A 115,343-nucleotide genomic window follows, 5' to 3' on the forward strand; every position below is an offset into this window, starting at 1 on the left:
TTCCCTTCCAATGTTTGGGGATTCGTCCCTTGTGGATCCAACCAATCCCTTAACCGCCTTCTCGAATCGGTAGCGCCGTTGCCCGTCCAGGAAACACTGAATTTGCCATATGCTGCGATGTCTTGACTTGGATTAAAGCAATCAATACTACTTCCTCCATATAGCTGACCTATAATACGGTGACTGTTGTTAATTAAAGGGGATCCGGATGATCCCCCTTCTGTAACGCTGTATCCGTTTGGAGTTGCATTCCAATAGTGACTCCAAAACTTATTGTTCCCATTCCAATTGTCTTGGGGGGGGCGATTCAATGTCGATATCTTCTTTACATCTCCACTCGGATGGTGAATACCGACACCGCCTGTACCCGAATTACCGGAACGATCCCAGCCTAAATAATAAGGGGTAAATCCGGCTAAATTACGCGGGTCTTGCGTTAATCGAAGTAAAGCAAAATCAGATGATCTATTGTTCGCAACCACGGTAGCCCCAACCGTTGACCGATGAGCCGGTTCGTTGCCATCGGAACAGCCCGGATGTTCATAGCCCCAATAGAAAACCCATTGAGAGGTATTCGGATTACTGATTGCATCAAACAGATATTGACCATAATCATTTTGCAAACAATGATCGGCTGTCAATACATAGGGAGCGTTGTCGTTATTGGTGTTATTGACCAATGAACAGGAACACCATCCTGATCCGTAATCCGAGACAACCATAATTCTGGCAATAGCATCCTTTTCCATTCTCCAATCTGCTCCCTCCGGACAGTTTACATTTACCTGACAGTCGCCGGAGTCATCAAAAGATCTTGTTCGGGGAGTATACGGATTATTAACATACCTGTATCCATAGTCGATGCGAGCGATGGATATAATGGCTTCTTCACGTACGGTCTCTGGTTGATAATATTCGAAAGTAACCGTTTCTCCGTATATCAGACCGGTTGAGAATGCATATGCACTGTTTGATTCGTTATTAAGATACTCGGAGGTTATGGCCCCTATAGATTGTCTTGTTTCTTCGCTGTACACATAGAACTTTGCACCTTTAGGCAACCGGAACTTATCGTATAGAGCATTCGTGGAAAGGGCTCCCGGCAATCTGACCTTTAGCCTCCACAATTTGCCGCCGTCTTTCAACGTTTGCCACACACCGGAATTAGCCAATGTATAATGCACTTTTACGGGATAAGCAAATCGCAAAGGGCCACCCGGCAGAGTGTCATTGACTTTATCTTCTGCCCGTATTATCGCCATATCCGGTGCAGATAGCTCTTGCGTAGAAATACTTCTTAATAATTGAGACGGAGTGCTACCAAAGCTAAAAGGAGCTTCATTGGTCGTTATTTGTGCGCTTAGGAATTGTATAAAAAACAAGTAGCCTAAAATAGAAAATATAGTCTTTTTCATGACTTCGAGTATTTATAAAGTAAGTAATATTGTTTATTGTCGTAGAAAAATTTCAGTTCATTTTTCTCCCATGTGTACGATTCGAGCTTTCTTATGATACGATAAAACAACGCGGCATCACCGTTATGGCTATCTCCAATTTCTGTCTCTATATTAAAAAAAGGAGGTGATGTGAGATCTATTGCCATAATATTCAACACTGAACCTCCTCTGGCTTTTGTTTCGGAAATAAATTTAAACCAGTAGCTGCCTTTCGGTGCAAGAGGAGTGATTTTCCCAGTCTTTGTATCTACTATTCCAGCCAGATCCCACCGAGTACCGGTCAGTTGCGTAGGAACCTCGTAGTCCTTGTTCTTCTCGCACCCCGCTCCTGCTGTTAGCAAAAGCAGGGAACTTATCCATAAAATAATTTTTGTCTTCATGTTTTTCTGTTTTTAAACGTTTATACTTGTTTCCGCGTTCCAGATAGTTGTCATGCTGCGCCTCCGGTGCGGTTTGCGAGGCGCATCGAATTGTCGGGTGGAGTGTCGGTTGTTATTTCCATAGCCTTGCATTTTTGATGATACTACAAAGTTATAAACGATTTCTGAGAATACGTAAATATTTAAGCTGTTTTTTTGTGTCCTTTGCGTCGTTCTTTGCGAACTTGGCAGTAAGATCACCACAAGGAACGCAAAAGTTACGCAAAGCACGCAAGTTTGTTTAAGTAAAACATCTCGACCATTAAATAAATCAACATTTTATATCAGGCTTACAGCCCTCCGCAGGAGTGGGTATTCTTTTCCCCCAACGCTTTGCTTCGCTACACATTGGGCTGAATTAACGCACCCCTTCGGAGCTGTTACAGTGGTCAGCCGTCAGTTCCGCATTCCTCCTTGGAAGGGGGGAAAGGGGGATGTTCATATCGGCATTATGACGGGTGAACACAGAGGTTTGCCCCTACATGAACTGCCCTTTCCTCTACCCTGTCATTCAGAGCACTTTCCTTGTCATTCAGAGCGTCAGCGATGAATCTTTCCTCTTCCTCGCGGGATTCCTCACGGTGTTCGGAATGACAGGGGTACATGTTGTAGATACGCAATGATTTGCGTCTCTACGGTGCGTACTGCGTTCATTTGCGAAATTTGCGTTCGGACACCGTGTACCCTGTACATAACCATTACCCGAAAGGGCTGAAAGCCAGATATATTTCAGCCCCATCCCGTAAGGGTGGGGTCCCGTCCAACCTTGTTCGGAAGGCTGTAAGCCTGATGTAATTTATCGGTCAGTATTCAGCCATCAGCTTCCATCCAACAATCAAACAACTCAACAGTTCAACAATTCAACAACTCAACGCCCGAAGGGCATCACTTTTCACTTTTTGATCAACTTCTGCGTATACGTCTGTCCGTCTTTGACGACGCGCACGAAGTACAGTCCCGCCGGCAATCCGGCCATCGGGATTGAGAACGTCGGCTCATTCGTCCGGAACGAGCGCAGCATCGTCATACCGCTCCAGATTTGGATTTCGTAGGGGGTTCTGTCGGTCGAGAGCACGCTTAATCCGCTGACCTCATCCGTCTCCGTCAGCTGCAAGGTCACTGCATCCGTGGCCGGGTTGGGGGAGAGGGTGAAGAAATTCGAGCCGCAGCTGTGTTTATACCTTACCAAGGGTATATAGCAAGGATATCCTGTGATTTGTACTGTGATCATATAGGTTCCGGGACCGGGGAATGTGACAACCGGTTCGATGTTTAAGAAGGACGTATTCTGATAATCCCCAATTAAAGTATAACCGCTTCCGTCTATTTTCGTATAACTCCAACGATAATTCAAAGGAATACTCTGTAAGTCTCCATATTCTCCTTGAGGTGTCAGAAAGAAGCTAGCAAAATTGCTTCCTGAATAGCCGAGAGGTTGTATCTCAAATTTGGGTTGACCGGTCATTACACGTTCTTTCCTGATGGTAAATTCGTTTCCTCCCGTGAAAATGTTCGCTTCCACATTGGTTAGCGCAAAGGTTTGATTGGTAACCTGTAATACTCCGTTATTACTGATCGTAGCAACATTTGGATTGGATACGCTCCACTCCACGATAGCTCCCGCCGGCAGGTTTTCTACCGTATAGGTTGCTTGATCGCAGACGGACGAAGGGCCGGAGATGGAGAAAGGATATCCATACAAATCCCAAACAGCCAGACAATCATCATTGTCTAACTGTCTTTTTATGCCAGTATAGTAAGGATACATTAGAGCAGAAGAAACATTGGAATGCTCAATTCCTAATAGATGACCGATCTCATGTGCCGCAACTGTAATTAAGTCAATACCAGAACCATTAATCGACCAATTTTCATCATCATCAAAGTGCAAATGACCAGCATAATTTCCTCCTGCCGGTGGGGGATAAAATGCATGTGCTAATATACCTGTATTTCCATCAAAAGGATATCCGTCACCATGATTCCCTTTTTCCCATTTAATCTTTATATCTGCTTGATTGGGATTGTATACTTGTATGAAAGATAAAGTAGATTTATCACTCCATAATGCAAAAGCGCTTCTAATGGCATTTTCTCTTTCTGTAGTCGTCAAATGGGACGAACTATTATAAATATAAGTATTTCAAGGTAGTTTTATTCCATTTTGAACCTTGAAGAACATAGTTATTGTCCCCTGTTAAAGGGCCATTATCGTATAGGCGCTGTGAATAAACTTTGAATATTGCAATCGTAGATAGAAAAAACAAAAGAATAAATCGTTTCATATTAATTGATTTTATTGATTGACATTAGATTTATACAATAAGAAGTTGTTCCCGCAGGAAGTGTAATCTTTAATGTTGATTTAGATATTTGTCCTGAAAATATCACTTTTTCTTTTTCCTTCATGTATTTACTGTCTAGATTACAAGGAAAATATAAAGTCACATTATCATAACTATTCGCATCGGACACCGAGATATACCATCGTTTAACCTCTGTATTATAAGAAATAATCCCTGTTAACTCTGATACATCTTTTATTATCTCTTTATCACAACAAGAAGACTGATCTTTCTTACATCCCACTCCTCCTATCAGCAGAAGCAGGACACCTATCCATAAAGTAATTTTCTGTTTCATGTTTTTCTGTTTTTAAAAATTGATACATGTTTCCGCGTTCCGGATATTTCTTTTACGCTGCGCCTCCGGTGCGGTTTGCGAGGCGCATCGACTTACCCTGGTGGAATATCGGTTGTTTTTTCCATAGTTTTATCTTTTTTCGTTATGTACGACAAAGGTATGAATAGTTTTTGATTATATGCAAATATTTTGCTTGTTTTTTGGATATTTTTTTTTGTGCCCGGAAAATAAACCGTTAATCATTTTCCAACCAAAGGCTGAAAACCCGTTTTATTTCAGCCCCATTCCGCAAGGGTGGGGTATTGATTCCCCTGTTTTGTTTTTTTTGAGGGCTGTAAGCCTGAATGAATATTGATTTAGATCCCCCTTTGTCATTCCGAACGTAGTGAGGAATCTCGCGGGGAAAAGGAGGAGATTCATCGCTTCGCTCTGAATGACAAAAGACCGAACGCAGAGGAACATCCCCCCCAGCCCCCCCTTCAAAGGGGGGAAGAGCGAAGCGAAGGGGGATGTTACCCCTTCAAAGGGGGAAGAGCGGAAGCGAAGCGTTGGGGAAAAAGCAATATCTCCGTTGGGAGGGCTGTAAGCCTGACGTAACCATTGTCGTACATTCGCACATCCATTGTTAATGGTAAACGCCGAACAGTGTATCGCGTAATTTGGGTTTAATGGTTCGTCAGTATTCAGCTACCACACGTTTTCATTTGCGCTTATTTGCGTCAATTGCGTCAATTGCGTTCGGATCAGATTACACATTGGGCTGAATTAACGCGCCCCTGCGGGGCTTCTTTTCAAATTGTCAGTTGTTAATGGTCATCGAGTAGCCGGCTTTCAGCCAACAGTCAAAACAGCTCAACAGCTCAACAGCTCAACAACTCAACGCCCGAAGGGCTATACTTTTTAGAAGAATTTAAATGAGATGGGGGGATTATACGAACTTACCCAAGATTACATTCGATAAACGCAACCTTGGGTAAGTACTAAATATTTGAGAAAAAAGGTCTGTTACTCTACGTTGTACCCAGACAGCCGGACTTTCGGGGTATTGCCGCGCGTATCTTCGTCTTTCCAGCGGATGTTAACTGTTTTCTTCTCGCCGGGAAGCAGGGCGAAGTAATTGTCGGAGTAGAATACGGGGAGGAATTGCAAGCCGTCCTTTTCTCCGGTCACATTCACGCGGATCATCAGTGCGGGCGTTGCCGTCGTATTTTCAACCGTGACGGTGGCATGCCAAATACCGTCGGGATCTTTCCGAGTATCGATCGCAGGGAGTAATTTTACTTTCGGCAGTTCGCGTAATGCCTGATAATTGTTTTCTTCGAGGCTCCGATGATAGAAGTTCTCGGAAACAACCGCTCCGTTTTCGGTTAGTGTCAACTTGATAAAGTGCACCTTCGAGAGGTCGGACGGAAATTCGAGACGGATACATTTGTCTGTCGTATCTTCATGACTGTCGACGGTCGCCTCTTTTTCCCAGACTACGGACGCGTTCATATTCAGCAACTGTGCTTTCGCTGTCAATCCCTTGCGCATGCCGCCGCTGTAATTGACGACTTCTACTTCGTCGGTGGCGGGATTCCACTGGATGTGCAACGGCTCGGAGGCTTTCTTGATGGCAAAATAGGCGGCCGTCGGCTCGAAATAATAATCGTATGTCTGCCAAACCATCGAGGGCCAACAGGGATGACTCATCCACATGAGAAGCCCTTTGCGGTTGAGGCTGCGCGATTCGAAGAGACTGCGGTGCCCGTCATAGTTCACCCACTGCGCCAGTTCGGCAAACTCCTTCGCGCTCTGCGGCTCACCGTATCCCTTGGCGATGATTTCGTTGAACGAGGTACATCCCTGAGCGCCTTCACGCGTATAATCGTGCATTCCCCACTGATGATCCTGCGGCCAAAGCCCTTCGGGCGAGAAGGTGCGGAGCATGCTTTCGTACGTCATGACGTTGGGCATCCCGCGCTCGCTGTGGAACTTGTCGTTACCCGTTTTCAGCGTAAAATATTCTTTTGCCGGGAGCATGCGGTAGGGGCCGTGTCCGCTCACCACGTCGTCGGCCGAGCTGGAGATATAATGTATATCGGGATGTTTTTCCCGGACGATGCGACGCAGCGCCTGATCGATCTGAGCCGGCGGGAATCCTTCGTTTCTACCGCAATAAATGGCGATGGACGCATGGCTGCGGATACGTTTCACGTAATCTTCGGCATTGACAATGAACATCTCGGGGTAATACGGATCGGGACCGTCGGCAGGGTTGGCCAGCCAAAAGTCTTGCCAGATCATGATGCCGTGGCGGTCGCAGGCTTCGTAAAGCTCTTCGTCACCGATCATGCCGACCCAGTTACGCATCATCGTGAAGTTCATATCGGCGTGATAGGCCACCGCGATGTCGTATTCGCGACCGCGATAGTTCAAGTTCGACTCACTAAAACCCCAGTTTCCGCCGCGACCGATAAAGCGACGTCCGTTGATGAAGAGGCTCAATATACGGTTATCTTCATTAAACGTCATCTGACGGATGCCGGCCTTGAAGTTGCGTGCATCGGACACCTTATCGCCAACTTTGAACGTAAAGTTCGCGTCGTAAAGATTCGGAGCGCCGTACCCTTTCGGCCACCACAGGCGCGGATGTCGCATGTTCAACTGCGGATAAGCTGTCGCGTCGAAAACGACTGTTTTTTCTTCGCCCGCAGCCAGCTCGACCGGCTGTTCAAACGTGATTTCGCCGATTTTGCCTTCGAGCGTACCTTGCACGGCTTTTGTATCCCAGTTCCGGACGATGATGCCGGCCGTCAGCTTGGCCGAGGTCGTATCGGGCAGGGGAAGTACGGAGCGCACAAACGGATCGGCGACGGTGACATGGCCCGTCGTTGTGAGCGATACGTCGTTCCATATTCCGATGTTGCGTCCGCGCATGGTCGGGATCCAGTCCCATCCGATCGTCGCATGGAACGTCGGATTATCGGCGCCCAGAATACCTCCGTTAAAGTCGGTGCTCTGACGGTTCTTCTCTTTGATGGCGCCGATGTGTGCATTCTTCACAATCTCGACTGCAACCACATTCTTCCCCGCAACGACAAGGTCGGTCACGTCGAACTTGCCCCGCATGAAAGCTCCCTCGATACGTCCCAGTTTGTGGCCGTTCAGATACACGTCGGCTTTCCAGTTAATACCGTCGAAATTGAGGAACAAACGATCCTGTTTGAAGTTTTCGGGCAGCTCGAATTCGTCGCGATACCAGAAATTGGAGTAGAAGAACGATTCGGAGATATGCAATTGGTTATCGGCATAATTCGGTTCGGCTATGGCGCCGGCGTTTTTAAAGCTGCTCAATACCGTTCCCGGAACGGTGGCAACGAGCCAGTTCTCCGGCTTGTAGTTGGGTGTCGAAATCTCTTCGCCCGTAGCCGTCACTTCCGATGCACGGCGAATCATCCAGCTTCCGCCCGAGAGAGACATCCGCCCGTCTGCTACGGCCGGTCTTTCGGCCGGGTAGGGCACCAGTCCTCCAACCCCCATCACTTCCATCTCGCTCAGGATATAGCGGTTTCCGTCCGATGCTTCCTGCATCAGCACACGCACGTAACGTCCTTTATATTTTTTGTCGAGGGTGATCTCGTCCGTCAGCGCCTCGCCGCCCGGAAGGTCGGCCACATCGTCCCATTGCTGCGCATTGTCGGATACCTGCACTTTGCCGCGAACGGCTTTGTTAATCCAGCGTAATACGACTTTATCGAATTCGGAACGGCTTCCCAGATCGACATACAGCCATTCTTCGCCGGCAGAGGCGCTCATCCATGCGCTGTTGAAAAACTTCGACGGTTTCATCTCCACGAGTCCCTCGGCATCATAGAAATTCGCCTCCGTAAACACCCAACTATGAGCGCCGGCCATCTTCAGAGTCACCCGATAATAGGGGCTGTTGACTTCCTGCTTGAAAGTTATCGTTTCGTTCAGTTTCCGTACCGACATATCGATCTGCTCCGTCTGCTTGTTCGGATCGGTTACCGGCACACGGTACGATACGGCTTCGCCCGGCAGGTTGTTTCCGCTCAGGCGGCCTGCTTCCGTCCATTCCTTTCCATCGGCCGATGTAAGGCAAACGATCTCATAGCCGTCCCGGGCTGCTTTATCGTCATACACAAGCGTTCCTACGAGCGAAAGTTTGCCGACCTTTGCGCTGTAATTTGCAAGCGAGAACTGAAAGTACGTATCATCACCCATAAAGGTGTTTCTGGAATATGGGCCTTCATCGATCATCCATTCACGTTCACGACGCGGCACGTCACCTTCGGGGGTGGAGAGATTCAGGTATTGCGGCTGCTTGTCGGTCACGATCCCGTCTGTCGCAAGTTGTGCCGTGAGGTTGTAGTCGTAGCCGGAAGAAGCGAAGGCAGCCCTGCGCAGGGCGATGTTGCGATAAGTCATATAATCCGGCGATAAAGAAGGAGAAAAATCTTCCTTGGGATTACCGGGATATTGCCCTATCCCTCGTGTATAATAGTCCGATCGTTCGAACGATTCACTGCTCACTTTCGTCTCTTTGCATCCGCAGAGAAATACCGAGGCCGCGATGGCCGTACAAAAAGAAAAGACCCCTGCGGCTCTTTTCCGCTCTTTCCATTTCTTCATGATTTATTTTGATTATAATTTGTTATATGTTCGTTTCGTGTAATTTTCATTTCAATATGCTGTGTTTGTCCGGTCTAAAAAAATGTTTGCGGAAAGGAGGCTCGCACCATCAGGTTTTTCATCATTTGATGTGCGATTAATCGCTTTATTTTATCCGCCTGACCGGTGCTACGCTCGTCAGATCGACGGTTACGGTGACTGCCAACTGCTCGATATGGAGCTGTAACCGGTTTCTCCCCAGTTTGCGGATCACTCCCGAAACATGTTTCATGGCGCCATTCAAAATCTCCACTTCCTCTCCTATGGAAAGGACGTGGTTGGCTGCCTGCTCCAGAAACGAATGGATGGCATCGATCTCTTCCTGACGAATAACGGCAGGTTTTCCCGAATAGTAAATGATGCGGACTACGCCATATACTTTCAACAGCGACATCAATTGCGCTTCCGAACATCTTACAAAAACATACGATGAGAAGAGGGGTTTATCAACCATCTTCACCCGATCCGACCAGACTTGCGGAGAGCGGTGCAAAGGCAAATAGCTCTCCACGCCCATTCCTTTCAGCCGTTCGTCGACTTTCTTCTCCGCACGCGGCGAAGTATAAAGAACATACCAGTTTATATATGTTTCTGCGCTCATTTTGTTCATTTTTCGTATTCTGAGAGATAATAATAAGTTGAGCGCGAAGGCTGACTTTCCATCCGGTAACGGTTCGACGCGGTAACGCAAAACGAATACTCCTTTTCCTCATGCCGATCGATGGGCAGATACAGTACATTCTCCCGGATACCTGTTGCCAGAATCGATTGAGCCTTGGTCATATCAATCGAATCGGACTGTGAATAGTAGATGGTATAGGTATAGTCGTCTGAACTCCTTCCTTTCCACGAGAGTTTCAGCCGTTCCTGTTCACGTACGACGACGATTTCCTGCGGTGCGCACGGCACGGAATCCTTTTCATTCATCCAAACCAGAGGGGGAAGCTGTGCGGGATATTTAAAGAAACGGTTTTTCAGTTCATTATACAGCCCTTTCTCATTCTTAATCACAAACTGTGTCCGGAAGAAAGCACAACCTTTTACTCCTTGACGGCGTACGTAATTAATCTGATCGGTGATTTCGGAGAGATTCCAGTTTCCTTCTTTTTTACTCAGGCGATAGGCTCCCAAACCGGCGACCATGTTTCGCTGTCCGGAGTGTTCAAGCCAATTGTTGACAAATGGGTAGAAATCTTGTTGCTGATAATACATCATGGGCACGATCATATCCTGCTTTCCAGCTTTCAGCCATGCTCTCGGGTCTTGATACGCATCTTCGTAGGCCGTCCACCGAGCATTCGGATTCTGCCTTTTACTGTATTTGCCGAGCGGAGAACTGCTCACCTGTACCCAAGGTTTCGTCTTCTTTACCCAATCATGCACTCGCGCGATCATCCGGTTGATATTATCACGTCTCCAATTTTCGAGACTTTGTCCCTTTCCGTACTTTTGATACGTTTTTCTGTCAGGGAAGGATTGTGCTTCTTCGGGATAACGGATATAGTCAAACTGAATACCATCGACGTCATAATTTGTAACGACCTCTTTCACTAATGAAAGAAGATAATCGGACGTTCCCGGATGACCGGGATTGAGGTACCAGTCGTCACGATGTTTTATACATAACTCCGGATGGCGTTTGACAACCGATGCACGTCTCTGTTCCTTCACCATTTTGGCCGAACCGACAGGGTAGGTCACGAAAAATGCGTGGCATTCCATGCCTCGTTTATGACATTCGTCGATCACGAATGCGAGTGGATCATATTCCGGCCATTTTCCGCATTGTCCGGTAAAAACGGCCGATATCGGTTCTATTTGCGAGCGGTAAATCACATCGCCTCGCAGCCGGGTTTGTACAAAAACCGTATTGAAGTGGGCTTCTTGCAGACGATCCAAGATGGTACGCAATTCCTGCTTCTGCCGGTTTCGTTCGGTTTCGTTCGTTGCCGGACTTGTCGGCCAGTCGAGGCCAAAGATCGTCGTCAACCATACGGCACGAATTTCGTGTTTGGGGTGGTCGTAATCTGCGGCCGACAAACTGCCGGCCCAGATACACCACCACAATAGCACGACGATCTTTCTCATCTCCGTATTATTTCTGAATAAACTTCAACGCCTCAACGGGAATGTCGGTCGTGATAAAGTCAACTCCCGCATCAATCATTTCCCGCATCAATGTCGTATCATTAACCGTCCAGATATTGATACCTAATCCCAGTCGTTTGGCATCGTTGAACCACTGCCGATTTTTCCGCATCACGCTGTAATGATAATCAAGACCGGCAAAACCTTCTTGTTTCAATTGTTCGGGCGACAACTCGCCGTTCAGATAATATACTTCGGCTTCGGGTGCCAAACGAATAAATTCGCGTGCCGCGTCAAGACTGAACGAAATATAATCCGTGCGATGTTGCAACTTTTTCTCCCGTACCAAATCGACAACCATACGTGCCGCCAAACGATTTCGTTGCGGTGTGGCATGCGGTTTCAGTTCAAGGATCAAGCGGATGCGTTTTGTACGCCGGGCGGCTTCCAGATATTCGCGCAACGTCGGAATTTTTTCTCCATTGGCCAGCGCGATCTGCTGAATCGCTGCATAATTTATTTCCTGTATTTTCATTTTCTTGACCGTTATATCATGGAAAACAATGGGCACGCTGTCCGCCGTCAGATGTACATCGAACTCTGCCCCGTAGACCCCGATACCCTCCGCATTCTCGAGGGATACAATGGAATTTTGGGCAGCCCCTCTGGACTGCCAGAAACCACGGTGCGCAATGACGCGTACTTTGGGTGTAAGAATCTCCGGTTCGTCTATCTGTGAACAGCTTGTGAAAAAGATACAGAAAGAGATTATTCCTGTTAATATACTCATATCGTTCTGCATACTATTGGTTCATCAAATAACGTTCTGCTTCGATGGCCGCTTTACAACCACTTGCTGCTGCCGTAACGGCCTGTCTGTAATGGGGGTCTGCCACATCGCCAGCTGCAAATACACCGGGAACCGTTGTTCGAGGTGTGCCGGCCTCGGTTTGGATATATCCCGTTTTGTCCGTAGCGAGCCACGGCTTGAAGATATCCGAGTTGGGCTTATGTCCGATGGCCAGGAAGAAGCCGTCGATGGCAATGTCGACCATTTCTTCGTCCGGCTCGCCCTTGCGTTTCACTAAATGAGCGCCTTCTACTCCGTTTTCGCCAAAGAGTCCAACCGTATTATGCTCGAACAGCACCTGAATGTTCGGTGCGTTCATCACACGCTCCTGCATGACTTTCGAAGCACGCAGGAAAGGTTTCCGTACAATCAGATACACCTGTGAGGCCAGTCCGGAAAGGTACAGCGCTTCTTCGCATGCCGTATCGCCTCCGCCTACAACGGCTACTTTCTTCTTGCGGTAGAAGAAGCCGTCGCATGTGGCGCATGCCGAAACTCCCATACCCGAATATTTCTGCTCGTCGGGCAATCCCAGATACTTGGCTGATGCGCCGGTGGCAATGATCAATGATTCCGCTTCAATCATTTTTTCGCCGTCGATGGTAATTTGATACGGTGCAGCCGATAAATCTGCTGCCGTAGCGATTCCCTGACGTATATCGGCACCGAAGCGCAACGCCTGCTTTTTCATGTCTTCCATCATCTCCGTACCGGTCACTCCATCTGGATAGCCGGGGAAATTTTCCACTTCAGTTGTCGTAGTCAACTGGCCACCGGGCTGAATCCCTTCGTATAATACCGGGGCTAAATTAGCTCGCGAAGCATAGATGGCAGCCGTGTATCCTGCCGGTCCCGAGCCAATAATCAAACAACGCACTTTTTCGTTTGTCATATTCTTAACTGTTTGTTTTGTTTTTGGTTTTATTTTTATTATTATCGCAAATCTATTTCTGTTACTCCCGGATAATCGGCCGGATTGAATCGAAAGACGTGCTCCGGTTGACTGATTTCTGTTTGCATCTTACGGATGCGGATTACGCTGCACATACCGTTTTTCAGAGTTACCGTCAGGCGCACCGGCAACGAGGTGGCGCGCTCAATCTGTACTTCGACCTTTGCCACGTCGCCGTTTTTTTTCGAGGTCAGCATCACATCATCGGCCATTTTACCGTTGTCGGACGTGCTTTGACCGATATAGGAAAGCGTGAAGCCTTTCTTATAAGAGCGAAGGAGGGTCATCGGATTGGTAAACTCCAACTCGTCGCCTGTGGGGTTGGACAGGTTGACCTCATCGGTCCGGACGACGTACGTCCACTGCGTCGTACCGTCGTACCATGTCCGTGTATCGGGTGTGATAAGTACGAACTTGTCTCCTTTCATTTGTATGGTGCCCTCGAAACTTTCGGAAACGCCTTGTTTTTCGTGGCGAATGTTTGCCGCAAACGAGGCTTTTAATCCGTTTGATGATTCATACGCAGCAGCGGCCCTGTCTAAAAGCGCCTCGGCCTTCTGTGCCGTGACAACTCCTGCGACCGAAAACCATAACATTATTATAATTATATATTGTACTCGTTTCATGACTTTAATGTATTTAATTTCTGTTCCAATGAATATTCGTCCTGTATCAATACCTGACGCGCCTTGCTTCCTTCGTAGGGGCCGACGATGCCGGCGGCTTCGAGTTGATCCATCAGCCGTCCGGCACGGTTATAGCCGATTGAAAATTTACGTTGAATCAATGAGGTAGAACCTTGCTGTTGGAGGATGATGAGTCGCGCCGCTTCGTCGAAGAGCGGGTCACGATCGGAGAGGTCAACGCCCGATGCTTTGTCGGCTTCACCTTCCGGCACATATTCCGGCAATTCAAAGGCCGTAGGATATCCGGCCTGCTGTCCAATGTAAGATGCTATCGCTTCCACTTCGGGCGTATCGACAAAAGCACACTGTACACGAGTCATGTCGCTACCTTGCGAAAAGAGCAGGTCACCCCGTCCGATCAGCTGATTGGCGCCGGGCGAGTCGAGAATGGTGCGCGAATCGATCATCGAAGAGACACGGAAGGCCACGCGCACGGGGAAGTTTGCTTTAATCGTTCCGGTGATGATGTTGGTCGACGGACGTTGCGTGGCGATAATCATGTGAATACCTACGGCGCGCGCTTTCTGCGCGATTCGTGCGATCGGCATTTCAATGTCGCGTCCAGCCGTCATGATCAGGTCGCCGAACTCGTCGATGATGACCACGATATACGACATATACTTATGCCCTTTCTCCGGATTCAGGCGACGGCTGATAAACTTCTCATTATAATCTTTGATGTTACGGACGTGTGCTTTCGTCAGTAACTCATAGCGGTTATCCATTTCCTTACAGAGCGAATTTAGCGTATGTACCACTTTCGTAAAATCGGTGATGATCGCTTTCTCTTCGTCGGGGAGCTTTGCCAGATAATGACGTTCGATTTCGGCATAGATGCTAAATTCGACCATTTTGGGGTCGACGAGTACGAATTTCAGTTCGGCGGGATGTTTCTTGTATAGCAACGAGGTGATGATGGCGTTGAGCCCGACCGATTTTCCCTGTCCCGTAGCACCGGCCATCAGCAGGTGGGGGGCTTTGCAGAGGTCGAACATAAAGACGTCGTTCGTGATGGTGCGTCCCAGCGCCACCGGCAGATCGTATTTGCTCTCGATAAATTTGCGCGAACTGATTACGGATTGCATCGAAACGATCTGAGGGTCTTTGTTGGGCACCTCGATGCCGATCGTTCCCTTACCGGGCATCGGGGCGATGATACGGATGCCGAGTGCGGCAAGGCTCAGGGCGATATCGTCTTCGAGGTTACGAATCTTCGAGATTCTCACCCCCTGCGCCGGCACGACTTCGTAGAGCGTGATGGTTGGCCCCACCGTTGCTTTAATTGACAGTATGCTGATACCGAAGTTTTCGAGTGTCTGCTTGATGCGTCGCTGATTATCGGTCTGCTCCGCCATGTCGACTGGTCTTTCGGCCTGTTCGTATTTTTTCAGCAGGTCGAGTGTCGGGAAACGGTAGCTGGACAAGTCGAGACGAGGATCATAATCGCCCATGGTCGAATTGTCGTACGGTTCTTCTTCTTTGGGCACCTCGATCGTAAATACTGACTCACCGTTGATGATTCTGTCACCATCAGCCATCGGTCTGATTTGCGGCTCGTCGTCAAAATCTGCTGTACGGTACGGATCATCATCGTATGTTACCGTTATATCCGGCGTATCTTCTTCGTCCTGTTCTTCATCATCTTCTGTGGTTGCATGATAGGTTTTGGATCTCATATAACCCTTCTCTTCGTCGTCTTCTTCCGTATCCAGACTGTTCTGTGCCTGCTGCTTTCCAGTCAATCTGTTCCGATACCACGAGAGGTTAAGTATCTGTTGCAACCATGGCATCACACGTTTACTCGTAAAAATGGCAATGACAAGCAAAGAGACCATCAGCAACAGCACCGTCCCCGGTATGCCGATATTCCGAATCAAGACCTCGGACAATTCATATCCGTGACGCCCCCCTAAATATAGAAACGAGTCTTCGTAACCTTTTAGAAAAACGAACGACAGAAAGAGCGAACTCCAGATAAGCAGCGAGCTGCACAACAAAAAGCGTTTCATGAGCGACATCCGGCAAACGCCCATCAGATAGACGCCCAACGACCCGAAAAAGTACAGCAGAAAGAAAGACGCCACGCCAAACCAGCGGTTCATGATCAGATCGGCGATAAAAGCACCACGCACGCCGGCCCAGTTTTGAACGCGTCCACGGTTGATCAACAGGTCTTTCAATGGCACATTTTCGATGGCGCTTTGGTCTGCCCCGCCTGTAAAAAAGAAAGAAGCCATGGCGATGCTTACATAAATCACCGCGAAACAGAGCAGCAGCCCCACAAGAAAACGCAAGCGTTCATTCGTAAAGAAGACGCTCAGTGATCCCCATATATCATTATCCGCTTCTTGCGAACGTTTCTTTTTTACCGTCTTTTTTGCCATTTTTTTGCTTATTCCCTCCCTGTTACCAAATCACAGGACGAAATAATTCAGCGGGCAAAGATAGCGATATTTCTCTAATAAATCAAGCTGAACGAACGAGCTGACCGAGGACACGTTAAGCATGAAGAAAACACGCTAAGCGTTGTATCCATAATACAACTTTTTTATCTTTGCATCGAAAGAATATGATGAAACTTAAAAACTTTTCATCTGCTTTTATGATGCGGAATTTGAAAATTATCCCGTACCTTTGTGCGTTTTTTAAGAAATAAGTTATCGGAAAATATGTATAGAACAAGAACTTGCGGTGAATTGCGCCTGTGCGACGAAGGACAAAACGTGACACTGGCCGGATGGGTGCAGCGGACACGGAAAATGGGTGGCATGACTTTTATCGACCTACGCGATCGATACGGTATCACCCAGCTGGTATTCAACGAAGAAGTAAATGCCTCACTTTGTGAGCAGGCCAATAAGATCGGACGCGAATACGTTATTCAGGTAACGGGTACCGTCAAAGAACGTTCGAGCAAGAACGCCCATATCCCCACGGGCGAGATCGAATTGATCGTTTCCGAACTGAACATTCTGAATGCGGCCATGACCCCGCCCTTCACCATCGAAGACGAGACGGACGGCGGTGACGACTTACGGATGAAATACCGTTATCTGGATTTGCGCCGGAACATTGTCCGTATAAATCTCGAACTGCGTCATCGCATGGCATTTGAAGTACGTCGATACCTCGATAACGAGCGTTTTCTGGAGGTCGAAACTCCCGTATTGGTCAATTCAACCCCCGAAGGAGCACGGGATTTCGTGGTGCCTTCGCGTATGAATCCGGGACAGTTCTATGCGCTGCCGCAATCGCCTCAGACGCTGAAACAGCTGCTGATGGTTTCGGGCTTCGACCGTTATTTCCAGATCGTGAAATGTTTCCGTGACGAAGATTTACGTGCCGACCGTCAACCGGAATTTACGCAGATCGACTGCGAGATGAGTTTCGTGGAGCAAGACGACGTACTGAACATCTTCGAAGGGCTGACGAAACACCTTTTCAAAACGTTACTTGATACAACGTTCGATACTCCGTTCCCACGTATGACGTGGCACGATGCCATGAAATATTACGGATCGGACAAACCGGACGTACGCTTCGGCATGAAATTCGTCGAACTGACTGAGATACTTCAGGGAGCGGGTTTTCCGGTATTCGATAACGCGACATATATTGGCGGTATCTGTGCGCAGGGAGCGGCAAGCTATACCCGCAAACAGTTAGACGGATTGACCGAATTTGTTAAAAAACCTCAGATCGGCGCCAAAGGACTTGTTTACGCTCGTGTAGAAGCTGACGGAAGCGTGAAGTCGAGTGTCGACAAATTTTATTCGCAGGAGAAATTGCAGGAAGTCAAAGCGGCCTTCGGCGCTCAACCGGGCGATCTGCTGCTGATCCTCTGCGGAGACGAGGTAAACAAGACACGCAAGCAACTCTGCGAACTGCGTCTGGAGATGGGAAATCAGCTTGGTTTGCGCGACAAAAACAAATTCGAGTGCCTCTGGATTGTCGATTTCCCGCTGCTCGAATGGAACGAAGAAGATCAGCGCTTTTATGCCGTGCATCATCCTTTTACCTCGCCCAGACCCGAAGATATTCCTTTGCTCGAACGTGATCCGAAAGCCGTTCGTGCGAACGCATACGACTTGGTCATCAACGGCGTCGAAGTCGGTGGCGGCTCAATCCGTATCTACGACAGTCAACTGCAAGACAAGATGTTCAATATACTTGGTTTTACGGAAGAACGGGCGCAGGAGCAGTTTGGTTTCCTGATGAATGCTTTCAAGTACGGCGCCCCGCCGCACGGTGGTATTGCTTTCGGGTTAGACCGATTGGTGTCGATTTTCGCAGGGCTTGACTCGATCCGCGACTGCATGGCATTCCCGAAAAACAACTCCGGACGCGACGTGATGCTCGATGCACCCTCGGTTTTGGAGGAAAGTCAGTTGAGAGAGTTGCATCTGGAAATTGATTCGGAAATTCGCGGAAAACAATAAATCCTCATACGCCTATGTTACGTATCAGAGATATCTTGCAAGAAATCGAACGTCATGCGCCGCTGTGGTTGCAGGAATCGTTCGACAATTCAGGCGTTCAGGTGGGTGATGTCAATCAGCCGGCACAAGGCGCACTTCTCTGTCTGGATATGACCGAAGCGGTGATCGATGAAGCTGTCGAACTCGGATGTAATCTGATCATTGCACACCATCCGCTTGTGTTTAAGCCCCTCAAGTCGCTGACGGGAGCAAACTATGTACAGCGTTGCATCATGAAAGCGTGCAAGAACGATCTGGTCATTTATGCTGCTCATACGAATCTGGATAATGCAACAGACGGAGTAAACTTCAAGCTGGCTGAATACCTTGGCTTGCAAAACGTTCGCATCCTCAACCCGCAACAAGGCATCCTGCTGAAGCTGGCCACATTCGTGCCCGAAGCTCAAGCCGAAGCCGTGCGCACGGCGCTCTTCGAGGCCGGGGCCGGCCATATCGGTGCTTACGATGCTTGCAGCTTCAACATCCGGGGCGAAGGGAGTTTTCGCGCTTCGGAAGGGTGTCAGCCTTTTGTCGGAAGTGTCGGTACGCTCCATCGGGAACCGGAAATTCGCATCGAGACCATCCTGCCCAAATATCTTAAAAGCAGGGTGCTTCGTGCATTGTTCGCCACCCATCCTTACGAAGAACCGGCCTTCGACTTTTATTCGCTCGAAAACGAATGGCAGCAGGCCGGATCAGGCATCGTCGGCTCGTTGCCTGAAGAAGAAGACGAACGGATGTTTTTACAACGCATCAAAGAGACACTGGAACTGCACTCTCTCCGTCATTCGCACCTTACGGGAAGAAAAATCCGCAAGGTCGCGTTGTGCGGAGGAAGCGGAGCTTTCCTCATACCCGAAGCGATCGCTGCCGGTGCAGAGCTCTTTATTACCGGCGAAGCAAAATACAATGATTTTTTTGATGTGGAAGACCGCATCCTGCTGGCTGTCATCGGACACTATGAAAGCGAGAGATGCACAAAACATATCTTCCGTGATATCATATCAAAAAAATTTCCTACCTTTGCCGTACAATTTTCGACAATAAATTCGAATCCCGTAAATTATATATAGAAATAGAGCACATGGCGACAAAGAAAGAAGAAACGGTAAAAAAGAAAGGAACAGCGGCTAAAAAGGCGCCTGCAAAGAAGAAAGAAACAACGAAAAAGTCCTCCGTTGTTGCAACGGAGAAGGAAAAGACAGGAAAAAAGAAAGCCGCTCCGGAAGTAAAGAAAACGAAAGCGCACCCCACCGTTGCCCGAACAGAAGGAATAATCATGGAAGAGGGAACTTCGACTCCGGTTGCAAAGGGTAAGGCCGATAACGAAGATAAAGAATATACGATAGAAGAACGGTTATGTTCGCTCTATCAGTTGCAAACCATCATGACGGAAATCGATAAGATCAAGACGTTGCGTGGAGAGTTGCCGTTAGAAGTGCAGGATTTGGAAGACGAGATAGCCGGACTGGAAACGCGGCTTCAAAACTATCAGACCGATATTGAAACGAATAAGACGAATGTGATTGCATATAAAAATAAGATTTCCGAGTCGAAAGAACTGATGGAAAAATATAAATCACAATTGGATCATGTGCGTAACAACCGTGAGTTTGATAACCTCTCGAAAGAAGTGGAGTATCAAGGGTTGGAGATAGAATTTGCAGAGAAAAAAATCCGGGAATTGAACGCTGCGGTTGATGTCAAGAAGCAGGAAGTCAAGCAATGTAAAGAAATACTCGAAGGGCGAAAAGGGGATTTGGATATGAAGAAAAGCGAGTTGGAGGAAATCATATCCGAGACGCGTCAGGAGGAAGAGAAGCTCCGCGACAGAGCCAAAAAATTGGAAGAAACGATCGAATCCCGTTTGTTGACTGCTTTTCGACGTATCCGCAAAGGAGCGCGAAACGGTCTGGCTGTTGTTGGTATCGAACGTGATGCATGTGGAGGTTGCTTCAATAAAATTCCGCCTCAGAAACAAATGGACATCAAGCTACGCAAAAAAATTATCGTTTGCGAGTACTGTGGCCGTATCATGATCGATCCGGTGTTGGCCGAAGAGAATAAGTCTTAATTATATATTTGGAAATTGTTTTCAGCAGGGATATCGGGATGCTTGTCCGTATCTCTGCTTTTTTATTCTCCCAATATGCTCCGAACCATCCGCAAATACATCGAACGGCACAATCTGCTCCAGCCTGATGTTCAGATCATCGTGGGGCTCAGCGGAGGAGCGGACTCCGTGGCTCTGATTCATGTATTGAACCGACTGAACTACCCATGCATCGCAGCCCATTGTAACTTTCATCTGCGCGGAGCAGAAGCGGATCGCGATGAAGCCTTTGCCCGTCAGATTGGAGAATCGCTCCAAATCCCATTCGAAAAGAAAGATTTCGACACGGTAGGATATGCTAATACTCACAAAATCTCTATCGAGATGGCTGCACGAGAGTTGCGCTACCGATGGTTCGAGACGCTTCGCACAACTTACCATGCTCAGGCTATTGCGGTTGCCCATCATCAAGACGACAGCATTGAAACCGTACTCATGAACCTGATTCGGGGCACCGGTATCGGCGGACTGCACGGCATCCGACCGAAAAACGGATACGTCGTCCGGCCGCTGATGGCCGTCAGCCGATCTACCATCGAAATATGGTTAGAACAGCAAAAAATAACGTACCGGCAGGACAGCACGAACCTTTCAGATGCATATACCCGTAACGTTATTCGTCTCCGCCTCCTTCCTCTGATGGAAAAAATCAACCCGTCCGTGCGGAAAGCGATCTTGCGAACCAGCCAACATTTGTCTGATGTTGAAATGATATACCGGTCTGACATCGAAAAAAAACGCGCCAGCCTGCTCGACGATCGGGAGCGCATCTCTATCAGCCGTCTGCTACAGTCGGAAGCGCCCCCCACTGTTCTTTATGAACTGATTAAACCTTACGGATTTACACGTGAATTGACACAGACGATCTTCAACAGTCTATGCGGTGAACCGGGCAAAACATTCTTTGCTCCCGAAACCGATTATCAGATTTTGAAAGACAGGGAACACCTGATCTTATCCCAAAAGCACAACCGAGACGAAACGATATATCCGGTCGAAGTCGACGGCATACTCCATACTCCCATCAACCTCCGAACGGAAGTACGGGCCGTCGATCCTTCGTTTATTATTCATAAGCATCCTTGCGTAGCCACCTTCGACTGCGATAAATTGACCCTTCCGTTGACTTTACGCACATGGCGTCGGGGAGACTGGTTCATTCCTTTCGGGATGAAAGGACGCCAAAAACTAAGTGACTACTTTTCCGACCATAAATTCAGTCGCTTGCAAAAAGAACAGACGTGGTTGCTTTGCTCCGGAGAAAATATTGTATGGATTGTCGGCAGACGTACGGATCATCGTTACCGTGTTGGGAGCACTACCAAAAATGTGTTGATTGCAACTGTTTTTGAGTAAAAAATTTGTCGTTCATAAAAAAAAACGCTATATTTGCAGCGTCTTCAACCGTTAGTAGGGTAAAAACGAATAATCTCTCTCTCGGGGAAAAGACAAACAATCCGGACTACATAAATTTTGACTGATTATTAACAAAAGCAAAGAAGGTATGGAGGGTATCTTGTTCATCACAGGATGATCGACTTTCCGGAATACCGAAACTCATTTGCTCTATTTATATCGTATGCAGAAATATAATATTCTTGAACTCACGGAAAAAGAACTTCCCGAATTGCAACAGATCGCAAGCGATTTGGGAATTAAAAAGATGAAATCCCTTGAAAAGCAGGATTTGATCTACAAAATCCTTGACGAGCAGGCTGTTTCATTAGCCGGTATCCAAATGGAAAAAGAAAAGGAAAAAGAAGCTCGTAAATCGGAGCAGAAAGCTAAACAGGCTACTGCACGTAAAAACCGGGTTACTGAGAAAGCTGTTCCTCCAACGGATTCCGATAACAGCACGCAAACAGAAAAAGTAAAGCGAAGACCGGGACGACCGCGTAAGAACCCCATTGTCCCCCCTCCTGTTCCTCCTAAAGTCGAAGCGACCGACCTCGCTGAAAAGCCTCGTCGGAGACCGGGACGTCCCAGAAAGATTCAGAGGATAGAAGAGAAGCCGCAAGAAACAAATGATTCGACACAGAACGTATCATCTCCAACGGTAAAACCTATTCCGGAAGTGTTGCCGCTTGCCGAAACGGTGAACGAGCATGTAACGAAACCGGTTGAAACGACTTCTGCAACTTCGGTCGAAACCGGAGCCCTAACCGGAACGGTCGTGAAAACAGACGATCCGGCTCGCAGAGAAAAGACGGAATCGCAACCGGAAGAAAGTCCCAGGAGGCTGATATTTAAACATGCGAACGATACTCCTTCGGTGCTCGATCAAGTGTTGCCGATGCAACCACCTACTCCTCAACGCGAAAAACAACCGAACGAGGGGAAGAACAAGCCGCAATATAATAATCGGACGAATAATAACAATCCCAACCAACGCAATGTTCCGGCCAATAATGTGCCGGCGTACGATTTCGATGGAATCCTGACAGGAACAGGGGTATTGGAAATCATTCAAGACGGATACGGATTCTTGCGCTCGTCGGACTATAATTACCTGACTTCGCCGGACGATATTTATGTATCGCAATCCCAAATCAAACTTTTCGGATTGAAAACGGGAGACATCGTCGAAGGCCCTATCCGTCCGCCCCGAGAAGGGGAGAAGTATTTCCCGCTGGTGAAAGTCGACAAAATCAACGGACGCTTACCCGAAGAAGTGCGTGACCGTGTGCCTTTCGATCATTTGACCCCGTTGTTCCCGGATGAAAAATTCATGCTGACTGCCCGTCGATCGCCGAAAGTGTTTGATCATATTGCAGTGCGAGTGGTCGATCTCTTCTCTCCGATCGGTAAGGGACAGCGCGGTTTGATCGTTGCCCAGCCGAAAACGGGTAAGACGATGCTGTTGAAAGACATTGCGAATGCAATTGCAGCCAATCACCCTGAAGTGTATATGATTATCCTGCTGATCGACGAACGCCCCGAAGAAGTAACCGATATGGCGCGCAGTGTCGACGCCGAAGTGATCGCTTCTACATTCGACGAACCGGCTGAACGCCACGTAAAAATTGCCGATATCGTACTTAATAAAGCTAAACGAATGGTGGAATGCGGGCATGACGTGGTTATTCTTCTCGACTCCATCACCCGTTTGGCACGCGCCTATAACACCGTCCAACCGGCTTCCGGAAAAGTGCTTTCGGGAGGAGTGGATGCCAATGCATTACAAAAACCGAAACGTTTCTTCGGTGCAGCCCGAAACATCGAAAACGGAGGCAGTCTTACCATTCTGGCTACAGCATTGACCGACACAGGATCGAAGATGGACGATGTGATTTTTGAAGAATTTAAAGGTACGGGAAACATGGAGTTGCAGTTAGACCGGAAACTTTCGAATAAACGAGTATATCCCGCTGTCGATATCATTGCCTCAAGCACGCGCCGCGATGATTTGTTGCAGAGTGATAACACCATCAACCGAATGTGGGTATTGCGTAAATACCTATCGGATATGAACTCGATCGAAGCTATGGAATTTGTGAAGAAACAGATGGAAAATACCCTTGATAATATGGAATTTTTGGCCTCGATGAACGGATAAACAATCATCTGATCAAACGAATAAGAGCAGGAGCAGGGCTGTCCGAAGGTCGAAGATCGAACGGATAGCCTTGTTTGTCCGGATAGGTTTTCAAGAAGCATGGTCAATGTGTGAAATAAAGAAAACTCTATGAATGAAGATGGAGACGTCGAAAAATATTCCCGGACGGAAGTTGCACGGGAAAAGAAAAATACGTATCTTTGTGTCGAAATTGTAATGATTTCAATTTGGTATTATATAAAAAAACAAATTCATTAAATTATGGAACCGATTATTAATTCGCAAATTCCTGAATTTAAAGTTCAGGCATTTCACAATGGAGAGTTTAAAACCGTATCGAACAAGGATATTGAAGGTAAATGGGCTGTCTTCTTCTTCTATCCGGCCGACTTTACGTTTGTTTGTCCTACGGAGCTGGTTGACATGGCCGAGAATTACGATCAATTCAAAGCGATGGGTGTAGAGATTTATTCCGTGAGTACCGATACGCACTTTGTCCATAAAGCATGGCATGACGCTTCCGAGAGTATTCGCCAAATCAAGTATCCGATGCTTTCCGACCCGACAGGATTGCTCTCGCGCGCTTTCGGCGTGATGATTGAAGAGTCCGGAATGGCTTATCGTGGAACGTTTGTTGTAAATCCCGAGGGTAAGGTGAAGGTCGCTGAAATTCACGATACCGGCATCGGACGCAATGCAGACGAATTGCTTCGCAAAGTTGAAGCGGCTCAATTTGTTGCTGAAAATGACGGGGAAGTATGTCCGGCAAAATGGAAAAAAGGTGCATCTACACTTAAACCCAGCATTGATCTCGTCGGTAAGATTTAAGTTGCAGATGTAGGGTTTTCTTTTGGGAAGAGGCTGTCTTTGTGTGTTGTGCACAGATAGCCTCTTCTCATCTTCCCTCAATCCCGTTCAACAGAACCTGCTAATCCAAATGGCTTCACGATATCCCCTTTTATGGTGATTTATCAGATTATATCCCCATAAATAGGGAGAAAAAATGACCGGTTTTGTGATAAAAACAATTACCTTTGTCATCAAAAAAAGAAAAAATCTATGGAGAAATTGCTGTTCTCGGAAAAAATGAAATTGGCCGATCTCATCTCGGTTAATCATAGTCTCATACTTATGTTGCCGCGTTTTGGCATTCCTCTTGGATTCGGGGATAAAAGTGTAAAGGAAATATGCCTCATGAACGATGTATCGGCAGACTTTTTTTTGCTTGTGTGCAACGTTTATGCCTTTGATTCATATCTTCCTAAACGGAAAATGATCGAATCGACTGACATGCGCTTGCTTGTTCCTTATCTTCTGGCTTCGCATCGTTATTACATGTACGAACATCTGCCCCATATCGAATGTCATCTTTTAAATGTTATCGATAAAGTAAACCCCAAATATGGAGAGGTGCTCAAGCGATTCTTTAACGATTACAAAAGCGAGGTTGGAGAACATTTCAAATACGAAGAGCAGACCGTATTTCCGCATATTCAGGCGCTCTTGTCCGGCGAGGTCCATGACTCTTACCGTATTCGCGATTTTGCCGAAGCGCATAGCAACATCGAAGATAAATTAAATGATTTAACTCAAATCATTTTCAAATATCTGCCCGCAAACGCTTCACCCAAAGAATCGATCGAACTTGTCTTTGACATTTTTCAACTTTCGACCGATCTTAATAAACATGCCCTGATTGAAGATAAGATTCTTGTACCCTATGTAGAAATGCTCGAGAGAAAAAAGAAATGAGCCGCAAAGAAAAAATACTGATTGTCGAGCCCGCAGCCATCGTAATCGAAGGGCTTATGCGGATTCTCAAAGAATTTTCCGAATTTGAAATACTTCCTCCCCTCGAAGATATGGACGATTTCAGGGAACGTCTCGTCGCAGCTCGACCTGATATCCTCCTGATTAATCCTACCATGCTTCCTTATTCCAAGAGGCCAGCCGTTTTCAGTCTTTTGCAAGATTATCCCAGGATGACGATCGTCGCCCTTGTCTACCAATATATCGATAGCTCAGTCCTACAGTCTTTTCACGGTATTCTCGAAATCAGGGAAGCACGAGAACGTATTCCCGAAATACTTACCGAAGCTCAAACCTCAGCATCCACCCATAAACTTCCGATGGATGCAATGAACTACGAACTTACGAAGCGAGAAACAGACGTCCTCGTTCTGGTTGCTAAAGGGTTGATGAGCAAAGAAATCGCAGACCGGCTTCACATCTCCGTACATACGGTCATCTCTCATCGTAAAAACATCACTCGTAAAACAAACATCAAATCTGTTGCCGGACTTGCGATGTACGCACTGATGAATAATCTTGTCGAAGAAGATTCCATTTGATCCGCTCTATAAGTTTTTCGGTTCATCCGGAGAAAATGGAGTGATAAAGTTCATCCAAAACAGAAAGGAAGCTGCTGTTTCTTCGTATAATTGAAAATTATACCAATAAATGTACGAGAGTATGAACAGCAGCTTTCTATACCATGGTTGGGGACTTTATACCCTCAAGTGTCATTGTGATGAGTACAAAAGTAAGAGGATTATTTTACATGTAACCAAGAAACCGGAAAAGTGTTGTCCCCAATACGGGAAAGCCCAATGGGTGAAAAACGGATATCAATTCCGTGATTTCACAAGGTTGCCCATCGGAGGAAAACAGGTGTATATTCTCGCTCTATTTGCACATTGCGAATGGTTTGGGCAAAGTCATTCTAAAGTAAACAATTTTATTCAGAAAATGAATATTGTATACAAATTTATGACATATAGATGATTACGAATTATTTTTTTGTATAAACATAAGTTTTTATAATTTTGCGGGCAAAATATTTTATTCGGTATGGATACGAACGAGTCATTGACGGCTATAAGTAAGTTTATCGTCGAATATTCATCTCACCTGATGGCAGCGGGCGTACACACTTCGCGTGTGGTACGCAACTCTAAGCGAATAGGCGAAGCTCTGGGTACAGAGGTAAAAATGAGTGTTCTACACAAAAATATAATCATTACCGTCAGCAATAAAGAGACACTCGAGACAAACAACGAAGTAATCGATATACCCGCACACCACATCAGTTTCGAGTACAATTCGGAACTGAGTGCACTGAGCTGGGAGGCGTTGGACAAACATCTGTCTCTCGAAGAGATAATGGCAAAATATCGTAAAATTGTTTCCTCTCCGATGATACATCCGCTTTTTGTATTACTCTTGGTGGGTTTTGCCAATGCATCATTCTGCAAGCTTTTTGGAGGAGACACTATTTCGATGGGAATCGTTTTTTCGGCTACGATTACAGGTTTTTTCCTCAAACAGCAAATGCAGAAGAAAAAGATAAATCATTATATCATATTCATCGTATCGGCTTTTGTTTCTTCGCTATGTGCATCTACTTCATTGATATTCGATACTACCTCAGAGATAGCGTTAGCCACAAGCGTACTGTATCTGGTGCCGGGAGTTCCGCTCATCAATGGAGTAATAGACATTGTCGAGGGTTATGTACTGACGGGATTTGCCCGCCTGACAGAAGCAGCATTACTTATTATAAACATCGCCATAGGGCTTTCGTTCACTTTATTGTTGGTAAAAAACAGTTTGATTTAAAGAAATGATAGCAATAGATATACTTTCCGACGGGTTCTTTGCCGCCATAGCAGGTATCGGGTTCGGTGCAATATCTGACCCACCTCTGAGGGCATTCAAAGCGATAGCACTACTGGCAGCCGTAGGACACGCCTGTCGCTTCTGCCTGATGACCTATCTGGGAATAGACATTGCGACCTCTTCGCTGGTAGCAGCCTTAACGATAGGTTTCGGCAGCCTGTGGCTCGGTAAGAAAGTTTACTGCCCTATGACAGTACTATATATTCCTGCACTGCTGCCGATGATTCCCGGCAAATTTGCCTACAATATGGTGTTTTCGCTGATAATGTGTCTACAAACGGTGAATGTTCCCGATAAATTGGACAAATATATGGGAATGTTCTTTTCGAATACAACGATAGTATGTACCGTTATTTTTATGTTGGCAGTAGGAGCGACTTTCCCGATGTTCCTGTTTCCGAGCAGGGCTTTTTCATTAACACGTCACTGAACTATGGAAATATTCTGGAAAACTATCGCATACTACAACTCTTCTACCTGGCTGCCTCAGATATTTATTGTCATTACAGGACTGGTGCTGACCGTATTGCTTGTACGTAAGCCCCGACGATGGATTAAGGAGGCGATGAAGATATATCTGACTGCACTATACCTGTGGATTGCCGTTGTATATTATTTCGTCTGCTGCGAGGAGCGAGACTACAACGATGTGATGGCGATGTTCTGGGTTCTTATGGCAGCAATATGGATATGGGACATAATAACAGGATACACCGTCTTCGAGCGTACTTATAAGTACGATACAGTTGCGTGGATTTTGCTGGCAATGCCTTTCGTCTATCCTGCCATTTCGTTGGCACGCGGGCTCACTTTCCCTACCATAATCTCGCCTGTGATGCCCTGTTCGGTAGTAGTGTTTACCATAGGATTGTTACTCCTTTTTACACGTAAGGTGAATATATTTATGGTGTTGTTGCTCTTCCATTGGTCATTGCTTGGACTATCGGAAATATATCGGTATCAAATACCCGAAGACTTTATGTTGGTAGGTATCACTATTCCGGGACTGTATCTGTTTTTCAAAGAATATTTCCTGATGGGGGAGAGTGCTGATACCAAACCAAAAGTGAAATACATCAACGCTCTATTGATAATAGTCTGCTTAGGGCTTGCTGCCCTGCTGACCGCTACGAAGTTCAGTATCCTTATTCCGAAAAACTAACTATATAGTATAACTAATCGAGATGAGGATTTTTTTTGTTTTTTTATAAATGATTATTCGTATTTATACCCAAACTCATTTTTATAGGTTACGTAAGTTACTGGCAATTTTCCAAAGAGTGCTTCTCCCAAATATCTTCAATTGAACTTATAACAGAATTCATCAAGATAATTCTGCAGGAATTTGGGTTTGATGTCATGAAATACATTTATTAACTTTCGCCTGGCATTGCTGATGGCAATATGAACCTGGGGCAAGACTTCCCTCACCTTCTCTCTTTAGGTATGGCTTGAGAAATGAGAACTACCACCACATTTGGGACAAACCACACCAACTCAGTCACGATATACCTTGAACTTTTGTTTGCAACTTTCCTCATCTGGAATTGAGATAGAAAATCGATCAGTGTCATTGCCTTATTTTTTTGCAAAGAGATTCATTTTAGGTAAATATGCGAGGATTCATTTAATTTATAATCTACCGTTCCGTTTACCGGACACGATGTGACATTGTCAATACAATGTACCCCATTGACGGTTCGCAGTGTATACGCTACAATCCGACAATTATTCAGGTTCACGGTTCGTTTCAGTTTGATCGGCTTCGTATCGATCGTAAACGTGCGGGAGGCTTTCTTTCCTGTTCTGATTTCTCCCCAATCAATGCCTGTTCTTGGGTCGTCATCGGAGAGTTTATATGTGGCCACATGATTATGTACATAGTTGAGGTCTACCTCCTCATGGGTAATCATTTGACCATATACGATCCCGTCTTCGACAACGAACGCATAGAAATGATAACGATCGGTTTTGTTTGTCAGAATATTGGCTGTGAACTGAATCGTTCCATCCGTTACTTTTGACTCCATAGCAATACCGGTTTGTGAAGGACAGAAAGCATTCATGTAATCGATTGCCGAGATCAATTTTTGGGGGGTACTCGTCGGATAAATATTCACCTTTTGGTTGAGATCGACCAGTGAAGATGGCCACGAGGGGCAAAGCATATCAGCTGTTTTGCCAAGTACGCCATAGAGTGTTTCATAGTTGATACAGCGGTTCTGTACGTGCAATACAATGGGGACGATTCGGTTGGGTCGTTGTTTCCTTACATCGTTGATCGCTTGCGTCATGATGGGGCACGTGTTGCAGGCGGCCGATGCAAATTGTATGATACAAAACTGTTTGATGAAAGACAGCGGCACATAGGTTGCTTTAAGAGAAACCTCATTCGATTTTACATTGTCGTAAACGGCATAGAAGGTATATGTTTCGGGTTCGGTCGTTTTAAATGTTTTTCCGTCGTAAACCGTGTCAAGCGATCCTTTTTGCATGATCACGGCTTTCCCGGTCACATCTTTCCCGTCTGCGAAAACCGTGAAAACCGTTTCCTCCGAGCCGTTGGCTTTGATTTCGCTTTTGCTCAGTGTCAACGTAACGGCTTCCGTTGCCGATCGGATCGTTATTTTTTCCGACTGTTCTCCGTTGTATGTTGCGTAAAAAGTATAAATCCCGGACTTCTCGGTCGAAAAGCTATGGCTCTCGAGCTTCGTTTCGTTCTCTCCTTTCAGTGTAATGACTGCCAATGAAGTTACATCTTCATCGTCGGCTTTCACGGTAAACCGAATGATGTCCGTGCCGTTCGGTTTGAGGTTCGCCTTATCGGTTATCAACTTAATGACAACTTGTGTGGCTGTGACAGTGATCTCGTTCGACTTTTGTCCATCATATAGAGCGTAAAAAGAATAGGTGCCGGTTTTTGACGTGGCAAAGTTGAACTGATTAAGTCCTTCGGTCGAGGTCGATGATGAAGGCACGATAACCACACCTTCAACCGTTTCTTTTCCATCGACTTTGACGGTAAAAGTCAAAGAATCTTTCCCGTTGGCTTTGATGGTTGTTTTGTTGGCCGACAAGGTTACCGATACCGGTATGTTTTCTTTTTTATCGGAACATCCGAAGATACTTAAAACGAATAGAATGATTGCAATAAGGTTGAATGATCTATAATTTTTCATTTATTGATGTTTATGTTTAAAATACGGCGTAAAAGTACGGATTTATTGTTTGAACAAAATGTAAAAAAAGTTTCATTTTTGGAATGGTTGGTCGTTATAGACTGTTCATGAACTTGGGATATGAAGGCATATCTCCCGAAGTATGCAAAAAAAAAATTGAAAGTGAATTGTCTGTCGTCAGTGAAGATGGATCGAATTTTCGATAGAGTATTTATGGATAATTTTGTTGAAAAACGAAACGTGATATTCTTAAAAAAATAGAAAAGGCGGCCTCATGGGGCTGCCTTCTCAAGGGTCAACATGCTTTTCCCGTTTTTATCGGCAAGATGCAGTTGCTTTTCCGATTGTCCCGGTTTTACTTGCGTTACTTTTTCAAAAGCATCCAATATTTTGCTTTCCGTTTCCAGATCAGGACAGTCCATTATTGTTACGCGCGGTTCGGAAAACGACAAGGAGGAAGGTTGCTTCGCATCAAATTCCGTTTCCGTATTCATCAGGTTGCACCCTGCATTTCCGTGCAGACGGAGGGTGTTGCCTTCCTTTACGAATTTAAAGAAGGCTCTTTCTGCCTTTACAGCTTTGCCGTTTACTTCCACAATCTTCCAGCGACCGATCAGTTTCTCGGCCGTTACACGCTTCCCGCTATCGCAGGCAATCATTGCGGCGATACATGCCATCGCCAACATCCCATTCATTTTTTTCATTGTTATGTTTTTATCAATTATACAACGATAAGACGCGAAAAGAAAGCAAAATGTTTTGTAAAAGAGGTGTCTTTAGATAAAATTAACAAATTAGATTTGATAAAATCCTTGATAATAGGTCGTTTGTATCTGCTTGTCTTTTTACTGGCATCGTAATAATTGGGGTTTGTGTTGAATTGTGCGTAGATAAAAAAACACGGAGCAGTCCCCGAAAGAGCTTCGCGTGAAAAGGAAATGTCAAGGCCTGCATGGATTTTCTGTCTTAAACGCATGCTCGTGGCACAATTAGAATTATCTTTGAGGGATACTATTAATGTATAATCTCTTATAGATTAATTTTCAGTCGATTGAAGTGAAGAATGTTATCTTTGTGCATGGCACAAAGTAAGTATATTCATAGATCATAAAATGTGACAGTTTTGCTCTATCACATTCCCCATAGAAGGGGCGGATTTATTGGGGAGAAATGAAAAAAAAACGGGATGAACCTTTTAATTGGTTCTCCCGCTTTTATCATTTAATCGATAAATAGTGTGCTGCAGGCATCTGCTTTTATCCGATTTCAATCATGGGGGCGCCGGCTTGTATAGCGTCGCCTTGTTTCACGTAGATGCGAAGTACCGTTCCGTTATAGTCGGAAGTGATGTCGTTCTCCATCTTCATTGATTCGAGGATAAGCAGACTGTCATTCTTTTTCACCACGTCTCCTTCTTTGACCATGATTCGCATGATGCTTCCCGGCATCGGGCATTCCATGATGTGTCCTTTGACTGTTTTTTCGGTTGTCGGTGCGGCTTCTTGCTTTGTCTCGCTTTTCGCTTCCTCGGCAGGGGTTGCCTGTTTAGCCTGAGCATTGAATTCTTCTTCGCGTTTTTTGCGGAGGAATCCGCTGGCTACGGCAGGGAACAACTCCATCAACAAACTGTCTTTTTCGTCTTTGGCCAATTGCACGCCTCCGAACTCTTCGAGTACGGGATTGTCCTGACGTTTATAGTTCGACGTATCGTACGGCGTTTCTACCGGAGAGCCGGTGATTTGTTCGCGGAATGTGGGATCGACCGGAACGGGAGTTTTTCCGTATTCCCCTTTCACCAGTGCAATGAACTGATTGGACGGGTTGGCATATTTCGGCCGGCCGTTCTTGATGTTTAAAGCCGATACGACAGCTTGCGCTCCTACAATCTGACTGGTGGGGGTAACGAGCGGCGGCAGACCGGCGTCGAGGCGTACGCTCGGAATCAGCTTCATAGCTTCTTCGAGCAGGTCGAGGGAGTTGAACTGTTTGAGCTGTGCCACCATGTTCGTGTACATTCCGCCGGGGATTTCGGCATCCTTCACTAAATTATTCGGTTTCGGGAAGTTGAAGTAAGCTTCGATGGCATGACAAGCCGCCAGCAAGGCTGGTTCGTCGTTGTGGCGTACAGCTTCGATGGCTTTGTCAAATTCACGGTCGATTTCTGCCGGAAGCGTATCGGTCAGTGGGTTAAACGGTTTCGGGAATTGTTTTACGGCATCGAACGCGTCGAGTTCTTTGCGGATACCTAGCAATTCCTGATTGATCTTTGCCACAGCTTCCATGTTTACATCGAGTTCGACGTCGAGTTTCTTACAGAAGAGGTAGATCAGCTCGATAGCGGGGGCAGCCGGTCCACCTGCAAAATTCCAGATATTCGTATCCACAATATCGACACCGTGATAGATCGCTGTCAGAACTGCGCCCAAACCAAATCCGGGTGTACAGTGTGTATGGAAATCGATTGGAACATTCAGGTGTTTTTTGAACAGCGGGATCAGCGTGGCCACGCGCGAAGGCGGAATAAGGCCGCTCATATCTTTGATCGTGATCATATCGGCGCCGAGAGCCAGCATCTCTTTCGCCTTGTTCACAAAGTATGCATCGGTGAACACTAACTCATGCTTGGGGGCTTCAACTTCTTTCTTCCCGAAAAGACCGCTGAAAAAGCCTCCTTTTTTTGTTTCGGCCTTCGACACATCGTCATACTTGGGGTCTACGGTGTAACACACGGCGCAATCGGCCATGCCGCCATATTTTTTAATGGATTTAACACTCGATTTTACGTTATCTACGTCGTTCAGAGCGTCGAAGATACGCATCACGTCCAACCCGGAAGCTACCGCGTTACGGAAGAATCCGTCGATGATTTCGTCGGGATAGGGTGCATAACCGTAAAGATTGCGTCCGCGTGACAAGGCTGTCAGCTTCGAGGCGTTACCAACGGAGGCTTTAATTTTTTCAAGTCTGTCCCACGGGTTCTCTCCCAAATATCGCATGACCGAGTCGGGTACGGCTCCTCCCCATACCTCCATGGCATAGAAATTGGCATCTTTGTAGTAAGGCAACACTCTGTCGACCTGCGACTGGTTCATACGTGTTGCGAAAGCTGACTGTTGTCCGTCTCTCAATGTTAAGTCTCTGATTAAAAGTTTCTGCTTCATGATTAATCGTTTTTTTTTGAATGAGATTCGTTTTTATAATTTGGTTTGCTCTTTTATCTTATTATTAGATAGGTTTTCGCTGCATTTTCGATCGAATAGCAATGAAAACCAATCTCTTTTATCTCGTTTATTAGATAGTTTTATTTAATACAAAATACCATGCTGCTGCAAAGTAAATACTTTTTTCTGAAGAAACATCCCCTAATTAGAGAAAAATTTCTTTAATAGAAAAAATCCTTTCGTTCAACAAGCAAAATAAACCATCAGTCCGGCCAGGATAATATAGCCGATGGCATACGGCAGAGCACTGCGAAGGATCTCTCCGTCACGTCCAGGCATATTGCACGAGGCCGTTGCGATAGCAATACTTTGCGGTGAAATGATTTTTCCGCCGGTTGCTCCTGCCGTATTGGCGGCGACTAACCAGTTAGGATCGGAATACGACAATTGAGAAGCTACATTGGCTTGCAGCTTGCCAAACAGAATGTTCGACGATGTGTCGCTGCCCGTAACAAACGTACCGATGGCTCCAATCAGCGGAACAAACAACGGATAGTAAGCCCCCGTAGCGGAAACAAGCGCCGAAGCAATCACTCCGATCATGCCCGCATAGTTCATTACCGATGCGATGGAAACGAGGCTCATGATCGTAATCACGGTCTTATTCAGATTTTTCACGGTACGGGCTAAAACTACAAACAGTTTCTTTGCCGAAACGCCTTGAATCATTCCGCCGATAAACGTACCGAGGAAAAGCATCAATCCGGCATTGGATATCCATCCGAACGAAAAATATTTGCCTTCGGCATAGATGGGCAGATGCACATGACTGACAAGGTGTGTCCGGAGAAACTCATTGATCGGCTTCACCAAAGGTCCGCTGATGACAATAAAAAACAGAATGAAACCGTAGACGCTCCATGCCCGTAAAGCCCGCGACAAGGTAATAGGTTCTTCGCTTGCCGAAACTGCGGCAGGTTCGTGTCCTCCGGCAAAAAGACGTGCATAAACGACAATGGCTAAAATGGCTGCCACGCTTCCGAGGATGGCCGGTGTTTCTGCGCCTAAATATCGTGCGCAGATATATTGCACGATCAGCGAAATACCGCCTACCCATAAGGATAGCAAGATGTGTTTGAGAATCTTTTTGGGCGAGCTGTCGGTGAGTGTAAGGATCACGAACGGAATAAGGAGCATCAAAGGCGATAGTTGTATGACCACTTTCGAGGCTATGTCGCAAATGGCTTCAGGCGTCGCACTGCCCGAAGGGGCGACCTCGTTGGCCAGCGTAATCACCGGCACACCTACCGCACCGAACCCTGTCGGCACACTGTTGGCAATCAGCGATATCAATGCGCTGAACCCCGGTTTGAATCCCAAGCTGATCAAGATGGCAGCGGGGATTGCAACGGCTGTTCCGAATCCTGCCATTCCTTCCAACAGACCTCCGAAACCCCATACGAGCAGAAGCACGATGATTCCACGGTCATTCGTGAGCGAGGTGAACTGCTTTTTAATGATCTCGATCTCTCCGCTTTCAAGCAGCGTGTTGTAGCTGTAAATAGCCATCAGAATGATGATCAAGATCGGGAAAGTCGCTTTCAGAAGGCCTTCCACAAAAGCCCACAACACCCCGTCCTGAGTATAATTCTCAGGTGTAAATCCGAGAATAGGAGCAGCAAGCCACGCGATCAGCAATGTTGCGACAAGGGTAAAGAAGGCGCTTTTGTGCCCGGCCATCTTCACACCAAGCATCAGTACGAACAAGAGCAGGATCGGGAAAACAGATAATAAAATGTTCATGACATGTTTATTTAATTGGATTTGTAAATAAATGAATTGTAATCATATAAGCAGTACTGTAACCTGACGCGGGCCGTGTGCTCCCATAACGAGTGCCTGTTCGATGTCGGCCGTCTTGGAAGGACCGGACATAAAGCCCCTGAATTCTCTGGGATGTTCGTTGGGTACACGTTGGTAAGCATCGTGCATGGTATCGACCAGTTGGTCTTTCGGAAGAAGCATCAGCAGGGATTCGGAAATGAAATAGATGCCGCGTTGCAAGTATTCCTGTTCAAAATATACGGCTGCATTTTCACACACACCGAAAATACCGCGGCAGATGACGAGATCGGTGCCGTTCAATTCAGCCGGCGTATCGATATCGTCGGGGTTATACGTGGCGCAAGTGACTTCCGGAAGATTGCATGCGATACGCCCTGCATCAGGGAACAAACGCCGCACGGCATCGTCAATCGATTCGCCTTCGCCGAGCACTTCGGCACGACCGCCTACTCCGGCCGAAATCTCCATAAACTGTTTGAGCTTATCAGGGTAAACAACATGTGAAATGTTCACTTCGGGACGCGGAAAAGACTCCTTAATGTTTTCCTTCAAACGATGAATGATAAAATCTTTGCTGTTCATTTCGATTCTTGTTTCGTATTTTTCTTTTGATGATTCTGTTTCCACCACGCTTCGAACGACTGTTTGGCAAAGCACGGCATTTCTCTTTCTTTGCCCCATGCGTTCAACCCGTTGTACAGGAAAAAGCGCGGCAGTTTATTGGCGATGGGAGCCATTTTCAGAGCAGAGTGGAACAGAGACGGGCGTTCCATCAGGAATTGCATCCCTTTACTCATCATCTTCTTCTGTGAATTGGCTTGTCCGAATCCGTCCAACTTCTGACGCCATACGTATATCTGTTCGCCGAGGTCTACCATGGCAGGACAAACGTTTGAACATGAAAGGCATAGTGAGCAGGCAGAGACGTTTCCGCTGTGTTTCTGCGGGTCATGAAGCATACCGAGATTGATGCCGATCGGGCCGGGAATAAAATACGAATAGGAATATCCTCCGCTCCGACGGTATACCGGGCAAGTATTCATACATGCTCCGCAGCGGATGCAATTCATGCTTTTGCGATGTTGAGGCATACCCAAAATCTTGCTGCGTCCGTTATCCACGATGATAAAATGTTGTTCGCCTCCCGTATGGGGTCGTCCGAAATGCGAGGTATATGTCGTGATGGGTTGTCCCGTTGCCGAACGTGCAAGCAGACGCGTGAAGATACCCAGCGATTCGAGGTCGGGGATGATCTTGTCAATCCCGAACGCGCAGATATTGAGCTTCTGGCACGACATTCCCATATCGGCATTTCCTTCGTTCGTACAAACGACCACTTCGCCTGTCGAGGCTACGGCAAAATTGCCTCCGGTCATACCGGCATCGGCGTTCAGGAAGTCTTGACGAAGAGCTCTGCGCGCCTGACGGGTCAGATAGGTGGGATCGAAATTGTCTTTTTCGCTGCCTAATTTTTCTTCAAACAACTTACCGACAATCTCACGTTTTAGGTGGATGGCGGGCATGACGATATGGCTCGGATGGGCATTGAGAAGCTGAAGAATCCGTTCTCCCAAATCGCTTTCGATGACTTCGTACCCTTTTTCGATCAGGTATGGATTCAGGTGACATTCTTCCGAAAGCATCGATTTACTCTTTACTAACTTGCGTGCACCATGGTCACGGAGAATCCCTTCGATGATCGAGCGATATTCTTCGGCGTCTTTGGCATAATGTACATGACAACCGTTGGCCGTCGCCTTCTTTTCGAATTCCTCGATCAGCTCCGGCAGATGTGAGTTGCTGTAGAGTTTAAGATCGCGTACGGCATGTCTGAGATCTTCCCATTCGGGTATCGCATGTGAGAGGCGGTCGCGTTTCGTACGTACCATGTATAATGTTTTGTCATGCCATTCGGCATTCACTTTGTCGGATAAAAAGGCACCGGCTGCCTTGGCGTGTGTAGTACTCATAATTGTGCGGATAAAATTTCTAAATAATGGATTGTACGGATCGGATAGTGCTCTCGCTCGATAACACCTCCCATATGCATCAGACAGGAGCTGTCGGCCCCGGTAATATATTCGGCTCCGGTAGCCATGTGATCTTTTACTTTGTCGCGTCCCATACAGGCCGATACTTCGGACTCTTCGACTGCAAACATTCCACCGAAGCCGCAACATTCGTCCACGCGTTCGGGCTCTACGACTGTAACGCCCGGCACTTTCTCGAGTAGAGCGCGAATCTTGTTGTAATAGGGAACGGTCAACTCCGATGCGGAAGAGAGGTGAAGTTCTCGTACGCCGTGACAGCTGTTGTGCAAACTGACCTTATGCGGAAAATGAGAGGCAAAATGTTCAGGCTTTACTACATCGTGAAGAAATTCCGTAATATCGTAGATGTGTTTGCTCGTTTCGCAGACGTGTTCACCGTGCTCGGAGAGAATACGGGAATGGTTTTCTTTGACGAAAGCCACGCAACTGGCCGAAGGACCTACGACATAGGTATAGTTTTTGAACAATTGCTCGAAGCGCTTGGCTAACTTCAACGCATCTCCTTCAAATCCCGCATTTGCCATCGGCTGTCCGCAGCAGGTTTGCCCGAGAGGATAATCAACGTCTATCCCAAGACTTGTAAGCAGTTTGTAACACGCGATGCCGATGTGCGGATAGACGGCATTGACATAACAGGGAATAAATAATCCTACTTTCATAACCACGTAATTTTTTTTTTATTATCGAAACAACTAATTTAATTGAATTATAATGTGTACTTCAACTCAAATCGAGCCCAGTTATATGGGTCGGCACCATTGAAATAAAAATTTCCGGGAGTAAAGTGTTCGAAAAGGAAATGTCCTGTCCAATTCTTATGAATCTGGTAACTGAGTTTCATGATGAATAAATTGCCTCGTGTTTTTCCTCCGCCCGAACAAAAAGCCGTTTCGTTAGGTTGGGGTGCTGATAAATGCAAATAGTCGGCATTAAACTTTACATTCGAGGCGAGTGTAGCGCCAAAGCCGAGATTAATTGCATTGATATTCGACCAATAGCCTGCTTTCCCTTTATTTTCAGCGATCAGCGTATACACGTACGATTCACTCCATTTCGGCCAACGACTCCAGAGGGGATCCCATCCTTCTATTTTCTCTGTCTTGGGGTCGTCGCCACTCAGATAGAATGCGCCAGCCGATATACAGTCAAGCAGAGGAACAGATCCTCCTAATTTATAATCTAAACGGGAATATCCTCCGTAAGATTGTCTGTTGAACCGATCAACTTTCCCTAACTGGTAAGCAAATTCTGTGGTGAAAGAGAAACCATTCAGAAACGGCAAAGATAATCTGGTACCTACCGTATGAGTATGAGCTTCCGGCAGTGCATCATACTTGAGATAATTCTTATAAAAATAATAAGTTGACCAGTCAAGCTGCTTGATCTTCGCATGGTGGTGTACTCCTAATCCACTGTTTGTTTGTTCTTCCAGAGGCTGATACGGATCTTTCTCGTGGAGAATGGGAAGAAATTCTTCCTTTCTGGTGTTATAGGTGAAAAATGCCGTGAGTTTATTCCGATCATTGAAGCGATAGACCGTTTTTAGCGCATTAAAGTAATTTGAACGTGAACCCACCAACGGATTACCGTCGATACAGATAAACCCTTCGTCCAGCATGATGTTTTGCCGTCCGAGACGAATATCAAGCGGTAAGTTGGCAACGTTTTGATAATTAATATATAACTGGTTGACAAAGATTTCGTCCAGTGTTGTTTTCCTGGATGAAGGAGACATCCAGATACGGGCCTCATTGCCCAATTCAAGTTTCATCCCTAAATGCGTATTCGGAGTGTATTCCGCACCCAGGTAAGTTCGCCATCGTGTGAATGTTAAGACATCTTTGTCTTTGTCCAATGTAATGGCTTTGTCAATGGTCGTCAGGCGGACCCGTTCGGAAAAAGACAGTTTGAATTTGGAATCTTTCTCTGTTTCCTGTGCTTTGATGTGGCATAAGCACATCAAAAGGCAAATGATAATAAATACATACTTTTTCATTGGTTTGGTCGGTTTTAGATTCATATTTTTTATTATACTATGGTCCTTGATTGATGCATGATACATGGAATAAGGATGAGAGACCTATGTCAATCATACCTGCACGCCTTCTATCTGCAAAAAGCGTGTATATAGTGCTTTCTTGTGGTGACTTAGATCGCATGTTTTTACACATTTTTTTTTCGTAAATATACGGAGTCTTCCTTTGTATTGCCAAATAAAAAGTGTAAAAAAGATTTCCTTCTTTGATTTTTTAATATTTATTTGATGATATCAATTTATTTTGGTTGTATTTTAACTTTATTTTGTCGGCTGTGGGTTTGTACTGTTTGTTTTGTTTTTTCTATTTTCGTCTGTTTTAAAGGCATTTCAACTTGTTTCATAAGTTTCATGGAGTAAATCTCTGCAAAACTTATCGGGTAAGAGAAAATTTTTGTAAGTTTGTACCCCAAAATGACGGAAATGAATGTTCATCCATTGGAAGATTTTCAATATTGCCCCCAATGCGGGACATCAGGCTTCGTTATACACGATGGTAAATCGAAGCGTTGTGAAGGTTGCGGCTTTGTGTATTATTATAATTCTGCGGCATCGACGGCAGCCCTCATTTTGAATGAGCGTGATGAGTTATTGGTTTGTCGGCGTGCACAAGAACCGGCATGCGGCACTTTCGATCTTCCGGGAGGATTTTGTGATTGTTCCGAGACGGCCGAAGAAGGTGTTATGCGTGAGGTACATGAAGAAACAGGATTGGACGTAATGCGTACGATCTATTTATTCTCATTGCCCAACCGTTACCTCTACTCCGGATTTTGGGTACATACGACCGATCTGTTTTTCCGCTGTGAGGTACCTGCTTCGTCTGTGCCAATTGCGTGCGATGATGTATCGGAATTGCTTTGGATACCGCGAAGCAAATTGAAAACAAGTGATTTTGGATTGGAATCCATACGGAAAGGGATTGAGATTTTTTTGTCCGGAAATTTTTGATCAGTGATTTTTTGAGAACCCAACGAATGATAGTCGAACCCAAATAAAAATTAGTATGTTAATCAGGCAATTATCTGTTTTTCTGGAAAACAAACAGGGGCGTTTTACACAAGTTGCCCAATTATTGGGGCAGGAAGGAGTTAATATGACGGCGTTTTCCGTTTCCGAGAATGCGGACTTCGGCATTTTGCGCCTGATTGTGGATGAAACGGATCGGGCGCTTGACATACTTCGCCGTCATAAGTATGCAGTCACGGAGGTGGATGTTTTTCAACTCCGTTGTCCGAATCAACCGGGTGCACTTGGACGTGTGATGGATATCATTACACAAGCCGGAATTTTTATTGAATATATGTATGCCTTTTCGGAAGGCCGTTCAGGGTATGTGATTGTTCGTCCGGATAATCTTGAAGAATGTGCCCGAGCCTTAATGGAGCGCGAATCGGAACTGACGTCTATGAGTGACTTGTATGAGTTGTAAATATTAACGTTCGAGAAGAGGAAAGTTTCGGGGAGAAGCATTATCTTTGCAAGCCAAATGCAGGAAGATGAAAAAGATTATCTATCTAATGATAACAGGTTTGTTGTGCGCCTCGTGCGGAGAGTACAATAAACTGCTGAAAAGTACGGACTATGAGTTGAAGTATTCGTATGCCAAGAAATATTTCAACGAAAAGAAATACGCTAAGGCAGCTACTCTGCTCGAAGAGGTCGTACCGATATTTAAAGGGTCTACTTATGCTGAAGAGTCATTGTATCTCTTGGCACAGACCTACTACGGACAAAAAGATTATCAGACCGCTTCCGAATATTTTAAGACATATTATAACACCTATCCGAAAGGAGAGTTTGCAGAGCTATCACGCTTCTATTCGGGATACGGGTTATATCTTGACTCGCCTGATCCGCGCCTTGATCAGTCGCAAACGTATGAAGCGATCTCACAGATGCAACTCTATATGGAGTATTACCCACAGAGCGAGCGTGCCAAACAGGCACAGGAAATTCTGTTCGAACTGCAGGAAAAACTTGCATATAAAGAACTGCTTGCTGCACAGTTATATTACGATTTGGGGACGTATATGGGGAATAACTATCGTTCGTGTGTGATCACAGCTGATAACGCTTTGCGTGACTATCCCTACTCCAAATATCGGGAGGATTTGATATTTCTCAAAATCAGATCGAAATACGAATTGGCTGTTGTCAGTGTGGAAGACCGTTTGCAAGGTCGTTACCGCGACGTGGTCGATGAGTATTATAATTATAAGAATGAATTTCCGGAAGGAAAGTATATGAAGCAGGTACAGAAGTTTTTCGACTATGCCAACTCTCAAATTACGACAAGTTATTAATTTAAATCGACTTTGATAAGATAAAATGATGGATTATCGCAAGACAAACGCTCCGACGACGACCATTACTCGCGACATGATCAAATTATGTCACGGTAATGAAGATAATGTGTACGAAACGGTGATGGTTATCGCTAAACGTTCGAATCAGATTGCTGCCGAGATGAAGCAGGACTTGGAAAAGAAGTTGCAGGAGTTCGCATCGTTTAACGACAACCTGGAAGAAGTGTTCGAGAATCGCGAGCAGATCGAAATCTCCCGTTACTACGAAAAATTGCCGAAACCTACGCTTATTGCTACTCAGGAATATACTGAGGATAAGGTGTATCACAGGAATCCTGCAAGAGAAAAAGATAATTTTTGATGATTCAGCGTATTCAAACCGTTTATCTGCTGATTGTCGCTGCATTGAATTTGGCTGTCGTGTTTCTGCCGTTGGCCGTTATTCAGTCGGGGAAGACGTTTTATGTTTTTGGTGCTTCGGGGATGAGCATGCCCGAGCCTCCTCACGAACTGGTTTATCCGACATGGGATTTGATGGCATTGTCAGCCATCATCTCTTTGCTTGCGCTCGTCACGATATTTCTCTATAAGAAACGGATCTTGCAAATCCGCTTTTGTATTTTCAACACCTTGCTGATGATTGGTTTTTACGCGCTGTTTGCTTTTTCTCTCTGGGAAATTGCAACTGTTTCTCAGCCATTTCATTTCAGCATGCGGATTGCTGTTGCTTTCCCCTTAGTGAGTTTGATCCTGAATTATTTGGCGATTCGCCAAATCGGGGCAGACGAAGCATTGGTGCGTTCGCTCGATCGGTTACGGTAGGCGTCTTTCTGCGATGAAGGTTGTCAAACACTTGCTTGTTTGGGGCAGGAATACGCTGCTCTTCTTGTTCTTTTTTAGTATTCTGCTTGTCGTTCTCTACAAATGGATACCGGTTTATTATACGCCGCTGATGTTCATTCGTTCGAGTGAACAGGCGGTTCCTTCACGTAAACATCGCTGGGTGCCGATCGAAAAAATTTCACAGTCCGTACCTTTGGCTGTAATAGCTTCGGAGGATAATCTTTTTATGACACATCACGGATTTGACCGAGAACAAATCCGTAAGGCCATGGACGAAGCCGAAAAAGGACGTCGCCGCCGAGGAGCCAGTACGATTTCACAACAGACGGCCAAGAATGTGTTTCTGTGGCCGGGCAAGACCTATTTTCGGAAGGCACTTGAAGCGTATTTTACGGTGCTGATCGAACTGATATGGGGAAAGGAGCGTATCATGGAGGTTTATCTTAACTCAATTGAAATGGGGAAAGGGATTTATGGGATCGAAGCAGCTTCAAGAACATATTTCTCCAAGTCAGCCATCGAATTGACACGGGGTGAGGCTGCGCTCATTGCAGCCTCATTACCTAATCCGCGGAAACGGAATCCGGGCAGTCCGTCCGCGTATATGTTACAGCGGCAAAGCGAAATCTTGTCCCTGATGCGTAAAGTTGAAAGTGTGCCGTTGGGATATCGACGTCCGATGAAAGCCGAAGCGGAGGAGATGAACAGAAAAAAGGCGGATCAGGAGCAGGAAAAAACGTCTTTGCCCGAAGAGATTGCAGGACAAGAAGAAACAAGATATCCTCAGCTTACGGATACCGTGAACCGTGACTCCGCCGGAGTATTTACCGAATGACTTCCTCTTCATTTACATTTTGTGATTTGGGGCGTATCTCGTACGAAAAGGCCTTGATCGTTCAAACAAATGCATTTAATAACTTAATTACGAGAAAAGTGCAGGGTGAAAGCGGTGAGAATGTACTTTTTTTCTGTGAACACGAACCGGTTTTTACATTGGGGAAGCATGGCAAGGAGACGAATTTGCTTGTTTCCGAAGAGAGATTGAATCAGCACGGCATCTCTTTTTATCACACGAATCGGGGAGGGGATATTACGTACCATGGACCGGGGCAGATTACCGGCTATCCTGTATTTGATCTGGAGCAGTTCGGTTTGGGATTGAAAGCATACATTGACCGTTTAGAGGAAACGATCATTCGCTTTCTATCACTCTACGGGTTGAAAGGCGGACGTATGACCGGTGCTTCCGGGGTGTGGTTTGATACTGATACCCCGAAAGCTCGCAAGATTTGTGCCATAGGGGTCAGAAGCAGCCGTTTTGTGACCATGCATGGGTTTGCCCTGAATATTTTGACGGATCTGTCTTATTTTTCCCTGATTCATCCATGTGGATTGGTAGATAAAGGAGTGACCTCTTTAGCTGCGGAATGTAAAAGCGTTCCGGACTTTAACGTGGCAAAGAAACGTTTGGCAAGTCTTTTTGAGGAGATGTTCCCACGGGGCGGCATTGGCTGACTGTTATCATTCTGCTTTCTCAATGTGCAGCCCGATTGTTTCAATACCTTTTAATTGCTCGTCACGCATTCCCTGCCGGATACAGAGTGTGTATTGTCCTTTGTGCGGGAATAAATAGCGATTACGAACGGAAATCGTATTATGATAAATCGAAATTCCATGGCCTTTCCATGTGCCGTAATTGTCGGCAAGGATACATTCTATGGTGTCGCGCACCATGGGTCCGACAGGGCGTTCTTCTGCACAAAGCAACCAGAGGTTCTGGTACGGGTAGAAATTGTTGTTTCGAATCTCTAATGAGATATCGTAAGGTATTGTAATATCTTCGATTTCATACGTGAAATAATATTCCTTATCTTTTTGCCAGGGATTTTCAATCCTCTGATAGGAATCGTAATGTGCCGTATTGGTGCAAGATAATAGAAGAAGTCTCACTATCCATAGTGCCGATAGCAGCCGGAGTCGACTTTTATTCATCGGAGGGCCTTTCTTGAGATGTTTTTCTTTTCGAGGCGGGACGGTCGTTCTTCGGTGCATTATTTCCCTCGTTTTTCTTTGGCGGCGTATTGTCGTTATTTCTTGAAAGGTTTCCTCTACCGCTTTTTCGGCGAGGAGCGTCTCCGACTTTTGTCTCCGGACGATTTTCGCCTGACATCCGCTCACGCGGATTTTCGTTGCCGGGTTTGTTGTTTGCTCCGGACTGTTCGGTGTTGGCATTCTTTTCTCCGTTTCCCAACCGTTTTTTCTTTTTCTTTTTCACCGAGTCAAATCGACTGACATTGCCATCCAAAATGTCGTGCGTATCAATAGGTTTGACGTTGGCTCCTGCCAGATGTTCCGGCTCCAGCGTATCGGGTTTAATCCCCTTTTTGTTCAGGCCGATGACTTCAAACACCCTTGCTGCCGAGATAGTGACGATATTTGCTGCAATCATTTTATCGGTAGAGTAGGTGAGCTCTTTCTTGAAAATATCGGTCTTGAAATGATAATACGTCCGATCTTTTGTTTCCAGTACGATTTTTCGCGAGGGCAGTTGCTTTTGTACCTCGGCATAGGCATCTACTTCGTAGTTGATGCAGCACTTAAGCTTGGCGCATTGCCCTGCCAATTTTTGCGGATTCATGGAAATATCCTGAAAACGTGCGGCCTCTGTAGCGACCGATACGAAGTTCGTCATCCACGAAGCACAGCAAAGCTCTCGTCCGCACGGACCGATCCCACCGATACGTCCGGCTTCCTGTCGTGCGCCGATCTGCTTCATTTCGATACGCACATGAAAGTTTTCGGCCAAGACCTTAATCAGCTGCCGGAAATCAACTCGTCCTTCGGCAATATAATAAAAGATCGCCTTATTTCCATCGCCCTGATATTCGACATCGCCAATTTTCATCGACAAGCCGAGATCGGCAGCGATTTGCCGTGAGCGGATCATCGTCTCGTGCTCTTTGGCTTTCGCTTCTTCGTAACGTTCCAAATCGCCGGGTTTGGCGATACGATAAATCTTCCTGGCGGTTGTATTGTCTTGACGAACATTATTTTTTCGCATCTGAAACAACACCAGTTTACCCGTCAGCGTAACCGTGCCGATGTCATGTCCCGGATTCGCTTCTACTGCAACGATATCGCCTTTGTTGAGTGGAATCTTCGCTTCGTTCAGATAATACCCTTTACGAGTATTTTTAAACTGCACTTCGACATAATCCGTGGCGTGCTCTGCTTCGGGAAGGTCACAGAGCCAGTTGCATGTAGAAAGTTTGCCTTTCGAATGCTTACAACATCCTCCACGTCCCATGGCACAGTTTCCCGTATTTTGTACGAAATCCATTGTGTGCTGTCAGGGGATCAGGTCGTGTTTTTTAAATACCTTCCGGATAGCTTCAAGGGCGTAATCCAATTGTGTTTGCGTATGCGTAGCCATCAGGGAGAACCGGATCAACGTATCTTGCGAAGCAACAGCCGGCGAAACAACCGGATTGACAAAAATACCCTCGTCGAAAAGCTCCCTCACAATGAGGAACGTCAAATCGTTATCTCGGATGAAAAGCGGAATGATCGGAGTTGAAGTATGTCCGATCTCACAACCCATTTGGCGAAAGCCGTCCAGTGCATAATGCGTCAGTTTCCACAAATTTTCCATGTGTTCCGGTTCGTTCAGCATGATGTCCAGCGAGGCGTTGGCAGCAGCCACAGAGGCCGGTGTACAACTTGCACTGAAAATATATGTACGTGAATGATGACGAAGGTAGTTAATCGTATCTTTATCTGCTGCAATAAACCCACCTAACGAAGCAAATGATTTGCTGAAAGTACCCATGATCAAGTCAACATCTTTCGAGACACCGAAATGATCGCATGTACCGCGTCCGTGATTGCCAAGTACACCGATTCCATGGGCTTCATCCACCATGATGCTGGCATTGTATTGCTTGGCCAGCCGTACGATTTCGGCCACATGGGCCACGTCTCCTTCCATGCTGAAGACACCGTCAGTGACGATCAGTTTCACCTTGTCCGGCTCGCATCTACGGAGTTGTTTTTCCAACGACTCCATGTCGTTATGCTTATATTTGAGCTTGTTTGAGAATGAGAGACGGATTCCTTCAATGATGGAAGCATGATTTAACTCATCCCAGATCAGGTAATCTTCGCGTCCGGTGATGCATGAAATGACCCCTTCGTTTACCTGAAAGCCTGTTGAGAAAGAAATAGCATCTTCTTTACCGACGAACTTGGCCAACCGTTTCTCCAATTGCACGTGTATATCAAGTGTGCCGTTGAGGAACCGCGAACCGGCACATCCGGTACCGTATTTTCGGATCGCTTCCATCGCTGCTTCTTTGACTTTCGGATGGTTCGTTAGTCCCAAATAGGAGTTGGACCCGAACATCAAGACTTTTTTTCCGCCGATAATAACTTCTGTATCCTGATCACTTTGGATTTCGCGGAAATATGGATAGATACCGGCAGCTTTCGCCCGTTGCGGAGCGTCGTATTTTGCTAGTTTTTCTCTTAATAAATTCATATATTGTCGAGGTTTGCCTTTTCTTTTGAAAAAAAAATCAGCGGCAAAAGTAGTAAAAAATCAAGATATATACAATGGGGGTTAAAATATTGACTAACGTATCGCTGCCCCGGTCGGGTGATTGTCAGTCTTTGCTTTTCTCTTTCGATATGCTGTTTTCAGACAGGTAGAATGCCTGTGTCAGTTGTCGGTAAGCGGCTGTGCGTCGGTGCATCCAGTCTTCGAGTATCAGTTCGTCGGCTGTGATCGCTTCGGCAGGAAGGGAGGACAGTTCTATGAGCAGGCGTTTGGGAGAGCCTCCTTCAATTGAGATGACGCGGGTCTCGCGTATGGTATGCAGGGCTTCATTTTCGGCTGTGCTTATCAGATCGTCACGTTGTGCGAAAGGCAGGATCAGTGCGATTCGTCCATGAGGGGCAAGAAGAGCTTTTCCCGTGTGAAGCAGATCGGCGAGTGTCAAGGTATCATCATGTCGAGCCAGCCGGCGTTTTCTTTCGGGGCATTTCATTGATCCCTTGAAATAGGGAGGATTGGAGACGATCAGATCGTACGGTTTGATCACAGTCAATGCGTAGGCCTGAAATGGAGTGTGAACAATCCGGATACGTGTGCGGAAAGGCGACTGGCGTATATTCTCCTGCGCTTGGATGTAAGCATCGGCATCCGGATCAATGGCGTCGATTTGCGCTTCGGTATTACGCTGCGCCAGCATCAGCGCAATCAGTCCGGTACCCGTCCCGACATCGAGCATCCGCATCCGGCCATGCACATTGACCCATGCTCCGAGCAGGGTGCCGTCGGTCCCTACTTTCATAGCGCAACGGTCGTGCCATACGGTAAACTGTTTGAAACGGAAATACGGATTGGACATCGTCAAAAAAATCATGATAAAACGGCCGCAAAGATAGATGTTTTTATCATTGCGGTGCCATGTTTATCCGTTTATCTCCCTTGTTTTCCGTCTGCCTCGAAGCGCATTCGATGATGTTCCCGAATCTCCCGTCGTTCGTTGATAAAATCTTGGATGCGTCTGTTGTCATCATCCTGTTTCTCGGTTGTATGGCTATGTTTGTGCCGTTTGGGATAGAGTACCGTCATCACCTGCTTTTGGGTGAGTATCTTGGAAAACTCAGCGTAATAATTTTCGCGGATGTCGAGCCTTTTACGCTCATTTTTCAAATGTTCTTTGAATCGTTTTTCAAGCTCTTTGTCTGTCGGCCGGTTAATGCTTGCGACGTCATGGCGGGCCTTTGGGCATTCCGAACGGCATTCCTGCAACTCTTTGAGGTAAGACTCGTACATTGGCTTGAACCGGGCTGCCGTCCGGTCGTCAAGCATGAGCCGGCCGGCTACTCGTTCGACTTTCATTTTGATACGTTCGCCGATATTTTCAGGACAGCGCTTTTCGCCCTGCACGGCGTTGTCTTGTGCCCTTGTTTGTGAGCCGCACAACAAGAAACTCATCGTAGCTATATAAAAAACGTTCATTTTCATATCGTCAAAAGAATAAAATCGATATTAAGACGTGTTCGGTTGCCGAAGGTTTATCCGGCAAGTGAAAATTCGGGACAATTCTTTTTCTCCGACGCGATTTTGTGATTTGTAAAATAGTTGTATTTTTACGGCTTGAAATTAAAAAATGTTATGGAAATAAGAACGTATATCGAAAGACATAAGGACCGCTTTCGTGACGAGTGGTTCAGTTTGTTGCGTATCCCGTCGGTGAGTTCGCAGAGCGAGCATAAGGCGGACATGGTCAAGTGTGCCGAGCGGTGGAAAGAGTTGTTGCTCGCTTCGGGGGCGACGCGTGCGGAAGTGATGCCGACAGCTGGCAATCCGGTGGTGTATGCCGAGCGTATCGTTTCGGCTTCGGCGCCGACGGTGCTCGTGTACGGACATTACGATGTGATGCCTCCCGAGCCGCTGGAGCTGTGGAAGAGCAACCCTTTCGAACCCGAGATACGCGACGGACGGGTCTATGCACGTGGTGCCGACGATGATAAGGGGCAGGCGATGATTCAGGTTAAAGGGTTTGAGACGGCTTTGCAGACGGGGATTTTGAACTGCAACCTTAAGTTTATCCTCGAAGGAGAAGAGGAGATCGGCTCTATCAGTCTCGGCGATTTCTGTGCGGCTAACAAAGAGTTGCTCGCCGCCGATGTCATTCTTGTTTCGGATACGAGTATGGTAAGCGAGGAAACGCCTTCCCTGACGACCGGCCTGCGCGGATTGTCGTATTGGGAGGTAGAGGTGACAGGGCCTAACCGTGACCTGCATTCGGGACACTTCGGCGGAGCGGTGGCCAATCCGATCAATGTACTTTGCAAACTGATTGCCGATATTACGGATGCCGACGGGCGCATTACGATTCCCGGTTTCTACGACGATGTGGAAGAATTGTCTGACACGGAAAAAGCCATGCTTGCGCAGGTGCCGTTCAGCGAAACGAAGTATAAACAGGCGATCGACGTGGATGAACTGTTTGGTGAGAAAGGCTATTCGACGCTTGAGCGTAACAGTTGCCGTCCGTCGTTCGATGTATGTGGTATCTGGGGCGGCTATACGGGGGAAGGAGCGAAAACCGTCCTGCCGTCGAAGGCGTACGCCAAGCTGTCGTGCCGCCTCGTTCCGAACCAGCAGCCTGACAAGATTACGCAGCTGATGATTGACCATCTTGTGTCTGTGGCTCCCCGCTACGTAAAGATCAAAGTGGTTCATAAACACGACGGCGACGCGTACGTTTGCCCGATCGATCTGCCGGCCTACAAGGCGGCCGAAAAAGGTTTTACGATTGCATTCGGCAAACAGCCGCTGGCGGTGCGCCGCGGCGGAAGCATCCCGATTATCCCCGCCTTCGAGAAAATCCTCGGCATGAAATCCGTGCTGATGGGCTTCGGACTGGAACGTAACGCCATCCATTCGCCTAACGAGAGTTTCGGGCTGGATATGTTTTATACCGGTATCGAGGCGGTGGCGGAATTTTATAACCACTATCGTCCATGAGCATCCTGATTCAATCCGTCGAATGGAACGGCCGGCCGACGGATCTTCTGATCGAGGGGCAGACCATAGCGCAGGTGGCACCGATGATCGACCGGTCGGCCGATACGGTAATTGACGGGCGAGGCAAGGCCGTCATCCCGGGACTTATCAATGCCCATACGCATGCGGCCATGACGCTCTTTCGCGGCTATGGCGATGATATGCCGTTGATGCCATGGCTCGAACAAGTGATCTGGCCGAACGAAGCCAAGCTGACCGAGGAGGATGTCTATTGGGGGGCCAAGCTGGCATGTCTTGAAATGTTGCGTAGCGGAACGACGGCGTTTCTTGATATGTATCATAAACTCGACGCTACGGCGCGCGCTGTCGAAGAAATGGGGTTGCGTGCCGTCCTTTCCGAAGCGTGCTTCGATCATTTCAAGCCGGCCGTTGCCGAGCGAAACAAACAGACGATCACGCGTCGTTTCTCATGGTCCTCGCCTTATAGTGACCGGATACGTTACGCTCTCGGGCCGCATGCCATCTATACCGTTTCGGGTGAACTACTGCAATGGGCCGATGCATTTGCCGCCGATCATGGCCTGCTCATTCATACGCATCTGGCCGAAACGGAGTATGAAACGAAGGAGTGTCTCCAACGTTTCGGACTTACGCCGGTGCGCTACATGAATAAATTAAGACTGCTTTCGCCGCGTCTTGTCATGGCGCACGGGTTGTATGTCGACGACGAGGAGATCAGGATGCTGGCCGATCACGGGGTGAAAGTGGTGCATAACCCGGCCTCGAACATGAAGCTGGCTTCGGGCTATCGGTTCAAATATGAAGAGATGTGCGCCGCCGGCGTGACGGTGGGGTTGGGCACAGACGGCTGTTCGTCGTCGAACAATTTAGATATGATCGAGGTGATGAAGCTGGCCTCGTTGCTGGGTAAAGTGTGGCGCGGTGATCCGGAAGCCATGCGATGCGACCGGATGCTGTATGCCGCTACCGAAGCCGGTGCGGCGATACTCGGGATCAATGCCGGGAGCATCGCCGAGGGTTGTCTGGCCGATTTGTGTCTGATCGACCTGCATCAGCCGGTCTTCTCACCGAATCACCACTTCGTGTCGAATCTCGTCTATGCCGCCAATGGCAGTTGCGTCGATACGGTGATCTGCGACGGACGCATCGTGATGCGCGACAGAAAAGTGCCGGGCGAAGACGAGATCATGGAGCACACTGCAGCGTTGGCCTATGATCTGATGAAGAGAGAGCGATAAGATTGAACAGTCGATTGTACGGACCGAGGTTGCCCGTTTCCTTGAGGGTTTTCTTATCTTCGAATCGTTTTATGTTTGTTTATGGGTGTATTATAAATAAGTTGCTCAAAGCATACAACGGTACGATATCCACGTGCCGTTCCGCATGATCGTCCTTTTTGTCGCAGTAGGACAGATGACCGAAATTTTCGAGTGATGTACGGAGGCCGCGGGAGAGCTTGCGTTCGCGCATGAAAATCCAAAGGCTCTGCATGCTTCCCTGCGTACTGGCTTTAACCTCTATGGGGAGTATCTTGCCGTTTTGGACTTTGACGTAATCAACCTCTGCCTGACTGTTCCTGGCATGATTCTGCCAGTAGTGCAGGTCGGGTTTCATGAAGCAGTCGCCGTATTTCATCATCTCCAATCCGGCAAACATCTCGGAGGCACCGCCCTTGTTCACGAAATCAACCTCGGTAGCCATAAGAATATCGGCGGCAGGGATGTTGAGCATGGTCTGCATGACGCCCAAGTCAAAGAAAAGATACTTGATGTAGCCTGCGAACAGCTGTCGCAGGCCGGGCTGCTTTTCAAGGTTTACCTCCACAAAGTAGCGGAACTGCTTGCCGAGTTCTCTCACGGCAGTGGACTTGCCCACCTTCCTTTGATAGTCCCCTCCCATCGTCTCACTTTTAATTTTGCAGCAGAAAAACAGACCCGCCGCATCCTCCGGCAACGGCTCATGGGGTTCTTCACAGGTGGCCTATTATAATAAGGTATGTGAGACAAGACGACAATATCATCAACTCTTTTAATTTAATTCAAGCAACAAGTATGAACAAAAGACGAACATTTTCGACCAGCCGGATGAGCAGCACCAAGCCCGGCTTGAGTGATGCCACGGCGAGAAAAGGCGCGCGAAAGCGAACAAAACCGCTTATTCCGCCGCTCAGCGACCGATGGGCACGAGTGGGTCTCAGCGTCCTGTTCTCCGCAACCGTAGCCGTCGGCGCGCAGGCGCAGGCCACAGACGGGAGCGGAACACAGCTGCCGCGAGACCAAAGCAGCGAGCTGCGCACCCGCACTTGGAGTATTTATACCGAGGGCGGACTGTCGTGGGCAAGCGACGTATGGTATCAGAATCTCGATGCCAAGCGCAGTTACAAACAGTCGCCCGCCGTGGGTGGCGGCGTGGACTTCACCATCTGCCCCTGGGTGCGTGTGGGGGCGGAGTATCTCTGGTCGCGCTACCGCCGTGAGCAGCGCTTCTCCGTGCTCGACACCAAGACGATGCCCGTCAAGGCCTACGGCAACTACTTGATGAACTACCACAACGCCAAACTCGGCTTAGGCTTCAACTTCATGGAGCTGTGGCCCCGCCGCCGCGCGCAGTGGCTCAACATCTGGGTGGGCACGGGCGTAGGCTACACCTTTGCCAAGGGCAACGAGTACGGTATCTACATCAGCAACACGCAGACGCAGGGCGGACAAACCACGCCCATCGGCGAGGGAACAACCATCGGCAACGACTCGGAAGTAACCATCACGGGCAGCATACGTAGCACGAACCGCCACGAGAAGTTCAACACGCTCTACGTTCCCGCCTCGCTCCACATCGAGGCCGACATGAGCCGGGAGTTCAGCATCGGACTGAAAGGCGAGACGGACCGGCTCTTCAATCGCAAGGGCATCGCTCCGAAGCGTTTTGTCTTCGGACTGGTGACCCTGCGCTATACTTTCGTAAAATAAAACCAATAACCAACTGAAATATGAAATGAATTCAATCCATTCTGCTTGCCATCGCCATGCTGTTGGCAGCACCTGCGTTCTTCACCTCGTGTCAGGAGGACGCACCCGAGATTAATTACACGATGAACGTGTCGGTCATTAACGACTTCACCAAGGTGATGGAGGCCATCAACAACGGCTTCCTGAAGAACGAGGAAGCCATCAAGAAGCTCACCGAGGCCATCGACAAGATGAACGCCGACCAGCAGACCAAGCTGCAGGCCATCATCGATGTGCTCAACTCCGTGAACGCCACGTTCGAGACCAAGCTCGCATCCATCGAGGCTGCCATGAAGGCGCAGACCCTTTCGCTCGAAGCAAAGCTCGCCCTTATCGAGGCAGCCATCAAAGCGATGCTCGACTACGGCGACTACTACGCATGGGGCGAGACAGAACCCAAAGCAGAATACACTTGGGCAACCTACAAGTAGATGCAGGCGGGCCAGTCCGACTGGAAGCACGTTACCAAGTACACCATCGCCGACGGCCAGACCGAGGGCATCTGGTATGACGCCGGCGGCACCTTCATCGGCGACAACAAGACCACCCTCGAAGCGGCCGACGACGCCACCCGGAAGCTCGGCTCTCTGTGGCGCATGCCGACCAAGGAAGAAATTCGGGAACTTTTAGACCACTGCACTTGGAACTGGACGACGCAGGACGGTGTGAACGGCTGCGAGGTAAAGGGCCCGAACGGCAACTCCATCTTCCTGCCTGCCGCCGGCTGCCGCGAAGGTTCCGGACTCAACAGTGCCGGCAGCGAAGGCTACTACTGGTCGAGTTCGCTCCGCACGGCCGACAGCAGCTACGCCCGCGACCTCGGCTTCGATTCGGGCGAGCGCGACTGGGGCGACTACAGCCGCTACTTCGGGTTCTCGGTGCGGCCCGTCCGCCCATGAATTTGCCTTGTCCCCACGGGCATGACGCGATAAGCCCCCCACTCGTGGGGTATCATCGTACTCCACGAGTGACTTGCCGGGATATCCCACGGATGGGGTGCAAAAGGCACGATTACAGAACAAAAGTCATAAACTGATAAACGAGACCTGATTTGCTTGGAAAATTCCCCAAATTAGGCGTTTTAGGCTCTAAAAAGGTATTTTAGTATCTCCTTTCTCCCTTTTTGAAAAAAACATTTACCTTTGTAAAGTCGGGTAACAGCATGTACCCGTTATTTTTTAGTAATAAACAAAAATTATTCTATGAAAACAAGAACATTACTTCTTTGTGCAACGATGGCTTTCACAAACCTGGTGCACGCTCCGGCACAGCCCGGTTATACGCCTTCGGCAGACAATCTGAAAGCCCGGGAAACTTTTCAGGACGACAAGTTCGGTATCTTTATCCATTGGGGCATTTATAGTATGCTGGCCGATGGCGAATGGGTCATGCACAACAAAAACCTGAATTGGGAAGAATATGCCAAACTGGCCTCGGGCTTCTATCCGGCCAAGTTTAATGCGGCAGAGTGGGTTGCTGCTATCAAGGCTTCGGGAGCGAAGTACATCACGATTACTTCGCGTCATCACGACGGTTTTTCCATGTATGCTACCCAACAGTCTGATTATAATATTGTGGATGCCACGCCGTTTAAACGTGACGTGATTCACGAATTGGCTGATGAATGCCGTAAGCAGGGCATCCGTCTGCACCTTTATTATTCACATTTGGACTGGCGACGCGACGATTATTATCCGTTGGGACGCACAGGAAAAGGAACCGGTCGTACCACACAGGGCAAATGGGAAGATTATTGTGCGTTCATGAACAATCAGCTGACGGAATTGCTTACTAACTACGGCCTCATCGGAGCTATATGGTTTGACGGAATGTGGGACAAGGACATCTATCCCGACGGGATGACAGCCAAAACATGGAATCTCAATGAACAATATACTTTGATACATCGTTTGCAACCGGCTTGTTTGATCGGGAATAATCACCACATCACTCCGTTCGCAGGGGAGGATATCCAGATCTTTGAGCGAGACCTGCCCGGCGAAAACAAGGCTGGACTTTCGGGACAGGATATCAGTCGGTTGCCACTTGAGACATGCGAGACAATGAATGGAATGTGGGGCTACAAAATTACCGACCAAGATTATAAATCGACGAAAATATTGATTCAGTATCTTGTCAAAGCCGCCGGAAAAAACGCTAATCTGCTGATGAATGTAGGTCCTCAGCCAAATGGTGAGTTGCCGACCGTGGCAGTGCAGCGGCTTCGCGAAATGGGTGAATGGATGAAAATCTATGCTCCCACCATACAGGGTACGCGGGGCGGAGTAGTCACTCCGCGCGACTGGGGAGTAACGACTCAGAAAGGAAAAACACTGTATGTGCATGTGCTGAATCTCGACGATAAAGCCCTGTTCCTTCCTTATGCGGGCAATAAACTGAAAAGTGCGGTAGAGTACCAAAGTCGTAAATCCGTTCGATTCATCCAAGATAGAGACGGCATTCTGCTGAAATTTACGGACAAACCCCATTCGCCCGATTATGTGCTGGAGCTGACATTTGCCAATGAATTGCCTCTAAACTAACAGAAATATCTTTATGAAACATCCTATTGATGGGGTGTTTCATAAAGGTTAATTCAGCGCGTTTTTTACCTGAAAATACACATCAATATGTTGGATTTTAATAACACAAAAATTGCTTTTGAAGCAAAGACAGACGCAGAATTGAGAAATGCGTACATATTATTTAATACCATTAAGCATCCTTCTCTCGTAAAACTTGCGAAGTGGGGGAGCGATCTTGCATTGAAAATACATTTTCCCTTAGGATGGATCGTAAAGCCTACATTATATAAACAGTTTGTAGGAGGGGAAACGTTGCAAGACTGCCAAAAAACAATCCGTCTGTTGAAGCGTTTCGGTGTCAAGTCGACGCTTGATTTTTCGGCAGAGGGAGAACAGAGCCCCGATGGCATCAAGGAGACCATGGAAGAAACCTTGCGCTCAATCGATAATGCAAAGGATAATCCGGATATCGCTTATGCTGTATTCAAACCATCAACGATAACGACCGATGCATTGTTATCGAAAGCATCCGAACATCCGGAGCAGTTGACTGATGCGGAAAGCAGCGATTATGAGATTTTTCAACAGCGTTTCATGACGTTGTGCCGAAGGGCCTACGAGAATGGAGTACGTATTCTGGTGGATGCTGAGGATTATTGTTTTCAGGATGCAATAGACAGCATGACGGACGAAGCCATGCGGCTCTTTAATAAAGAGCGTGCAATCGTATTTGCTACGCTTCAGATGTATCGTCATGACCGCCTCCCTTACCTGCATCGAATCCTTACCGATGCCAAGGAAAAAGGATACATTGCCGGAATAAAATTTGTACGTGGAGCTTATATGGAAAACGAGCGTGCTCGTGCCACGGCGATGGGATATCCTGATCCGATTTTCAAAACGAAGCAGGAAACAGACGACAATTTTGATGCAGGCGTAAAGTATGTTATGGATAATTTCGAACATTTTGAGCTTTTTATGGGAACACATAACGAAAAAAGTAACTATCGGCTGGCTGAGCTGATTGAGGAGAAAGGCTTAAAGCATGACGATCAACGAATCTTTTTCGCACAATTATTAGGCATGAGTGACAATATCTCATTTAATCTTGCTCACAAAGGCTATCGGGTTACTAAATATGTGCCTTATGCAAGCGTCAGAGACGTAATCCCTTACCTTATTCGCCGTGCCGAAGAGAACACTTCCGTTGTCGGTCAAACCACACGTGAATTGAATATGCTTCGTCTCGAAATGAAACGTCGTAACAAGAAGTAAGATGAAGCAATTGATAGAAGTTCATCCTTTACCTCCTTTTGCTCCGGAAGGTGCAAAGATGTTGATGCTTGGCAGTTTTCCTCCACCCAGAGCACGTTGGAAAATGGATTTTTTCTACCCGAATTTTCAGAATGATATGTGGCGGATTTTCGGGGTCGTCTTTTTTAAAGACAAATATTATTTCCTGACGGAAGATCAAAAATCTTTCCATGAAGCGAAAATTCGTAAATTTCTGACTGAAAAAGGCATTGCTCTCTGGGATACGGCAATGGAGGTAAATCGACAAAAAGGAAATGCGTCGGATAAATACCTCGAGGTACTTCGTCCGATTGATTTGGAACAAGTCTTATCCCAATTACCGGACTGCCGAACGATCGTGGCAACCGGTCAGAAAGCATTAGATATCTTATTGATGCTGACAGGAGCAAAAGAACCGAAAGTCGGTTCGTCGACCGGCACTGTCTTTTGTTCTCGCCAACTTCGAATATACCGAATGCCTTCGTCATCAAGAGCCTACCCCAAACCTTTGGAAGAAAAAGCGGTCGTATATAAGAAAATGTTTGAAGAAATTGGCATAGCAACATAAGCGCGTTATAATAGTGGGGTAAGATCCGTTTCCTGTCTTTGATATTGTAAACCGTATGAGCCATTCGACTTTGCAACGCCGAATAAAAAGGAAATGGTTCTTATAAATATTTAAGAGTTATACGGTTATTATAATTCCCAAATTCTGCTAAACAATTTAGTGATTATTCCGGATCAAACATTGATTGAAATTTTGGCGTGAGACGTTTTTAAGCCAACATAAAAATTTGCAGATTCAAAAAAAAGGTCTATCTTTGCAACGCTTTTTCAGAAAGTGCCGTTCAAAAGCATATCTGAAGGAAGGATGGGTGAGTGGCTGAAACCAACAGTTTGCTAAACTGTCGTGCGGGTAACCGTACCGGGGGTTCGAATCCCCCTCCTTCCGCCGAAAAATTTTTCAGTTAGTCTGAAAGATATCAGAGAAAAGAAAAACGTCTTAATCTTCTTTGATTAAGACGTTTTTCTTTTTGAGCAAACTTTTCTTTTGGAAGAAACGGAACGGTTCCGCAGAAGGCGCTTGACGCCAATCGTAACCTCAAGCAGAATCCCGGCTATTAATTGACGCCTGTATCGCTTACGCCTCCGGCATAAAGCACGGAGGTGTAACTTTGTATGTTAATTTTTTTGCAGATATGAAAAGAATGTATATCTTGCGCTCGTATTGGTTCTGAAAAATCTATACAGGGAAACAATGTCATGTATTGCGATGAGCTTCGTGTCGGGAAATATCATGAAAATTACGATAGCCAGTTACAACTCCTGTTTCCGGAAATACGCTCTGAAATTTTACCGTGTGAATGAATGATAAATTGAATTTTTAAGGAGTGACTTGTATGAAACAAGAAAAGAATGCAAAGATCGGGCGCTGGAAAGCAGGGCTGCTTGCGGCGTTGATGTGTGTAGGTGTGACTGTGGCTTATGCCCAACAAGTCAAGGGAACGGTATTGGACGAGAACGGAGAACCGATTATCGGTGCCAATGTAGTAGAGAAAGGAACGACAAACGGTATGGTGACGGACTTGGATGGACATTATACCTTGTCGGTTTCCAATGTGGAACATGCCGTTTTGCAGTTTTCTTACATCGGTTATAATACGAAGGAAGAAGCTGTAAAGGGGCGCAGTACGATTGACGTAACAATGCAACCGTCTGTTGTGAATCTGGGTGAAGTTGTGGCTATCGGATACGGCACGCAGACACGCCGCCAGATTACCGGTTCGGTGGCGAATGTGACGGAAGATAACTTTAACAAAGGGCTGACACGCGATGCGACCGACTTGTTGCAGGGTAAAGTGGCCGGGTTGATGATTAATTCGGGCTCGGGCGATGTGACAAGTACATCACGGATGCGGCTACGCGGTGTTACTACTTTGCAGGAGGACATGGGGCCGCTTGTCGTGATTGATGGGATACCCGGCGGCGATTTGAGCACGGTGGCACCCACCGATATTGAGTCAATTTCCGTGTTGAAAGATGCAACTTCGGCTGCGATTTACGGCTCACGTGCAGCAGGCGGCGTGATTCTTATCACAACGAAAAAGGGTGTTGGTAATCAAACGACTGTCAACTACGACGGATATATGTCGGTCGATGTGCTGGCGAATAAGCCGAATTTGCTCAATGCGGATCAATGGCGTGCCTATGCCGCTTATTCCAAGCAAGACCCATCGGTTTACGACCAGTACGGAGCTGATACGGACTGGTTCAGCGAACTGACACGTACAGGATTGTCACAAAATCATAGCTTGTCGCTGTCCGGTGGTACGTCGAAGGGCAACTACCGTATTTCGTATACGTATCAGGATCGAAACGGAGTGATGCGTGACAACAAGCAGGAGCGTCACAGTTTCCGCTTCCAAGTGCAGCAACGGGCTATCAACGATCGTCTGCGTGTAGGACTGACCGGATCGGGAACGATTACCGATCAGCAATTACCGGAGGCAGGGAACTACATTTTGGCGTATAGCATGTTGCCCGTTTATCCGGTCTATAATGCCGACGGCACTTATTTTACAAAGGTCAATGCAGAGTTTGATCAGGGAAACCCTGTACAGAATCAGGACTTGAACCGCAAAGATAACGAGATGCTTTATTTCTATGGTTCGGGTGATATTCAATTTGAACTGGCCAATGGGCTGAATACCAAATTGAACCTTTACAAAAGTCGTTTTTCCGATACGCGAAGCGAATTTAACAATTCGACGACCGAAGACGGACAAAGCGATCAGGGAAATGCGTATAAACGAAACCGTGTGTGGAACCGTAACCTGCTCGAATGGACAATTGACTACGAGCGGGCATTTGGAGCCGACGAAGAACATAAGATACAGGCCTTGGCCGGTTATTCGTGGGAAGAAAATGCGTATGCTTACTTTTTTGCCCAGAACCGAAATTTCCTCTCAAACGATTTGTCTTACAACTCACTGCAATCAGGAAACGGCCTTAAAACGGGCGATGTGGAATCCGGCAAGAGCGCCTATAAGCTCGTTTCTCTGTATGCCCGTGCTTTTTACGGCTATTACAATCGCTACATGATCACGGCCATGCTGCGTCGGGACGGATCGTCTAAGTTCGGTAAGAATAACAAATGGGGTATTTTTCCCTCTGTTTCTGCAGCTTGGGGCATCTCCGAAGAAGCGTTCATGAAGGATATCAATTGGGTGAACGATCTGAAGCTACGTGTAGGATACGGTGTCACCGGTAATCAGACGGGACTCGATCCGTACCGGACTCTCGAGTTATACGGCATGAAAGGCATCTATTACAACGATGGTTCATGGAAAACGGCTTATGCAATCAGCCAAAATGCCAATCCCGACCTGAAGTGGGAGTCGACTGCTACAATGAATCTTGGTCTCGATTTTTCGTTGTTTAACGGACGGTTCGGAGGAAGTGTCGAGTTGTACAAAAAGAAAACATCGGATATGTTGTATACGTATGCCGTTCCCACACCTCCGTTTGTTTATGACCGCATGATGGCCAATGTCGGCGATATGGAAAATACAGGTGTTGAGATGATGTTCAACATCGGTGTGATCCGAAACAAGGAGCTGGACTGGACAATGACACTCAACGGATCGTATAACAAAAATAAAATCACGCGCTTGTCAAACAACCATTATGAGACGGACAAGGTCTATGTAGGCAGTCCGTGGATTCGCGGAGGATCGGGAGTGACGTCTCATATCGTCGAAACGGGACGTCCGGTAGGACAGTTCTATATGTGGAAATGTAAAGGTATCAGCGATGAAGGAAAATATATCTTTGAAGACATCAATCATGACGGAAACATCGACGACGCGGATCGTACGTATTGCGGTACGGCATTGCCGGACGTGATTTTCGGATGGCAGAACACCGTGAACTATAAAAGCTGGGATTTTTCGGTTTTCTTCCGAGGCATGATCGGTAACGAAGTCTTTAATGGCCCCCGCGCCGCTTATGGTAATAATACGTATCTGCTCGGAACCAACGCATTGAACGATGAGTTGATCTATAAATTGAAAGGACAGAACTCGCAGATATGTTCGTACTATGTGGAAGACGCATCGTTTATTCGTCTCGATAACATCGCACTCGGTTTCACGTTCAATACGAAAAAAATCGATTGGCTCAGCAAAGCACGTATTTATGTGGCTGCCCAGAATCTCTTTGTTATCACCGGATACAAGGGACTTGATCCGGAGGTACAGTTAGGAGGACGTAACGAGACCGACCGTGCCAACAGCTCGAGAACAAGCACCGGTATCATGGCCGGTAGCGGACTTTATCCCGGTATCGAGTATCGCGATTTCTATCCCAAATCGAAGACTTTTACAGTGGGACTTAATGTAACATTTTAATAATCCGTATAAAGAATGATAATATGAAGATCAAATCAATCATATCCATGCTGGCCGGCGTTGCCATGCTGTTCTCCCTCTCCTCGTGTTTCGATCTGGAGGAGACGGTCTATGACAAAATCCCTTCCGATACTTTCGGGAAGAACAAGGCCGAAGTCGAAGCCATTATCGGGCCGGTCTATAATACATTGAAAAAATATTTCCCCTCAAATTGGCTCTATCTGAGCGAATGTACGGGAGATATGGCTATTAATCCGACCCGTAAGGGCGGCGACTGGTTCGACGGCGGAAGATATCGTGATCTGCACATGCATACATGGACTCCTCAGACGGGAACATTGCGCGGATGCTGGGATGCAGCGACGCAATCCATCTCCTCCTGTAACTTGATTTATGCAACTATCGAATCTTCTCAAAGCATATCGGACGGGGATAAAAAGGCGGCTTTGGCTGAAATACGCGGTGTGCGTGCTTTCTGGCTCTATTGTCTGATGGACGCTTTCGGCAATGTGCCGCTGGCTGTCGACTTTAAGGATACCAGCCTGCCGGAAACGAAGACTCGTCAGGAGGTGTTCGATTATATTGTGCGTGAGCTGGACGAGATCAAAGACCTTCTTCGCTCCGATGTGTCGAGCGCAAGTTACGGCAAATTCACGAAAGGTGCCGCATATACCTTGCTGGCCAAAATGTATTTGAATGCCGAAGCGTGGGGCGTACGTACGAAAAAGGCGAATAACTGGCAAGAGGTCGTAAATGCCTGCGATGCAGTCATGGGGTTGGCCTATGTGCTTGAGCCGAGCTGGAAGACGAACTTCCAGATCAAGAATGAGACCTCACGCGAAGCCATCTTGTCGGCCTGCTATAGCGCTAATGATACGGAAGACAAAAACACGTTGCACCTTCGTACTTTGCATTATAAAGACAACCTCGCTTTGGGAGGCACGTGGAGTGCATGGAACGGAATTTGTGCAGCGACGGACTATGCCAAACTCTTTGATGAAGATGATCAGCGACTGAAAGGCTCATTCCTGATGGGCGAGATGAAAGACCCGGCTACCGGTCAAGTATTGATGACTGCACACGATCGTCCGCTGGTACACTACATCGACGTGGTTCAGATCGAAGGCTCGCAATACGAAGGTTCCGTATGGGGACAAGTCAATCAGGAAGACGGTTATCGCTGTTATAAATGGTCGTATGATAAGGCTACTCTGGGGGCGATGGAGAACGATTTCATTATTTTCCGTCTGGCCGATGTCTATCTGATGAAGGCTGAGGCGCTGGTTCGCATGGGCGGTGATAACGATGCCGCCACGAAACTGGTCAATGCCATTCGTGAGCGAGGATTCGGCAATGCATCGCACAACTATACGTCCGTCACTCTCGAACAGGTTGCATTGGAACGTAAACTGGAATTGGCCTGGGAGTGTTTCTCCCGTCAGGACTGTATTCGCTTCGGTACTTTCCAGAACGCTCGTTATCTCAAACCTGATACAAAAGGCAAGGAGCACCTGAAAATCTTCCCGGTTCCGCAGACGGCGCTTGACGCCAATCGTAACCTCAAGCAGAATCCCGGCTATTAATGACGCTTGTATCTCTTACGCCTCCGTGCTTGATGCCGGGGGCGTAACTTTTTTTCTTTTTTCTGTGGCCTATTCCGGAAAATGATATACCTTTGCGTGATGCTACGGATTATTACACATATAGAACGTGTATTGATGGTCAGCGACTGCGTGATTGTTCCGGACTTCGGAGGTTTTGTGCTCCGGCGACGTCCGGCTCTCTTTACGGCCGAAAAAAATGCCTTCTCTCCGGCGCATAACGAAATAGTGTTTAACCCTGCTCTCAATCATGACGACGGCCTTCTGACCGAGTCGTATATGCAAATGTATGGGATGAACTTCTGTGAAGCACAGCAAACCCTCAGACAAGACCTGGACGAATGGAAGAGAATACTTGATGATCACGGAACGGTTTCATCCGGTCGACTCGGATCGTTCCGCCGGAACGAAGATGGGACACTTATCTTCGAGCCGAAGACCGCTTATTATACCATTGACGTATATGGGTTGACATCGTTTTATATGACGCCTGTCGGAGCGGAGCGGAATCACAGGCAACCGGGTGATTTTCCTGTTCTTCCGCAAGATCGCCGGAGCAAACAGGCGGTTCGTACGGAAGCGGTGCGTAAAGCCTCTCTGCCGTTACGTATGATGGGGCGCATCGCCGGTATAGCCGCGGCGGCTGTCGTGCTGTTCTTTCTGATTACTACTCCCGTCAAGGAGGTAAACCGGAACTCCTACACGGCCGGATTTGCACCTCCGGAAATACTGACTTCTACATTTTCAGCTGGTGAAGGAGAAGAAGAAAAAGAAAAAGCATCTCCGGTACAAGATATAACAGAGGCGAACAAGCCGATTGCCGCCATGTCGTCTCATCCGGAGGCGTCTATTGAGGCAACTGCCGGAGCAGTGCAGAAAACAACCCAAGCATCGACCGAGATAGCCATAGAAATAGAAGATGTGGTCAAGCGATCGTATTATGTGATTATCGCGAGTTTCGATTCCCGCAGTCGCGCCCGGAAGTTCGTTTCGGAAGTCGATCCGGCGGAATGTCGTCAGATCGGGATGGTCCGGAGCGGTCAGCGGATACGTGTTTATGCCGCAAAGTATGACAACCGGGCAGAAGCCGAAGCATACGTAACTCAGTTGCGGAAAACGGAAAAGTTCAAAACATCGTGGCTCTATATCGGCTACCGGGAAAGTTGATACATCCATATATTATTGTGACTATTGAGGAACACACAGTCTGTTTAACAAATAAATAAAGAAAAGTTTTATGGCAGAAGCAAAAGAGAAGCTTTTTCCCGAATTTCCTCCCGTATCCACACAGGAATGGATGGACAAGATCACTGCCGATCTCAAAGGAGTGCCGTTCGAGAAGAAGCTGGTTTGGAAAACCGGCGAGGGATTTAATGTGAATCCTTTTTATCGTGCCGAAGACATTGAGGGAATGGCGACTGTTACGTCGCTGCCCGGTGAGTTTCCGTATGTTCGCGGAACAAACGTTTCTAACGCATGGCTTGTTCGTCAGGACATTGAAGTGACCGACTGCGCGTCGGCCAACGAGAAAGCCAGACGTCTCGTGGCCGAGTGCGGAGTGACCTCTCTCGGATTCCGGATAAAGGGCGAACGCGTCAGCGCGGATAATATCCGGACATTGCTTGAAGGTATTTGTCCCGTAGAAACGGAACTGAATTTTATGACCTGCAATCGCAGGGCGGTAGAATTACTCGGCATTCTTACCGGGTATTACAAAGAAAAAGGAGTTGACTTGAACAAGGTGCAAGGCTCTGTGGCCTACGATGCCTTCAAGGTGCCGCTTGTCAAAGGCATTGCACTTGAGAGCGACTGGGTAGAAGATGTGGTTGACGTGCTCAAGGCCGGCGAAGCATTGCCGCATTACCGCGTATTGGCCGTGCAGGCCTGCAACTTGAGCGACGCCGGTTCGTATATCACGCAGGAGCTGGGCTATGCCATGGCTTGGGGAAACGAACTGCTCGCTAAACTGGCGGAAGCAGGGATACCGGTAGACAAAGCAGCTAACAGGATCAAATTTAACTTCGGTATCTCGTCCAACTATTTCATGGAAATCGCGAAGTTCCGTGCGGCGCGCTGGCTATGGGCCGAAATCGTGAAGGCTTATGATGACCCGGCATGTACCTGCCGGCCGGACAGCAGCGATAAGACGGCTGACGACAGCGCCTTCTGCCGCTGCGCCTGCAAGATAAAAATACATGCACATACATCGGCATGGAACATGACCGTGTTCGATGCCTATGTGAATATGCTCCGTACGCAGACCGAAGCGATGTCTGCCGCCATTGCGGGGGTCGACTCGATTACCGTATCGCCTTACGACGATGTGTTCAAAACACCGGACGAGTTCTCAGAACGCATCGCACGCAATCAGCAGTTGCTCTTGAAAGAAGAATGCCACTTCGACCGCGTGGTCGATCCGGGAGGCGGATCGTATTACATCGAAGTATTGACGCGATCCGTAGCCGAGGCGGCCTGGAAGTTGTTCCTCGAAGTCGAAGACAAAGGCGGTTTCGCCGTCGTGGCGAATGCCGGCGAGGTGCAGCAAGCCGTCAACGAGTCGAACTCGGCGCGTAAGAAACAGATTGCCACACGACGGATCAGCCTGCTCGGAACGAACATCTTCCCGAACTTCACCGAGATTGCCGGCAACAAGATCGAAGCCGATAGCGAATGTGGCTGTCATTGCCATAAAGATTCGGAAATCGCAAAACTCGATTTCTCGCGCGGAGCCTCAGAGTTTGAAGCCTTGCGTCTGGAAACGGAGAAGAGCGGTAAACGCCCCAAGGTGTTTATGCTTACCATCGGTAATCTGGCCATGCGTCTGGCACGTTCGCAATTCTCTTCAAACTTCTTCGCTTGTGCGGGCTACGAGATTTTCGACAACCTCGGCTTTGAAACCGTAGAGGCCGGAGTGAAAGCGGCCCGTGAGAAGAAGGCCGATATCATCGTACTCTGTTCGAGCGATGACGAATATGCGACCTTCGCTCCCGAAGCGTTCAAGCTGACCGGAGGCAAAGAACTGTTTGTGGTAGCCGGCGCTCCCGCTTGTATGGACGACTTGAAAGCGGCCGGCATCGAACATTTCATTCATGTGAGATCGAATGTGCTGGAGACGTTGCAGATGTTTAACCGAAGCCTTCTTTAAAAGAAAAAACAAAGACGATGAGACCGAATTTTAAAAATATCGATATTCAGAAAGCCGGTTTTGCTGCCACGAACGCAGCGGAATGGGCGAAGTCCAACGGCATTGAAGCCAATTGGAAGACACCTGAGCAGATTCAGGTAAAGACAGTCTATACGAAAGAAGACCTCGACGGGATGGAGCATCTGCATTATGCCTCGGGGTTGCCGCCTTATCTGCGCGGGCCTTACAGCGGTATGTACGCCATGCGCCCGTGGACGATCCGGCAATACGCGGGATTCTCGACGGCCGAAGAGTCGAATGCCTTTTATCGCCGCAACCTCGCTTCAGGCCAGAAGGGATTGTCCGTAGCGTTCGACTTGCCGACGCACCGCGGATACAATGCCGACAACAACCGCGTGGTGGGCGACGTAGGAAAAGCCGGCGTGTCTATCTGCTCGCTCGAAGACATGAAAGTCCTGTTCGACGGGATTCCGTTAAACAAGATGTCCGTTTCGATGACGATGAACGGAGCCGTGCTACCGGTGCTCGCGTTTTATATCAATGCGGGTCTGGAGCAGGGAGCCAAGCTCGAAGAGATGCAGGGAACGATTCAGAACGATATTCTGAAGGAATTTATGGTGCGTAACACGTATATTTATCCGCCCGAATTTTCGATGCGCATCATTGCCGACATTTTCGAGTACACTTCGCAGAATATGCCGAAGTTCAACTCGATTTCGATTTCAGGTTACCACATGCAGGAAGCCGGCGCAACGGCCGACATTGAGATGGCTTATACGCTTGCCGACGGAATGGAATATCTGCGTGCAGGCATCAATGCCGGGATCGATGTGGATGCTTTTGCTCCGCGACTGTCGTTCTTTTGGGCTATCGGCATGAACCATTTTATGGAGATCGCCAAGATGCGTGCCGCGCGCATGCTGTGGGCCAAGATTGTCAAGAGCTTCGGTGCAAAGAACCCCAAGTCGCTCGCGTTGCGTACACACAGTCAGACGTCGGGATGGTCGTTGACCGAGCAGGACCCGTTCAACAACGTCGGTCGCACGTGTATCGAAGCCATGGCCGCTTCGCTCGGACATACGCAATCATTGCACACGAACGCGCTCGACGAGGCTATTGCTTTGCCGACCGACTTCTCGGCACGTATCGCGCGTAACACGCAGATCTATATTCAGGAAGAAACGCAGGTATGCAAGGAGATCGATCCGTGGGCCGGTTCGTATTACGTCGAAGCATTGACGAACGAATTGATCCACAAAGGATGGGCATTGATTCGGGAAATCGACGGCATGGGCGGAATGGCTAAGGCCATTGAGACCGGCCTGCCGAAGATGCGTATTGAAGAAGCCGCCGCGCGCACGCAGGCACGTATCGACTCCGGCGTTCAGACCATTGTGGGAGTGAATAAATATCGCTTGGCCAAAGAGGCGCCGATCGATATCTTGGAGATCGACAATACAGCTGTACGTGAAGAGCAGGTAGCCCGTTTGCAGGATTTGCGCGGAAAACGCGACGAAGTAGCGGTACAGAAAGCGCTGGCCGATATCACGGAGTGCGTGAAGACAAAGCAGGGTAACCTGCTCGATCTGGCCGTCAAAGCGGCCGGTTTACGCGCTTCGTTGGGCGAGATTTCCGACGCTTGCGAAGCCGTTGTAGGGCGTTATAAAGCAATTATCAGAACGATATCGGGCGTGTATTCATCAGAGACAAAAGAAGACGGCGACTTCCGCAAGGCGTGCGAGTTGGCCGAGGCATTTGCCAAGAAACAGGGGCGTCAGCCGCGTATCATGATTGCCAAGATGGGGCAGGACGGACACGATCGGGGCGCCAAAGTCGTTGCAACAGGTTATGCCGATTGCGGATTCGACGTAGATATGGGACCGTTGTTCCAGACACCCGAAGAGGCTGCCCGCGACGCGGTAGAGAACGACGTGCACGTGCTGGGCGTATCGTCGCTTGCTGCCGGACATAAGACGCTTGTGCCGCAGGTAATCGAAGAGTTGAAGAAACTTGGCCGTCCGGATATTCTGGTTATTGCCGGAGGCGTTATCCCCGCACAGGATTACGACTTCCTCTACAAAGCCGGTGTAGCTGCAATTTACGGTCCGGGAACATCGGTGGCCAAAGCCGCATGTCAGATATTGGAAATACTTCTTTCCGAGTAAAAAAAAGGATTTTTTTTTCATATTATTTAAAATTAGTATTGTTGGAGGTTGTCTCTCGTGAGAGAGGCGGCCTCTTTTTTTCTGCCTGAGTACTACGATCAATGAGGAGGGGTCTTCTGCGTAGCAACCGTTCGTGTATCAGCTATCAAAGAGTCCTCGTTGCAAACAACCGGAAAAAGGTAAAAAAAAGTTATCTTTGCCGTTTGAAAAAAAGAAGAAGATGGTTTCAATCGAAGGACTGACCGTCGAATTCGGCGGTTTTACATTATTAGACGGTTTGTCGTTTGTCGTCAATCGCAAAGATCGTATTGCTTTGGTGGGGAAGAATGGAGCGGGAAAATCGACCCTGTTGAAAATTCTGGCCGGCATGCAGCAACCCACACGCGGAACGGTGAGTATCCCGCGCGACACGACAGTGGGCTATTTGCCGCAGCAGATGCAACTCTCCGACACCCGCTCGGTGCGCGAAGAAACAGAGCAGGCCTTCGCGCATATCCATGCGACGGAAACGGAGATTGAGCGCATCAACCGGGAGCTGTCGGAGCGAACGGATTATGAGTCGGAAGGATTCCGGAAACTGATCGACCGGATGACGTGGCTCACCGAGCAGTTCCAGATGATGGGAGGTACGAATTACCATGCCGAGCTGGAGCGCACGCTGTTCGGACTGGGCTTTACGCGCGACGATCTTGAACGTCCGACGGCAGAGTTCAGCGGAGGGTGGCGCATGCGTATCGAACTGGCCAAGCTGCTCCTGCAACGCCCCGACGTGCTCCTGCTCGACGAACCGACCAACCACCTCGATATAGAGTCTATTCAGTGGCTCGAAACGTTTATGGCCGCCTCAGCCAACGCGGTGATCCTCGTCTCGCACGACCGCGCGTTTATCAACAACACCACACACCGCACCCTTGAGATCGAACTCGGACATATTTACGATTACAAGGTGAAGTACGACGAATATGTGGCGCTTCGCCGCGAGCGTCGCGAACAGCAATTGCGCGCTTACGAGAACCAGCAGAAAATGCTGGCCGACACCGAGGCTTTTATCGAACGGTTCCGCTATAAAGCGACGAAGGCCGTGCAGGTACAGTCCCGCATCAAGCAACTCGCCAAGGTGGAACGCATCGAAGTGGACGAGGAAGACCACGCGATGCTTCATCTTAAGTTTCCCCCGGCGCCGCGATCCGGTTCGTACCCGGTGACCGTAGAAAGTCTGAGCAAGCGCTACGGCGATCACTTGGTGTTTGCCGACGCCACATTTACCATTCATCGTGGCGACAAGGTTGCTTTCGTGGGTAAGAATGGCGAGGGAAAATCGACGCTCGTGAAGTGCATCATGGGAGAGATTACCGATTACGGGGGAACGTTGCAGCTCGGGCACAACGTCCGTACGGGATATTTCGCGCAGAATCAGGCGCAGTTACTGAACGAGCAGAAGACAGTCTTCGAGACTATCGACGATGTGGCGCAAGGCGATATTCGCACGAAGATACGCAATATACTGGGCGCGTTCATGTTCGGCGGTGAGGCGTCGGACAAGAAGGTAGGCGTGCTTTCCGGCGGCGAGCGCAGCCGGTTGGCCATGATTCGTCTGCTGCTCGAACCGGTCAATCTGCTGATTCTCGACGAGCCGACGAACCACCTCGACATGCGCTCGAAGGATGTGCTTAAAGAAGCGTTGCGCGAGTTTGACGGCACGTTGATCGTCGTCTCGCACGACAGGGAATTTCTGGACGGACTGGTCGATAAAGTCTATGAGTTCGGGAACAAACGCGTGCGTGAGCATCTGGGTGGCATCTATGAATTTCTGGAGCGCCGGAAAATCGAGACGTTGCAGGAGCTGGAACGCAAAGCGCAGACCGTGGCGGCTCCGGCTGTGACGACGGAGCAGCCGGAGAGCGTGAACGCCGGAATGCCCGACGCGAAGCCGCAAGCCGCGCGCTCGTACGAAGAGCAGAAGGAGCGGGCGCGGCGTTTGCGTAAGCTGGAAAAGGCCGTAGCCGATGCCGAACAGGAGATTATGACGTTAGAAGACAAAATCGCCACGCTCGAAGCACGTATGGCCACCCCCGAAGGAGCGGCGGAACCTACGCTCTACACCGAGCACGGCCAACTGAAAACGGCGCTTTCCGAAGCAATGGATCGCTGGACGGAAGCCTCCGAAGTGCTGTCGGAAGCCTCCGCCTCGTAATGTACACAGGCGTTGATCGCCGCATTACTTCACGACGTAGACAATCTTTGCATACTGCGCCACCCGAAAAGCCCCGAACGGGTTCTGCCTCAGATCCGGCTCGTAGACCACATTACCGTATACGCGCGAAGGATAGGTAAACATCGGACGCCCTCGTTGGGCATTGTCAAGCGAGTTGGTCGTCAGCAGATCGATGAATTGCCGGTAAGCGTTCGAGACACGATAGAGAATAATCTCCACTTCATCCCCCTTGGTAAATTCGTCGTTGATGTTTGAGCCGGTGAAGGACAGCGATATTTTGCCGTCGGTATAAAACGTATCGTCGATTTTTTATATGTCGGAAGTTGTTTTTGTTTTCTCGTAGATGAATTTTCCGCTTACTTTGCCCTGCTTCTCAAAAAGGCAATGGCGCGTTCCATATCGTCGGGTGTATCGATGCCGATAGTTTCCTGTTCGGTGATGCCTACGCGGATTCGATAACCGTTCTCTAACCAGCGCAGCTGCTCGAGGCTCTCGGCCTGCTCGAGCGACGATTGCGGGAGGCGCGCGATTTTGCTCAGTACGTCAGCACGATACGCATACAGTCCGATGTGTTTGTAGAAAACGTGTTGCGCCAGCCACTCGGTATGTATCTTCCCGCGGATGTAGGGGATGATGGAGCGGCTGAAATAAAGCGCGTCTCCGTTTTTGTTCATGACCACCTTCGGGGTGTTGGGGTTGAAGAGCGTGGCCTCGAAATCGCCGTCTTTCGCAAAGGCTTTCGCGAGGGTGGCGATTTGTACTTCGGGCGAAGAGAAGCATTCCTTGAGCCGCTCGATCTGTTGCGGACGGATAAACGGCTCGTCGCCCTGAATATTGATGACGACGTCGAATTCTTCGCCCACCTTCGTACATGCTTCGTGGCAACGGTCGGTACCGCTACGGTGCGCCTCGGAGGTCATCACCACTTCTCCGCCAAAGGCTTTGACGGCGGCTTCGATGCGCGCGTCGTCGGTCGCGACATACAGGCGGTCGACCGTTTCTATCACTTGTTCGTAGACACGGCGGATCATCGGCCGTCCGTCCATGTCAGCCAGCGGCTTGCCCGGAAACCGTGTCGAGGCGTAGCGTGCCGGTATAATGCCCAAAAATTTCATGCCTTTGCTTCTTTATTTGTCGTAATCTTTTTTTCTTTGTCTCGTCATAAAAAGGCAGGGGCGCTGTTTATTTTTTCCTTTCCTGACGTTTATAATTCTGCGCCTGCTTCTGTTTGGCGCGTTGCTTCTGCTGACGCTCCAGTTCGGCCTGCTGCTTGCGCTGCATCTCGGCCATCCGTTCCATCCAGCCGGCACGTTTGCGCGGTTTCTTTTTGTTCTCTTCTAATTTCGCCAGCAGTTTCTCTTCGTTCACCATGAAACGGATCGAGAGGGTCTGCAGAATTGTGATCAGCGTTGAGATCAGGAAGTAGTAACTCAATCCGGCCGAGGCTTGATTGAACATGAAGAAAAACATGACCGGCATCATATACGTCATCATTGCCATTCCGGGCATCTGCTGCTGACCGGTATTGCTCATGTTCATGTTAATCTTGGAATAAACAATCTGCACGATGGTCATAAGCAAGCAGAAAAGGCTGATATGATTTCCCATAAATGACGTGATGAGCGGGATATTCGTATTCCACGAGAACACGGCGTCGAACGTAGAGAGGTCTTTGGCCCACAAGAACGATTGCTGGCGTAATTCGATCGACGTGGGGAAAAGTCCGTAGAGCGCAATCAGGATCGGAAACTGCAATAGCATGGGCAGGCAGCCGCTCATGGGACTGGCGCCGGCGCGGTTATACAGTTCCATCGTCGCTCTTTGCAGCTCCATTGCTTGTTCTTTCTTCGGGTATTTCGCTTTCAGTTCCTCGACTTGCGGACGCAAGACGCGCATCTTCGCCGTTGAGAGATACGATTTGTATGTCAGCGGGAACAGTACGAATTTGACGATCAGTGTCAGCAGGAAAATAATCAGTCCGTAGCTGGCGATATACCGGCTTAGGAAGTCAAAGATCGGCATGACAAAGTATTTGTTGATGGGGCGTACCCATTTGTACCCCATCGGCACCAACTCATCGAGCGACAGTTCGTGCTCTTTCGTTGCGCCGTTGTCGTATTCGCTGAGCAGATGGTATTTGTTGGGACCGATGAAATAGCGGAAGCCAATGCGTTTGTGAGAGGTCAGGTCGAAATTGACCGAAGTCGTCGTCTTGAATTCCTTCAGGTGCGCAGTGTCGGTGAGCAGACGCGATTCGAGTGTGGTAGCGGTGAACGCTTCATCGGCAATGATCACTGTCGCAAAGTATTTGTTTTTATAGCCGATCCATTTCAGTCGGTTGGCAATTTGTTTGCTGTCTTCTTTCGATTCGCTCAGCTTGTCTACGTCATCTGCCGCATATTTGTAGTACAAGCCGGTGTACTGGTCTTCGTATTTTCGTCCGTGCTCGAGCTTGCGGGCTTTCTGCCTCCACGTAAAATCGAGCGAGTGAGTGTTCGGCGTTAGAATGTCGTTCAGCCCGGCACTCTCGATCGTGTAGCGGATCATGTAATTGTCGGGTTCGAGCGTATAGGTAAAATCCATGTGCCGTCCATCGTCAATGGCCAATCGCATCACGACCGATTGACCGTCGGCGCTCGGGATGGGAGTGAAGTAAAGATCGGACGTGTTGATGACGCGTTGATTAGCCGATATCATCGTGATGCCGAAGTCGGACTCATCGGCACCGTCGAAGAGGACGAGCGGCTGTTTATCCCAGGTCGTATATTCTTTCAATCGCGCGTAAGAGAGTTTGCCGCCTTTACTGCTGATTTTTACCTCGATCATATCGTTTTCGAGCGTCACGAATTCTTCCGTTCCTTCGGCGGCTACGGCAAAATCGCTGAGATTCTGACGGAACCTTTCGGTACGCACCGAATCGGGTAAGTCTTCGGGCATTTCCGTTGCGGTCTGTTGCGTCTCCTTCGCGGATTGATTCAGTGCTTCGAGGCGCGCCTGTTCTACGCGAACCAGCGAATCTCTGTAATGTTGTTGAGCTTCTATTTGTTCCTGAGTCGGGCGGTTCAGCCACGTGAATAGGAACAAAATCACCCCGATCAGTATAAAACCGATAATCGTATTTTTATCCAATGACATTTTTTTCTTTACTTCCTTACTACTGTACTATTATTTTTACTTTCTTGCGATGGCCGCTTGGATGAAGCTTACGAACAGAGCATTCGGGCTCACAACCGTACTGTCGTATTCGGGATGGAACTGTACGCCGACGAACCATTGCAGGCCGGGCAGCTCGACGGCTTCGACAAGTCCCGTGTCGGGGTTTTCGCCTACGCACTTCATCCCTGCCGCTTCGAAGGCCTCCTTATATTCACTGTTGAACTCAAACCGGTGGCGATGGCGTTGCTGCACCAGCTCCTTGCCGAAAGCCTGATACAGTTTCGAGCCTTTCTTGAGTACACAGTCGTATGCTCCCAAACGCATCGTACCGCCCATGTTGACTACGTTCTTCTGGTTTTCCATCAGGTCGATGACCTTGAACGGGGTCTGCGGCTCCATCTCCGTCGAGTTGGCACCCTCCATGCCCAACACATTGCGTGCAAACTCGATAACCATGCACTGCATGCCCAGACATATGCCGAGGCAGGGTATGTCGTGCTCGCGCACGTAGCGGATAGCCGTAAGTTTGCCTTCTACGCCGCGCTGTCCGAAACCCGGAGCAATCACTACGCCATCGAGATCAGCCAGCATGCTTTCTACGTTCAATTCGTTGAGTTTTTCCGAATGTATCAGACGAAGATTCAATTTTCGGTCGTTATAGATCGAGGCAATCAGCAGCGATTCGTCGATCGATTTATAGGCATCCTGCAATTCCACGTATTTGCCTACCAGCCCGATCCGTACTTCTTTCATCGCGTTTTTCTTGCGTTCGAGGAATTTCTTCCACGGTTTCATCTCGGGCGTTTCTCCGGCTTCGAGACCGAATTTGTTGAGCACGATCGAGTCCATCTGCTGTTCCTGCAGCTTCAGCGGTACCTCGTAAATGGTCGGTACGTCGACCGACTGGATCACGGCTTCTTTCGAGACGTTGCAAAACAGCGCCACTTTGTGCAGAATCGTCGCGTTCAGCTCGTGCTCGGTGCGCAACACCAGAATGTCTGGCTGCACGCCCAGCTCCTGAAGTTGCTTGACGGAGTGTTGCGTCGGCTTCGTCTTATATTCTTTGGCGGCCGCGATAAACGGCACATACGTCAGATGTACGCAAAGGCAGTCGCGTCCGAGTTCCCATTTCAACTGACGCATACTCTCGATAAACGGCAACGACTCGATGTCACCCACCGTTCCGCCGATTTCGGTAATCACCACATCGAACTTGTTCTTCGACCCCAACAGCTTGACGTTGCGTTTAATCTCGTCCGTGATGTGCGGGATCACCTGTACTGTCTTTCCCAGATATTCGCCGCGTCGCTCCTTCTCGATTACGCTTTGATAGATACGTCCCGTGGTGATGCTGTTGGCACGCGTAGTGGGAATGTTCAGGAAACGCTCGTAATGACCAAGATCGAGGTCGGTCTCATGTCCGTCGATGGTTACGAAACATTCGCCGTGCTCGTAGGGATTGAGTGTTCCCGGATCGACGTTGATGTACGGGTCGAACTTCTGAATGGTTACTTTGTAGCCTCTCGCCTGTAGCAGTTTACCGAGCGAGGCCGAGACAATCCCCTTTCCTAACGAGGAAACGACACCGCCTGTCACGAAAATATACTTTGTATTTGCCACGATTGTTTTATTTTAGAAGTGGCAAAGATAGGGATTTTTGGCTGTTTTGCGTAATTTTTGTGAGAATTATTCGACCAGAATGTTTTCAAAACACGTAATCCTCCGCACAGTCGACATTACAGAGTTTTTTCCATATAGTCTGCTTTCTCAAATGCGCTTTTGAGCGTAACCCACTTTTTTCTCGTGCTGCTTCCGGTCGTCTTTTAAGGGGGATAAGCCGACTGACGACCCTTATTCGGAGAGCGTAATCCCCATCTTCTTCATCAGGAAGCTGGCATTCATATTGCGGGCTACGCCTTCACGCATCCGATACGAAAACGTAAGCGTATTGTCCGTAATATCGGCTTCGAAACGGTAGTTTTTAATATCGTGCGGAAACTCGTCTTCGAGTGTGCCGAGCAGCAGGTCGTGGGTGGCAATGATGCCGCAGGCTTCTTTGGCAATCAACTGCTTCATCAATGCCAGCGATCCTTTCTGTTTATCTTTCGAGTTTGTTCCTTTCAGGATTTCGTCGAGGATGATAAAAAGTTTTTCTCCCGCATTCAATCGGTCGATAATCATTTTCAATCGTTTGAGCTCGGCAAAGAAATACGATTCGTTGGCAGCGAGCGAATCGGCTGTCCGCAGGCTTGTTACCGGTCGGGCGGGATAGACGGTCAGGGAACGGGCACATACGGGCATCCCCATGCAGGCCAGTAGGAAATTGACACCGATTGTACGCAGATAAGTACTTTTTCCGGCCATATTGGCTCCGGTTACAACCATAAAATACGGATGTTTCGAGATGCATACATCGTTACGTATGCATTTTTCGCGATGCAGCAGAGGATGTCCCAATGCTTCTCCTTCCATTACAAAGTATGTCTCTGCGATAGCAGGGTAAGGGTAGTCGGGGTGATTGAAGGCAAATCCTCCCAGCGAGCATAAGGCATCGGTCTGCGCCAGCGCCTCGAACCAAAGACCGAAATGAGTGGAATGAGTGCGAAGCCATTGCTCCATCAGCATCACCTGACGCATATCACGCAGATAAAGCAGGTTTAAAATGATACCGATCGTGCTGTATCGTTGATCCAGCGCACCGATGATGCGCGACATACGGCGGATGGCACGCGACGCGCTTGTTTTCTCCGAGACAAAGTGCTGTTGCAGCGATGTGAGGAGGGGCGCATCGAACGTCTCCCGCTCTATCTTTCCGATCAGTTGCGAGTAAGCCCTTAGCAACTGCTCCATCTTGTCGATCGACCGGCATAGCTGATGAATCTTGCGTCCCGGAAGGTTCGCAATCAGAAAACCGAGGGCTACCATCGCTCCGGCTGTCCAGACGGGCAGCCACCCGAAACCGATTCCGACGATTATCGCCAGCCACGCTGACGGCACCAGCCAAAGCATCGCACGCCATACGGTACCGAACGACGAGGCCTCTGCGGCCTGTCCGGTCAAGGTTTTCAATTGTGTCAGATCGTCATGATGCCCTTTGCACGTAATCCCCGTGACGTAAAAATCCTGTCTGAACGCTACTTTCCCGGTCAACTCGCGTACTGCCTGCTGACGGATTAAAATTTCTCCCTTCTCTTCCAGCGGATACATAAACCATTCGGCCAGGCATGATTGGCCAATCGAAGTGACCGTACGGTTGATGCTCTGAAAGAGTGACTGGGTACCGAACACATCCAAGTCAAGCGTAAACGGATGTTGCGTGTCGATTTGTTCCGGCGCTCCTTCAAATGCGCTAAAATCATAATTTAATGCTTTTTTCTCGTCCGTATTGAGACGTATCATGCCTTCCGCATACGCCTTCTTTTCCGACAACTTCGTATGGTAAACCAACAGTGCCACAAAAGGCAATGCAAATGCGGTTGTCCATGCCGTCAGTGTCATCCAGCCTGTTTCCCGGAAAAACCATAATATGATTAAGGCCGTAACAAAAAGAAACAGCCGAAGTGTACCGACGTGATACATCCGTCGTTTCAAACGTTGACGTATAGCGGTATATTTTGTTATCTGCTCGTCGTAAAATCGAATCACTTCTTCCATCATCACGGGGCAAAGGTAAAAAAAACTGAAGTACTATCCTTAATTTTTGGATCGATTTATTCAGCTCCGGCGTATCTGCTCTTAAACCGAATGATCCGGACGATTGCAGATCGCAGATACATGATAATACGCTGCAAACACACGGAAACACGACAGGTTTTTATATTTCCGGCATAGGATATCCTGCTTTTTGTCTAATTTTGTACGCTCAATTGATACATCATAATGAAGACAACAATAAAACGGACATTTTTTTATGTTTCCATCACAGCGTGTCTATATGCGGGGATTTCGGTAAGAGCACAAGATCTCAATTTCAATGAAAAGATTCGTCAGCTGATTGAAAAAAGCAATCAACCGGATACGATTCCCATACCTATACCGAAACCTCGTCTGGTACCGATAGAATTTCCGGTCGATTCGGTAGTGACGGAGACTGTTGCCAATCCGCACACGGCAGAAAAAGATACGACAGCTGTTCCTCATCGTGCGATTCGCAAGCGTACCCTCCTCATGTCGGACGAGGCGATCTATTGGTCGAGGCATTGGGATAATTCGCACAATGCCATACCGGAATGGTATACGTTTCGCGATACGATTATCGTGAACCGATTATTTATGCCTGTCCTCTTTAAAAAAGAAAATCTGGTTCAACCTGAAGAAATTCGTTTTTATGAACCGAAAGATTTGAATGAGATATCATGGACACAACCTCCGTATGTTCCTGTCAGGATGTTTGAAGCATTCCGACGGAAAGGGATCATCGAAGATTATGCCTATCGTTATGTGCGGCGTCATCACCCCGACTATTTCCGTTACAGTGCCGAACATCTGCCGAAAGAAAAGACAAGGCATATTTGGCAGAAAGAAGATGTGCAGGTTCCTGTTCATAAGGTAGAAACGAGTCCGGACGACTATACGGCTCCTACTAAGTTTATTCCCGACCGGCGGTATTGGACTTCATCATTTGAAGCATCTCTCAAGTTTTCTCAAAACTACGTTTCGCCCAACTGGTATAAAGACGGTACGAGCAATTTGAATATTCTGAGCAAAAATCTGTTTCAATACAACTATGCTCGAAACCGGTTTCAACTCAAGAACCTGTTGCAAGTGGATATGAGTGTATATACAGCATCGGACGATACGCTTCGAAACCATAAGTTTGGCGACAACCTGCTCCGATTCTACAGTAACTTCGGTTATCAGGCATGGAGCAAGTGGTATTATACGATCGACTTTGAATTTAAGGCTCCATTATTTACCAACTACAAGAAGAATACGATGAAAAAGCAAGTGGCATTTCTTTCGCCTTACATTATTAATACGGGGCTGGGTATGAAGTATGATCTGAACAAAAAATACGCAAAAAAAGGTCGTTCGCTGAAGTTGGCTGTCAATGTCGCTCCTATATCGTATACGTATATGGCAAGTGTAGATGACAGTATCAACCGCGGTATACATGGCTTTCAGAAAGATAGCGAAGGGAAATATCGGAAATCGTTGAACAGATTCGGTTCGACCGTGCGTATGGATATGGTGTTGAAACCGAATCGGAACGTTACTTGGAAGTCGCGGTTTTATTACAATACGACGTATAAGAATGTTTTAGCTGAATTTGAAAATATGTTGGATATGGCTATCAGCCGTTATTTTTCAACGATGATCAATGTTCATTTACGTTTCGATGACAGCGTGACGAAAACGAAGGGGTATGATTCGTATCTTCAAACGAACGAAACGCTGAGTTTCGGCTTGCGATATATCTGGTAAATCTTACGAATCTCTCTTTTTGTTGGGGCGAAAAAAAAAAGGCATTGTTTGGGGGCCGAACCATCTGTCTGTAATGTTTAACAAAAAATATCACTTCAGTACGTTATGTTTATCTTTTTTTGATTACTTTTGCCGCGATTTGCAAACTCGACATTGCAATCTGATGACTTTATGGTGAAATTTATTCAACATCGTGGTATCGTAAAGAATATCGAAAACAATACGGTATTTGTCCGTATAGAGCAGCAGAGCGCATGCAGCGCATGTCATGCACGGTCGGCTTGTCTGGCTTCGGATAAGGCCGAGAAGATTATCGAGGTGACGGGTGACGGAAGTCTGTTCGAGCCGGGCGAGGAAGTCGTAGTATCGGTGCGGTCATCGATGGGGATACGAGCTGTCGTATTGGCTTTTGTGCTTCCGTTTATTCTCGTTGTTACGGTTGTGTTTGCCGGTATTGGATTGACAGGTGACGAAAGCATCGGCGGATTGGCCGGGCTGGCCTTTCTTTTCCCTTACTATATTTTAATCTATTTATTCCGTAATAAGATAAATAAGCGTTTTTTATTTACGGTTTCGAAAGCCGCTTCCGTTGGTGATCCTGTAATCAATTATATATAATGTATATAGCAATTATTCTATTAGGAGTAGTAGGTGCTGTTGCAGCCCTCATTTTATTTGCGGTATCAAAGAAGTTCGAGGTGCATGAAGATCCGCGCATCGGACAGATACAAAATGCATTACCGGGTGCCAACTGTGGCGGATGCGGTTTTCCCGGATGTGGTGGGTTTGCGAATGCCTGCTTCAAGGCCGAGTCGCTCGAGGGGCTGTTTTGCCCGGTCGGAGGAGCGGATGTGATGAAGCAGGTGGCTGCCATTATGGGGAAAGAAGCGGGTGAAAGTGTGCCTCAAATTGCTGTCGTGCGATGCAACGGTACGTGCGAAGCCCGTCCGCGTACAAACACGTACGACGGTGCCCGGAGCTGTGCGATCGCTGCCGCGCTATACAGTGGTGAAACAGGATGTTCTTTCGGATGTTTAGGATTGGGGGATTGTGTTGATGCTTGCGATTTCGATGCTATCCACATCAATCCGGAGACCCTTCTTCCCGAAGTCGTCGAAGATAAATGTGTGGCATGTGGTGCCTGTGTGAAAGCATGTCCGAAGCATATCATCGAATTGCGCAAGAAAGGTCCGAAATCACGGCGTATCTTCGTGTCTTGTATGAATAAAGACAAAGGTGGGGTGGCACGGAAAGCTTGTACGAATGCTTGCATCGGCTGTTCAAAATGTAAAAAAGAGTGTCCGTTCGAGGCGATTACGGTTACGAATAACTTAGCTTATATCGACGACACGAAATGCCGCTTGTGCCGTAAATGTGTGGCTGTCTGTCCGACAGGTGCGATTCATGAGCTCAATTTTCCGCCGCGTAAGGAAAAAGAGAAAGAAACGGCCGCTCCGGAGCCTAAACCGGTTCCTCAACCCGAGGTGATCGTTCCGGAAACATCATTGACAACTAACAATTAACGATTCTATATGTACACCTTTCGAATTGGAGGGATTCACCCATCAGGAAACAAACTGTCGGCAGGACGTCCGATAGAAACGATTGCACCGACGGCCACGGTGGTTATACCGTTGGGGCAGCATATCGGCGCTCCGGCAGAAGCCGTTGTTGCCAAAGGCGACAAAGTGAAGGTCGGCACATTGATCGGAAAAGCATCGGGTTTTGTCTCGGCCAACGTTCATTCATCCGTTTCGGGGACGGTGACGAAAGTCGATACGATGATCGATGGAGCAGGTTTGCCTAAGCCCGCTGTTTATATCAATGTCGAAGGCGACGAGTGGGAGCAGGGTATCGATTGCGATGAGACGATTGTTAGAGAGTGTACACTCTCGGCCAAAGAGATTGTCGGCAAGATTGCCGAGGCCGGCATTGTCGGTATGGGCGGGGCTACATTCCCCACGCAGATCAAGCTCTCGCCACCTCCGGGAAGTAAGGCCGAGTTGCTGATCATCAATGCGGTGGAGTGTGAGCCGTATTTGACCTCCGACCATGCCCTGATGCTCGAAAAAGGCGAACAGATTATCATTGGGACGAGCATTCTGATGAAAGCCATTGAAGTTCGCCGTGCGGTAATCGGCATCGAAAGTAATAAGCCCGATGCTATTCGTTTACTGAAACAACTGGCTGAATCACAAAACGGAATTGAGATAATGCCGTTGAAAATGAAATATCCGCAAGGGGGAGAGAAACAGCTTATCGATGCGGTGATACGCCGTCAGGTTAAGAGCGGAGCATTACCGATTTCCGTGGGTGCTGTGGTACAGAACGTAGGAACGGTTTATGCCGTGTACGAAGCTGTTCAAAAGAATAAACCGCTGATCGAAAGGGTTATCACGGTTACGGGAAAAAGCGTTGCCCGACCATCCAATTTCCTTGCGCGTATCGGTACGCCGATCAGTACGTTGATCGAAGCGGCCGGCGGCATGCCCGAAGACACTGGCAAGATTATCGGCGGCGGTCCGATGATGGGACGTACGATGATCAGTGCTGATACTCCTGTGATGAAAGGGAGCTCCGGCGTGCTTTTGATGACGAAAGCCGAGTCGGTACGAAAGCCGATGCGAGACTGCATACGTTGTGCCAAGTGTATCAATGTTTGCCCGATGGGATTGGCTCCTAACCTGCTGATGAATCTCACCCTTCACAAGGCATGGGACGAGGCGGAAGAAAACTATGTAGTCGACTGTATCGAATGCGGATCATGCAGCTATACCTGTCCGGCTTATCGTCCGTTGCTCGATTATATCCGTATGGGTAAGACGACCGTGATGGGGATCATGCGGTCGAGAAAGAAATAGCCTTTCGATCGAATATTGTATAAATTAATAAGATAAATATAAATGAACTCAACATTGATCGTTTCTCCGTCGCCTCATGTTCACAGCGGCGATTCGATAGGCAAGAATATGTACGGTGTGCTAATTGCTCTTGTGCCGGCTTTTCTCGTTTCGCTCTATTGCTTTGGTTTGGGAGCCTTGATTGTAACGCTCGTGTCTGTCGTGTCGTGTGTGCTTGCCGAGTATCTTATTCAGAAATACCTGTATAAAAAAGAACCGACAGTCGGTGATGGCTCAGCCATTCTGACAGGTGTATTGCTGGCGTTCAACCTGCCGTCGAACTTGCCTGTATGGATCGTTATTCTGGGGGCGTTGTTCGCAATCGGCGTCGGTAAAATGTCGTTCGGAGGATTGGGTAACAATATCTTCAATCCTGCATTGGTGGGACGTGTGTTTCTTCTGATCTCGTTTCCGGCGCAAATGACCACATGGCCTGTTGCCGATATCTTGCCGATGACGTATACGGATGCTCAAACAGGCGCTACGACCTTGTCGCTGATTCATTACAGTAAAGATTTTGCCGATGCGGGGATGGCTGCCATCGGACTGACCGGCGGAAGCCTTGGTGAGATGAGTGAAATTGCATTGCTTATTGGGTTCGCTTATATGCTGTTTCGAAAGATCATCACATGGCATATTCCGGTGACGATTCTTGTAACAGTAGCCGTTTTCACCGGAATCTTGTATATTTTTAACCCTACACCGGTGAACAATCCACTGATTCATCTTACTTCAGGGGGATTGATGCTCGGGTCTGTGTTTATGGCTACCGATTATGTCACTTCACCGATGGCAAAAAAAGGAACGGTTGTTTACGGTATCGGTATCGGCGTGTTGACCGTCTTGATCCGCGTCTTCGGCGCCTATCCCGAAGGGATGTCTTTCTCCATTCTGATTATGAACGGGTTAACACCACTGATTAATACATACTTCAAACCCAAACATTTCGGAGGTAAATAAGCATGGAAAAACTGAAATCAACATTCCTTACGATTGTGTTGTCACTGACGTGTATCTGTCTTGTGGCAGGCCTCGCTTTGTCGGCAGCCAATACATTTACGAAAGAGAAGATTGCCGAGTCGAATGCTGCGGCATTGCAGGCGGCAATAAAAAAAGTAGCGCCGGAATTCGATAATCATCCGGCGGAAGAACAATTCAAAGTCGGACTGGCCGAAGGCGATTCGCTTGTTGTTTATCCTGCTAAGAAAGGCGGAGAGTCGGTCGGTGCGGCCATTGAGAGTTATACCAAGAACGGTTTTGGCGGGATGATTCGCATCATGGTCGGGTTTGATGCCGAGCATAAGCTTGTCAATTATTCGATCCTCGAACATAACGAAACCCCGGGACTGGGTTCGAAAATGGAGGAATGGTTCCGTGTAGAAAAGAACAAACAGAACATTATCGGACGTGACATGAAGGGGGCTGCCCTCACCGTATCAAAAGATGGAGGCGATGTAGACGCGATTACGGCGGCAACAATTTCGTCACGCGCTTTTCTCGAAGCCGTAGCTCGTGCATATGCTGCATATAACGGTCATGAAGCAGACGGAACGAGCGGAGCTACATCGAAAGAGTCGGAAGAATAATGCAGTATGTTAAATATCAAATATAACGAACAATGAAATATTTGAAAATCATAAAGAATGGTATCATCGCGGAAAATCCGACATTCGTTTTGTTGTTGGGAATGTGTCCGACATTGGCGACCACCTCATCGGCCGTCAACGGCATGAGTATGGGCTTGGCAACAACCTTTGTGTTGATCTGCTCGAACATCGTTATCTCGGCAATCAAAAAGTTAATCCCCGATGAGGTACGTATACCTGCTTATATTGTAGTCATCGCATCGTTCGTGACGATTTTGCAGATGTGCATGCAGGCTTTTTTGCCTGATTTGTATAAGAGTCTCGGATTATTTATCCCGCTTATTGTAGTGAACTGCATTGTGCTTGGTCGTGCCGAATCCTTCGCCTCGAAGAACGGGATACTCTCTTCCGGTTTTGACGGGATCGGGATCGGATTGGGATTTACGATTGCCTTGACATTGCTTGGGATTTGCCGTGAGTTACTCGGTACGGGCAAGATATTTGCCTTGTCTGTCTTTCCTGAGCAATACGGAGCGTTGCTCTTTGTGCTTGCACCCGGTGCATTTATTGCTTTGGGATATCTGATCGCATTAGTCAATCGGTTCAAAAAATAACGCATCAAAACGATATTATGGAATATATTCTTATTTTTATTGCAGCGATTTTCGTGAACAACGTCGTGTTGTCACAGTTCCTCGGAATCTGTCCGTTTTTGGGGGTATCTAAAAAAGTCGATACGGCTTTGGGCATGGGCATGGCCGTCACGTTTGTCATGACGATCGCGACGATCGTGACTTTTTTGATTCAGAAATATATCTTGGATGCATTTGGCCTTGCCTATCTGCAGACAATTGTTTTTATTCTGATTATCGCTTCGTTGGTGCAGATGGTTGAGATCATTCTGAAAAAGGTTTCTCCATCGCTCTATCAGGCATTGGGGGTATTTCTGCCGTTGATCACGACGAACTGTGCCATTCTCGGTGTAGCGATCCTCGTCATACAAAAAGAATATAACCTCGCTCAGTCTATCGTATATGCCGTTGCTACGGCTATCGGCTTTGCACTTGCTCTGATTATTTTTGCCGGTATACGCGAGCAACTCGACCGTACGAATGTGCCGGCTGCCATGAAAGGCATTCCTATCGCACTGATTACGGCAGGTCTGTTGGCTATGGCTTTTATGGGCTTCTCCGGAATTGCGTAAACCCCTATCGCGCCGGAGGTTCATAATTTTATCGGTTTAAGTCAGCTATCGTAAAGATGTTTTGCATTAGCATACAATGTTTGGCCCATTTCGAGGAAGGCATCGTATAGGTGATGCGTTCGCCATCTTGTGCAATGATCGTGATCCGTATCGGTGACGGAGACCGGTAGAAACTCTTCAACACTTGATACGGTACTTTGACCGTTCCGCGATGAATCCAGTATTTTCCTTTCGGGTGCGTGTATAACAAATCGCTTGGAGAAGCATACAGAGCTTTTCCTGATTCGTCCGATACATAGAATGAATCTGTTACAAAAGTATTGAGATGAAAATAGGTGTAATTGACGGTGGCTGAATCCTGCGGATAAAGATAGGCTACGTCATATATGAGCTTCTTCTTTGCTTTTTTGTCTTGTGTCTGAAATCCTTTTTGAGGCATGATAAAATACAGATTGCCGCCTTCCTGAGGCAGGAAAGAATAATGTGTATGTAATTTTTGTGCAGATAGACTGATGGTTCCCATCAGTAAAATCGATAGTATTACGAATCTCATTGTGTATAAATAAATTGATTGGTGAAAAAACAGGAGAATGCCTCTCTGACGGGCAAACGGTTTCAATGTTATCAGACCTCAATCGTTATGTCTTTCTTCAGCTATTTTCTTTTGTTGTTGCCCATTTTTACATCGTTATATTCCAAAAGGATGTATCAGAACAAAAGTTCTGACACATCCTTGTTCTTTTCGTTCGGGCAAATAATTATTCGCCGTAAACAATGATTTCGTGAGTGGTGATGATACCCAGAATGGTCTTGTTGTGTTCATCTACATGGGTAATCCTCTTGATCCCTCCGTTCTTAGCCGCAGTCTGGAAACTGGCATCGCCGGTGGCAAAAACATTCAGGATACTGCTTGCCGATGCTTTCCCTACTTTGGATGCTAATGAGTTACTTGTCACAGCCGTACCGCTTGTTACATCGGTGTAAATGCTACCCATCACCGGTGCGCGTGTAATACCGCAACTGCTTAATCCCAAACAGCCTACTGCTGCTACTAACATAAACACTTTTTTCATTGCAAATAAGTTTTAATGTTACAATTTTACCAGCCCTCCATCAGGTAAAATACTAATAATTTGTTTGTTATATTGATAAAAAACTCATGGGGGGAGCCTTTTTCGGGGGATAAAGGTACGAATAATATTTGTGATGGCATAACAAATATTTGAAAAAATATCTGTTTTTTGTATGGAAACAAAAAGAACTATGTGTCCCATTGCTCTATATATTAGAACGATTAATCCCAGATTCCGCAATAGAACCAATAAGAATGAATTTAATTCAGGCCTTCAGCCCTTATAAGCCTCGCAGAGGCGGTGAGGTGTTGAATTGTTGAATTGTTGGCTGACCGCTGAATACTGATGGCGAAATGCCAACCGTTTTTTGGCTCTATGTTGATTTGAGTGGGTAATGGAAATTCCTTCCTCCGTTTATGTAGTATACCATATCCATAAAGTTATTCACATTTGCGTATCCTCTAGCTCTTCTTTTAGCCAATTGCACTTTAGAGTTAAGACTTTCCAATACCCCATTTGTGATAGTTCCCTGCTCAAAGAATGTCTTTATGCCGAACAGATGCCCCTTGAACGTTGCCACCAGTTTTCTGAACGGTTCCAATGCAGACTGCTCAGCCATCTCCATCCATTTGAGAAAGTCTTCCCATGCTCCTTGAGATTTGGCAGTGGCGGCATGAAGTATATCAACGAGGCCTTCCTTGAGGCTATAGGCTTTTCCAAGAGATGGGTAGGTGAGCAATATCGTATCAAGCTCTTGCAACCTTCCTTCCGGCAGGTTCTTCCGAAGATGCAGCAGTGTAAACCGATGCCCTTTCAGCAGTTTCTTCTCACCCACTTCTGCCTTGCGCACCTCATCAAGTCTCTTGTTGGTGTCCTGTACTATGTGGAACTTGTCATATACAATATGTGCTTGAGGGAAATACGTCATGCAGCCGGAGGTGAAAGCATTGGACATGTCCATAGCAACCACCTCTATAAGCGACGGATCTCCATCATGCTCTATGAGCCATTCGGAAAACCTCTTGAATGTATCTGAATCCTTGCCCGGACAGACGAAGATCGTCTCTCTGGTGTCAAGGTCAACAAACTGAGTGATGTATGAATGTCCTTTCCTGCGAGAGGTTTCATCCACACCTATACGTCTGACTCCGCACAAGTTGAGATTACGCTTGCCTTTGCTTATCCAATGACGGAATATGGTCCATATACGCTTGGGATATTCCTTTACTGTCTTAGCGACAGAGTTGACAGGAGTCTCTTCTTCTATAAGAGCCATCGCAAACGCCTCGAAAAGCATCGTAAAGCCCGAGTTATGCCGTGCCCAGGGAACCTGTACCATCTCTATTGAGGAAACATCGGTCTTCAATCGAGGAACACGAGCATGCAAATAGCATGGATGCTCAAAGAAATTCAGATGACGCCACTGCTTGTCAACCGTGTCGTGAGGGGAAAGTAAGGTTCCCTTAGAAGAGATGAACCGGGAGCCGTACTCAAAGTCAATCCAAATATGAAGCTCGCGGATATTGCTCTCATCAAGCAAACGAAACTCACTCTTAACCACTTTCCAGGGAAAAGACAAATTCAAACCAATAGAGAATAACATGTTCGTATCCATGAATGCAATTATACAACTTTTTTCCGAATGCTGATCTATGGGTTACCCACACGATTCAACACAGACCCCGTTTTTTCGCATACGGTCATTGCCGATGCCGCTTATCGGGGAGCAAGTAGAGGAAATAGGGCGGCAATGATCAGCTTGGTACCCGGCATATTTTCCTTTATTCACAGAAAGGTTCAGAACAATAGTGCAATTTTCTTATGAAATCGGATGTAAAAGCCGAAAATATGCATTATTTTTGCCTCAAAACAAAAACAGAAGACAATGCAAAACAGATTTGGATCGGCTCAAATCATTCCGCCGGTAACTCAGAATTTGATTATAATTAACGCTCTGTGCTGGTTGGCAAGCTTGGTATTACCCAAATTCGGCATAGACCTGATCGAATGGATGGGACTCCATGTTCCCGGGACAAAGGGATTCAAGTTCTATCAGTTGATCACATACATGTTTATGCATGATACCCACTCGTTCGGACATATTTTCTTCAATATGTTTGCCGTTTTTATGTTCGGACGGATTCTGGAAGTCGCTTGGGGACCGAAACGTTTTTTGACTTTCTATATAGTGACAGGGATAGGTGCCGCTCTTGTACAAGAATTGACGTGGTTCTATCGGATTCACTCACTCGCCGTTTTAAACGGTATCAGCATATCGCAACAAATAGCAATGGATCCCGGAATAAGTATCTTGGTAACCATCGGAGCTTCCGGAGCCGTATTCGGTATTTTGCTGGCTTTCGGCATGCTTTTCCCCAATGCTCCCTTGTATTTCATGTTTATACCGATTCCTATCAAAGCCAAATATTTTGTCATCGGATACGGATTGATTGAGTTCTTTATGGGAGTCTCTAATTGCAGTAACGACAATGTGGCTCACTTTGCCCACTTGGGAGGGATGCTGTTCGGATTTTTCCTGATTCTGTATTGGAGGAAGAAAAATAGAGACCATGGGCAATTTTTTTATTAGAATCAAGCAGTCGTTTGCGGAAGGAAATATTCTTACGAAACTTATATATATAAATGTAGGAATATTTCTACTTGTCCGGTTATCAATTGTTTGTTTTCAATTGTTCGAAATTGAGCCGATGGCTTTTTTCTCCTATCTGCAAGTACCCTCTTCATTTGTTTTATTTTTTCACAGGCCATGGACATTGCTGACCTACATGTTTCTGCATGCCGACTTTTTGCATTTGCTGTTCAACATGCTCTGGTTATACTGGTTCGGCCGTATGGCGATGGAATTTTTCAATGGGCGCCAGTTAGCCGGTATTTATATTTCGGGCGGTGTAGCCGGCGCCTTGATGTATATGCTGGCATATAATCTCTTCCCGTATTTCCGTAATCGCGAGATGGTAGCTTTTCTGATGGGGGCTTCGGCTTCGGTCATGGCCATAGTCTTCGCTGTTTCGTTATACCGGAAAGATTACGAACTTCAGCTGATGTTTATCGGACGGATACGGCTGCTGTATCTTGCCTTCTTCGCTTTTATCATCGATTTTCTATCGATCACCTCCGACAATGCCGGCGGGCATATTGCCCATATCGGAGGAGCATTGTGGGGAGCGTTGTTTGCTTTCCGGCTTAAGCAAGGAAAAGATTTGACGGTTTATCTGAACCGTTTGATCGATCGAATAGCCAATGTGAAAAAGAGCCGGCAACCGCGGATGAAAGTAGCCTATGGAGGACGTTCGGAGACGGACCGGGAATACCGTGCACGCAAGCAGGCTGAGACTCGGGCATTGGATGCGGTCTTAGACAAGTTGAAACGCTCCGGTTACGAAAGTCTCTCGTCCGAAGAGAAAAAAACATTATTTGACGCCAGCAAGAAGTAATAATGAAAGCATTCCGATGGATACATCGCATTCTTGCCGTCCTCAACGGTGTCGTTATGTTTCTGCTTCTCATATCGGCCTTTTCCGATATCGTATCGCCTGCCGATCATCTGCTTTTTGCTTATCTGGGACTGGCTTTTCCTCTTTTTCTGTTTCTGAATGTCGGTTTTTTGCTTCTTTGGGCCATCATGCACAAATGGAACCATACCTTCGTTGTCTTATGCTCTTTTCTGATCTGCTGGAAACCGATCAGGCAATACCTACCGTTTCATTTACGGGTGGAGCAACCCCCTCGTGAAGAGATGATCAAGGTCTTAACGTATAATGTCATGTGTTTCGGATATAAAGACCACACCCCTGGACAGCCTAATCCGATCATTCAGTATATTGCCGATTCGGGTGCGGATATTGTCTGTATGCAGGAATATTTAGAAGGACATACCGATCTTCTGACTGAGAACAAGATTGCCAGGGTGCTGAGCATGTACCCTTACCATTTTCATGTACCGCTCGTTCATTATCCGCGTTATACAACGGGGCTGGCCATTTATTCGAAATATCCGATACGCAATTCGCGAAAGATACGTTATGACAGTTCGTTCAACGGGTCGGCCGTGCATGAACTCAATGTGAAAGGCAAGAAAGTGATTGTGGTGAACAATCACTTAGAGTCGTTCAAGTTTACGGTCGAAGACCGTTCGAAATATTCCGAATTTATCCGCAACGCCAATACGGGTACATTCGACAATATCCGAGGATCTTTACGGCAAAAGATGGGAGAGGCTTTCCGCATTCGGGCGGAGCAGGCCGATATCATCGCCGATGAAATCGAAGCGTTGCAAGGCGATTACCTCATCGTGTGTGGCGATTTCAACGACACGCCGATCTCGTATGCCCGCAGGAGGATACAAGGCCAGCTGCGGGATGCCTACGTCGAATCGGGGAAGGGCGTGGGGATAAGCTATAACGGAAACATGTTTTGGTTCCGCATCGATCATATCTTACATTCGCCCAATATGACGGCTTACCGGGCGACCGTCGATCGGGTCAAGCTCTCAGACCATTACCCGGTATGGTGTTATCTGAAGCCCGATTAGCTTCTCAGGAGAGCGACTCAAATAAAAATATACTTCAGCACAAACAGCACTGCCAGCACGTACATGGCCGGGGTCAGTTTCCGGTATTTCCGGCCGAGCAGATTCAGCAGCACGTAGCTGATGACACCGATCAGGATTCCGTCCGAGATGCTATACGTGAGCGGCATGAGGATAAGACAGATAAACGCGGGAATAGATTCGGAATAGTCGTCGAAATCGATGTCTTTGATGGGGCTGAGCATAAACAGTCCAACGATGACGAGCACAGGGCAAGTTGCCGCTCCGGGGATAGCCAGAAAAATCGGTGCGAAGAGCAAGGCCATGGCAAAGCAGATAGCCGTAGTGAAAGCCGTCAGTCCGGAACGTCCTCCCTGCGCCACACCCGAGGCGCTTTCGACGTAGGTCGTTACCGTGCTCGAACCCAGCACCGCACCGAAAGTAGTACCGAGTGCATCGGCCATAAAAGCTTTCTGAAGGCGGGGCACCTTACCGTCTTTAATCATACCGGCCTTCGTCGATACGCCCACCAGTGTACCGATCGTATCGAACATGTCAATAAAGAGGAACGTAAAGATGACGATCAGCATATCGATCGTAAAGAGCTGAGAAAAGTCGAACTGAAAGGCGATCGGAGCAATGGAGGGCGGAATGCCGGTCACGCCACCGTATGTGGTCAGCCCCATGGGGATGCCGATCAGGGTGGTACCGAGGATACCGAGCAGCAAGGCGCCGCGCACATTGAGAATGAGCAGCACGCTGGTCAGCACGATCCCGATGACCGAGAGAAGACCGGCTCCGTGGGTGATGGTGCCCAACGTCACGAACGTCGCGTCGCTATGCACAATCACGCCGCCGTTTTTCAATCCGATGAAAGCGATATACAGTCCGATTCCCGGTCCGATGGCATTACGGAGCGAGGCGGGGATGGCATTGACGATGATATCGCGAAGGTTCGTTACCGTCAGAAGAATAAAAATCAATCCTTCGATAAAGACGGCCGCGAGGGCAAACTGCCAGCTGTAGCCCATGGTCATGCAGACCGTGTAAGCGAAGAAAGCGTTCAGTCCCATGCCGGGCGCCAACGCAAATGGCATTTTGGCATAAAGCGCCATGACGAGCGTAGCCAGCACGGCCACGATGGCGGTTGTGGTAAAGACAGCGCCTTTGTCCATCCCTACCGATCCGAGGATATTCGGATTCACGGCCAGAATATAGGCCATGGTCAGGAATGTAGTGATTCCCGCGAGTATCTCTGTTTTGACGTTCATGGTCCGGGGATCGAACCCGAAAAGTTTGGATAAATTCATAGCTGTAAAATATTATTTCGTTACGGTCAGAAGCTCCATTTCATAGCCAATGTCGGGATCACGTAGAGCCCGTCGCGCCCGGCAAAATCATAGTTCACTTTCACCTCACTGCCAAGGCTGAGATTGAACTTGTCATCCACTCCTTTAAACCGGTTCAGGTTGACCCAGAACTGCGGTTCGCTCAGGAACACGAAGTCGCCCACCGCACTCGGTTCGCGCCACCAGTCGGCAAACCCCGTAAAACTGCATTTCCCGTCGGCAAAATGGAGATACCATGTGGCCGTCAGCTGGAAGTTATTCGGCTTGTTGGCTTTCTGGATGTATTTATACAGGGCCGAGAGCGTAAATCCTCGTGTGAATCCTGCGTTGTCATGGCTGTATGTGACGCCGGACAAATAGGCGTTTTTGACGTACGGCAGTCCGCCGTTATATTCGAGATGAGCCGAGAGAGGGCCTTCCCAGAATTTCAGTTCGCGGCTGATTTCCCAATAGGCCGAAGCCACACCGTCCGATTTATAGTCCATATCGACAAAGAAAAACGTACTACCCCATTTATCGGGTTTAAACATCTCGACGGTCGTCGTCCAGAGCGGCCGGTCGCCTAACCGGTCGTATGCCGCGCGTCCGAAATCGTAATGAAACTGCACGTTTTGTGCATGTAATGCGGCACAAAGCAAAAGGGCTGCGCCCAGCAGCCCGTGTCTGATAATCGTTTTCATTGTTTATTTTTGTTTTTGATAAAAGCGCACCCAATCGATTTGCATCTCGACCGGCAGATGAGCCGGTTCGACACGCCCTACCCATCGTCCGCCCAGCTGCATATCGAGCAGCAGGTAAAACTCGCGGTCGAACGGAAACTGTCCCTGTTTATCCGTTTCGATGCGGGGATAGGTAAACGTATGACGGTTATTGATATAGAACGAAACGCTGTCGGGATACAGTTCGACGGCGTACGTATTGTAATCGTCCGCCCGAATGGCGCCGGTAGCCCCTTTAGGCGGATACGTTTCCTTCAGCACGTGCGTATAATGCGAATGGACGGTCTGGTAGGCGATCCCTTCATCATTGAGCCGCTCCATGATATCGATTTCGCCACCGTCCGGCCATTGCGTCCCGTCGAACGGAAGAAGCCAGAAAGCCGGCCACGCGCCTGTGGCGTTTCCGAGCTTGGCATGGATTTCGAGTCGTCCGTGAGAGAAGCCGACCTTATCTTTCGTATACAGTCCGCCAGTGAGGAATCGAGCCGTATCTTCGGGCAGGCTGTAATTGTTCAGTCCCCGCAGCGTAAGCAGTCCGCTGCCCACGTGATAGCACGAGTCGAAATCGCTCATGTAGTTATTCCAGTCCGATTTTCCGCGCGGAATTTTACTCCAGCACGACGAGTCGAACGTATCGCCGTCGAAGTTTTCTTCCCATACCAACTGCCACGCATCTTGTTTCTGGTCAGAGCAGGATGTGCAGCAAAGCGTCGTCACACAAACAAACGCCAAAGCGCAAATTACACGTTTCGTCATACCAGCATTTTTTATTTCCGGATATTTTTAGCGACAAAAATCATCATCAGAATCAAATTAACGATCAATACTCCTCCGCAACAGACCACATAAAACGCCATCCATTCCTTCTCCGGACGCAATACAAAGTAAGCGACCGCGCTTGCCAGGCCAATCAGAACGATCAACACCGACAATATCCGTAAGATGATTTTTCTTTTTCCCATTCCGCCCGCGAAGATATTATATTTTATGGACATTTTTCCACCTCATTCATTTCAGCGACTCGCGTATCGGGTCGTCGTATTTGACTTGCAGACGCAGAAGTTCTTCTTTCAATTGCTTTGTTATTTCTTCGGTGCCTTCCTGTCCGTAGAGGTTATGCATCTCTGTCGGATCGTTTTGCAGGTCGTACAGTTCCCAGCAGTCGATGTCGTTATAGAAACGAATCAGTTTGTAACGCTCTGTCCGCACTCCAAAATGTCGTCTTACGGCATGCTCGGCCGGATATTCGTAGAAGTGATAATAGAGCGAGGTACGCCAATTGTCGGGATGTTCTCCCTTGAGGAGCGGCAGGTATGAATCGCCCTGAATATCGTTCGGAACGGAAACGCCCGCCAATTCGAGGAACGTGGCCGCATGGTCGATGTTCTGCACCATCTCCGGAATATCTCCTTTGATGCCTCCGGGATAGCGTACGAGCATGGGAGTGCGGAACGACTCTTCGTACATGAAACGCTTGTCGAACCAACCGTGTTCGCCCATGTAGAATCCCTGATCGGAGGTATAGACGATAATCGTACGATCGAGCAAGTCGTTCTTCTCCAGATAATCGAGGACACGACCGACGTTCCGGTCGATCGAACGAATCACCCGCAGATAATCTTTCATGTATTGTTGATATTTCCATTCTGCCAAGGCTTTGCCGGTCGGTTTATCGTCTTTGAATTTCCGGATGATCGGGTCGTAATGCTTGTCCCATGCTACTTTCTGGGCAGGTGTCATCCGCTCATACATTGCGCGTCCGGCCTTTTCGAGACCGGGTTGGGAGTGGATTTCATTTTCTTTGTCGGCCAGTTTCAGGTCATAGACGAGGTCCATATCTTCGATGATGCTCATCTCTTGCAGTTCGGCAGCTTTTCGTCCTTCATATTTGTCGTAGAATGTTTCGGGAAGCGGGAATACGGAGTCTTCTTTCCAGTCGAGATCGCACGTATCGGGCATCCAGGTGCGGTGTGGCGCCTTGTGATGCAGAAGCAGACAAAACGGTTTGTTCTTGTCTCTTTTCCGGTCGAGCCAGTCGATGGCCAGATCGGTCGTGATATTGGTGGCATATCCTTCAATTTGCCGCTTTTCACCATTATCGATAAAGAATGGATTGTAGTAATCTCCCTGTCCGGTCAGAATATTCCAGTAATCGAATCCCGAAGGCTCGGAGCTGAGATGCCATTTACCTACGACGGCCGTCTCGTATCCTGCCTGCTGCAACAGCTTGGGGAAGGTCTGCTGGCTTCCGTCAAACGTCTTCGTATTGTCTGTGAAGCCGTTTTTATGGCTGTGCTTGCCTGTCAGCAGACAAGCCCGGCTCGGTCCGCTCAGCGAGTTGGCTACAAAGCTGTTGGTGAAACGCACGCCTTCGGTCGCAATCCGGTCGATGTTCGGCGTCTCGATAAAACGGCGGTCGTATGCACTGATGGTCTGATAGGAATGGTCGTCGCACATGATATAGAGAATATTCATGGGCTTCTTGCTTACTGTGTTTTCACTTTTTTTATCCTTACATGCAATCAGCGACACGCCCATGGCCGCGCTCGTGAGGGAAAAGAATACCGTATTATATCGAATCTGTTTCATTGTATTATATAATGTTTGTGGGGCAAATATACGCACTTTTTTGTAGTTTTACGCTATGCCTGAATGTCAAAAGTCTTGTGGATTTTTGTCGAAAGGGCTATTTTTACAAGCCTCTGTTTCTTGAACAATGATATGGAAACCGAAAGGCGTCGCGTGATTGGTTTTTTTTCGTCGCGTGTTGTTGGGGGCTTGGATCATTTCGTTTTTGTCCGGTGACAAAATAGCGTGTATCTTTGTCCTGAATTTCATTTGAAGAAAAGATAGAACCAATGAAAATTTATACGAAGGGAGGCGACAAAGGACGTACAGGAATTCACGGCGGTCAGCGGGTAGATAAGGATGATATCCGCATCGAAGCGAACGGCTGTCTTGACGAACTGAATGTGTGGATCGGGATGTTACGCACACGTTTACCGGAAGCGCATGAATGGCAGGCGACACTCTACGAGGTGCAGCGAATATTGATGGTTGTCATGTCGCATGTGGCGACCCCCTCGGCGATACGGGATCAGAATCCGAATGTCTTGCCCGACACGATGGTCACGTTGTGTGAAGAGCAGATCGACCGGATGACGGAGGCGATGGGTGAAAACAGTTTTTTTATTCTGCCGGGCGGTACGGAGGTGGCTTCCTTGTGTCATCTGGCGCGTACGGCTGCCAGACGTGCCGAACGTCGTCTTTGTACGCTTCATAGAGCCGACGCATTACCTCCTTTGGTGATGGCTTTTGTCAACCGGCTGTCTGATCTGTTTTTTGTAATGGCACGTTATGAATTGCATACATGCGGACGCGGCGAAGAGCGCTGGCAGGCCTTTAAGTATAAGCGGAAAAGCGCTGGACAATAAAGAATATTACAAATTACGAATTACAAAACAAATAATGGAAATAAAGAATCATTCTCGCATCATCGTGATCGGTATCGGGCCGGGCTCGGCCGGTGATATAACGTCGGCGGCGCTCGATGCGCTTCGTCGTTGCGATGTCGTTGTTGGCTATCATGGCTATTTTCAATATATCAAGCCGTATTTATCGGAAGGGGTTCCGTGTGTGGACAGCGGCATGAAACGTGAGAAAGAACGTGCAGAGAAGGCGTTTGATCTTGCCGAAGAAGGCAAAACCGTTTGTGTCATCAGTTCCGGCGATGCAGGCATTTACGGTATGGCACCGTTAGTACTCGAAATGAAGCATCAGCGACGTAGTGCGGTGATTGTCGAAGTGATACCCGGCGTGAGCGCTTTCCAAAAGGCGGCCGCGCTGCTCGGCTCGCCTGTAGGACATGACTTTTGTGTCATTTCGCTGTCCGACCTGATGACGCCCTGGGCGTTGATTGAACGGCGTATCGTTGCGGCGGCAGAGGCTGATTTCGTTACGGCTGTCTATAATCCTAAAAGTGAGGGACGTTACTGGCAACTCTATCGTCTGAAGGAATTATTCCTGCAAAGTCGTTCACCACAGACACCTGTCGGGTTCGTACATCAGGCCGGACGCGACGGCGAAGAGGTGGTCGTTACCACCTTACAGGCCTTTGATCCGGAGCAGACGGATATGTTTACCGTCGTGCTTATCGGCAACTCGCAGTCGTTCGTCAGCGATGGGACATTCATTACGCCGCGCGGTTATTACCGTGAAGAAGAGCATGAGGAAGGTGTCGGTATCGGTCAAGAGATTATGATGGAAAGTTTCCGCACCATCGAAGGAGAATTAAAACGGAAAGATATTGCATTGGATCGCAAATGGGCTTTGCTGCATGCCATTCATACGACGGCCGATTTCGATATGGAGCGTGTCCTGTGGATGGATGAGGGGGCTGTCGCAAGACTGTATGAGACCTTGAGTTCGGGGCATGTGAAAACCATTGTCACAGACGTGACGATGGTGGCGTCGGGCATCCGGAAAGGCGCTTTGCAGCGTTTCGGCATCGAGGTGAAGTGTTATTTGAACGATGAACGTACCGCGGCGCTTGCTGCCGATAAGCATATCACCCGTACACAGGCGGGCATACGTTTGGCTGTAGAGGAGCATCCTGACGCGCTGTTTGTCTTTGGCAATGCTCCGACGGCACTGATGGAGCTATGCTCGCTGATACGTAAGCACAAGGCGCATCCGTGCGGCATCGTTGCCGCGCCGGTAGGGTTTGTACATGTCTGTGAAAGCAAGCAGATGGTCAAGCCGTTTGCCGGAATCCCGAAAATTATCATTGAAGGAAGAAAGGGAGGCAGCAACGTTGCGGCGACGCTTGTCAATGCGGTGCTTTGCTTTAACGATGCGGAGCAGCTTCGTCCCGGTCGCGACGTGTGAAAATAATGAGTGCGATGCGTAAATTTTATGTGATCGGAATCAGTGACGAGCGCCGACTGCGCTTTCCTGCCGAGGTGGAACGGATCATTGCTTCAGGGCGGGTGTTTTCGGGTGGGCGACGTCATCGCGAAATCGTACGGACGATGCTTCCCGATGAGGCGACATGGATTGATATTACCGTACCTCTCGACGATGTCTTCTTACAGTATGAAGAGCATCAGGAGATTGTTGTTTTTGCGTCGGGCGATCCGCTGTTTTTCGGCTTTGCCAATACCCTGCAACGCGTATTCCCCGATGCACAGACAGTGACTTTTCCTTCTTTTAATTCGCTCCAGATGCTGGCACACCGGTTGGAGATGCCGTATAATGAGATGTCGGTCGTGTCGTTGACCGGTCGTCCGTGGGATGATTTCGACGCTGCACTTATTAAAGGGCGTCCGCTTATCGGCGTGCTGACCGACCGTGAGAAGACGCCTCCGGTCATTGCCGCGCGGATGCTCGAATACGGTTACGACAATTACCGCATGGCCATCGGCGAGCGGTTAGGTAACGAAGCCGACGAACGTGTCCGTACGATGCAACCGGCCGATGTTGTACACGGTACATTTGCTGCTCCCAACTGTTTGATCTTGTCGCGCACGGTTGTTCGTTCACGTCCGTTTGGCGTGTCGGAAAAGGCATTTTTTCTGCTCGACGGTCGGGTAAATATGATTACCAAGATGCCCGTCCGGTTGCTGACATTGAGCATGCTCGACCTGCGTCATCGCAGCTCGTTCTGGGACATCGGGTTTTGTACGGGTTCGGTATCGGTCGAGGCCAAACTGCAATTTCCTCACCTCCGTATTACGGCTTTCGAGAAACGTCCCGAAGGAGTTGGGATACTGTCTGATAACTGTCGTAAGTTCGGTACGCCGGGTATCACGGCTGTCACCGGTGACTTTATGGAGGTTGAATTGCATGAATATCCTACTCCCGATGCTGTCTTCATCGGAGGTCATGGAGGGCGACTTGTCGATATCTTGAGAAAGATTGATGCATGCCTGCCGCCGGGCTGTCCCATCGTTTTTAACTCCGTGAGCGCTGCCAGTCGCGAAATGTTTAAAGAAGGAATCCGCACCATCGGCCGCAACGTGAAAGAAACGGTCTGTATGACGGTCGATGCGCATAGTCCCATAGAAATAATCAAAGCAGAATGAAAGAAAATATAGCTATTATCCTTGTTTCGGAGGCCGGGCTTCCGTTGGCTCAGACGATCCGGCGCGAGTTAGGAGCATCCTCCGCCATTTATACCACGCATACGTTGGAAGGATGTGAGAACATCTCCTCTTATAACCGGTTCATGTCCGATCATTTCCATGACTTCGGCGCGTTTGTGTTTATCGGTGCGCTGGGTATTTGTGTCCGCAGTATTGCGACATGCCTGAAAAATAAATATACCGATCCGGCCGTGATCTGTACCGACAGTGCAGGCCGTTTCGTCGTATCCGTGTTATCGGGACATATCGGCGGCGCCAACGACTGGACGCGGCGTATCGCAGCGATTACGGGAGGTGAGGCCGTGATCACGACGCAAAGCGATAGAGCTGATCTCTGGGCGCTCGATACGCTTGGCCGTACTTACGGATGGAGAACGGCGGCGTCGCCGGCTGAGATGAACCGTATGATCGCGCTTTTCGTAGGTGGACGGCGCACGGCTTTGTTGCTCGAGATCAAAGACCGCGGCACGGAGTATCTGGAGCGCACGCTGCCGGAGCATGTTGATGTTTTCTACACCTATCATGATATACGTCCGCAGGAGTACGAGCTGATTATTGCGGTCAGCCCGTTTATTTATAACGCCGAGACACCGGTACTTTATTTCCGTCCGCGTGTGCTCCATGTAGGGGTGGGATGTCGCAGGAACAGTCGTCCCGATGGAGTAGCGGCCTATATGGAGAAGGTGATGGAAGAACATGGACTTTCTCCGCTTGCGATTCGTTCCGTGTCGACGATCACGCTGAAGAAAGACGAACCGCTGTTCGCCGCTCTGGCGGAGGCGTGGAAGGCGGAGACACATATCTATGATGCTGTTGATTTGCAGGATATCGAAGTGCCGAACCCCTCGCAGAAAGTGTTTGAAACGACGGGTGTCTATGGTGTCTCGGAAGCTGCCTCACAGAAAGCGGCGAAGGGAACTACCCTTGTCTTGGAGAAACAGAAAGGAATACTGAATGCGGAGAGCGATTTCACGTTTGCCGTTGCGATGGATGCGGACAGTTTGCGTGGCGGTTTTATCGAAATCGTAGGAGCAGGCCCCGGAGATCCCGAGCTGATCTCGGTACGTGGCAAACGTATGCTCGAAAGGGCCGATCTGATTTTGTACGCGGGCAGCCTGGTACCCCGCGAACTGACACTCTATGCCAAACCCGGCACGACGGTACGCAGCTCGGCCGATATGACCCTTGAGGAACAGTTTGCCCTGATGAAGGAATTTTACGACCGGGGGCTTTTCGTCGTGCGTCTGCATACAGGCGACCCATGTATCTATGGCGCTATTCAAGAGCAGATGGCTTTCTTCGACCGTTACGGAATGCGTTATCATATCACACCGGGTATTTCGTCGTTTCAGGCTGCCGCTGCGGCCTTGCAATCGCAGTTCACGATTCCCGAGAAGGTACAGACGATTATTCTGACGCGCGGTCAGGGACGTACGCCTATGCCCGAAAAAGAAAAGCTGCATCTCCTTGCCCGGTCGCAAAGCACCATGTGCATCTACCTCAGTGCGGCCATCGTCGATGAGGTGCAGGCCGAACTGCTCCGTGCGTATCCACCTGAAACGCCTGTTGCTGCCTGTTATAAACTGACATGGAAAGACGAGCGAATTTATCGCGGACAACTCAAAGATCTTGCGCGAATCGTAAAAGAAAATCACCTTACGCTCACAACACTGCTCGTTGTCGGCGAGGCGATAGATAACCGTAGCGGATTGTCACATCTCTATTCGTCCGATTTCAAGCATATCTTCCGATCATGATTCTGATACTGGGCGGTACAACCGAAGGACGGAAAGCTGTATCTACGGTCGATGAGACGGGACAGCCGTATTACTATTCGACAAAAGAAGCGAATCAAAAGATTGATTGCAAGAATGGTATACGTCTCACCGGAGCGATGGATATCGACACGATGACGTCGTTCTGTCGTGAGAAAGGCATACGGCTTATCGTCGATGCCGCTCATCCTTTTGCCGAATTGTTGCATCAGACGGTTGCGGAGGTAGCCTCTCGTCTATCCTTGCCGGTGGTACGTTATGAACGGATTTATCCGCCGCGTAACAGCGAAGTCGTGTGGTGTGACAGTTATGCCGATGCCGTGCGAAGGCTCGAAGACGATGGAATTACTTTCCTGTTGGCGTTGACGGGGGTACAAACCATTACGAAACTGAAAACTTACTGGCAGAAATATCATTGCGTCTTTCGTGTGTTGGATCAGCAAAGTTCGCTTGAGCTTGCCGAACGACAGGGAGTGGACAGAAAAAATATCGTATTTTATCGTCCGGGAGAGGAAGAAGCACTGCTTTATCGGGTGAAGCCTCAAGCTGTCCTGACAAAAGAGAGCGGGGAATCAGGCGGCTTTTCGGAGAAGTTTGCGGCAGCGAAGAAAATGAATATTCCGATTTACGCCGTCAAACACCCGGTATTGCCTTCCACTTTTATTGTGGTAACAGGATATTTCGGGTTGCGCAAACAGATCGAGCGTTTCGTCCCGGGATTTTTTTCGTTGCGTAGCGGATATACGACCGGGTCGTGTGCAACGGCTGCCGCGAAAGCGGCACTCCTCGCATTACTCACGGGATCGCCACAGAAAAACGTCACATTTACGCTGCCCGACGACGAAGAGATGACGTTGCCTGTAGCCGAAACGTTGATCGAAAAAGATGCGGCAACGGCAACTGTGGTGAAAGATTCGGGCGACGACCCTGACGTGACGAACGGCTGCAAAATCTGCGTGACGGTAGCGTTAGGCAAAGAGCCGGGCATCCGCTTTTTGCAGGGCGAAGGCGTGGGGAAGGTAACGCTTCCCGGCCTTGGGCTTGAAGTGGGCGGACCAGCCATCAACCGTACTCCGCGACAGATGATCATTCATGAGTTATCTTCGTTATATGACGGCGGTCTCGATGTAACGATTTCCGTACCCGGTGGCGAAGCGCTTGCCGCACGAACGTTTAATCCGAAGCTCGGAGTTGTCGGCGGGATTTCAATTATCGGAACATCGGGCGTGGTGATGCCTTTTTCGTCGGAGGCTTTTGTTGAGGCGATCCGTCGCGAAATTGAGGTTTGTCGTGCGCTCAGTCCCGATCGGCTGGTCATCAATTCGGGGGGGAAGAGCGAGCGGTTTATTAAAAAAGAATATCCCGAGCTGCCTGATCAGGCATTTGTACATTATGGGAACTTTATCGGCGAGACGCTGAAAATCGCGGCTGATCTGCATATTCCGAATGTGACGATGGGGATCATGATTGGGAAGGCCGTTAAGCTGGCAGAAGGTTTCCTTGATACGCACAGTAAAAAGACGGTGATGAACAAAGATTTTCTGGAACAGGTTGCCGGCAAGTCGGGATGTTCGCCGCAAGCATCTGACGTGATTCGTGAAATGACACTTGCTCGCGAACTGTGGATACGGCTCTCTGCCTCGGACAGAGACTGCCTTTTTCCTGCCCTTCTGCGACTGTGCCTTCATCATTGCATGCCTTTGTTGCCTGACGGTCATCTTACCATTCTGTTGATTGACGAGGATGGAAATATTCCGTACAGGACGGAGTCCTCTCATTCTTCATGAACGATACGAATTTTTTCTTCAATAAACAAATCGATCATAAAGCCGAACGTGACACCCAACGTGTGCCGTCACATAACAATAGACGATATTCCATAAGCAAATAACAATTCAAATCACTACCTTTGCGCCGAATTTCAACAAGCAGTCAAGTAACGGAATGGAAACATTAAAACACGAGTGCGGCGTAGCAATGATACGGCTGCTTAAGCCGCTCGAATACTATCACCGCAAATACGGCACATGGATGTATGCGCTCAACAAACTTTATCTCCTCATGGAGAAACAGCATAACCGCGGACAGGACGGAGCGGGACTCGCCTGCGTCAAGTTCGAGGCTGCTCCCGGCGAAGAATACATGTTTCGCGAACGGGCGGCAGGCACCGACGCGATCACCGAGATTTTCGGCACGGTGTATAGCCATTACAAGGGAATACCTGCCGAGCGACTCAGCGATCCGCAGTTCGCGCAGGCTAACCTGCCTTTTGCCGCCGAGCTGTATATGGGACACCTCCGATACAGCACGACGGGCAAGTCGGGGCTTTCGTACATTCACCCGTTTCTGCGTCGCAACAACTGGCGCGCGCGTAACCTCGCCCTGTGCGGGAACTTCAACATGACGAACGTGCACTCCATCTTCAAAGAAATCACCGCTACCGGTCAGCACCCCCGGCAATACGCCGACACGTACTTTATCCTTGAGCAACTCGGCCACCTGCTCGACCGCGAAGCCGAGCGTCTCTTTCGCAAATATGAGGCGGAAGGTATGCAGGGAAGGGAAATCACCTGCGCCATCGAAGAAAATATTGACCTGACCCATGTGATCGGGAAAGCCGCTTCGACATGGGACGGCGGCTACGTGATCTGCGGCGTGACCGGAAGCGGCGAATCGTTTACCGTTCGCGATCCGTGGGGCATCCGTACCGCCTTCTACTATGCCGACGACGAGATCATCGTCACCGCCTCAGAGCGTCCCGTCATACAGACCGTGATGAATGTACAAGCCGACGACGTCAAAGAACTGCAACGCGGCGAAGCGCTGATGGTAAACCGCAAAGGCGAGATGCGGACTGTACAGCTCCTCGAGCGAAAGCCCTTGAGCGCATGCTCGTTCGAGCGTATCTACTTCTCGCGCGGCAGCGACAGGGATATCTACCGAGAGCGCAAACGGCTGGGCGAAAACCTCGTCGACTCCATCCTCAAAAAGGTGGACTACGACATCGAACATACGGTCTTTTCCTACATCCCCAACACGGCCGAGATGGCTTACTACGGCATGATGGAAGGATTGCAAAAACACCTCGACCGGCTCATCTCCGAACAACTTTCCGGAAGAGGCGCTTCACTGAGCGAGGAAGAAATACGGAGAATCTTCGCGCAACGCATCCGCAGCGAGAAGGTGATCCTCAAAGACATCAAACTGCGCACCTTCATCGCCGAGGGAAATACCCGCAACGATCTGGCCGCACACGTTTACGACATTACCTACGGCAGCATCACGCCTCACGTCGATAACCTCGTGATCATCGACGACAGCATCGTGCGCGGAACGACCCTCAAGCAGAGCATCGTCAGCATCCTCGACCGCCTGCACCCCAAAAAGATCGTTGTCGTTTCCTCTTCGCCGCAGATCCGATACCCCGATTACTACGGCATCGACATGTCGAGCATGGGCGAGTTCATCGCTTTCCGCATGGCTATCGAGCTGCTCATCAGCCGGGGCATGGAACACGTCATCATCGACACGTACAACAAGGCTAAACAGCAGCAGGGGCAACCGGAAGACTCGATCGTCAACTGTGTGAAAGACATCTATGCTCCTTTTACCGACGAAGAAATTTCGGATAAGATGGCACAGATGCTCAGCGGGGAGGATATCCATGCCGATATCGAAATCGTCTTCCAGACCCTCGACGGACTGCACGAAGCATGTCCCGATCACCCGGGCGACTGGTATTTTTCGGGCGACTACCCGACGCCGGGCGGCACACGGCTCGTTAATCAGGCCTTTATCCACTACGTAGAGCAGAGCTATCTGAAACGCGGCCGAAGGATCATTTGACAGCTATATATATAATGTATAGGGACGGGAGGCTTTCGCAATGATGACACGTACTCGTATAACCGAAACGCGGCACCCCCTTTTCAGTCGCGCGTGGGAATTGTACGAAAGCGCTTTTCCGGCCGACGAGCGGCGGACGCTGCACCCGCAAAGCAAGGTGATGGAACGTGCGGTCTATCATTTCGAGGTCGTCACCGACAACGACGCCTTTGTCGGACTGTTGCTGTGGTGGCATTTCGACGACGTGCGCTACGTCGAACATCTGGCCACGTTACCCGGACTGCGGGGGAAAGGATACGGAAAACAGGTACTCGAAACGTTCGTCGCCGAGTCCGACGTTCCCGTATGGCTCGAAGTAGAACCTCCGACCGACGAGATGAAACGCCGGCGCGTCGGTTTCTACCAAAGGGTGGGGTTTGCGCTGAACACCCATCATTACATGCAGCCGCCCTATACCGAAGGAGGCAGCCCCGTCCCTCTGCTGCTTATGACGCATCCCATTACCGTGACAGAGGCGGCCGTCCGAGACTTCTGCCGCACGTATCATCCCGTACTGACGGATTATACATAAAGAAGAGAGGCCGTCTTTATCCCAAATTACGCGATACATTGTTCGGCGTTTACCATTAATAATGGACGTGCGAATGTACGACAATGGTTACGTCAGGCTTTTCAGCCCTCCGCCGAGATGCGATGCCTTTTTCCCCAACGCTTCGCTTCCGCTCTTCCCCCCTTTGAAGGGGGGGATGGGGGGATGTTCCTCTGCGTTCGGGACACCGTGTACCCGGCATAACATAATTCAATTGTTAATTGTCAATTGTTATACCGGGTACATAATCCATATTCATTCAGGCTTTCAGCCCTCCGCCGAGGGGGTTGCCCTGTTTCCCAACGCTTCGCTTCGCTACGCATTGGGCTGAATTATTACGCCCTTTCAGGGCTGTTTTCCAATTGTTAATTGTCAATGGTTATTTGCTGGGTACATGATTCGGCGTGTACCACGCATAACAATTAACAATTACCTTGTCATTCAGAGCGAAGCGAAGAATCTCTTTTTTTTGTCACTTTTGGCTTGACCCAAAAGTAACCAAAAGGTCAAGGCTTCGTGCGCTTCGCACGACTTCGCGAGGCTCGCAGGTCGGAAAATCAGGTAACTCGCTTCGCTCGGACAGCCTGATTTTCTTTCGCCCCGCTCGCTGCTCCGTCGGCTCACCGCCCGAGGCCCATAGACGAACGTTGAAATTAATTGTCAATTGTTAATTGTCAATGGCTATTTTCTAAATACATGATTCGGCGTGTACCACGCATAACAATTGACAATTAACCATTGACAATTAACAACTGAATTTGTCATTCAGAGCGAAGCGAAGAATCTCTTTTCCTTTACCCCGCGGGATTCCTCACGGTGTTCGGAATGACAAGAGGAGGTGTTCGGAATGACAAAGGCGGCGTTCGGACAACCCGACACCACACAAAAAAGGGCGAACACAAGGTTCGCCCCTACACGGCATACCGCACGCTGTTTGCCGATGGCTGACCGCACTGCATTCCTCTTTTTTGAAGGGATAACATCCCCCCTTCGCTTTCGCTTTTTCCCCCCTTTGAAGGGGGTGTTCGTCAGATCGTTTGCTCCACGTGCCAGACAAAGGCGCGTAAGCCTAACTGAGGCGAGCGGGCGTCGATAGCCCTCAGCGCTTCAAGCAGCGGAGCGACCCTGTCGTCGTCGACCACCGAGAGGATAGCCGAATTCATGGCCGGCCACGCGTGCGATCCCAAGTGCGGCTCGCCCTTGTCCGATCCTCGCCCCTGTACTTGTTCGATGCGTGTATACCCCCGGCAGTTGAGATGGTTGAGTACGGCCATGATCTGCTCGAAATGCGCCTGATCGAATGTTATCAATACCGATTTCATACGTTATCTTGTTTGCTTGGTTTTAATAATCCGGTCTTTTTGCTCCTGATAGTATCCGTCTAACTCACGTAATTTGCGTAATTTGCGCCGTTGGCGTTTTATTCCCACACCGGCAAACGAGCAGTAAAGCACGGGCACGAGCAACAGCGTAAGCAAGGTAGAGACCGTCAGCCCGCCGATTACGGCGACCCCCATCGGGCGCCACATCTCGGAGCCTTGTCCGGAGCCGATGGCCATCGGAAGCATCCCGAGAATCGTCGTCATGGTCGTCATCAGTACGGGGCGCAAGCGGCTTTTTCCCGAAGTGATCACCGAGGTAATGACCGAGAGCCCGCGCTCGCGGCACAGGATAATGTAATCGATGAGCACGATCCCGTTCTTCACCACGATCCCGATCAGCATAATCGCTCCCAGGAGGCTCATCACGCTCAGCGTGGTACGCGTCAGGAATAAGGCCATCAGTACGCCGCTCACCGCGAAAGGTACGGAAAACATGATGATGAACGGGTAGGTGAGTGATTCGAATTGCGCCGCCATTACGATAAACACAAGCAGAATGATTATCACAGCCAAAATTCCGAGATCGGTAAACGCTTCCGCCTGATCTTCAAACGTACCGGCCGCCTGCACTTTAATGTTGGGCGGAATCTCCATGCCTTTGATGATCTTTTTCCCTTCGGCTACCACGGTACCGAGCGCCGCTCCGGAAGGGATGGCCGAGACGGTGACGATACGCTCGCGGTCTTTGCGTTCGATGGCCGGCGGTGCAAAACGTTCAACTACCGTGCCTACATCGCGAACGCGTATGGCATGCCCTTGGTTATTATACAGAAGAATGTTCTCAATATCGTCCAGATTGGTGCGAAATTCGGGAGCATAGCGTACCACGATGTCGGATTCGTCGCCGTCTTCGCGGTAACGCGAAGCGATGGCGCCGTAGATGCGGTTACGCAGGATGGTACCGGCTGTGGAGAGGTTGAGTCCGTGCATGGCCAGCTTTTCGCGGTCAAAGTCTACCTGATATTCGGGCAGGTAGTCTCCGCGGCTGATGTTAACTTCGGACACTCCGTTTACCTTGAGCAGTTTTTCTTTCAGCTCCGCGGCGATGCGGTCGGTCGTAGCCAGATCGTAGCCGTAAATCTCGAAGTCGGCCGTCGACTGTCCGCCCATACCTCCGTTTTGACCGCCGGGAACGATGCTTATTTTCGTAAATTCGGGATAGGCTTTCAGGTCTTCACGCATACCGTCGGCGATTTCAACCATCGACCGCTCACGGTCTTCAGCATTGGACAAGCTGAAACTGAACGAGAGGATATGCGATCCGTTATCTCGCATCGAAGCGAACGTATTGTCCGAGTCGGCCTGCCCTACGGAATAGCTGCATACCTGTATCTCGGGGTACTTCTTTCGCCACTCTTCCGACAGTTTCGCTCCCAGCTCTCGGGCTACCTCTTTACGCGTGCCTACGGGCAGCTCGAACGAGGTAGTGATGTAGCCGTTGTCCTGCATCGGGAAAAACTCCGAATGAATTTGCCCTGCGAAGATCATACTGAGTGCGAAGAAAGCGACGCACGAGAGAACCATCGTTTTGCGGTGGCGTACCGCCCATCCGAGCATCCGGGCATACTGCACATCGAGCTTATCGAGTACCTGCCGTATGGGGCGATAAAGCGTGCGGAACAGTTTCGACGGTTTTTTTTGCAGACGTAGTAACCGCGAGCAGAGCATCGGTGTGAGCGTTAACGCCGCTACGGTCGATACGACCATGATCGTACACATCATCCAACCCAGCTGTTTGAACAATACGCCGGTCATACCCGTGATCATCGTCAGCGGGAAGAATACGGCAATCATTGTGAGCGTAGAAGCAACGACGGAGATGGCTACCTCGTTTGTTCCGTGAACGGCCGCCTGATTGGGCGCCGAGCCTCGCTCGATATGCGTCGTAACGTTTTCGAGCACTACGATGGCGTCGTCTACCACCATTCCGATGGCGATGGAGAGCGACGAAAGCGAGATGATGTTGATCGAGTTACCGGTAATAGCGAGATAGATAAACGACGCGATCAACGAGAACGGAATGGCTACGGAGATGATCAGCGTAGCGCGCCAGCGTCCTAAGAACAGGAAGATGACGAGCACCACGAAGAGCAGCGCGAACAATACCGTTTCCGTAAGGCTTCGGATCGTCTGGAGAATGTTTTCGGACGAGTCCCAGATGATGCCTAACTTCACATCCGAAGGCAGGTTCTTTTGCAGTTCGGGCAGCTTCTTCAATATCTTACGGGCAATGTCGACGGTGTTGGCGCCGGACTGCTTTTGCACAACAATCATTCCGCCGCGTTTGTCGTTGGCGAACGATTCCTGCGCGCGCTCCTCTACCGTGTCGATAACTCGCGCCACATCGCGCAAGTAAACATTGGCGCCATTGCGCGATCCGACTACCATATTTTCCATCTGGCGGGCATCCTTGAACTCGCCCTCGACACGCAACGCATACGTTTCGTTTCCGATATCGAAGTTTCCTCCCGGTATGTTTCGGTTTTCCGCTCCGATGGCTGCGCTGATCGTCTCAATGGTCAGATGACAGGCTTCTAACTTGTTCGGATCGCAATAGACCTGTATCTCGCGCTTGGGCGCACCCGCAACGGAGACTGTCCCGACGCCCGGGATACGCGCCAGCGGATTGGAAACGCCGTCGTCGAGAATTTTATGAAGCGCCGGCTGACTTTCCTCGGCTTGTACCGACAGGATAAGAATCGGGATCATGTCTGAACTGAACTTGAAGATCACGGGCGTTTCCGCGTTGTCGGGCAGGCGCGCACTGATCAGATCGAGCTTGTCGCGCACGTCGTTCGTCAGTTCGTTAATATCGTGACCGTATTCGAACTGCATCTGGATAAGCGACATATTCTCCGACGAACGGGAGGTGATGTGCTTCAGGTTGCCGATCGTATTCAGCACGCTTTCCAGCGGACGCGAGACGTTATTCTCGATATCCGACGCGCTGGCGCCGGGATAAGCCGTCATCACCATGATCGTGTTCGTCTCAATGTCGGGGTACAGATCGACCGGCAATCGCGACAGGGAGAATAATCCGAAAATCACGATTGCTATAAAGCAAAGAAAAGTCATTATCGGCCTTTTGACCGCTCCTTCGTATAGACTCATAAGAATTGTTTTTGGGGTTGCCGACCGGAGGATGTCTTTCCCCGCGCCGGCGTATTAAATAATCGTTTACTGCACGACCTCTACCCGGACGCTGTCTTTGATGGACGACTGATATTGTCCGCTGATCACGACGCGGGCATCATGGCCGATACCTGATACTATTTCATATTCGTCGTTCATGCGTCGTCCGAGTTGAACGACCCGTCGGTAAACGACGCCGTCTTGACAGATATAGACGTACCTTTCGCCCGAACCGGCTTGTTTGATGATCGCCTTGTCGGGGATAATGACATGATCGGCCGTGCCGAAGTTAAGCGTTACGCGGGCAAACATCCCGGGACGCACGCGCATGTCGCGGTTGTCGAGCCGTATTTCAACGACAAACGTGCGAGTGCTCGGGTCGATGGTCGGATAGAGCAGATTTACTTTTCCTTCAAACTCTTCTTCTCCGTACACATCGAATTTCACGCTGACAGTCGAGTTCTTGGCTATTCGTGTGAAATAACTCTCCGATACGTTGATCAGAAGTTTGACGGGCATGATCTGCTCGACGGTCACCACCGGCGTTCCTCCGCCATACATGTCGCCGCTGTCATAATTGCGAGCCGTTACCACGCCGCTGATCGGACTTACGAGCGCCGTATTTTCGAGCATGTTCTTGTATGACGTTTGGCGCATCTCCAGTGTCATTTTCGAGGCTTCCCACTCCGATTTGGAGACGCCGCCGATTTTATACAATTCGTCGATGCGCGCAAATTCCGTTGCCTGATTATCTAATTGCAGTTTCAATTGCTTCAGACCGGAGGCGTCCATCCGTACCAGCTTCTGCCCTTTGCCGACGCGGTCGCCCACTTCGACGTATATTTTCTCGATGCGCACGGGCGAAGAAGGGGCGATATGGTTGGTTGCGTATGCCTGTACCGTTGCCGTATATTCCTGAACCTGATCAACCGGCCGTGTCGTAACCGAAGCGAGTTTCACTTTCGGCGTTTCGTCTTTTATCTCCTGTGTTTTGCTGCCTCCGGAGCAGGCGCTCAGCAGTCCTGTAAGGCAAAGGGCTGCTAATTGGTATCTCTTTCTTATTGATATCTTCTTTTTCATTGACATCTATCGTTTTATATTTTCACTTGATTTCTGTTTCTTTTCCCAATATCAGGTCGAGGTCTGTTTTAGCTACCAGATAGTTGTAGATCGACTGTGTATAGGTCAACTGCGATTGCATCAGCGCCACTTCCGAATCGTTCAATTCAAGGATCGTGCCTTTACCTACATCGTATCGCTTCTGAGCGATACTGCGGCCTTTCATCGCCTGATTCACATTCTCCCTGTTTGAGGCAAGCTGCTCGACCGACTGCTGCATGTTGTTCAGATAGCTTTTGGCCTGCATATTCAGGTTTCTGCGAAGATTCGTCCGGTTCCAGTTCATCTGATTCAGTTGAATCTTTGTCTGTTTCATTTTGTAGAGCCGCCGACCGCCGGTATAGAGTGGAACGGAAACAGTGATTCCGACGGAACTGTAGGGATTCCACCGGTAATTACGGAACCTGAAATTTTCGTTCATTGCCGTCCATTGATAGATGGCCGAGAGCGACACGTTCGGCAGGAAAGCCGCTTTGTCCATCTCGCAGTTTTTTTTCAGCATCTCGGTTTGCAAATCCATTTGTTTGAGCGAAGAATTGAAGGCCAACTGTGCGGTATCGATATGCATATAGTCGGCGTACAGATACGCTTCGTAATCCGAGAGTTTGCCCATTACGACGATGTTGAAACCCGCATCGACCCCCATCAATACCTTTAACTGGAGATTAGTCAATGTTACGGCATTCCGTGCTTGAATAAGGTTTGGATTGAGGTTGCGTACCTGTACCTCGGCACGTATCTTGTCGTATTCGGACACGAGTCCCTGCCTGAACTTATTTGTCACATTCTCCAGATTATCCTGTGCCTGCCTGTAGCTTTGTTTTAATACTTCATACGAATCTTGCGCCAGCAGGAGCTGGAAGTATGCTTTCGATACTTGATTCACCATGTCCAGCTTGGAGGCTCGTGCTTTTTCGGCGGCCAACTCCACATCAATGGCCGAAAGTTGAATGGATTTATACAGGGTAGGGGCGAACACGGGCAGCGAAAGGTTAAATCCACCAGACCAGTTGTTGCTCAATCCTACTTCAATACCTTCGTTCGATCTTCCACCACTGCCGCCTTTGGGAAGTTGCGGCATATCCATGCCTAATTTCTCGTAGAGAGGTTTGGTCAGCCCAATGATCGGTTCCAACAGCATGGCAGCGAATCCTCCGCCATCGTCATCGCCTCCGCCCATATACATTACCTGCTTCTTAAGAGTGCGCGTATAGCCTGCCGATCCGGACAGCTGAGGAAATAACTGCGCGATCATCTCCTTGCGAGCATATTGTTTCTTTTCGATCTCCTGTCCGGCAACCCTGACCGTCGGATTTTCGGCCAGTGCGATTTCTATCGCTTGCTCGAGTTTGATCTTCAGGGTATCGGTATGTTGCTGCGAAAGACTGTCCTGTGCGTTTGCCGGAAGTCCCGACCCTCCGAGCCACAACCACAGAAGAATATATTTCATATTTCTTATCATCATATTTCGTGTTTAATAATAATGATTGATTCTATAAATATAAAATGCAAAAGTAGTGGGTCTGTGATGGATGGAAAAGGGATAATCTGTTAGAAAATTAGTCAATATCGAATATTTGGGAAAGCGAATGACGGAAAAGCGGAAAAAATATGGGTGAAAAAAGAAAATATGAGAAAAAGATGTTATCTTCGCTTCCGTTTACTGAAAGAAAAGAGCGGATGCCTCGTATCTTTGAAGATACCGTAAGAAGGTTGGGGAACATTGTCGTTTCGTCCGATGTTTTCCAAAATGATATTCTGGTCATGCGTTATGATCAGGATTATGCCACTCGCAACGATCGGGCGGGGCGAATTTACCAGCACTATCTGAGAGCTCCTTCACGCATGAATGCGTTGCTTTTTATCGGGGTTACAAGCGGCAGCATGGAGCTACAGGTCGATTATGTGAATTACAGCGTATCGGATTACGGGCTTATGGTTATACTCCCGACACATATTACGCAAATGAAACGCATCAGCCCTGATCTGAAAGCATGGCTTCTGATGATTTCGACGTCGTATTTGGATACACTCTCACAATCGAAAGAAAAACATCCGTCGACGTTGATTTCGTATATGCAGCTAAAGAAACATCCGCTGAAACAGTTCGATTCTGAAAGATTTCAGCAGATTGGAAAGAGTCTGGACTTTCTTTGTGAGAAAATCAGACAACCTGCTCACTTTTTCTATCAAGGCTTGGTCAATATGGCATTGCATCTGTTCCTGATGGATTTGGGAGATATTTATCTGGATAAACAAAAAACGTTGCATCCCCCCACATTGAGCCGCAAAGAAGAACTGTTTGCCGATTTTTTGGATTTGCTCTCCACGCATTGCAAGGAACAACATGAGGTTTCGTTTTATGCGAATAAACTTTGTATCACTTCACAGTATCTTTCGTTAGTGCTGAAGGAGCAGAGCGGCAAGTCGGCCAGCCGGTGGATTCAAGATGCCTTGATGCTCGAGGCGAAAATTTTGCTTAAAGCACCCCGTGCAAGTGTACAGCAAGTGGCGGACGAACTGTATTTTCCTGATCAGTCTACCTTCGGAAAATTTTTCAAAAAACATGAGGGGCTTTCACCCATCGCTTTTCGCAGACAGGGAGTCCCTCTTTTTAAGGATAAAATATAAAAGGTACGTACATAACGGGAGAACTGCTTCGTTTCCTGCTGAATGTAAACTCGGTCATATACGTTTGTATACTCCCTCGCTCTCATCCTTAGCGTCTTGCATTTCACCCATGCTTACACACCTAAAGAGGGTGTGCCCAAACATTGCGTTTTGACACACCCCCCTCTTACGAAGATTTACTCTCTTTGCTTTTTAAAAATCAAAGAAAAAGAAAGCGACTGCTGCCCATTCTTTTTTTACTCCCGAAGCCCGGCCGATGCTCGAATTGTTCTTGTTGCGCACCGTACCATCAGACTCGATCTTACCGATTTTTGTGTTGTTTTCGTTACGTACTGTGCCGTCGGACTCGACCTTCCCGATCTTTGAATTGTTGGCATTACGAATCGTCCCATCCGAATCAATCTTACCGATCTGTGCATTGTTACGGTTGCGGATGGTTCCGTTCGATTCGATCTTACCCACCTGCGAATTGCTTTTGTTACGAATCACGCCGTCGGAGCTGATGCTGCCAATCTGCTGATTACTGTTTCCGCGCAACGTCTGCGCACTGGTTTGTTGCGGCATTGCAATCCATGCCATCAGGCACGCCGCAAGGATGTACATCATTTTTTTCATGTCTTTTACATTGAAGAGATTCATTTTTCTTTCCCAAAAGTTTACTGGCGTTTCTTGTTGTTTCTTGAGCGGTTGTTTTTTTTTATTTCGCCACCCGTTCAAGCCATTTGACCATACTCAACATAACAATCATTGACAGACCTGTTGCTGCCACAAAAACTAACCAGCATATCCACAAAGGAACCGAAGAATATAATATCCCCCCAATGAATAACAACGCATTACCTATTGCTGTTGCTGCAAGCCATGCTCCTTGCATTAATCCCTGCAAATGAGGCGGTGATACTTTAGATACAAAAGATAATCCGAGAGGAGAAATAAATAATTCGGCTACAGTTAAGATGAAGTACATTCCGACTAATATCCAAGGTGTTACTCGCATAGATTGAATGGCCTCCAAACTCATATTTCCTAAAGATTCTTTTGCCGGTAAAGCCAATGAAATAATCATAATAAAAATATAAGCGATTGATGCTATCCCCATACCTATGGCAATTTTCATCGGTGTGGATGGCTCTTTTCCTCTTTTTCGCAAAGCACCAAAAAGCCACATCACTAATGGAGTTAATGTTACAACAAAGAACGGATTTACAGACTGAAAAATTTCTGCACCTTTAATTCGCGTAAAGCCCAGATCAATATTAATAATGTCCAGATTTACATAGTCTCTGGCAAAATATGTCAAAGAGTACCCATTCTGATGGAAGGACAACCAGAAGAATATGACTACACCAAATACAGCAAATAAGGCATATATGCGTTGTCTGATTTCATTTGCACTCATTTTTATTTCCTCTTTGGTTATAGTTCCTTGAGTATTTTTTGCTTTTAAAGCGGGATCCGGAAATTTGGCTTTATTGAATAGGTAGATGATTATTGAAATAATCATTGCTACAATAGCAGCCATAAAAGCATATTGAAAACCTCTGTTAAACACCTCCAAATAGTTGTTTGAGAAATTTGTTAAGTCAATTAGGGTATCAGGTTTTGTAAGATAGGTTGAATTGGCATATTCTGTTAAACGACTTAATGATTCTGTTGCCATTGAGTCTCCCTTTCTTAAATATTCATGACAAAGCTCAGGCAATTCAGCATTATAGTCAAAGTTGTTAACCTTTAACCACCAGTTCCTGACCCCAATAGCTATAAAAGGAGCAAAAAAGCCTCCGATATTTATGAACATATAGAAAATTTGAAATCCAGCATCTCTTTGAC

Annotated in this window: 96 protein-coding genes, 1 tRNA gene and 3 pseudogenes (2 of these 100 cut by a window edge); 53 read left to right on the forward strand and 47 right to left on the reverse strand. The window is 48.2% G+C overall.

All coding sequences use genetic code 11. The annotated features are described in order from the left end of the window. Positions 1-1,415 carry the 5' portion of a S1D family KLIKK protease miropsin-2 gene (locus BFO_RS15140; RefSeq protein ID WP_014225808.1) on the reverse strand. 844 nt of this gene lie to the left of the window's left edge, so 1,415 of the gene's 2,259 nt are visible here — the first part of the coding sequence; the start codon lies at positions 1,413-1,415; its stop codon lies off the left edge, out of view. Next, positions 1,412-1,837 (reverse strand): hypothetical protein, encoded by a 426-nt coding sequence (locus BFO_RS11030; RefSeq protein WP_014225809.1) that lies wholly within the window; start codon positions 1,835-1,837, stop codon positions 1,412-1,414. Before BFO_RS11030 ends, BFO_RS15140 begins: the two co-directional genes overlap by 4 nt. A gap of 521 nt (positions 1,838-2,358) precedes the next feature. Here BFO_RS11030 and BFO_RS15880 point away from each other — a divergent pair. Next, a complete protein-coding gene (locus tag BFO_RS15880; protein ID WP_014225810.1) occupies positions 2,359-2,499 on the forward strand; it encodes a hypothetical protein in 141 nt (46 codons plus the stop codon). Between the two features lie 269 nt (positions 2,500-2,768). Here the strand turns inward: BFO_RS15880 and BFO_RS16700 are convergent. The 10 genes and pseudogenes from BFO_RS16700 to BFO_RS11075 form a co-directional block, all read right to left on the reverse strand. After that, positions 2,769-3,035 (reverse strand): annotated as a pseudogene (locus BFO_RS16700) (T9SS type A sorting domain-containing protein); the annotation flags it as partial. Between the two features lie 594 nt (positions 3,036-3,629). After that, positions 3,630-3,989, reverse strand: a pseudogene (locus BFO_RS16250) (M10A family KLIKK metalloprotease karilysin); the annotation flags it as partial. A 173-nt stretch (positions 3,990-4,162) separates the two neighbouring features. Further along, a complete protein-coding gene (locus BFO_RS11040) occupies positions 4,163-4,519 on the reverse strand; it encodes a hypothetical protein (protein WP_014225811.1) in 357 nt (118 codons plus the stop codon). 1,005 nt (positions 4,520-5,524) lie between these two features. Beyond that, positions 5,525-9,154 (reverse strand): glycosyl hydrolase 2 galactose-binding domain-containing protein, encoded by a 3,630-nt coding sequence (locus BFO_RS11045; RefSeq protein WP_014225813.1) that lies wholly within the window; start codon positions 9,152-9,154, stop codon positions 5,525-5,527. Positions 9,155-9,299: 145 nt separating this feature from the next. Further along, complete coding sequence (locus tag BFO_RS11050; protein WP_141729168.1) at positions 9,300-9,794, reverse strand: UpxY family transcription antiterminator; 495 nt, start codon at positions 9,792-9,794, stop codon at positions 9,300-9,302. Positions 9,795-9,799: 5 nt separating this feature from the next. Continuing rightward, a complete protein-coding gene (locus BFO_RS11055) occupies positions 9,800-11,281 on the reverse strand; it encodes a glycoside hydrolase family 10 protein (RefSeq protein ID WP_014225816.1) in 1,482 nt (493 codons plus the stop codon). A 7-nt stretch (positions 11,282-11,288) separates the two neighbouring features. Continuing rightward, entirely contained in the window at positions 11,289-12,071 is a 783-nt protein-coding gene (locus BFO_RS11060; RefSeq protein ID WP_041591331.1) for a glycerophosphodiester phosphodiesterase, read from the reverse strand. 13 nt (positions 12,072-12,084) lie between these two features. Beyond that, the gene (gene trxB / locus BFO_RS11065) at positions 12,085-13,023 is read right to left on the reverse strand and encodes a thioredoxin-disulfide reductase (protein WP_014225818.1); all 939 of its coding nucleotides are present in this window, start codon (positions 13,021-13,023) and stop codon (positions 12,085-12,087) included. A 41-nt stretch (positions 13,024-13,064) separates the two neighbouring features. Then, positions 13,065-13,709, reverse strand: coding sequence for a LolA family protein (locus tag BFO_RS11070; protein WP_014225819.1), 645 nt, complete (start codon positions 13,707-13,709; stop codon positions 13,065-13,067). Then, positions 13,706-16,153 (reverse strand): FtsK/SpoIIIE family DNA translocase, encoded by a 2,448-nt coding sequence (locus BFO_RS11075; RefSeq protein ID WP_014225820.1) that lies wholly within the window; start codon positions 16,151-16,153, stop codon positions 13,706-13,708. The genes BFO_RS11070 and BFO_RS11075 overlap by 4 nt, the downstream gene beginning before the upstream one ends. Before the next feature lie 285 nt (positions 16,154-16,438). Between BFO_RS11075 and aspS the strand changes: the two genes are divergently transcribed. From aspS to BFO_RS11135, 11 genes are all read left to right on the forward strand, one after another. After that, positions 16,439-18,208 (forward strand): aspartate--tRNA ligase, encoded by a 1,770-nt coding sequence (aspS, locus tag BFO_RS11080; protein ID WP_014225821.1) that lies wholly within the window; start codon positions 16,439-16,441, stop codon positions 18,206-18,208. 14 nt (positions 18,209-18,222) lie between these two features. Beyond that, positions 18,223-19,320 (forward strand): Nif3-like dinuclear metal center hexameric protein, encoded by a 1,098-nt coding sequence (locus BFO_RS11085; protein WP_014225822.1) that lies wholly within the window; start codon positions 18,223-18,225, stop codon positions 19,318-19,320. Positions 19,321-19,526: 206 nt separating this feature from the next. Continuing rightward, entirely contained in the window at positions 19,527-20,321 is a 795-nt protein-coding gene (locus tag BFO_RS11090; protein ID WP_041591332.1) for a zinc ribbon domain-containing protein, read from the forward strand. A gap of 75 nt (positions 20,322-20,396) precedes the next feature. Then, positions 20,397-21,716: a tRNA lysidine(34) synthetase TilS gene (gene tilS / locus BFO_RS11095; RefSeq protein WP_041590891.1), complete on the forward strand. Its 1,320-nt coding sequence runs from the start codon at positions 20,397-20,399 to the stop codon at positions 21,714-21,716. Positions 21,717-21,939: 223 nt separating this feature from the next. Continuing rightward, complete coding sequence (gene rho, locus BFO_RS11100; protein ID WP_041590892.1) at positions 21,940-23,916, forward strand: transcription termination factor Rho; 1,977 nt, start codon at positions 21,940-21,942, stop codon at positions 23,914-23,916. A gap of 261 nt (positions 23,917-24,177) precedes the next feature. Further along, positions 24,178-24,744, forward strand: coding sequence for an alkyl hydroperoxide reductase subunit C (ahpC, locus tag BFO_RS11105; protein WP_014225827.1), 567 nt, complete (start codon positions 24,178-24,180; stop codon positions 24,742-24,744). 231 nt (positions 24,745-24,975) lie between these two features. Next, positions 24,976-25,668 carry a hemerythrin domain-containing protein gene (locus tag BFO_RS11110; protein WP_014225828.1) on the forward strand — a complete coding sequence of 231 codons (693 nt, stop codon included), beginning with the start codon at positions 24,976-24,978 and terminating at the stop codon, positions 25,666-25,668. Next, positions 25,665-26,267, forward strand: a complete 603-nt coding sequence (locus tag BFO_RS11115; RefSeq protein WP_014225829.1) for a response regulator transcription factor — start codon at positions 25,665-25,667, stop codon at positions 26,265-26,267. Before BFO_RS11110 ends, BFO_RS11115 begins: the two co-directional genes overlap by 4 nt. A gap of 499 nt (positions 26,268-26,766) precedes the next feature. Further along, the gene (locus tag BFO_RS11125; protein ID WP_014225832.1) at positions 26,767-27,534 is read left to right on the forward strand and encodes a threonine/serine exporter family protein; all 768 of its coding nucleotides are present in this window, start codon (positions 26,767-26,769) and stop codon (positions 27,532-27,534) included. A 4-nt stretch (positions 27,535-27,538) separates the two neighbouring features. After that, on the forward strand, positions 27,539-28,024 hold the full coding sequence (locus BFO_RS11130; RefSeq protein ID WP_014225833.1) for a threonine/serine exporter family protein: 486 nt from the start codon (positions 27,539-27,541) through the stop codon (positions 28,022-28,024). 3 nt (positions 28,025-28,027) lie between these two features. Then, entirely contained in the window at positions 28,028-28,756 is a 729-nt protein-coding gene (locus BFO_RS11135) for a DUF6064 family protein (protein ID WP_014225834.1), read from the forward strand. Positions 28,757-28,809: 53 nt separating this feature from the next. Here the strand turns inward: BFO_RS11135 and BFO_RS15145 are convergent. The 9 genes and pseudogenes from BFO_RS15145 to BFO_RS11175 form a co-directional block, all read right to left on the reverse strand. Continuing rightward, positions 28,810-29,034: pseudogene (locus BFO_RS15145) on the reverse strand (transposase); the annotation flags it as partial. Between the two features lie 158 nt (positions 29,035-29,192). After that, entirely contained in the window at positions 29,193-30,773 is a 1,581-nt protein-coding gene (locus BFO_RS11140) for an Omp28-related outer membrane protein (RefSeq protein ID WP_014225836.1), read from the reverse strand. A 272-nt stretch (positions 30,774-31,045) separates the two neighbouring features. Then, entirely contained in the window at positions 31,046-31,477 is a 432-nt protein-coding gene (locus BFO_RS11145; protein ID WP_014225838.1) for an META domain-containing protein, read from the reverse strand. A gap of 552 nt (positions 31,478-32,029) precedes the next feature. Continuing rightward, positions 32,030-33,934 carry a biotin/lipoyl-containing protein gene (locus BFO_RS11150; RefSeq protein ID WP_014225839.1) on the reverse strand — a complete coding sequence of 635 codons (1,905 nt, stop codon included), beginning with the start codon at positions 33,932-33,934 and terminating at the stop codon, positions 32,030-32,032. 243 nt (positions 33,935-34,177) lie between these two features. Then, complete coding sequence (locus tag BFO_RS11155; protein ID WP_014225840.1) at positions 34,178-35,737, reverse strand: L-lactate permease; 1,560 nt, start codon at positions 35,735-35,737, stop codon at positions 34,178-34,180. Positions 35,738-35,779: 42 nt separating this feature from the next. Then, positions 35,780-36,361 (reverse strand): LutC/YkgG family protein, encoded by a 582-nt coding sequence (locus BFO_RS11160; RefSeq protein ID WP_014225841.1) that lies wholly within the window; start codon positions 36,359-36,361, stop codon positions 35,780-35,782. Further along, complete coding sequence (locus tag BFO_RS11165; protein ID WP_014225842.1) at positions 36,358-37,749, reverse strand: lactate utilization protein B; 1,392 nt, start codon at positions 37,747-37,749, stop codon at positions 36,358-36,360. The genes BFO_RS11160 and BFO_RS11165 overlap by 4 nt, the downstream gene beginning before the upstream one ends. Beyond that, complete coding sequence (locus BFO_RS11170) at positions 37,746-38,489, reverse strand: (Fe-S)-binding protein (protein WP_014225843.1); 744 nt, start codon at positions 38,487-38,489, stop codon at positions 37,746-37,748. Before BFO_RS11170 ends, BFO_RS11165 begins: the two co-directional genes overlap by 4 nt. A 47-nt stretch (positions 38,490-38,536) precedes the next feature. Further along, the gene (locus BFO_RS11175; protein WP_014225844.1) at positions 38,537-39,826 is read right to left on the reverse strand and encodes an alginate export family protein; all 1,290 of its coding nucleotides are present in this window, start codon (positions 39,824-39,826) and stop codon (positions 38,537-38,539) included. A 462-nt stretch (positions 39,827-40,288) separates the two neighbouring features. On the opposite strand from BFO_RS11175, the gene BFO_RS11180 reads away from it, so the two are divergent. The 7 genes from BFO_RS11180 to lipB all read left to right on the forward strand — a co-directional run bounded on the left by BFO_RS11180 (position 40,289) and on the right by lipB (position 44,532). Then, complete coding sequence (locus tag BFO_RS11180; RefSeq protein WP_041591333.1) at positions 40,289-40,816, forward strand: NUDIX domain-containing protein; 528 nt, start codon at positions 40,289-40,291, stop codon at positions 40,814-40,816. A gap of 55 nt (positions 40,817-40,871) precedes the next feature. Further along, positions 40,872-41,297, forward strand: coding sequence for an amino acid-binding protein (locus tag BFO_RS11185; protein ID WP_014225847.1), 426 nt, complete (start codon positions 40,872-40,874; stop codon positions 41,295-41,297). Between the two features lie 67 nt (positions 41,298-41,364). Further along, positions 41,365-42,171: an outer membrane protein assembly factor BamD gene (locus BFO_RS11190; RefSeq protein ID WP_041590894.1), complete on the forward strand. Its 807-nt coding sequence runs from the start codon at positions 41,365-41,367 to the stop codon at positions 42,169-42,171. 28 nt (positions 42,172-42,199) lie between these two features. Next, positions 42,200-42,535 (forward strand): DNA-directed RNA polymerase subunit omega, encoded by a 336-nt coding sequence (locus BFO_RS11195; protein ID WP_041591334.1) that lies wholly within the window; start codon positions 42,200-42,202, stop codon positions 42,533-42,535. Beyond that, positions 42,535-42,996 carry a DUF4293 domain-containing protein gene (locus BFO_RS11200; RefSeq protein ID WP_014225850.1) on the forward strand — a complete coding sequence of 154 codons (462 nt, stop codon included), beginning with the start codon at positions 42,535-42,537 and terminating at the stop codon, positions 42,994-42,996. Before BFO_RS11195 ends, BFO_RS11200 begins: the two co-directional genes overlap by 1 nt. Before the next feature lie 13 nt (positions 42,997-43,009). After that, a complete protein-coding gene (gene mtgA / locus BFO_RS11205) occupies positions 43,010-43,852 on the forward strand; it encodes a monofunctional biosynthetic peptidoglycan transglycosylase (protein WP_014225851.1) in 843 nt (280 codons plus the stop codon). Next, on the forward strand, positions 43,849-44,532 hold the full coding sequence (gene lipB, locus BFO_RS11210) for a lipoyl(octanoyl) transferase LipB (RefSeq protein WP_014225852.1): 684 nt from the start codon (positions 43,849-43,851) through the stop codon (positions 44,530-44,532). The genes mtgA and lipB overlap by 4 nt, the downstream gene beginning before the upstream one ends. Positions 44,533-44,538: 6 nt before the next feature. On the opposite strand, the gene gldH is transcribed toward lipB, so the two are convergent. The 5 genes from gldH to BFO_RS11235 form a co-directional block, all read right to left on the reverse strand. Then, on the reverse strand, positions 44,539-45,009 hold the full coding sequence (gene gldH / locus BFO_RS11215) for a gliding motility lipoprotein GldH (RefSeq protein WP_014225853.1): 471 nt from the start codon (positions 45,007-45,009) through the stop codon (positions 44,539-44,541). After that, complete coding sequence (locus tag BFO_RS11220; protein WP_014225854.1) at positions 45,002-46,357, reverse strand: PSP1 domain-containing protein; 1,356 nt, start codon at positions 46,355-46,357, stop codon at positions 45,002-45,004. Before BFO_RS11220 ends, gldH begins: the two co-directional genes overlap by 8 nt. Positions 46,358-46,366: 9 nt before the next feature. Then, positions 46,367-47,554, reverse strand: a complete 1,188-nt coding sequence (spt, locus tag BFO_RS11225) for a serine palmitoyltransferase (RefSeq protein WP_014225855.1) — start codon at positions 47,552-47,554, stop codon at positions 46,367-46,369. A gap of 124 nt (positions 47,555-47,678) precedes the next feature. Beyond that, positions 47,679-48,425 (reverse strand): tRNA1(Val) (adenine(37)-N6)-methyltransferase, encoded by a 747-nt coding sequence (locus BFO_RS11230; RefSeq protein ID WP_046472689.1) that lies wholly within the window; start codon positions 48,423-48,425, stop codon positions 47,679-47,681. Between the two features lie 71 nt (positions 48,426-48,496). After that, on the reverse strand, positions 48,497-49,048 hold the full coding sequence (locus BFO_RS11235; RefSeq protein WP_052299288.1) for a hypothetical protein: 552 nt from the start codon (positions 49,046-49,048) through the stop codon (positions 48,497-48,499). A gap of 150 nt (positions 49,049-49,198) precedes the next feature. Here BFO_RS11235 and BFO_RS11240 point away from each other — a divergent pair, with 150 nt between their 5' ends. Together BFO_RS11240 and BFO_RS11245 are read left to right on the forward strand one after the other, a co-directional pair. After that, entirely contained in the window at positions 49,199-50,557 is a 1,359-nt protein-coding gene (locus BFO_RS11240; RefSeq protein WP_014225858.1) for a dipeptidase, read from the forward strand. Then, positions 50,554-51,816 (forward strand): amidohydrolase, encoded by a 1,263-nt coding sequence (locus BFO_RS11245; protein ID WP_014225859.1) that lies wholly within the window; start codon positions 50,554-50,556, stop codon positions 51,814-51,816. The genes BFO_RS11240 and BFO_RS11245 overlap by 4 nt, the downstream gene beginning before the upstream one ends. A gap of 79 nt (positions 51,817-51,895) precedes the next feature. On the opposite strand, the gene BFO_RS11250 is transcribed toward BFO_RS11245, so the two are convergent. Further along, positions 51,896-52,477 (reverse strand): DUF4143 domain-containing protein, encoded by a 582-nt coding sequence (locus tag BFO_RS11250; protein WP_014225860.1) that lies wholly within the window; start codon positions 52,475-52,477, stop codon positions 51,896-51,898. 152 nt (positions 52,478-52,629) lie between these two features. On the opposite strand from BFO_RS11250, the gene BFO_RS11255 reads away from it, so the two are divergent. The 13 genes from BFO_RS11255 to abc-f all read left to right on the forward strand — a co-directional run bounded on the left by BFO_RS11255 (position 52,630) and on the right by abc-f (position 70,915). Beyond that, positions 52,630-53,544: a hypothetical protein gene (locus tag BFO_RS11255; protein WP_014225861.1), complete on the forward strand. Its 915-nt coding sequence runs from the start codon at positions 52,630-52,632 to the stop codon at positions 53,542-53,544. 122 nt (positions 53,545-53,666) lie between these two features. After that, entirely contained in the window at positions 53,667-54,014 is a 348-nt protein-coding gene (locus BFO_RS16255) for a hypothetical protein (protein ID WP_244262913.1), read from the forward strand. Continuing rightward, the gene (locus BFO_RS16260; protein ID WP_052299290.1) at positions 54,015-54,482 is read left to right on the forward strand and encodes an Lcl domain-containing protein; all 468 of its coding nucleotides are present in this window, start codon (positions 54,015-54,017) and stop codon (positions 54,480-54,482) included. A 303-nt stretch (positions 54,483-54,785) separates the two neighbouring features. Continuing rightward, positions 54,786-56,126 carry an alpha-L-fucosidase gene (locus BFO_RS11265; protein WP_014225862.1) on the forward strand — a complete coding sequence of 447 codons (1,341 nt, stop codon included), beginning with the start codon at positions 54,786-54,788 and terminating at the stop codon, positions 56,124-56,126. Positions 56,127-56,213: 87 nt separating this feature from the next. Beyond that, positions 56,214-57,383 carry a proline dehydrogenase family protein gene (locus tag BFO_RS11270; protein ID WP_014225863.1) on the forward strand — a complete coding sequence of 390 codons (1,170 nt, stop codon included), beginning with the start codon at positions 56,214-56,216 and terminating at the stop codon, positions 57,381-57,383. A gap of 1 nt (position 57,384) precedes the next feature. Beyond that, positions 57,385-57,969: a uracil-DNA glycosylase family protein gene (locus BFO_RS11275; RefSeq protein ID WP_014225864.1), complete on the forward strand. Its 585-nt coding sequence runs from the start codon at positions 57,385-57,387 to the stop codon at positions 57,967-57,969. Positions 57,970-58,266: 297 nt separating this feature from the next. Further along, positions 58,267-58,353, forward strand: a tRNA-Ser gene (locus BFO_RS11280). Positions 58,354-58,801: 448 nt separating this feature from the next. Continuing rightward, a complete protein-coding gene (locus tag BFO_RS11285; protein WP_014225867.1) occupies positions 58,802-61,810 on the forward strand; it encodes a SusC/RagA family TonB-linked outer membrane protein in 3,009 nt (1,002 codons plus the stop codon). Between the two features lie 23 nt (positions 61,811-61,833). Further along, positions 61,834-63,393 (forward strand): RagB/SusD family nutrient uptake outer membrane protein, encoded by a 1,560-nt coding sequence (locus BFO_RS11290; protein ID WP_014225868.1) that lies wholly within the window; start codon positions 61,834-61,836, stop codon positions 63,391-63,393. Positions 63,394-63,492: 99 nt separating this feature from the next. After that, positions 63,493-64,578, forward strand: a complete 1,086-nt coding sequence (locus BFO_RS11295; RefSeq protein ID WP_041590895.1) for an HU domain-containing protein — start codon at positions 63,493-63,495, stop codon at positions 64,576-64,578. A gap of 70 nt (positions 64,579-64,648) precedes the next feature. Continuing rightward, on the forward strand, positions 64,649-66,556 hold the full coding sequence (gene mutA, locus BFO_RS11300) for a methylmalonyl-CoA mutase small subunit (protein ID WP_014225870.1): 1,908 nt from the start codon (positions 64,649-64,651) through the stop codon (positions 66,554-66,556). Positions 66,557-66,573: 17 nt separating this feature from the next. Further along, a complete protein-coding gene (scpA, locus tag BFO_RS11305) occupies positions 66,574-68,721 on the forward strand; it encodes a methylmalonyl-CoA mutase (protein WP_014225871.1) in 2,148 nt (715 codons plus the stop codon). A gap of 220 nt (positions 68,722-68,941) precedes the next feature. Beyond that, positions 68,942-70,915, forward strand: coding sequence for a ribosomal protection-like ABC-F family protein (abc-f, locus tag BFO_RS11310; protein WP_041590896.1), 1,974 nt, complete (start codon positions 68,942-68,944; stop codon positions 70,913-70,915). 24 nt (positions 70,916-70,939) lie between these two features. On the opposite strand, the gene BFO_RS11315 is transcribed toward abc-f, so the two are convergent. The 5 genes from BFO_RS11315 to BFO_RS11335 all read right to left on the reverse strand — a co-directional run bounded on the left by BFO_RS11315 (position 70,940) and on the right by BFO_RS11335 (position 77,746). Next, positions 70,940-71,155 carry a hypothetical protein gene (locus tag BFO_RS11315; RefSeq protein WP_014225874.1) on the reverse strand — a complete coding sequence of 72 codons (216 nt, stop codon included), beginning with the start codon at positions 71,153-71,155 and terminating at the stop codon, positions 70,940-70,942. 137 nt (positions 71,156-71,292) lie between these two features. Continuing rightward, a complete protein-coding gene (kdsB, locus tag BFO_RS11320; RefSeq protein ID WP_014225875.1) occupies positions 71,293-72,051 on the reverse strand; it encodes a 3-deoxy-manno-octulosonate cytidylyltransferase in 759 nt (252 codons plus the stop codon). A gap of 67 nt (positions 72,052-72,118) precedes the next feature. Further along, positions 72,119-74,065: a membrane protein insertase YidC gene (gene yidC, locus BFO_RS11325; RefSeq protein ID WP_014225876.1), complete on the reverse strand. Its 1,947-nt coding sequence runs from the start codon at positions 74,063-74,065 to the stop codon at positions 72,119-72,121. A 42-nt stretch (positions 74,066-74,107) separates the two neighbouring features. Next, positions 74,108-75,712, reverse strand: coding sequence for a CTP synthase (locus tag BFO_RS11330; protein WP_014225877.1), 1,605 nt, complete (start codon positions 75,710-75,712; stop codon positions 74,108-74,110). 231 nt (positions 75,713-75,943) lie between these two features. Beyond that, the gene (locus tag BFO_RS11335) at positions 75,944-77,746 is read right to left on the reverse strand and encodes a MutS family DNA mismatch repair protein (protein ID WP_041591340.1); all 1,803 of its coding nucleotides are present in this window, start codon (positions 77,744-77,746) and stop codon (positions 75,944-75,946) included. Between the two features lie 225 nt (positions 77,747-77,971). Here BFO_RS11335 and BFO_RS14195 point away from each other — a divergent pair, with 225 nt between their 5' ends. From BFO_RS14195 to rsxA, 8 genes are all read left to right on the forward strand, one after another. Next, complete coding sequence (locus BFO_RS14195) at positions 77,972-79,516, forward strand: DUF3078 domain-containing protein (protein ID WP_014225879.1); 1,545 nt, start codon at positions 77,972-77,974, stop codon at positions 79,514-79,516. 171 nt (positions 79,517-79,687) lie between these two features. After that, positions 79,688-80,134 (forward strand): SoxR reducing system RseC family protein, encoded by a 447-nt coding sequence (locus BFO_RS11345; protein WP_014225881.1) that lies wholly within the window; start codon positions 79,688-79,690, stop codon positions 80,132-80,134. Next, the gene (locus BFO_RS11350; RefSeq protein WP_041590897.1) at positions 80,131-81,039 is read left to right on the forward strand and encodes a Fe-S cluster domain-containing protein; all 909 of its coding nucleotides are present in this window, start codon (positions 80,131-80,133) and stop codon (positions 81,037-81,039) included. The genes BFO_RS11345 and BFO_RS11350 overlap by 4 nt, the downstream gene beginning before the upstream one ends. 9 nt (positions 81,040-81,048) lie before the next feature. Then, the gene (gene rsxC, locus BFO_RS11355; RefSeq protein WP_014225883.1) at positions 81,049-82,377 is read left to right on the forward strand and encodes an electron transport complex subunit RsxC; all 1,329 of its coding nucleotides are present in this window, start codon (positions 81,049-81,051) and stop codon (positions 82,375-82,377) included. A 42-nt stretch (positions 82,378-82,419) separates the two neighbouring features. After that, on the forward strand, positions 82,420-83,376 hold the full coding sequence (locus BFO_RS11360; RefSeq protein ID WP_014225884.1) for an RnfABCDGE type electron transport complex subunit D: 957 nt from the start codon (positions 82,420-82,422) through the stop codon (positions 83,374-83,376). A gap of 2 nt (positions 83,377-83,378) precedes the next feature. Then, positions 83,379-84,002, forward strand: a complete 624-nt coding sequence (locus tag BFO_RS11365) for an RnfABCDGE type electron transport complex subunit G (RefSeq protein ID WP_014225885.1) — start codon at positions 83,379-83,381, stop codon at positions 84,000-84,002. 32 nt (positions 84,003-84,034) lie between these two features. Beyond that, positions 84,035-84,616, forward strand: a complete 582-nt coding sequence (locus tag BFO_RS11370) for an RnfABCDGE type electron transport complex subunit E (RefSeq protein ID WP_014225886.1) — start codon at positions 84,035-84,037, stop codon at positions 84,614-84,616. 17 nt (positions 84,617-84,633) lie between these two features. Next, the gene (rsxA, locus tag BFO_RS11375) at positions 84,634-85,206 is read left to right on the forward strand and encodes an electron transport complex subunit RsxA (RefSeq protein ID WP_014225887.1); all 573 of its coding nucleotides are present in this window, start codon (positions 84,634-84,636) and stop codon (positions 85,204-85,206) included. A gap of 28 nt (positions 85,207-85,234) precedes the next feature. On the opposite strand, the gene BFO_RS11380 is transcribed toward rsxA, so the two are convergent. The 3 genes from BFO_RS11380 to BFO_RS11390 form a co-directional block, all read right to left on the reverse strand. Further along, on the reverse strand, positions 85,235-85,759 hold the full coding sequence (locus tag BFO_RS11380; RefSeq protein WP_141729002.1) for a hypothetical protein: 525 nt from the start codon (positions 85,757-85,759) through the stop codon (positions 85,235-85,237). A 205-nt stretch (positions 85,760-85,964) separates the two neighbouring features. Next, complete coding sequence (locus tag BFO_RS11385) at positions 85,965-86,264, reverse strand: TRL-like family protein (RefSeq protein WP_014225890.1); 300 nt, start codon at positions 86,262-86,264, stop codon at positions 85,965-85,967. 388 nt (positions 86,265-86,652) lie between these two features. Further along, entirely contained in the window at positions 86,653-87,894 is a 1,242-nt protein-coding gene (locus tag BFO_RS11390; protein ID WP_014224885.1) for an ISL3 family transposase, read from the reverse strand. A gap of 270 nt (positions 87,895-88,164) precedes the next feature. Between BFO_RS11390 and BFO_RS11395 the strand changes: the two genes are divergently transcribed. From BFO_RS11395 to BFO_RS11405, 3 genes are read left to right on the forward strand one after another with little or no spacing between them, the layout of a single operon-like run. Next, a complete protein-coding gene (locus BFO_RS11395) occupies positions 88,165-88,869 on the forward strand; it encodes a rhomboid family intramembrane serine protease (protein WP_014225893.1) in 705 nt (234 codons plus the stop codon). Continuing rightward, complete coding sequence (locus tag BFO_RS11400) at positions 88,850-89,734, forward strand: rhomboid family protein (RefSeq protein ID WP_014225894.1); 885 nt, start codon at positions 88,850-88,852, stop codon at positions 89,732-89,734. The genes BFO_RS11395 and BFO_RS11400 overlap by 20 nt, the downstream gene beginning before the upstream one ends. Positions 89,735-89,736: 2 nt before the next feature. Further along, positions 89,737-90,831, forward strand: coding sequence for an endonuclease/exonuclease/phosphatase family protein (locus BFO_RS11405; protein ID WP_014225895.1), 1,095 nt, complete (start codon positions 89,737-89,739; stop codon positions 90,829-90,831). Positions 90,832-90,848: 17 nt separating this feature from the next. On the opposite strand, the gene BFO_RS11410 is transcribed toward BFO_RS11405, so the two are convergent. From BFO_RS11410 to BFO_RS11430, 5 genes are read right to left on the reverse strand one after another with little or no spacing between them, the layout of a single operon-like run. Beyond that, positions 90,849-92,138 carry an NCS2 family permease gene (locus tag BFO_RS11410; protein ID WP_014225896.1) on the reverse strand — a complete coding sequence of 430 codons (1,290 nt, stop codon included), beginning with the start codon at positions 92,136-92,138 and terminating at the stop codon, positions 90,849-90,851. A gap of 26 nt (positions 92,139-92,164) precedes the next feature. Beyond that, positions 92,165-92,857 carry a nucleoside-specific channel-forming Tsx family protein gene (locus BFO_RS11415; protein WP_014225897.1) on the reverse strand — a complete coding sequence of 231 codons (693 nt, stop codon included), beginning with the start codon at positions 92,855-92,857 and terminating at the stop codon, positions 92,165-92,167. 3 nt (positions 92,858-92,860) lie between these two features. Next, complete coding sequence (locus BFO_RS11420) at positions 92,861-93,652, reverse strand: glycoside hydrolase family 16 protein (protein ID WP_014225898.1); 792 nt, start codon at positions 93,650-93,652, stop codon at positions 92,861-92,863. An 11-nt stretch (positions 93,653-93,663) separates the two neighbouring features. Then, on the reverse strand, positions 93,664-93,891 hold the full coding sequence (locus tag BFO_RS11425; RefSeq protein WP_014225899.1) for a hypothetical protein: 228 nt from the start codon (positions 93,889-93,891) through the stop codon (positions 93,664-93,666). A gap of 13 nt (positions 93,892-93,904) precedes the next feature. Then, positions 93,905-95,485: a sulfatase family protein gene (locus BFO_RS11430; RefSeq protein WP_014225900.1), complete on the reverse strand. Its 1,581-nt coding sequence runs from the start codon at positions 95,483-95,485 to the stop codon at positions 93,905-93,907. Between the two features lie 269 nt (positions 95,486-95,754). Between BFO_RS11430 and BFO_RS11440 the strand changes: the two genes are divergently transcribed. From BFO_RS11440 to BFO_RS11470, 7 genes are all read left to right on the forward strand, one after another. Further along, entirely contained in the window at positions 95,755-96,330 is a 576-nt protein-coding gene (locus tag BFO_RS11440) for a cob(I)yrinic acid a,c-diamide adenosyltransferase (RefSeq protein ID WP_014225902.1), read from the forward strand. Positions 96,331-96,364: 34 nt separating this feature from the next. Then, positions 96,365-97,783, forward strand: coding sequence for a precorrin-3B C(17)-methyltransferase (gene cobJ / locus BFO_RS11445; RefSeq protein ID WP_014225903.1), 1,419 nt, complete (start codon positions 96,365-96,367; stop codon positions 97,781-97,783). 14 nt (positions 97,784-97,797) lie between these two features. Beyond that, a complete protein-coding gene (locus tag BFO_RS11450; protein ID WP_014225904.1) occupies positions 97,798-98,979 on the forward strand; it encodes a bifunctional cobalt-precorrin-7 (C(5))-methyltransferase/cobalt-precorrin-6B (C(15))-methyltransferase in 1,182 nt (393 codons plus the stop codon). Then, complete coding sequence (gene cobM, locus BFO_RS11455) at positions 98,976-100,796, forward strand: precorrin-4 C(11)-methyltransferase (RefSeq protein WP_014225905.1); 1,821 nt, start codon at positions 98,976-98,978, stop codon at positions 100,794-100,796. The genes BFO_RS11450 and cobM overlap by 4 nt, the downstream gene beginning before the upstream one ends. Further along, positions 100,793-102,601 carry a cobalt-precorrin-5B (C(1))-methyltransferase CbiD gene (cbiD, locus tag BFO_RS11460; protein WP_014225906.1) on the forward strand — a complete coding sequence of 603 codons (1,809 nt, stop codon included), beginning with the start codon at positions 100,793-100,795 and terminating at the stop codon, positions 102,599-102,601. The genes cobM and cbiD overlap by 4 nt, the downstream gene beginning before the upstream one ends. 157 nt (positions 102,602-102,758) lie before the next feature. Then, positions 102,759-104,660, forward strand: coding sequence for an amidophosphoribosyltransferase (locus BFO_RS11465; protein WP_014225907.1), 1,902 nt, complete (start codon positions 102,759-102,761; stop codon positions 104,658-104,660). Positions 104,661-104,700: 40 nt separating this feature from the next. Continuing rightward, positions 104,701-105,231 (forward strand): GNAT family N-acetyltransferase, encoded by a 531-nt coding sequence (locus tag BFO_RS11470; RefSeq protein WP_014225908.1) that lies wholly within the window; start codon positions 104,701-104,703, stop codon positions 105,229-105,231. Positions 105,232-105,318: 87 nt separating this feature from the next. Here BFO_RS11470 and BFO_RS15685 read toward each other — a convergent pair whose 3' ends face one another. The 5 genes from BFO_RS15685 to BFO_RS11490 form a co-directional block, all read right to left on the reverse strand. Then, positions 105,319-105,456, reverse strand: coding sequence for a hypothetical protein (locus BFO_RS15685; RefSeq protein ID WP_014225909.1), 138 nt, complete (start codon positions 105,454-105,456; stop codon positions 105,319-105,321). An 821-nt stretch (positions 105,457-106,277) separates the two neighbouring features. Beyond that, entirely contained in the window at positions 106,278-106,571 is a 294-nt protein-coding gene (locus tag BFO_RS11475) for a PG0541 family transporter-associated protein (protein ID WP_014225912.1), read from the reverse strand. A 3-nt stretch (positions 106,572-106,574) separates the two neighbouring features. Continuing rightward, the gene (locus BFO_RS11480; RefSeq protein ID WP_014225913.1) at positions 106,575-109,742 is read right to left on the reverse strand and encodes an efflux RND transporter permease subunit; all 3,168 of its coding nucleotides are present in this window, start codon (positions 109,740-109,742) and stop codon (positions 106,575-106,577) included. 66 nt (positions 109,743-109,808) lie between these two features. Further along, entirely contained in the window at positions 109,809-110,825 is a 1,017-nt protein-coding gene (locus BFO_RS11485; RefSeq protein WP_041591343.1) for an efflux RND transporter periplasmic adaptor subunit, read from the reverse strand. 40 nt (positions 110,826-110,865) lie between these two features. Continuing rightward, positions 110,866-112,332 carry a TolC family protein gene (locus tag BFO_RS11490; RefSeq protein WP_157755316.1) on the reverse strand — a complete coding sequence of 489 codons (1,467 nt, stop codon included), beginning with the start codon at positions 112,330-112,332 and terminating at the stop codon, positions 110,866-110,868. A 161-nt stretch (positions 112,333-112,493) separates the two neighbouring features. Between BFO_RS11490 and BFO_RS11495 the strand changes: the two genes are divergently transcribed. Next, complete coding sequence (locus BFO_RS11495; protein WP_014225916.1) at positions 112,494-113,513, forward strand: helix-turn-helix domain-containing protein; 1,020 nt, start codon at positions 112,494-112,496, stop codon at positions 113,511-113,513. A gap of 192 nt (positions 113,514-113,705) precedes the next feature. On the opposite strand, the gene BFO_RS11500 is transcribed toward BFO_RS11495, so the two are convergent. Together BFO_RS11500 and BFO_RS11505 are read right to left on the reverse strand one after the other, a co-directional pair. Next, a complete protein-coding gene (locus BFO_RS11500) occupies positions 113,706-114,128 on the reverse strand; it encodes a 5-fold beta-flower protein (RefSeq protein WP_041591346.1) in 423 nt (140 codons plus the stop codon). An 82-nt stretch (positions 114,129-114,210) separates the two neighbouring features. Next, positions 114,211-115,343 carry the 3' portion of a peptide MFS transporter gene (locus tag BFO_RS11505; RefSeq protein WP_014225918.1) on the reverse strand. Its footprint extends 427 nt past the window's final position, so only the last 1,133 of its 1,560 coding nucleotides appear in the window; its start codon lies off the right edge, out of view; it ends in the stop codon at positions 114,211-114,213.

This window comes from Tannerella forsythia 92A2, assembly GCF_000238215.1.
Taxonomy (GTDB): Bacteria; Bacteroidota; Bacteroidia; order Bacteroidales; family Tannerellaceae; genus Tannerella; species Tannerella forsythia.

Coding starts and splice junctions, on each gene's coding strand:
- BFO_RS11370 (WP_014225886.1), top strand. CDS start 84,035: ATGAAATATTTGAAAATCATAAAGAATGGTATCATCGCGGAAAATCCG.
- BFO_RS11155 (WP_014225840.1), bottom strand. CDS start 35,737: ATGAACATTTTATTATCTGTTTTCCCGATCCTGCTCTTGTTCGTACTG.
- BFO_RS15880 (WP_014225810.1), top strand. CDS start 2,359: ATGAACTGCCCTTTCCTCTACCCTGTCATTCAGAGCACTTTCCTTGTC.
- BFO_RS11220 (WP_014225854.1), bottom strand. CDS start 46,357: ATGGATTTCGTACAAAATACGGGAAACTGTGCCATGGGACGTGGAGGA.
- BFO_RS11285 (WP_014225867.1), top strand. CDS start 58,802: ATGAAACAAGAAAAGAATGCAAAGATCGGGCGCTGGAAAGCAGGGCTG.
- BFO_RS11420 (WP_014225898.1), bottom strand. CDS start 93,652: ATGACGAAACGTGTAATTTGCGCTTTGGCGTTTGTTTGTGTGACGACG.
- BFO_RS11470 (WP_014225908.1), top strand. CDS start 104,701: ATGATGACACGTACTCGTATAACCGAAACGCGGCACCCCCTTTTCAGT.
- BFO_RS11195 (WP_041591334.1), top strand. CDS start 42,200: ATGGATTATCGCAAGACAAACGCTCCGACGACGACCATTACTCGCGAC.
- BFO_RS11175 (WP_014225844.1), bottom strand. CDS start 39,826: ATGAAAAAGTATGTATTTATTATCATTTGCCTTTTGATGTGCTTATGC.
- rho (WP_041590892.1), top strand. CDS start 21,940: ATGCAGAAATATAATATTCTTGAACTCACGGAAAAAGAACTTCCCGAA.
- BFO_RS11055 (WP_014225816.1), bottom strand. CDS start 11,281: ATGAGAAAGATCGTCGTGCTATTGTGGTGGTGTATCTGGGCCGGCAGT.
- cbiD (WP_014225906.1), top strand. CDS start 100,793: ATGATTCTGATACTGGGCGGTACAACCGAAGGACGGAAAGCTGTATCT.
- BFO_RS16260 (WP_052299290.1), top strand. CDS start 54,015: ATGCAGGCGGGCCAGTCCGACTGGAAGCACGTTACCAAGTACACCATC.
- kdsB (WP_014225875.1), bottom strand. CDS start 72,051: ATGAAATTTTTGGGCATTATACCGGCACGCTACGCCTCGACACGGTTT.
- cobJ (WP_014225903.1), top strand. CDS start 96,365: ATGGAAATAAAGAATCATTCTCGCATCATCGTGATCGGTATCGGGCCG.
- BFO_RS11335 (WP_041591340.1), bottom strand. CDS start 77,746: ATGGAAGAAGTGATTCGATTTTACGACGAGCAGATAACAAAATATACC.
- BFO_RS11160 (WP_014225841.1), bottom strand. CDS start 36,361: ATGAACAGCAAAGATTTTATCATTCATCGTTTGAAGGAAAACATTAAG.
- BFO_RS11070 (WP_014225819.1), bottom strand. CDS start 13,709: ATGAAACGAGTACAATATATAATTATAATAATGTTATGGTTTTCGGTC.
- BFO_RS11465 (WP_014225907.1), top strand. CDS start 102,759: ATGGAAACATTAAAACACGAGTGCGGCGTAGCAATGATACGGCTGCTT.
- BFO_RS11245 (WP_014225859.1), top strand. CDS start 50,554: ATGAGCATCCTGATTCAATCCGTCGAATGGAACGGCCGGCCGACGGAT.
- BFO_RS11450 (WP_014225904.1), top strand. CDS start 97,798: ATGCGTAAATTTTATGTGATCGGAATCAGTGACGAGCGCCGACTGCGC.
- BFO_RS11275 (WP_014225864.1), top strand. CDS start 57,385: ATGAAGCAATTGATAGAAGTTCATCCTTTACCTCCTTTTGCTCCGGAA.
- BFO_RS11410 (WP_014225896.1), bottom strand. CDS start 92,138: ATGAATTTATCCAAACTTTTCGGGTTCGATCCCCGGACCATGAACGTC.
- BFO_RS11440 (WP_014225902.1), top strand. CDS start 95,755: ATGAAAATTTATACGAAGGGAGGCGACAAAGGACGTACAGGAATTCAC.
- BFO_RS11430 (WP_014225900.1), bottom strand. CDS start 95,485: ATGAAACAGATTCGATATAATACGGTATTCTTTTCCCTCACGAGCGCG.
- BFO_RS11045 (WP_014225813.1), bottom strand. CDS start 9,154: ATGAAGAAATGGAAAGAGCGGAAAAGAGCCGCAGGGGTCTTTTCTTTT.
- BFO_RS11395 (WP_014225893.1), top strand. CDS start 88,165: ATGCAAAACAGATTTGGATCGGCTCAAATCATTCCGCCGGTAACTCAG.
- aspS (WP_014225821.1), top strand. CDS start 16,439: ATGTATAGAACAAGAACTTGCGGTGAATTGCGCCTGTGCGACGAAGGA.
- BFO_RS14195 (WP_014225879.1), top strand. CDS start 77,972: ATGAAGACAACAATAAAACGGACATTTTTTTATGTTTCCATCACAGCG.
- BFO_RS11200 (WP_014225850.1), top strand. CDS start 42,535: ATGATTCAGCGTATTCAAACCGTTTATCTGCTGATTGTCGCTGCATTG.
- BFO_RS11190 (WP_041590894.1), top strand. CDS start 41,365: ATGAAAAAGATTATCTATCTAATGATAACAGGTTTGTTGTGCGCCTCG.
- BFO_RS11230 (WP_046472689.1), bottom strand. CDS start 48,425: ATGTCCAATCCGTATTTCCGTTTCAAACAGTTTACCGTATGGCACGAC.
- BFO_RS11075 (WP_014225820.1), bottom strand. CDS start 16,153: ATGGCAAAAAAGACGGTAAAAAAGAAACGTTCGCAAGAAGCGGATAAT.
- BFO_RS11165 (WP_014225842.1), bottom strand. CDS start 37,749: ATGAGTACTACACACGCCAAGGCAGCCGGTGCCTTTTTATCCGACAAA.
- BFO_RS11405 (WP_014225895.1), top strand. CDS start 89,737: ATGAAAGCATTCCGATGGATACATCGCATTCTTGCCGTCCTCAACGGT.
- BFO_RS11500 (WP_041591346.1), bottom strand. CDS start 114,128: ATGAAAAAAATGATGTACATCCTTGCGGCGTGCCTGATGGCATGGATT.
- BFO_RS11360 (WP_014225884.1), top strand. CDS start 82,420: ATGAACTCAACATTGATCGTTTCTCCGTCGCCTCATGTTCACAGCGGC.
- BFO_RS11030 (WP_014225809.1), bottom strand. CDS start 1,837: ATGAAGACAAAAATTATTTTATGGATAAGTTCCCTGCTTTTGCTAACA.
- BFO_RS11290 (WP_014225868.1), top strand. CDS start 61,834: ATGAAGATCAAATCAATCATATCCATGCTGGCCGGCGTTGCCATGCTG.
- trxB (WP_014225818.1), bottom strand. CDS start 13,023: ATGACAAACGAAAAAGTGCGTTGTTTGATTATTGGCTCGGGACCGGCA.
- mutA (WP_014225870.1), top strand. CDS start 64,649: ATGGCAGAAGCAAAAGAGAAGCTTTTTCCCGAATTTCCTCCCGTATCC.
- BFO_RS11115 (WP_014225829.1), top strand. CDS start 25,665: ATGAGCCGCAAAGAAAAAATACTGATTGTCGAGCCCGCAGCCATCGTA.
- BFO_RS11415 (WP_014225897.1), bottom strand. CDS start 92,857: ATGAAAACGATTATCAGACACGGGCTGCTGGGCGCAGCCCTTTTGCTT.
- BFO_RS11425 (WP_014225899.1), bottom strand. CDS start 93,891: ATGTCCATAAAATATAATATCTTCGCGGGCGGAATGGGAAAAAGAAAA.
- BFO_RS11390 (WP_014224885.1), bottom strand. CDS start 87,894: ATGGATACGAACATGTTATTCTCTATTGGTTTGAATTTGTCTTTTCCC.
- BFO_RS11380 (WP_141729002.1), bottom strand. CDS start 85,759: ATGAGATTCGTAATACTATCGATTTTACTGATGGGAACCATCAGTCTA.
- BFO_RS11180 (WP_041591333.1), top strand. CDS start 40,289: ATGAATGTTCATCCATTGGAAGATTTTCAATATTGCCCCCAATGCGGG.
- BFO_RS11385 (WP_014225890.1), bottom strand. CDS start 86,264: ATGTTAGTAGCAGCAGTAGGCTGTTTGGGATTAAGCAGTTGCGGTATT.
- BFO_RS11235 (WP_052299288.1), bottom strand. CDS start 49,048: ATGAAAATGAACGTTTTTTATATAGCTACGATGAGTTTCTTGTTGTGC.
- rsxA (WP_014225887.1), top strand. CDS start 84,634: ATGGAATATATTCTTATTTTTATTGCAGCGATTTTCGTGAACAACGTC.
- BFO_RS11150 (WP_014225839.1), bottom strand. CDS start 33,934: ATGAAGCAGAAACTTTTAATCAGAGACTTAACATTGAGAGACGGACAA.
- ahpC (WP_014225827.1), top strand. CDS start 24,178: ATGGAACCGATTATTAATTCGCAAATTCCTGAATTTAAAGTTCAGGCA.
- BFO_RS11495 (WP_014225916.1), top strand. CDS start 112,494: ATGGGTGAAAAAAGAAAATATGAGAAAAAGATGTTATCTTCGCTTCCG.
- BFO_RS11085 (WP_014225822.1), top strand. CDS start 18,223: ATGTTACGTATCAGAGATATCTTGCAAGAAATCGAACGTCATGCGCCG.
- rsxC (WP_014225883.1), top strand. CDS start 81,049: ATGTACACCTTTCGAATTGGAGGGATTCACCCATCAGGAAACAAACTG.
- BFO_RS11365 (WP_014225885.1), top strand. CDS start 83,379: ATGGAAAAACTGAAATCAACATTCCTTACGATTGTGTTGTCACTGACG.
- BFO_RS11145 (WP_014225838.1), bottom strand. CDS start 31,477: ATGAAAAAAATGAATGGGATGTTGGCGATGGCATGTATCGCCGCAATG.
- BFO_RS11135 (WP_014225834.1), top strand. CDS start 28,028: ATGGAAATATTCTGGAAAACTATCGCATACTACAACTCTTCTACCTGG.
- lipB (WP_014225852.1), top strand. CDS start 43,849: ATGACTTCCTCTTCATTTACATTTTGTGATTTGGGGCGTATCTCGTAC.
- BFO_RS11170 (WP_014225843.1), bottom strand. CDS start 38,489: ATGAAAGTAGGATTATTTATTCCCTGTTATGTCAATGCCGTCTATCCG.
- BFO_RS11185 (WP_014225847.1), top strand. CDS start 40,872: ATGTTAATCAGGCAATTATCTGTTTTTCTGGAAAACAAACAGGGGCGT.
- BFO_RS11240 (WP_014225858.1), top strand. CDS start 49,199: ATGGAAATAAGAACGTATATCGAAAGACATAAGGACCGCTTTCGTGAC.
- gldH (WP_014225853.1), bottom strand. CDS start 45,009: ATGAATAAAAGTCGACTCCGGCTGCTATCGGCACTATGGATAGTGAGA.
- BFO_RS11400 (WP_014225894.1), top strand. CDS start 88,850: ATGGGCAATTTTTTTATTAGAATCAAGCAGTCGTTTGCGGAAGGAAAT.
- spt (WP_014225855.1), bottom strand. CDS start 47,554: ATGAATTTATTAAGAGAAAAACTAGCAAAATACGACGCTCCGCAACGG.
- BFO_RS11140 (WP_014225836.1), bottom strand. CDS start 30,773: ATGAAAAATTATAGATCATTCAACCTTATTGCAATCATTCTATTCGTT.
- mtgA (WP_014225851.1), top strand. CDS start 43,010: ATGAAGGTTGTCAAACACTTGCTTGTTTGGGGCAGGAATACGCTGCTC.
- BFO_RS11050 (WP_141729168.1), bottom strand. CDS start 9,794: ATGAGCGCAGAAACATATATAAACTGGTATGTTCTTTATACTTCGCCG.
- BFO_RS11090 (WP_041591332.1), top strand. CDS start 19,527: ATGGAAGAGGGAACTTCGACTCCGGTTGCAAAGGGTAAGGCCGATAAC.
- BFO_RS11490 (WP_157755316.1), bottom strand. CDS start 112,332: ATGAAATATATTCTTCTGTGGTTGTGGCTCGGAGGGTCGGGACTTCCG.
- BFO_RS11125 (WP_014225832.1), top strand. CDS start 26,767: ATGGATACGAACGAGTCATTGACGGCTATAAGTAAGTTTATCGTCGAA.
- BFO_RS11345 (WP_014225881.1), top strand. CDS start 79,688: ATGGTGAAATTTATTCAACATCGTGGTATCGTAAAGAATATCGAAAAC.
- BFO_RS11040 (WP_014225811.1), bottom strand. CDS start 4,519: ATGAAACAGAAAATTACTTTATGGATAGGTGTCCTGCTTCTGCTGATA.
- BFO_RS11475 (WP_014225912.1), bottom strand. CDS start 106,571: ATGAAATCGGTATTGATAACATTCGATCAGGCGCATTTCGAGCAGATC.
- BFO_RS11130 (WP_014225833.1), top strand. CDS start 27,539: ATGATAGCAATAGATATACTTTCCGACGGGTTCTTTGCCGCCATAGCA.
- BFO_RS11480 (WP_014225913.1), bottom strand. CDS start 109,742: ATGAGTCTATACGAAGGAGCGGTCAAAAGGCCGATAATGACTTTTCTT.
- tilS (WP_041590891.1), top strand. CDS start 20,397: ATGCTCCGAACCATCCGCAAATACATCGAACGGCACAATCTGCTCCAG.
- BFO_RS11250 (WP_014225860.1), bottom strand. CDS start 52,477: ATGGGAGGGGACTATCAAAGGAAGGTGGGCAAGTCCACTGCCGTGAGA.
- cobM (WP_014225905.1), top strand. CDS start 98,976: ATGAAAGAAAATATAGCTATTATCCTTGTTTCGGAGGCCGGGCTTCCG.
- BFO_RS11255 (WP_014225861.1), top strand. CDS start 52,630: ATGAACAAAAGACGAACATTTTCGACCAGCCGGATGAGCAGCACCAAG.
- scpA (WP_014225871.1), top strand. CDS start 66,574: ATGAGACCGAATTTTAAAAATATCGATATTCAGAAAGCCGGTTTTGCT.
- BFO_RS11270 (WP_014225863.1), top strand. CDS start 56,214: ATGTTGGATTTTAATAACACAAAAATTGCTTTTGAAGCAAAGACAGAC.
- BFO_RS16255 (WP_244262913.1), top strand. CDS start 53,667: ATGAACGTGTCGGTCATTAACGACTTCACCAAGGTGATGGAGGCCATC.
- BFO_RS15685 (WP_014225909.1), bottom strand. CDS start 105,456: ATGTTATGCCGGGTACACGGTGTCCCGAACGCAGAGGAACATCCCCCC.
- BFO_RS11295 (WP_041590895.1), top strand. CDS start 63,493: ATGCTACGGATTATTACACATATAGAACGTGTATTGATGGTCAGCGAC.
- BFO_RS11265 (WP_014225862.1), top strand. CDS start 54,786: ATGAAAACAAGAACATTACTTCTTTGTGCAACGATGGCTTTCACAAAC.
- BFO_RS11060 (WP_041591331.1), bottom strand. CDS start 12,071: ATGAGTATATTAACAGGAATAATCTCTTTCTGTATCTTTTTCACAAGC.
- abc-f (WP_041590896.1), top strand. CDS start 68,942: ATGGTTTCAATCGAAGGACTGACCGTCGAATTCGGCGGTTTTACATTA.
- BFO_RS11110 (WP_014225828.1), top strand. CDS start 24,976: ATGGAGAAATTGCTGTTCTCGGAAAAAATGAAATTGGCCGATCTCATC.